We start from the raw sequence: 105,784 nt of genomic DNA, 5'->3' as shown, positions 1-105,784 counted from the left end.
AATGATTGTGTCACTTATACCGAGCGATCTACCCATTTCTCGATAACTTTCATTTCCGTTCAAATAACGTAGAACGATTTGTATTTTTTCATCAGCTGTAAATTTAGCCATAGAAAAACTGCACCCCAATTGTTAGACTGTGTCTAACAATTGGGGTGCAGTTCATTTTATGCGCTCTTTTTTTTGCATAAAAATATTTTCTAATTAAATACTACTTAGTATTAAGTTTGTTATTAAGGGGCTGTAAACATGAATATAAAGCAATCGTTCAAACTTTTAGCTATGTTTTTAAGTGTCTTATTTGTATTATTCCCACTTCAAAAAGCATTCGCAGAAGTTATGGATCATACAAAGTATGAAATGAATTGGAGTTATAGTAAGTCAAAGAAGAAACCAATTCGAACAGAACTTATTAAAACGGCAGATGGAAAAATTGCATTTTGCTTAAATGTAGATTTAAAATCTCCGAGCGGTCAAGATTTACCAGAAATGGGGAAAGTGGATATTAATGTGTACCGTGTACTGTTGAATGGATATCCACAAAAGAGCCCACAAGAATTAGGAGTATCTGATTGGAGAGAGGCGCATTACGCAACGCAGCTGGCAGTGTGGAATGCGTTAAAACAAATTGATGTTAATGATTTAGATTTCCGCAATAAAAATGTAGAGAAAGTAACGAAAGACATCGTTGCAAAAGCAAACGCTAGTGAAGAGTTACAAGAAATTACGATGAGTGTAACTCCTACAGAAGAACAAGAAGCAGTATTAAAAAATGATTTCTTTGAAACAGGTTTATATACAGTAGAAACAAATGCAAAAAGCGGAACGTATAAAGTGCAAGCAACAGGTGCACCAGCGGGCGTGAAATTTGCAAATGAAAAAGGCGAAACAAAAACAGAATTTAATGTAGGAGAGAAGTTCCGCATTTTAATTCCGAAACAAACACCAGCTGGTGGATTTAGCTTTAAAGTATCAGGAAATTTAACGAAACTACAAGGAATTGCGCATAAAGGTACACCGACTATTCAAAATGCAGTAGTATTACTTGAGCGTAGTGAAGAAAAAACAAGTCCAGAGTTAGCGGTAAGTTGGAAAAAGGCTGAGGCTCCAAATAAACCAAATAAGCCATATACTCCAAATGAACCGCATAAACCGAATCAAAAGAGATAATGAGAAAGCATTGGCGTATGCCAATGCTTTTTCATATGAATTCTTTAAAAATATATCAAGATAATAATTAATCGAGTGAAACACTATTTTAACGTTTGAAAAAGTATTTAAAAATAATAAAATATAACAAAATCTAAACATTACAATCAACGGATGTTATTCACAAAATTGTAACATTATTCTAATTATGAAGTCTATCAAACGAAGTAGAAAGCGTGTAAAATTCAGTTGGAAAAACTACCTATAGATGGTCATATATGAAGAAAATGTAAGATTCTATTGCTATTTTTATTTTTAGATGTATAGATGACGAGACTGAAATATATCTTTTACTATTTTTCCTTTTATGTAAGAAGAGAACTCATCACAAGTAGAGAGAAGTGAGGAGGGCGTAATACATAAAAAATTTTACAATATAAGAAAGCGAATACATTTAGAGAAATGCGGTAGTAATTGATATAGGTGCGAGAGGTATTAGTCTATTCATTAAATGTTTTTATAAAAATAATAGGATTTCTTATTAAATGAATATATAGGGTGGTTTGTCTAAAAAAAGGACAGGGGACACAGATTATGTCAAAGAAGAAAAAGAGTAGGGTATTAGTAGCTGGTGTTTGTTTAGCTACGTTATTAACGCCATATGGACTTGAATTACCTAAGGTGTATGCAGAGATGACGATTGAAGGTAAGGAGAAACAGCAAGAAGAGCGAGTGTATCAATTACTGCCAAAAGGTGATGTAGAAGGGATGCGTGAGTTGCATCAGCGTCGAATGAGTTTTTCTCCTTATGAGCCAACGGGCATTTATGTAAAGCCAGGTGAAGAAGTAGTTATTCAAGTAGAAGGGACTCAACAGATTAAAGCTTATATTGGTACATATTCTTATGAAAAAGAAGAACCTAAACAATTCAATTTAAATCCTGGTGAGAATAAAATTTTTTCTTCAAATGGGGGGCTATTATATTTTTATAATTATCACAACACAGGAGAAGTAGTCGCTAAAGTGAAAAAAGGCGGTACACCAAATCCTTTATTTATTTTAGGTAAGCATACGACAAAAGATTGGAAGCGTATGTTGGCAGAGAATCCTGATCCATATGCAATAGAAATGAAGGGAGAAAATAGTTTATTAACTATGCATCCTGAAACTGTGGCGGAACATTTGAAGCAAGAAGATCCAGCTGCGTTATTAAAGAAACACGATGAAATAATTAATATAGAACATAAGATATCAGGTTTATCAAAAGATGGTGCTGGTGTTGCGAATCAAGGTAAACATTCCATTCATTTTGTTGAAGACTGGTATACGGATAATTATATGTATGCGACTTATTATCGAACAGCTTATAGTAAAGGGAATTTAGAGTCAGTACTAAATCTAGAAGAGTTAACTAATGATGGATGGGGGCCTTGGCATGAAGTGGGACATCAACATCAACAGGACACTTGGTTATGGGATGGACTTGGAGAAGTAACCGTTAATATTTATTCTTTGGCAGTTCAAACTACATTTGGGTATAAAACAAGGTTAGAGCAAGAGGGGCGCTATGAAGCTGCATTTGCTTATTTAGGTAAACCGGATGCACAAGAGAAGATGGATGTATTTGAGAAATTAGTTATGTTTTGGCAGTTATATTTAGCTTATGGGGATCAATTCTATCCAAATTTACATCAAATGTATCGTTTGTTACATGATACAGAATTGCCTAAATCTGATGAAGAGAAAAAGCAGATGTTTATTTATATGACGTCAAAAGTGGCAGGACAAAATTTAATTCCTTTCTTTGATAAATGGGGATTAATTGCAAATGATGCTACGAGAGAAAAGATTGAAAAATTAAATTTACCAAAATTAGAAAAAGAAATTTGGTTATCTACAGATAGCAATCCAATTCGTGAGAAACAAATTGAGTTATATGAAGTTCCATATGGCGAGCCAAATAATGAAAAAATCCAAAATGTAGTAATCGGTACTACATATAATGAGAAAAAAGCAAAAGAACTTGTACAGAATTTAGGGGAAGGTGTAAAAACAACAGGTGTGATTAAACAAGGCAAGCCTGAAGTTGGAGAAAAAACTGTAAAAGTAGAAATTATAGATGAAAAAGGTAATAAGAATTTAATTCCGGTTGTAGCAAATGTTAGTTATGGTGATAGCTTAGTATTCAAAGGGCTCAATTATGATACTAATATTAAATCAATCGTAACACTGCAACATGATCAGAAAAAGTTTAGTGCGATAGCTGATTCAAATCCAGTGCACTATTATTTTAAAGAAGACACGTATTTTGAATTCTCATTACTAGACCAAAATGGAAATGAGAAAAAGAAAGCAACAGTAAAAGGTGTTGAAAATGCGGAAGAATTCGCGAAATCAATTAATGAGTTAGAGTTCGAGTATGGTGATGTAGTAAAAGTGTATCACGCTGAATCAGATCGCTTTAATTGGTATCAAAATAATGACTTTATCGGACAAGGTAAGGCGAAGGTAGAGAAAGAATTATTATTTAAAGTAACAGAAAAGGGCTTTGAGAGAATGGAAGGGCAACAAGAAGTAACAGCAGTCCCACAAAAAGTAGTAATCGGAACGGACGCTGAAAAATTAGAAGCGAAAAACTTTGTTCAGGTGAAAGATGGAGAAGTACTCGGATTTGTAGAAAAACCGGATACAACAAAAATCGGTGAACAAAAAGTGAAAGTAGAAACGAAAGATCGTTTTGGAAATAAGAAAGTGACGGAAGTGCCATTGGAAGTAATCTATGGCGATAGCTTAGTCTTCCAAGGTGATGGTAATAATACGCGTTCTATCGTAACTGCGGATCATAATACGAAAAAGCTACAGGCAACATTTACGGATGCTAAAGTTCATTATCGTTTTGAGAATGAAAAATATATGGGAATCACGCTATACGATCAAAATGGAAATGAAAAGAAAGTTATTTCGGCAGAGGGGCAAGAGAGTTCGAAAAACTTTGCAGAACAGTTAAATGGTGTAGACTTCGCATATGGTGATGTTATTAAGGTATATCATGCAGAATCAGATCGATTGAAGTGGTATCAAAAAAATGAGTTTGTAAGTAACGGTAAAGGGAAACAAGAGTTGTACTTTAAATTAACGGAAAAAGGTTTCGAGAGAATGGAAGCGCAACAAGAAGTAACAGCAGTCCCACAAAAAGTAGTAATCGGAACGGACGCTGAAAAATTAGATGTGAAAGACTTTGTTCAAGTGAAAAATGGAGAAGTACTCGGATTTGTAGAAAAACCGGATACAACAAAAATGGGTGAACAAAAAGCAAAAGTAGAAACGAAAGATCGCTTTGGAAATAAGGAAGTGACGGAAGTTTCATTAGAAGTAACATATGGAGATAGTATAGTATATCAAGGTGTAGCTAATGTAACACGTTCAATCGTTACGTTAAATCATGAAGAAAAGAAATTACATGCGACATTTACCGATGATGAAATACATTATCGTTTTGTAAATGAACAGTATATAGGACTTACGATTTATGATAAAAATGGAAAAGAGAAGAAGCATGTAACGGCAGAAGGACAAGAGACTTCAAAGAATTTTGCTGGGCAAGTAAATGGAACGGCATTTGAGTATGGAGATGTGCTGAAAGTATACCATGCGGAACCGAGTCGTTTGAATTGGTACAAAAAGAATGAGTTAGGTAAAAAAGAGGATGCGATGAAGGGGCAAGAAATATTCTTTAAGATTACTCAAAATGGATTAGAGCAAGTGCAATAATAAGAAAAAGCTCGTAAAACATAATGTTTTACGAGCTTTTTTATTATTCAGCTTCAGAAACTACTGTGAAGCGTTCGTTTACATGTTTTGGGTTTTCGATTTCATCAAGTGCTGCAACTGCGAAGTCTTCGTAACTTACGTAGCTATCACCTTTTGCGTTCACAAGAAGATTGTCTTTGCCAGCTTTGTAAGAACCAGTACGTTTTCCTAATGCAAATAGTGCAGAAGGGCTGATGAATGTCCAAGTAATATCGTTTGTTTGTTGTAAGATTTCTAAGTTTTTACCTTGGTTTTGAGCTGTTGCAAGGTATTCGCCTGGGAAACCTGGTGTCTCAAATACACGTGTTGTTTTCTCTTCGTCTACAAATAAGCTTCCAGCGCCACCAACTACAAGTAATTTTGTATTAGGTGCACCTTTCATAGCTTCAATTAGTACGTTTCCTGCATCTACGTGAAGGTGTTCTTGTCCTGCTGGAGCGCCAAATGCATTTACAACTACGTCGAATGCTTGTAGGTCGTTAGATGTAAGAGAAAATACATCTTTCTCTAAAACTTTTACGTTTTCTTCTGTAATTTTTGCAGCGTTTCTTACGATTGCAGTTACTTCATGTCCACGATCTAATGCTTCTTTTAAAATACGACTTCCTGCTTTACCAGTTGCTCCGATAATTCCGATTTTCATAATAAATCCCTCCAAAGTGTTTTGTTAAATTGTATATCTGAAAGTGAATGAATGTATTGTAATTAAGTTTGTTACAACCTGTTGTAATCATTATAGTTACATGTTGGTGTTTTTGTCAATGGGGTAGTTTGTAGATTTATTTTTTGTTTTAGTATGCACAGTTAGAGGGAGGAGAGTCATAAAGATATTGTTACTTCGCGCTTGGCTAATATTTGGAAATTGCAAATTGTCGAAAAATGTTGATTTTTGAATGTTTTTTAAATATAATTCGTTTTATGGAGAAAAGGAGGGGTTAATTGTATGAATATTTTAGAGCAATTTATTTCATCAACAAATACAATTCTTTGGTCATATATTCTTATTGCGATGTTAATTGGTTTAGGTCTTTATTTTTCTATTAAATTGAAATTCGTACAACTTACTCATTTAGGGGAAATGATTCGTTTAATGAGTGATGGACTAACTGGCAAGACACGTAAAAAGGGCAGCGTATCATCGTTCCAAGCATTTTGTATGAGTTCAGCAGCTCGTATTGGTATCGGGAACTTAGCTGGTGTAGCGTTAGCTATTTCTATGGGAGGACCTGGAGCTGTATTTTGGATGTGGGTTATTGCGATTATCGGTGCGTCTTCAAGTTTCGTAGAAAGTACGCTTGCGCAAATTTATAAAATAAAAGATGGCAGTGGCTTCCGCGGTGGTCCTGCTTATTATATGGAAAAAGGTTTAAATAAACGTTGGATGGGGATTTGGTTCTCTATTCTGATTACAATTAGTTACGGTTTAATTTTCAACTCAGTACAAGCAAATACAGTAACATTAGCGTTTGAAAATGCATTTGGCTTAGAGCGTTATATTGTTGGTATTGTATTAGCTGCATTAGTTGGGGTTATTATTTTTGGTGGTGTAAAAAGTATTGCACGTATGTCGGAAATGATTGTTCCGCCAATGGCACTTATTTATATTGCAGTAGCTATTTTTGTTGTCATTAAAAACTTCTATTTAATACCAGATGTGTTTACGGAAATCTTTAAAGGTGCATTCGGTTTAGATTCAGCTGTAGGTGGCGGTATCGGTGCTGCGATGAAATATGGTATTCAGCGCGGATTATTTGCGAACGAAGCAGGTATGGGTAGTGCGCCGAACGCGGCAGCAACAGCTGATGTAACGCATCCAGCGAAACAAGGTTTTATTCAAACAATTGGAGTATTAGTAGATACATTCTTAGTATGTACATCAACAGCGTTTATCGTACTATGTTCTGGTGCATATAAAGCAACGAATTTAGAAGGTATTGAATTAACACAAAATGCATTAAGTTCACAAATTGGCCCATGGGCGAGCAGTTTCTTAGCGATTATTATTTTCTTATTTGCATTTAGTTCACTTCTAGGAAACTACTATTATGGTGAAACAAATATTGAATTCATTAAGCAAAGCAAAACGTGGTTAACAATTTACCGTATTGCGGTAGTTGGAATGGTATTATTCGGTTCTGTTGCGACGCTTCAAGTTGTATGGAATATGGCAGACTTATTTATGGGTCTAATGGTAATCACGAACTTAATTGCAATTACACTTCTTGGCCGATTTGCGTATGCAGCATTAGCAGACTATGTAAGGCAAAAGAAACAAGGAAAAGATCCAGTCTTCAGTGCAGATTCTATTCCTGGTTTAACGAATACAGAGTGTTGGGATAAGTCAGCGGTAACAGATAAAGAAAAAGCAGTGTAATTGAAAAGGTGAGCATCGAGGCAAATTCGATGCTCGCCTTTTTTATTGTAGTAAATGATGAAAAGGGTGAGGGGTAATTATTAATATAACTTTTTTTGTTTGTTTCTCTCGTTATTATGGGGAACGTACGGCTTTAAAAGTATGACTGGTCGAAGAGGATAAGTGATTGAGTATTGGATAAATGTATGTAATAGCTATATTTTTATGAAAAAAAACACGTATGTTAAGATAATTAACATACTCATGTCATAAAACCTTACATAAAGTTCTTGATTACTTAAAGTTTTTAGAATATAATTTTCTTATTGTTAGGAAGAGGGGGCGATACAAATATGGATTTTTTAGCTAGGGTAATTGGGGATGTAAATAATATCCTTTGGTCATATATCATTATTGCGATGTTAATTGGGTTAGGGCTCTATTTTTCATTTCGTTTGAAATTTGTCCAAGTTCGTTACTTCGGTGAAATGATTCGTTTGCTTGGGGATGGAGCAAGCTCGAAAACGAGGAAAGCGCAAAAAGAGAAGAGCGGCGTATCATCATTCCAAGCGTTTTGTATGAGTACAGCTTCTCGTGTAGGTACTGGTAACTTAGCTGGTGTAGCTATTGCGATCTCAGCAGGTGGTCCAGGAGCAGTATTTTGGATGTGGTTAATTGCGGTAATTGGGGGTGCTTCTGCATTTGTAGAGAGCACATTAGCGCAAATTTATAAAGTAAAAGATGGGAATGCATTCCGTGGGGGCCCAGCGTATTATATGGAAAAGGGTTTAAATAAACGCTGGTTAGGTGTTGTGTTCTCTGTTCTAATAACAGTAAGTTTCGGATTGATTTTTAACGCTGTACAGTCTAATACTGTAGCAGCTGCCTTTGATGGTGCATTTAAAACAGATAGCAGATTAGTAGGTCTTGTTATGGCTGGTTTACTTGCAGTTATTATTTTCGGCGGAGTAAAACGAATTGCTCGCGCGGTTGAAATGATAGTTCCAGTAATGGCAATTATTTATGTAGCAGTGGCATTATTCGTTGTTGTAACAAACATTACGGCAATTCCATATGTATTTAAAGAAATTTTCTTACATGCTTTCGGAATTAAAGAAGTAGTAGGCGGAGGATTAGGAGCTGCGATTTTATTAGGGGTAAAACGTGGATTATTCTCAAATGAAGCAGGTATGGGTAGTGCGCCAAACGCAGCAGCGACTGCAAACGTAACGCACCCAGTTAAACAAGGTTTCATTCAAACTTTAGGGGTATTTACAGATACATTATTAATTTGTAGTTGTACAGCATTTATCATTCTTTTATCAGACGTGCATAATGCAGCTGATTTAAATGGAATTCAATTAACGCAGCAGGCGTTAAGTCAACATATCGGTCCATGGGCTTCTATATTTGTAGCAGTTGCGATCTTCTTGTTTGCATTTAGTTCATTAGTAGGTAACTACTACTATGGTGAAACAAATATTGAGTTCTTAAATGGAAGTAAAGTGTTATTAAATGCATACCGCATTGCTGTACTTGGTATGGTTATGCTAGGATCTGTAGCGACAATTCAAATCGTTTGGGATTTAGCAGATTTATTTATGGGAATTATGGCTGTTATTAACTTAGTAGCAATTGTATTCCTTTCTAAGTATGCTTTCGCAGCGTTATCAGATTATATTAAGCAAAAGAAACAAGGGAAAGATCCAGTCTTTTATGCGGAGTCTATTCCAGGTTTGAACAATACAGAGTGTTGGGATGAGCCAGTAGTAGCTGATAAAGAAAAAGCAGTATAATGAGGTGAGCATCAAGTGAAACTTGATGCTCATTTTTATTGGTTCAGCTATTTGTGTGAAGTGAAACTCCTGCTCATTAAAGTTTCGCTTTATAATGAAAAAGACGAACATTCATGAATGTTTCGTAATAAAATGTATTTTTTTAAGAAAAGTGCGGATATGAGTTGTGATTTATGTTAGAATGGAAAATGCCTTTGAAATAAGAGGTTTTATGATCTTTCCTATCCGATTGAAGATTTTGGAAGGGAAATGGAAAGTTCGGATTATTTCTTGTTTTGAATGGTCAGACGTTCAACGTTAATGAAGAGTTAAATGGAGGATTTTATTAATGAAGTTTGTTATGTTCCTTGTAGGATTACTCGTTGTATTTGTACTCGGTTTTCTTATAAGTGCCGATCGAAAGAAGATTAAGTATAAACCAATCGCAATTATGCTTATTATTCAGCTAGCATTATCTTATTTCTTATTAAATACGCAAGTTGGTTATATTTTAGTAAAAGGAATTTCAGATGGATTTGGCGCACTTCTTGGATATGCGGAAGCTGGAATCGTTTTCGTATTTGGTGGTCTTGTTAATAAAGGAGAGGTTTCATTCTTCTTAACAGCGTTATTACCAATCGTATTCTTTGCGGTTTTAATCGGAATTCTGCAACACTTTAAAATTTTACCGATATTTATTCGTGCTATTGGTACGTTGTTAAGTAAAGTAAATGGTCTAGGAAAACTAGAATCATATAACGCAGTAGCAGCTGCCATTGTTGGACAAGCAGAAGTATTTATTACAGTAAAAGATCAATTAAGTAAAATCCCAAAACATCGTTTATATACATTATGTGCATCTTCTATGTCGACAGTGTCGATGTCAATCGTTGGTTCTTATATGAAAATGATCGAACCGAAATATGTAGTAACAGCACTTGTATTAAATTTATTTAGTGGTTTCATTATCATTCATATTATTAACCCGTACGATATTACAGAAGAAGAAGATACACTGAAATTAGAAAATAAGAAAAAACAATCATTCTTTGAAATGCTGAGCGAGTACATTATGCTTGGTTTCACGATTGCGATTACAGTAGCAGCTATGTTACTCGGTTTCGTAGCATTAATTACAGCAATCAATAGCTTGTTTGATACAATGTTCGGTATTACATTCCAAGCTATTTTAGGATATATTTTCTCACCATTAGCATTCGTAATGGGCATCCCGCAAGCAGAAATGGTAACAGCGGGACAAATTATGGCAACAAAATTAGTATCAAACGAGTTTGTTGCGATGCTTGACCTTGGAAAAGTAGCTGGTGATTTATCGGCTCGTACAGTTGGTATTCTTTCTGTATTCCTTGTATCATTTGCGAACTTCTCATCTATCGGAATTATTGCAGGTGCAACGAAAGGTATCGATGAAAATCAATCAAATGTTGTATCATCATTCGGTCTACGCCTTGTGTACGGTGCGACATTAGTAAGTATTCTATCAGCGATTATCGTTGGTGTTATGTTATAAAAAAAGGATGGCTCTAGCTCATAGCTAGGGCCATCCTTTTTTTATGGTAAATTTGCATGAAAAAACCAATTAATTAGGAATATATTAACATATAAAAATCTTTTAAAATTTATATTGCATTTCACCTAGATAACGCTTACAATTTGATTTGTAGGTGGTATCAATTTCAGACTTTCAAGTATGGTAGGAGAGAAGAAGCTACCTTTTATAAATTGCAATTTATGTAAACGCTTACTGATTTTAGATGACAGTTGAATAGTTTTAGGGGTTTTAAATTTTTTTAACAACAATGGTCAGACGTCATTCGTTATACGTTATACGACCAATAATTCGTGGGAGAAGTGGGGGATTCACATATGAAAATAGTAATGTTTCTAGTCGGTTTACTTGTAGTGTTTGTACTAGGTTTCCTTATCAGTTCAGATCGTAAGAAGATTAAATATAAACCAATTGCACTTATGCTTGTTATTCAATTGGTACTTGCGTATTTCTTACTAAATACAAAGGTCGGATTTGTATTAGTAAAAGGGATCGCAGATGGATTTGGTTCTATTTTAAAATTTGCGGAAGCTGGGGTTAATTTCGTATTTGGTGGTCTAGCAAACGATGGACAAGCACCATTCTTCTTAACAGTATTATTACCGATTATTTTCTTAGCAGTATTAATCGGGATCCTGCAACATATTAAAGTTTTACCGATTATCATTCGTGCAGTCGGTTTCCTATTAAGTAAAGTTAACGGTTTAGGAAAACTAGAATCATATAATGCGGTAGCAGCTGCAATCGTTGGTCAAGGGGAAGTATTCATTACAGTAAAAGATCAACTAAGCAAATTACCGAAAAATCGTTTATACACACTTTGTGCATCTTCAATGTCTACAGTATCGATGTCAATTGTCGGTTCTTATATGAAAATGATTGATCCAAAATATGTAGTAACAGCACTTGTATTAAACTTATTCAGTGGATTCATTATCGTTCATATCATTAATCCATATGAAGTAAAAGAAGAAGACGATATTTTAGAATTACAAGAAGACAAGAAACAAACATTCTTTGAAATGTTAGGCGAATATATTATGCTTGGTTTCTCAATCGCTGTAACAGTAGCGGCGATGTTAATCGGTTTCGTGGCATTAATTACAGCAATTAATGGTGTATTCGATTCAATTTTCGGAATCACATTCCAAAGCATTTTAGGATATATCTTCTCACCATTAGCATTCGTAATGGGTATTCCAACATCAGAGATGTTACAAGCAGGACAAATTATGGCAACAAAATTAGTAACGAACGAATTCGTTGCAATGCTTGACCTTGGAAAAGTAGCTGGCGATTTATCAGCTCGTACAGTAGGTATTTTATCTATCTTCCTTGTATCATTTGCGAACTTCTCATCTATTGGAATTATCGCAGGTGCAACGAAGAGTATCGATGGCAAACAAGCAAACGTTGTATCATCATTCGGTTTAAAACTTGTATACGGTGCAACGTTAGTAAGTATATTATCAGCGATTATCGTTGGGGTTATGCTTTAATAAATTAAGAAAAGCAATGAGCGTAGGCTCATTGCTTTTTTGTTTAACTTGCTTTATCCAAGTCTCTTTTAAAACGTGGTTTCTCTAAATAAGTTCCCAGTCTCCAGACATATTCCACTGGCCCCATTCGATATTTCTGGAGCCAATAGGTGCTAACGAATAATTGAATCGTATAAATTCCGATGGTTAAAAGAATACCGAAGAAATAGCCGATTTTTCCGTATAAGCCAAATCCATATGCGTAAAAAATGGTTGTTGCGATAATAGATTGCGCTAAGTAATTACTAACGGACATTTTCCCCATGTTCGCCATGTATGTTAGTAGACGGGTTGCTTTTTTGTAATGGAATAATAAAATGATTGTGCTTCCGTAAAAGAAGGTCATAGTTACTGGTGTAAGGCCATCTTGTAACATAATTAAAACCGGGTGTTTTATGAACATAGCTAAGATTTTAATTGTAAAAGAGAAGAGACCGGTGGCAAACCATATTTTTTTGACAGCAGGTATATGTTTACTGACCTCAAATAGCCAGCCTTTTTTCCCTACATACATTCCGAGTAGGAACAGTGGAGACATAAAAATTATTGCGAAAACTGATATGAAAAATAATCCGAATGCACCGTCAATTCCCATGTAATCAAAAGGATTTTCAGTCAATCTAAAGTTGACGTGATCCATATAGCTTCCAGTTTGATGGACTTTATGTTCTTTTTCAGTATAAGGTGCGAAATCATTTATATTTGTAGATGGATCAGTTTGATAAGACATAAGTGTAGTAAGTGCGAGTAGAATAATCGCCCAAATAAGCAAAGTTTTCGGTTTTCGATTGATGAATATCATTAAAAAAATCCCGATTATTCCGTATGCAAATAAAATATCTCCCTCCCAAACAAAAGTGCCATGAATGTAGCCGAGTAGTAAAAGAATGATAATACGTCTTATGTATGTGGGGAAGAATTTTTTTCCTTTTGCGATAATACTTTTTTGTAACAAAATAATGCTAAGCCCAAATAGAAAAGAAAATAGGGATATAAAGTTATGTGTGCCGAAAAATTGAATAAACCAATTAGCACCTTTATCAAGATCGCCAAATAGATAAGTTGGTTTTTCACTGGTGAAGAACCCAAATTGAATTAATGTCATATTGACTAGTAAAATGCCAAACAAAGCGAAACCACGAATTGCATCAACAGCTTCTACACGTTGATTCATTTTTCCTCTCCTCGTATATTCGTTTTTATATTGAAAATAATACCATTTTATATCTGGCACTATGTCAAATATGAGGAAATTTAAGGTGATTTTAAGATAGAGAGCAAACAAAAAATCACCTTAATACATGTATTAAGGTGATTGAAATATTACTCAGCTGGAGGCGTAAATGTACGTTTCTCTAATTCAGCATCTAGCATAAACAGTGCGTTTGAATCGCTTGTAATACGTTTTAGTTTTTGGATGATGCTATCGAATGAAGCTTCTTCTTCAACTTGTTCGTCAACGAACCATTTTAAGAATGTAATTGTTGCATGTTCACGCTCATCCCAAGCGATATCAGATAAGTTGTAAATACGTTTCGTTACTTCACGCTCGTGCTCAAGTGCGACTTCAAAAGCGTTTAATACAGATTCGTATTCGTTATTCGGATTATCAAATCCAGTAATAATAGCGCGCTCTCCGCGGTCATTAATATAGTTGTAAAGCTTCATTGCGTGGAAACGTTCTTCTTCAGCTTGTACAAGGAAAAAGTTAGCGAATCCATCATAGCTCTCAGCTGTACAGTAAGCAGCCATTGCCATATAAGCATGGGCAGAGTAAAATTCAAAGTTCATTTGTTCATTTAATGCGTCGTGCAATTTTTTTGATAACATAAAATCCCCCTTAGTATTGTGACAAGAATATTATACCATAATTGATAATATTCTCATTTAGATACTTCGAACCTTTTCGAAAGCTTTGTGACGTGTGCGTCCATAATGTCTTGTAAGTCTAAATCATATTTTTGCGAAAGAATAATAAGGTTAGATAGTACATCGCCAAGTTCTTCTTTTAGTTCTTGTTTTAGCTCTTCTTCTGTTTTCGCATCTTCATCAGGGCGATCGCGGCCGATTTCAATAGCACGAACGACTCGTGAAACTTCCCCAACTTCCTCGGTTAAGAAATTTAAGCGAATAAAGGCATTATACTGTGACCAGCTTCGTTTTTCGTAAAATTCCTCAACCCATCTTTGAAATGCAACGATATCCATTTCTTCCTCATCTCCTCAATATGTTGTACAATGTCAATTGTATCATAACAATATATAGTTTCGGGGTGTAGGAATGAGAAAGATTTGTGTGTTTGCAGGTTCTAATTTAGGGGAGAGACCAGAATTCAAAGAGCAGGCAATTCAGTTAGGTAAAATGTTTGTTGAGAACGAGTATGAGCTCGTATACGGTGGTTCATGCGTTGGATTAATGGGAGAAGTAGCAAACGAAGTTCTTCGTTTAGGTGGACGTGTAACAGGTGTTATGCCACGCGGTCTATTCCGAGGAGAAATTGTGCATACAGGATTAACAGAATTAATTGAAGTAGAGACGATGCATGAACGTAAAGCGAAAATGGCAGAGCTTGCAGATGCTTTTATTGCGCTTCCAGGCGGATACGGAACGTTTGAAGAACTATTTGAAGTTGTATGTTGGTCACAAATTGGTATACATAATAAGCCGGTTGGTTTATTAAACATAAAAGGTTTTTACGGGCCAATTCTGCAAATGGTTGAACGTGCAGCAGAAGAAGGATTTATGAATCCATCAAATAAAGAATTGATCGTTTCAGCTGAGACGGCAGATAAACTAATTCATGCAATCCAAAATTATGAGCGTCCTGTTTTGGGAACGAAGTGGAAGCAACTATCATAGCAAATACGGAAACACATGTCGTTTTAATTTAAGATGGCATGTGTTTTTAATTTGGTTAAATATGTTAATATTAATATATAACGTTTTTTGTAAAAGGAGAAATTGATGGAGGAGTTCGTATATTTACGTCCGGTTTTTAAAAGTATTTTAGCAGCGTCTATTCTTGTTATGCTAATCGTTTCAACACAGAAGAAAGAGCTAATTAATGAATTTTCGCTTTGGTTTATTTCGATATTGTGTATCGGTGTTTCGGCGATAACACTCTTTATGATTGGCTTTATTGTTGATGAGTATAATTTGGCTGGAGATCCACAATCATTTTGTATGTTTATTGCGATTGGTTGTATTAGTGGCCTGAATTTCATTATTTATTACAGAAGGCAATAAAAGAGGCATTCCATATTACTTTGGAATGCCTTTATCATTTTGATTGCTTTGTTTTTTATAGATGTCTTTGGAAACACATGAAAGTTTATTTTAAAAAAGCATGTGTTTTTAATTTGGTTCAATATATTGATAGTGAGATGTGGAAGCGTTTGAAGAGGGGAAGTAGATGGAGGGATGTTTTGATGAATTAAAAAAGAACATCTGAATAAAGGGTGAGTAAGGAATTATTGAGTGACATATAATTGTTCCGTTAAAGGGTCAGATTGTGGAAGATACCGAATGTTTTTATGAAGTTAGTAGAGGTTTTTTTAATCGAAATGAGAATAAATTTTATAGATGTAATCCTTTGGAAATTTTTAATCAGCTATGTATCATAATCTAATCATTAAAATGAAAATTGGAGGAGAGATGAGCATGGGGCGTTCTGTATTAAAAATGTATAACTACCACTTATGGGCAAATGAAGTTATTTTAAATCGCTTAAAAGAACTACCGCAAGACATTTTCCATAAGGAAGTTAAGAGTGGTTTTTCTTCGGTGGCAAAAGTAATGTCTCACATATACCTCACAGATTTAGCCTGGTTTGAGATTATTTCTGGTAAAAGCATGAGTGATGCAATGGTACACACAGACCAATTGAGAGAGCAGCTGGAAACAAAAAATATTGAGGAAATGAAAACTAGTTTTTATGAATTATCTAAACGATATAAAGTACTTTTAAGTAGTCAACAAGATTATGAAAAAGTGGTTGAGGTTGATAATCCATATGCTGGGCACCTAGATACGACGGTTTCTGAAACAATACTACACGTCGTCACCCACGGAGCATATCACCGTGGGAATATAGCCACAATGTTGCGGCAAATGGGTTATACCTCTGTTATGCAAGATTTTGGACTGTTTCTATATTCAAAATGAATTCTTGTTATTTACCATAGAATATGGGTTTTTATGATATTTTTTGGGGACTGCTTTTATTATTGGTTTAAGTTTAATTATGTAATATAGAATAAAGGCATTCCATATTATTTCGGAATGCCTTTATTGTTATTTTTATTTTGTTTTTTATACAGGTACCAGCCACCCCAGCCGCCACCAATTGCTACGACAACGAGGAAAGCATAGTCCTTAACCTCGACACGTATATTGAAAATATTAGCTATAAGTAAGAGAATCCCAACTGTTATTAACGCAAAAAATGCTCTAATTAAGTAGTCTTTCAACTGAACCACTCCCGTCATTTAAGTAGTAAATGATGAATTTGGAAAAGCTTTTTGGATCTATGATACTAAAGGGTGTTTCCTATATTTTAACATAGATGAGATTGTAATATATTGATAAAAGTAGGGGAGAGGGGCGCTGATATTGTCGTGATTTGTCGGCAAATTGATATCCTTTGTCAAATCGTTGATATATTGCGGGTAATGATCGATATAATGAAAAAATCGTTGATATATTGCGAGTTATGATCGATATATTTGAAAAATCGTTGATATAATTTCGTGTACCGTTAAGTGCGACCATTACATAAAAAAGCGACTCTAAACGAGCCGCTTCTGCTTTAAAGTCTATTATTGATTCAAGAACGCACGTAGCATCCAAGCGTGTTTTTCTAGTTCTGTGTAGATGCCTAGTAGTAGGTCAGATGTCATTTCATCGTCAGAGTCTTGAGCAATTTCCATGCCTTTTTTCAGTTCGACTAGCATCATTTGGTAGTCTTTCATGATTGCTTCGACCATCCCTTCTGCAGTTTCTCCGTAAGCTGCTTCTTGAATAGAAGATATTTCTAGGTATTCTTTCATTGTTGCTACTGGTTTACCACCAATTGCTAAAATACGTTCTGCAATTTCGTCGATGTGAGTAGCTGATTCTGTGTAAAGTTCTTCGAATTTCTCGTGTAATGTGAAGAATTGAGGTCCTTTTACGTACCAATGGAAGTTGTGAAGTTTTGTGAATAAAACGCTCCAGTCTGCTACTTGTTTGTTTAATACTTCGATTACTTGTTTGTTCATTATGATCAATCTCCTTTTGAGTTGTTATGTGATATCAATTACTAATTTATAATTATTATAATCTAGTAATCTCTATAAATCAACCCTTTTGCTGGAATTAATTTGAACAAATTATGAACTGTTGTAAATAAAAGGCCCTATTACGATGAAGTAATAGGGCCTTTGTTTGAGATATGGCTCTTGTTCTAAACGAGCCGCTTGTGCTTTTAGTGATATCCAGCTCCGGTGACTAGACCAGTCGGTCATTTCGCGCCTTCCTGTTCTGAGCAAGTCACCTCCGCTTTTAATTAATATCCAGCTCCAGCGGCTAGAATCTCCGGTCATTTCGCTCTCTCGCTCGAAGCAAAAAGCGCTTCAAGGTCGAGAGCTTGAAGTGTCCTGCGATTCTGAACGAGCCGCTTCCGCTTTTATTTGTTAAACAGCCTTTTGTTTTTCTTCTACATCCTGTCCATCCCAGCACTCTGTATTCTTTAAGCCAGGGATAGAGTTTGCAACGAAGACAGGATCTTTGCCTTGTTTCTTTTGCTTCAAATAGTCTACTAATGCAGCGTAAGCAAATTTGCTAAGGAATGAGATGGCAATTAAGTTTGTGAATACCATTAGTCCCATGAATAAATCAGCTAAACTCCAAACTGTTTTAAGAGCAGCGATTGATCCGAAGAATACCATTCCGACAACTGCAACACGATAAATCATTAACCATGTTTTGCTTTCTTTAATGAATGCGATATTTGTTTCACCATAATAGTAGTTTCCTAGAAGTGAACTGAAAGCGAATAGGAAAATAATAATCGCTAAGAAAGTGCTTGCCCACGGTCCAATTTGTGAACTTAATGCGTTTTGTGTTAATTCGATGCCTTCTAAATTTGATCCTTTGTAAAGTCCAGAACATAATACGATAAATGCTGTTGATGTACATACTAAGAATGTATCTACGAAAACGCCTAATGCTTGAACAAGCCCTTGTTTTACAGGGTGAGATACATCAGATGTTGCGGCTGCATTAGGAGAACTACCCATTCCTGCTTCTGTAGCGAATAAACCGCGCTGAATACCGAACTTGATTGCTGCTCCAATACCACCAGCGATAGCTTGGTCTAAACCGAATGCACCGTTAAAGATTTCCATGAAAATGCTTGGTAACATACTGAAGTTGTTAATAACGACAAAAATAGCCACGCCGATATAAACGATTGCCATTGGCGGAACAATCATTTCTGTAATACGTGAAATGCTCTTAATACCACCAAAAATAATAACTGCAACTAATAAGGCTAATAGAGCTCCTACGATCGTTCGCTCTAGTCCAAAAGCATTTTCAAACGCTATTGTTACTGTATTCGCTTGAACTGAATTGAAAATTAATCCGTACGCAACTGTAATAAGAAGTGAAAACCAGACGCCCATCCAGCGTTTGTTTAACCCTTTTTCCATGTAATATGCTGGTCCACCACGGAACCTACTTCCATCTTTTACTTTATAAATTTGCGCAAGTGTACATTCTACGAAACTAGTAGCTGCTCCGATAATCGCGATAAACCACATCCAAAATATTGCGCCAGGTCCACCCATTGAAATTGCTAATGCTACACCGGCTAAGTTCCCAATACCGATACGTGCTGCTGCACTTAAGCAAAATGCTTGGAATGGGGAGATGCTATCTTTCTTTTTTTCTTTTCGATTAAACCCTTTACTAATTAAGCTGACCATCTCACTGAAATGAGTAATTTGGACAAATTTTAATTTAAAAGAGAAGTAAAGACCGAAGCCGATTAGCATTGCAATAAGAATATATGACCATAAAATATTATTCGTTACCTCAAGGAATCTGCTAAAGATATCAACCATATAATACACTTCCTTTTTTTCGTAATAAGAAAATTATATGCAAAAAATATACGAGAATCAATTTTTCTAAAAAATTATGTTACTTAAATCATTTTTGTGTTATGATTATGTCACATCGTAATATTTTTAGAATTATTTACATTTTAAAAAACTAAATTTAAAGCGAGAAGGTGGGGATAATTTGAAAGAAGATTCTTTATGGAAAGTAAGCCTTGAGAGTTTGAAAATGAGAAGTAATATATTTTTTATCATTACATCTTTAAGTATCTTTTTAGGATCCACTTATTATTACAATAAAAGATTTCCAAATCACAAATATCCTGAGTGGTTAGAATTTCTAAAATTGATTGGATGAATAAAAGACAGAAAAACAGAAAATTAAAATAAAAAAAGTTATGGAGGAGCTAAAAATGAATATTAGAGAAAGTGAACTTCCGGGTATTGGTTATAAGTTTCAAATCGTTACGAAAGGTAACGAAAAGATGGTAATTGTCATTCATGATGATGGACGTAGAGAAATGTATCATTTTGATTCAGACCATGAAGAAAGCATCTCAAGTATTTCACTACGTGACTCAGAGGCAAGACAAATCGCAGCAATATTAGGTGGAATGGTATATAAGCCTAGGGCGTTAGAAAATGTTGAGATGGTTTTTGAAGGTTTAGCGATTGAGTGGTTCAAAGTGGAGAATACAGCTCCAGCAATCGGAAAAACAATTGGCGATCTTGAAATAAGAAAAACATATAGCGTAACGATAATCGCAGTTATGAAGAAGAACATGAAGAAGCTATTTAATCCAGGACCAGAAACAGTAATTGAAGACGGAGATATGCTTGTAGTTTCAGGTGAGAGAGAAGAAATTAAAAAAATTATTAATGAATTACTTTCAAATAGGGGGGACTGATTAGATGGATACGTTAATTTTTGAAGTTGGTACAGCTTTAGTTTTAGTGGCAATTGCAGCAGTAATTGCTGGAAAATTTAAATTCTCAGTAATTCCTTTTCTAATTGTTCTTGGAATGTTAGTAGGACCGCATGCACCGACGATAGGTGTTATCGATCTCAAATTTATTGAAAGTGCAAGTGTAATTTCCTTCCTTGGACGGATTGGGGTTCTATTCCTTCTATTCTATCTAGGATTAGAATTTTCAATGAAAAAACTAATTAAATCTGGACGCTCTATTGCGATTGGTGGAACGATTTATATTTTAATTAACTTTTCACTTGGTTTGTTATACGGATTTATAATGGGATTCCCATTACTAGAAATCTTAATTATTGCGGGTATTATTACGATTTCTTCTAGCGCTATCGTTGCTAAAGTGTTAGTGGACTTAAGAAGAACTGGTAATAATGAAACCGAATTAATTTTAGGAATTATTATGTTTGAAGATATATTCCTTGCTGTATATCTATCAGTTGTTTCTGGTTTAGTACTTGGAGATCACGCTTCCTTCTTAGGTGCCCTTACTTCAATTGGAATTGCTTTAGGATATATGCTTCTATTCTTTATAGTAGCTAGAAAGGCTACGCCGTTATTAAATAAATTGCTCAACATTAGCTCAGATGAAATCTTTATTATTGTAGTATTTGCTTCGTTATTCTTCATTGCTGGTTTTTCAGAAACAATTCACGTTGCAGAAGCAATTGGAGCACTTCTTCTAGGATTAGTTTTCTCTGAGACAGAGCATAGTGATCGAATTGAACATCTTGTTGTTCCATTTAGAGACTTTTTCGGAGCTATTTTCTTCTTCAGCTTCGGGTTAAGTATTGATCCGTTCTCATTAGGCGGAGCGATATGGTTAACGTTAGGCGCTGTCCTTCTTACGATAATCGGTAACTTTGTAGCAGGAATGATCGCAGGAAGACAAGCTGGATTATCTCATAAAGCATCAACAAATATCGGATTAACAATCGTTTCAAGAGGAGAGTTCTCCATCATTATGGCTAATATCGGTATCGCCGGTGGTTTAATGTCAGTACTGAAACCATTCTCAGCACTATACGTGCTTATACTATCCATTTTAGGCCCACTTTTGACAAAAGAGTCGAAGAATGTATATAAATTCTTAAATAAAATCTTTAAGTGGGATACGAAGACTAACTAAATTAAAAAAATCAAAGTACAAGATATTTCCTGCTTGTACTTTGATTTTTGTAATGAAAACAGTAAAGAGAGGTAAATGATGTTAGGAGAGTTGATTCATTCGGTTTTAGTTTTTTTAGAAGGACTTGGTTATTGGGGAATTATGCTTGGATTAATGCTAGAGGTTATTCCAAGTGAAATCGTATTGTCTTATGCAGGTTATTTAGTATCAACAGGAAGCATTACATTTTGGGGCGCTGTCGCGTTCGGTACAATTGGTGGTGTAATTGCACAACTATTCATTTATTGGATTGGTCGATATGGGGGAAGACCTGTTCTTGAGCGATATGGAAAATATATTTTAATTCAGAAGAAACATATTGATTATGCTGAAGATTGGTTTAATCGTTATGGAACTGGTGTTATCTTTACCGCACGTTTTATTCCGGTTGTGCGTCATGCTATTTCGATACCAGCGGGTATTGCGAAAATGTCACATGCTAAGTTTATTACGCTAACTACATTAGCTGTTATTCCGTGGTCAATTGTGTTTGTATATTTAGGTTTTAAATTAGGAACAGAGTGGGAAAGTATTAATAAAGTTGCGGGGCCATATGTGAAATACTTTGCACTTGCTGCTATTGTTTGTGCAATTGGTTATTTTGTATTAAAAAAAATGATGAAAAAAAAGTGATTACAGAAAAGGAATCTATGTCGACGTAGATTCTTTTTTATTGGCATTTTTTCAAGGATGAAAGAATACGTTTAATATTTACCATATTGTGGCATACATATAGAAAAAGGGTGCTTGGAAAGGGGAATAAAGAGAAATGGAACTCCAGTTTCAAAATGTATATCAACAGGTAGAGAATTGGTATGTGTTGGATTCGGAGCTTCCTTGGGATGTCAAAAAGTTGAGAGAGGATTTGTTTTCTCTTATTGAAGTATGTAAAACGCCCGTTATTTTTTGTGATACGTGTGATGCAAACGATGTGCTTCTATCATTAGGAGAAGAGGAAGAAGAGTTCCTATTCCCAGTAGGTGGTTTTTATCATAAAGAAAAGCAATTAATTTTCGTTTGTATATGGGAAGAGTATGAGCAAGTTCTCAAAACGCTACTGCATGAATTCCGCCATGCGATGCAGCATAAGAGAGATATATTGTATGTGGGAAGTGAACGGTACGAAGAGCGGTGGATTGAAAAAGATGCGAGGAAGTTCGCGGAGAGGAAATTGGATGAATATAAGAGTAGAAGGTTAATGTAAAGCATAGTGGAGAAATAGCGCTGTGCTTTCTTTGTACTTATTAAAAATAAGTATTTGACTTTTATAAAGTTTAGTTCTAAACTAATGATATGAAACGAGCGAGGTGATGAAATGAAAACAGAAGATAGACTAGGGTTACTATTATGGTTTCGTTTATCACGTTTTTATAATAAGAGTATTCGTGAGACGAATCAGCATTTGAAAAAATGGAATGTATCTGCCGCCCAGTTTGATGTGTTAGCTCAAGTTGGAGGACATAATCGTTTAACGCAGCAAGAACTTGGAAATAAGCTATTTGTTACGAAAGGAAATGTAACGCAGCTTTTAAATAAAATGGAGCAGCTTGAGTGGATTTCGCGTGAACAAGAGGGTACTACGAAATATATTTCTTTAACAGAAAAGGGAAGAGCTTTATATGAGGAAATCGTCCCACCTCAAGAAACGTTCCAAGCAGAGAAGTTTCATAATTTAAATATAGAGGAACAAAAGCAATTATTAACACTACTAAAAAAGTTACAGTAAGAAAAAATTTTAAAATAAATCTCGAATTCGAGATAGTATGAGGTGAAGGATATGTTTAGAAAAGTTGATCATAAAAATATGGGCAGAGCAAATCATGGCTGGTTAAATACACATTTTCATTTTTCTTTTGCTAATTACTATAACCCAAATAACATGAACTTCGGAGCGTTACGTGTTATTAATGATGATCTAGTAGCGGCACAAACTGGTTTTGATATGCATCCGCACCGTGATATGGAGATTATTTCTTACGTTGTAGATGGTGCTTTAACACATGAAGACAGCATGGGAAATCGCGGAACGATTGAGCGTGGACATGTTCAATATATGAGTGCTGGCACGGGTGTATTTCATAGCGAGCATAATTTAGGCGATGAAACGCTGCGTTTATTACAAATTTGGATTTTACCAGACCGTGCGGATCATAAACCAAACTATGGTGAGTTTAAATTTGATTGGAGCAAGCGCGAAAATGAATGGTTCCATATGGTATCTTCAGTAGAAGGAAATGCACCAATTCAAATTCACCAAGATGCGAATTTATACTCCTTATCATTAGAGGCTGGAAAAGAAATTCATTTTCCAGTGAAAGAAGGCCGTCAATTGTACCTTGTACAAATTGAAGGAAGCAGTGTAATCAATGGTGAAAATCTTGTTATGCGTGATGCAGCAGAAGCGGTAGAAGAAGATATTCACATTCAAGCGAAAGAGCAATCACACTATTTAGCAATTGAATTGAAAAAACAATAAAATGCGTAAAAAAAAAGAGGACATCCGATAGGATGTCCTCTTTTTTTGATTGGAATTGTCTGAAAAATGTTTCTCAAATTTTGGGTAGAGGTATCAGCTGTAAAAATCAGAATTGTATAAAAGTGTCAAAAATCTTTATGGGAATGGGGAATGTTATAGTGAAAAAGCAAGTCATTTCATCAGCATTAGCGTTAACTGTTATCGCCGGGGGATTTGGAGCGTTTGGGGCAACGACAACGAAAGCGGAAGAACAAAAAATTCAATATCATCAAGAATTTAAAACACCTGCATACATAGGTGAAGAATGGAAAGCACCGGAAGGGCTAGATAAAAAAGAGACGGTCTTTCAATACTTAGAGAGTAAGAAAGATATGTTTAAATTAGCAGGAAATATTGAAAAGCATTTTAATATCGTTGGGGAAGAAAAAGACGCTGAATCTGATACGACACATGTGAAGCTAGTTGAGAAACATAATAACATTCCTGTGTACGGTTCTGATCAAACTGTTACACTTGATAAAGAGAATAATGTAAAAGCATTCTTCGGACAAGTTATTCCGAATTTAGATGATAAAAATATTCCTGCAGCTGCAAGCATTACTGCGGAACAAGCAGAAACAATTGCAAAGGCAGATATTGAGAAAGAAATTGGTAAAGTAAAGAGTTATGACGGTGTGAAAAAAGATTTATTTGTATATGAAAAGGACGGTAATTACTACCTTGCATACTTAGTTAAGGCATCGATTTCAAAACCAGCTCCAGGATATTGGCATTATTTTGTTGATGCAACGAATGGAAATGTTATTGAGAAATATAACGCTGTAGATAACATTACTGGATTTGGTTACGGAGTATTAGGTGCTAGACAATCATTTGAAATTGCTCAAGATACGAAAACAGGACAATTCAACTTATTTGATGGTAAACGAGGACAAGGTGTTCATACATTTGATGCAGAAAATATGGACGAGAACTGGTTTAATTTATTCTCACAATGGCTTGGATATACAGGAGAAGAAGTTGAAAGTAAATCTAAGTTCTTCGAAGATAAAGCTGCAGTTGATGCGCATGTAAATGCAGGAAAAGTATATGATTACTACAAAAAGACATTTAATCGTAACTCTTTCGATGATAAAGGTGCGAAGCTTATTTCTACTGTTCACGTAGGTACAGCCTGGAATAACGCAGCTTGGAATGGTGTGCAAATGATGTATGGTGATGGCGATGGAAAAACATTCATTCCATTATCTGCTGGACTTGATGTTATCGGTCACGAATTAACGCATGCTGTAACTGAACATACAGCAAACCTTGTTTACAAAAATGAGTCAGGGGCGTTAAATGAATCGTTATCTGACATTATGGGTGTTATGGTTGAGAAGAAGAGCTGGGATTTAGGTGCTGACATTTATACACCTGATAAACCAGGCGATGCACTTCGTTCACTAAAAGATCCAGCATCTATTCCAAACCCATTAAAACCAAGTGAAGGTTACCCAGATCACTATAGTAAACGTTATACTGGAACAGCTGATAATGGCGGCGTTCATATTAACAGTAGTATTAATAATAAAGCTGCTTATTTAGTATCTGAAGGCGGAGATCATTACGGCGTGAAAGTAACTGGAGTGGGCCGTGAAGCGACAGAAAAAATTTACTACCGTGCGCTTACGAAATATTTAACTGCAAACTCTGACTTCAAAATGATGCGTCAAGCTGCACTTCAGTCAGCTGAAGATTTATATGGTAAAAACTCTAAAGCTGTACAAGCTGTAACGAAAGCTTATGATGCAGTAGGCGTAAAATAATAAGAGAAAAAAACCTGACTAGAGTGTCAGGTTTTTTTTCTTTATCCCGCTAGTCGCGAATGCCTAATGCGATTTTCGCCATACGTGACATACGTTCTTTCGACCACGGTGGATTCCAAACGACATTTACTTCTATTTCATTAACTTCAGGTACGTTCGTTGATAATACTTTTTTAACGTCTGATACGATTTGCCCAGCCATTGGACAACCGATAGAAGTCATAGTCATCGTAATGACAGCATTATTATTTTCATCTGCTGTAACATCATACACTAATCCAAGATTAACGATATCAACACCTAGTTCAGGGTCAATAACAGCTTCTAAATTGGCAAATAATTTATTTTCAAATGCTTCTTGTGACATAAGCAGCCCCTCCTACATTTTAATGATATCGATTCTCATTATAACGGAAATAAGCATAATGTGCAGGAAATGAGCTCAAAAAAATATCCCTCTTTAAAAGAGGGATATTTTTTTGAAAATCTATTCTGTTTTAAAATGAGATACGAGTTGATCTAACTCTTCAACTGTTTGTTTCATTTTTCCAGCAGTTACTGCCATTTCATTCATAACGATAACTTTTTTTTCAGCAGATTGTGCCGTTGCGGCAGTTTCGCTGGATACTTCAGTCGAGATAGAAGCGATGTTATTAAGTGAAGCGTTCATTTCTTCAGCACTTGCAGCCATCTCTTCAGCAGTTGCTGATATATCTTGCATTTGAGTAGATACTTTATTTACTTGTTCTACAATTGTTGAGAAAGAAGTACCAGCTTCACGAATAACATTAATGCCTTCAAATGCTTCAGAACGGCCTTGAGACATCATAGAGCTAGCAGTTTCTGTATCATTTTGAATTTGATGTAGTAATTGATTAATGTCTGTTGCAGCTGTTTTAGATTGTTCAGCAAGTTTTCGAACTTCGTCAGCTACGACAGCAAATCCTTTTCCTTGCTCGCCAGCACGAGCTGCCTCAATAGAAGCATTTAAAGCAAGTAAGTTTGTTTGCTCAGCAATATTAGAAATAGATTGTACAGCAGTATCAATATATTTCGTATGAGTGATTAGACGTTCAACCACTTCTGACGTAGCATTTACAGCTTCGTGTATCGTTGTCATTTGTGAAACAGATTTTTGGATAACGGTACTTCCATCGCTAGCATGTTCAGATGTGGCAACAGCAAGTTCCGCTACAGATGAAGCAGATTCAGCAATACGCTGAACACTTACTGCCATATCGTCCATTGCAGTTGAACTTTCTTCCATACTAGAAGTTTGTGATTGAATACTTGCATTTAAGTTAGACATCGAGCTTTGGACTCTTACTGTCGCCTCACGTGATGTATTCGTTTTTTCTAGCATATTTTCAGAAGCAGTTTGTACTTCCACTGATGTTTTTTGAACACGATTAATGATATGTTGTAGGTTTTCTAACATTTTATTAAATGATGTTGCGATAGCACCGATTTCATCGTTGCTATTTACTTGTAGACGTGCCGTTAAGTCACCTTCTTGAGAGGCTAATTCTTTTAGCTTCGTGTCAATTTGTTGAATTGGTTTCACAAGTTTACCAGAGAACCACCATGCAAGAATAATTGCAGCGACAATACAAATAACAAGTGATAAGAAAATAACATATTCGATTAAGAGTGCAGATTGGTCAATTTTTTCAATAGATTGTTCACGTAATTTAGCTTGTTCATTACTGTAATTTGTGAAGTCACCAATTACTTTATAGACAGTTCCGTTCTCTGAAGAAGCTACTTGTAAAGCTTCTTCCCATTTTTGTTCTTTTGCAAGAGTGAATACTTTTTCTTCAACGAACTTTCTCCAAGTAGACCCTAATTCCATTGTGCTTTTTACGGACGAAGAAGCATTTGGATTAGAAAGAAGTTTATCTTTTGAATCCTCAAGACGTTTACTCATCTCATTAAACTTGTCTAATTCGACTTGATCATGTTGTAGTAAATAACCTCTTAAAGCAGAGAGCTGTACTTGATAAGCGTCTCCACGTTCTTTCAATTCTGTTGCCAGTGGAGAAATTTCTTTTTGTAATGTTTCAGCTTTACGAGATTGGTCGATAGCAAAAAATAAAATAAATGCTAAGGCGATACCAAATAAAGCGCAAATCGTTCCCATCATGAACATAAGTTTTTTTCTGATACTTACAAAATTCATATGATAAAAAGCCTCCTTTGTGAAATCTTAGTATTAGAATTAATTAATGTAAAAAATTGAAAGAAAGCTTTACTCCAGTTGGAATAAAGCTTTCTTATTTCCTTTAGGAATTATAGCAGACGGAATGAGAGATAGAAAGAGATATTTTAAAGTGAAAAAAGAGAGACTGTAAAACTTTCTTTCTTATACCTTTGAGCTTGTGTCATTTTCACTTTAAGCGTTTGTTTTGAAATGAGAAACGAGAACTTCAAGTTCTTGTACGATTGTTTTCATTTCAGATGATTTGTTAGCCACGATACTCATTTTGTTTACTTGAACACCAGCCGAATGTGCTGTTTGTGATGTTTCTGCAGCAACTTCGTTTGAAATAGAAGCGATATTATTTAAAGCTGCGTTCATTTCTTCAGAGCTTGCAGCCATCTCTTCAGCAGTTGCAGACATTTCTTGCATTTGCGTAGAGACTTTGTTAATGTGGTTAACAATTTCTGAGAATGAAGATCCGGCGGTACGAATAACCGTAATTCCTTCAGAAGCCTCTGCTTGACCTTGTGTCATCATGTCATTTGCTATTTTTGTATCAGCTTGAATTTGATGCAGTAAATGGTTAATGTCAGTTGCGGCTATTTGAGATTGTTCAGCAAGTTTTCTAACTTCATCGGCAACAACAGCGAATCCTTTGCCGTGTTCACCAGCACGAGCTGCTTCAATAGAAGCATTTAAAGCGAGTAAATTTGTTTGCTCGGCGATATTCGAAATAGATTGAAGTGCAGTATCGATATGATTTGTATGTGTAATGAGTCGCTCAACTACTTGTGATGTAGCGTTAACGGCTTCGTTAATTGTATGCATTTGTGTAATAGATTTCTCAATGACTTTATTCCCATTATCTGCTTTTTCTGAAGTTGTGACAGCTAAACTAGTAACAGAAGACGCGGACTCAGCGATACGCTGAACACTCGTTGCCATGTCATCCATTGCGGTTGAACTTTCTTCAATGCTAGAAACTTGTGAACGAATATTGTGTTCAAGAGCATTCATAGTTTCTTGGGTCCTTGCGGTATTTTCCATAGAAGCGGTTGTTTCGATAAATACATTTTCGGAAGCTTCTTTTACACTTGTTGATGTTTGTTGAACTTGTTTTATTATATGCTGTAAGTTAGTGAGCATTTGATTAAAGGAATTTGCAATGTCACCAATTTCATCTTTACTCGTTACGTGTAATCTAGCCGTTAAATCTCCATCTTGAGAAGCTAATTCTTTTAACTTCTCATCAATTTGTCGAATTGGTTTAACGAGTTTACCAGAGAACCACCATGCTAATAAAATAGACGTTAATGTACATGTAATGAGTGAGAAGAAAATAATATATTGAATAAGTGATGAAGAAGACTCGACATCAGCAATTAATGCGTCACGTTTCTCATTTTCTTCATTTGTATATTTATTAAAACGACCTAAAAGATCATTTACATAATCTGTTTGTGCTAAAGCAATTCTAGATGCTTCGTCCCATTTTCCTTCACGCGCAAGAGGGAGTACCTCATTATCTATGACGCTACGCCATTTTCCTCCCATTAAAATGGCTTCTTTCATTCCTTCTGGGAGCTTTTTGTCACTTGTTACTTTCTCTCTAGTATCAGCTAATTTTTTCCCTTCTCGGTTGAACTTATCTAATCCTTTTTGATCATGTGATAGCAAATATTCTTGTAAACCAGCAACTTGTCCTTGGAACCAATCGCCACGTTCTTTTAAAATCGTCGCTCTTTTCGATACATCATTTTTTAACGTTTCGATTTCACTTGCTTGATTCATGGCGAATGAAAGAATAACAATAAGAGCAATGCTAAATAAAGAAGAAATGCTTAAGAGTGTGAACAGTAGTTTTTTTCGAATACTAACATATTTCATCGTTACCCCTACCCTCATTTAAACTGTTTATTATGATTTATAGATATTTAGAACGAAATTAATAAAAACATTATTATGAAGTTATTAATCTGTTCAATAAAAATTATAGCAGATAATGGAAGGAGTCAGATTGGTATTAGAAAAAGTTCTTAAAATGTATACATTTGCATATCATAAAATTCATAAATAAATATTAGAAATGCTATTGAAATTTGAAATGACATCATGTATACTTCTAATTAGTTGATAACGATTATCAGTATCAACTAAAAACATTACTCTTCGTTATGTTGGTCATACCCCTTTTTGACGACGTAAGTCAGAGACGAAATGTTGAAATATCTTGTGTCCTATTCTACAGAATTATGGTAATCTCCAACCTCAACTTATATGCGTGAGCATGCAAAAAGGATCCTATCCGTGAAGGGATCCTTTTTTGCATGCTGTCGCAATTATTGTATATAGACCAGGGATACGTTCTTCGATTCCTTCTGGTGCAGTAGAAGGGAAGACCCATCTTTGATGAGATCCATGTTCTTCAACTAGTTTTTCAATTTTAAAACGTTCTTCCGCAAGTGTTGTAATGATTTCTCCTAGCGTCCAGCGACGGATGGTTGTTTTAGGTAGCGATTCTTTCTGTGCTTCTGTAAGAAGGATGCTATAAGCAACATCATCTTCAATTAATTCTTCATCGAAATAATTTCCATTGGCCTGAAATGATGGGTGGTCGACTCCTAATAATTTCGTGTAAACAGGATGATAGTCACGAAGGATAAGCATTCCATCTTGCTTAAGTAAAGTAGCAATTTTTTGAAAGAGTGGTTTTAAATCTAGAAAGTAATGGAGTACACCAAGCTCCAGTAATACGATATCAAATGATTTTGAGAGATTTACATTTAGTACATCAGAAACGATGTAATGAATAGAAACGCCTGCGGCATATGCAAGTTCATTTGCATATTTTGCATTACTCGCTGAAATATCAACAACTGTTACATCAGAGCCTAAAAGGGCGAGAGCAACAGCTTTATTTCCTTTTGAGCCGAGTAAATTAATAATACATTTTCCTTTTGGAGATTGTATGTAAGGTAAATAATGTGCTACTTCGCGTGTGGGATCTTCCATGATTTTTTTCGCATAATCCTCCGGTGCCCCATGGCGATTCGTCCAAGCTTCATAAGCAGCTGTATTCCAGCTTTTTTCATTTATAGTGCTTAGTTGTTTTTGGTTCAATGTTATCACTCCTTTTGTGAACGTATAGGTATTCGGCGGGAGGATGGGATTTCCTTTTCGTTCTGGACAAAAGTTTGATTTTTCTGTGATTAAGTCGTAAAATACTTGTTATACGTAAAAGCGTTGAAAAGGAAAAGTAGGATGAACACATTCTTTCCAGAGAGCTTCGGTAGCTGAGAAGAAGCAAGAATATTCATTTGAACAATGGCCTTTGAGCTTCGTCCTGAACTTATCAAATGATAATAGTAGGCGGCGACGAGAGTTGGTACTCGTTATCAAAACCACAGTATAAGAGCATAGAGCTCCGTACTTGTTAAGGCTAATTATGTGAGTGATTGGCGAAATAAGGTGGTACCGCGACTGTTTATACAGCTCCGCCCTTATCTTTTTTAAGATAGGGGCGGGGCTTTTTATATTTTAAAGGAGGAATATAAGATGAGTATTTTTATTGGAGGCGCTTGGCCGTATGCAAATGGTTCGTTACACCTTGGCCATATTGCGAGTTTATTACCTGGAGATATTTTAGCGCGTTATTACAGGGCAAAAGGTGAGAATGTGCTGTATGTTTCAGGGAGTGACTGCAATGGAACACCGATTGCAATTAGAGCAAAACAAGAAGGTGTGACAGCAAAAGAAATTGCTAATAAGTATCATGAAGAATTTCAGCGATGTTTTCGTGATCTCGGTTTTACGTATGATTGCTATACACGTACCGATAGCGAGCATCATCATGAAACTGTTCAAAAAGTTTTTTTACGTTTATTAGAAGAAGGCTATATTTATAAAAAAACAGTGGAACAAGCGTATTGTGAAACGTGTACGCAGTTTTTACCGGATCGTTATGTAGAAGGAATATGTCCATATTGCCATGAAGCAGCAAGAGGAGATCAATGCGATGCTTGTTCTGCTATTTTAGATCCTCTTGATTTGTTAGAAAAGAAATGTAAGTTATGTGGTAGTACGCCATCTGTAGAGGAAACAGAGCATTTCTATTTTGCATTGCATACATTTCAGGAGCAAATTAAAAAAGTTGTAGAAATCGCAAAAGAAAAAGGAACATGGCGTGATAATGCAATTCAATTAACGGAAAGATACGTAAAGGAAGGGTTACAAGATAGGGCTGTATCAAGAGATTTACCAATCGGGGTATCAATTCCAGTGAAAGGGTATGAAGATAAAAAAATTTACGTATGGATTGAAGCAGTGGCAGGATATTATTCAGCGAGTAAACATTGGGCTGAAGAAACAGGAAAAGATGATCAAGAGTTTTGGAATAGCGATGCGCAAACATATTATGTACACGGCAAGGATAATATTCCATTTCACTCCGTCATTTGGCCAGCGGTATTACTTGGAATAGGGGAAGAAGCAATCCCGCGTCATATCGTTTCGAATGAATATTTAACAGTTGAAAAAAGAAAATTATCTACAAGTAAAAACTGGGCAGTATGGGTACCTGACATATTAGAACGCTATGATCCAGATTCTATCCGTTACTTCTTAACAGTAAATGCACCAGAAAATCGTGACACTGATTTTTCATGGCGTGAATTTATTTACAGTCATAATAGTGAATTGTTAGGAGCATATGGAAACTTCGTGAACCGCACATTAAAGTTTATTGAAAAATATTATGATGGCACTGTACCAAAGGGGACTATTGATATAGAGCTGAAAGATAAAGTAGAAGGATTATATAAAAATGTAGGAGAGGCGATTGAGCAAACTAAATTTAAGGTGGCGTTAGAGACAATATTTGATGCAGTACGTTTTGCAAATAAATATTTTGATGAAAAGCAGCCTTGGAAACAAAGAGAAGATGATCCAGTTTCGTGTGAAGAAACGATTTATAACTGTGTGTATCTTATCGCTAATTTTGCAAATCTCCTTGAACCGTTTTTACCATTTTCAAGTGAAAGAGTTAGAAGCACATTGTCGATTATTAAACGAAATTGGGAACCGCAAAATACGTTGCCAAGTAGAATTGATAGCGTGCAGCCACTATTTGAGCGAATCGATGTAAAACAAATTGAGCATGAGGTAGGGAAGCTATATGGAGCGGTAAAGTGAAATATAGAAAAAGACCTTTCAAGTAAATGAAAGGTCTTTTGTTATGCAGTATGATTCTCTTTCTTATCTTTCAAAAAGAAAAGTACGGCAAGGATTACAAGAATAATAGCTGCGATATCATACGTTATTTTAAATGTAGTATTAAAGTTTAAGTATTCTACGAAAGGAGTTTTCACTGCTCCTGCATATATACAAACGGGAATGAGAAGTAAATCGTGAAATTTCTTTTCTTTCATATATCTTATTAGGAAGAAGATACACATAATAGCAAAAAATACGATGCTTAAAATAGTCATTTATACCTCCAGATAAATTTACTTATTTTAATTGCAGTTATATCTTTTATATAAATTCTGTATTTTTTCAAGCGCTATGCACGCGATTGTGTTTCCTTTCTTTCCTAGCTGTAAGCAGCTGAGGAGTGAAAATCCCAACCAATATAAAAATAATACCAATCCACTGCATGAATGTTACGACTTCATGTACAAGTGTAATAGAAGCGATAATAGCAGTTGGTAATTCAGCTGCACCTAGTATTGTACCAAGTCCGGTTCCTACTTTCGGTACGCCAATTGAAAAACAAATGACAGGTACAACAACGCCGAATAATCCGAGGAAGAAAGCATATTTCCATAGACCGGCTTGGAGGGCACCATCTGTTAAAAAGGTTGGTGGGAAGAATAGACATACGATAAGAGTCGCACTTGTTGTCATGAGAAAGCTTTTCGTATAAGGGGGAACATCTGTAGCAACGCGTCCGCTTGCAAAAACATAGAATGAAAAAGAGACTGCAGCTAATAGTCCAAAGATAATCCCTTTCGTAGAAAAACTTTGTCCGAGGCCTTCAAATACACCACCTGCAAACAATGTACCAGCAAATAAAATAAGGATAGATATGATCTTATCGCGGCTTGGAAAGGTTCGATTTGCAATCGCTTCGATAATGACACCAATCCAAGTGAACTGAAAGAGTAGGACGACAGCGATAGATGCGGGTAGTTCTTCTACAGAAATAGCGTAGAAAATCCCAGTCATACTCATTGTTGTTCCGACGGTTAGTAATGAAAAGAATTGTTTTTTTGTTACCTTATGACGTGAAAAGAAAAGAACGAGTAGAAATAGTCCAATCCATCCGAAGACATATTGTCCCCCTAATAGTTGATGTGTTGAAAATCCATTTATGAATCCGAGTTTGAAAATAGTTGAAAGTATGCCGTAGCTGCAAGCACCGAATAAAACGAGCAATGAATATTTAAACTTATCCATAAAAAATCCTCCTTTTAAGTAATAAAAAACGCCCGCTATCCAAATAAGGATAACGGGCGAACGAAACAGAGTAAGACACTCTACAAAATTCCGCCACTCACACATGAAGTATGAGTTTGGGGTATGTAATTAAAGTGAATGTTACATTGCTTTTGGGAATACAATGGAGCATTTTACACCTTGAGCTGTGTTTTGTATCCCGTAAGGAAACTGATGTTTATCTAATATTTGTTTCACGATATATAATCCAAGACCACTACCTTGTACTAAACCGTGTTTATCAGGGTTTGCGCGATAGAAAGGCTCAAATAAATGAGCAAGTTTATCTTCATCAATTTGTGAACCTGTATTCAATACTTCTAATGCGTAACCGTTTGGTTTTTCATAAAGCTTTATATATACGTGCTGATGGTCAATTGTATAATGAATTGCATTTGAAATAATGTTAAAAATAGCAGTTTGAATAAATTTAGGATCAGCTAAAATTTGTACGTCGTGTTTAATATTAGATTGTACATTTAATTGTTTTACAGATACAAAGTAATCTACTTTCTTCATAACATCCTCAATAATATTAGATAAAGAAATGACTTCTAAATTCGGTTTAAATTGAGGGTTTTGTATTTTGGATAATTCCGACATTTTTTCCGTTAATATGTTAATGTCTTGCATCATCTCGTAGGAACGTTTCAAATACTTATCTCTATCTTTATAAGCTCCAATTCCGTGAATCATGCCATCTAGTTGTCCCATGACGGCTGCGATTGGTGTTTTTAATTCATGGGATACCATAGACATAAATTCTTTACGAGATTGTTCTAATTGTTGTTCTTTCTTGAGCTCATTTCTTAAATCTTGATTGCTTTCATGTAAATTCTTCACAATATTTGGTACTTGTGAAGCAGCTACTGACAAATTAAAATCTGTTTGATCTGTATTTTTGTTAAGTAGCTTTTTATCTGAGAAATCAAGATTCATAATATCTTTTAAAGCATCGCTCATATATTGAAAAGGTTTAGCAATTAGTTTTGCGTACATTAAAGATCCGAGTAGAGATAATGCAAGCATTGTCGCGCCAACCTGTGGAGCTAACTGCTGCAACGCATCTGCTAACTTTGGATTATCATTTGTATCATTTGTTTTACTTGCTGCATTTTGTGTATGTAAGGCATCATTATTAGCGGCTTTCTTTTCTGCTTCTGTAAGCTGATTAGAAGTGCTATTTTCCCCCGAAAGGTTTTGTGTATGTTCTTTTGCCTTTGCAGTTTGGCTAGGCTGCAAAAGGTGATTGATAGCTGTAGAAAGAGATTTATAATCTACAATAGAAGATTGGAAATTAGAAATGTTTCCCTCTGACACAGCTTTATTTTGATTCGTTTTACTTTGATCGTTTTGCTTATCTAAATCCGCCTGTTCTGTAGTCGGCGTTCCATTTTCTTTCACAAAACGTTCTTTATCGTAGTTTGAAGCTAGAAAGTAAATGATTTGATAAAGACAAAGTGATAAAAGAATACAAAATAATAAGGTTTTGATGAAAATATTTTTGGTGATGTTGTCTTTGCTACGATTCGATTTTGTAGCCAATGCCTTTCACCGTTTTAATATAAGGAATTCCTAATTTTTTTCTTAAGTTTTTAATATGTGTATCTATAACTCTTACATCACCATAATGTTCATAGCCCCATACCTTATTCAACAAATCACTTCTTGATAATACTTTTCCTCGATTTTGCAGTAAAGTATAAATAATTTCAAATTCTTTTGTTGTCAATTCAATTTGATTACCATGAACATAAGCTGCATATGCTGTAGAATTTAACATCAATTCATGGAATTGTAGTATAGTTGCAGCTTCTGCTTCCTTCGTTGCTGCCCTTCTTAATACAGCCTCTACACGCTTAATAAATACGGTGTAATGGAACGGTTTCGTAATATAGTCATCAATACCTAACTCAAATCCTTTAATTTCACTTTCTTCATTATGTAAGCCAGTTAACATAATGATTGGTACATCAGATTGTCCTCGCATAATTTTACAAATACTATAGCCATCTATATCTGGTAACATTACATCGAGGAGGACAAGATCGTATGAATTTTTTTGGAAAAGAAGAATACCTTCTGTTCCAGCACCAACTACATCAACAGTAAAGTTTTGTGCCATTAGAAATTCACGAATAAGTTCTTGTATATCTGGGTTGTCTTCAATCACCAGTATATGCGTCATAGTAACACCTCCTAAATAACGCTTTTTACTGCAATATTCGAATTCATCATTTTTCGAGTGACTCAGATTGTTTATACATATAATAAGCCCCCGCTATAAAATAATAATAAAAGTAGCAAGGGGAATAGTTTAGTGTTACTGATTAGTTCAGAATTACAGTAGTTCTATTATAGTATGTATTATAAAATTTATAAAACATTATAACTGTATAATTTTAATATCTACGTTTATCAATGTTTAGATATTAGCTAATCAAATCTATTCCTATTATATATGTAAATACAGTTGTTTTGCTACTGTAAATGAATAAATAAAATAAGCCAAGACATAAAATTCTTGGCTACACATAAATCTTGTTTTTAGGCTATTTAACAGTGACAGTAGCTTGCTGCTGAACGCGCTCAAATAACCAGTGTATATCATTATTATACATACGAATACAACCAAGTGTTGTCCATTTGCCGATTGCTTGATTATTGTTAGTTCCGTGAATCGCATAAGTTGTTCCGTAAGTTCCTGCCATATTTAATCCAAGCCAACGGTCACCAAGTGGATTACGTGGATCCCCGCCTTTAATTTTGCCTGTATAATAAGGGCGGTTTTTAATTTTATTTACGATTTGAAAAGTGCCTTTAGGTGTAGGCGTTGCAGCTTTTCCAGTAGCGACAGTAAAACTTTTTATAAATTTTCCATCCTGATAATAATCCATTTTATTTAACTGAGTGTCTACAATTAATTGATCTTTCGTTGTAGCGGCCTCTGCGCTAGCGAATGGAAGAGTTAAAAATCCTAATGATAATAGTGCGCTTAATAATAATTTTTTCATTGTTATTCTCCTTTTACTATCGTAATAGTCTTACATACAATGAAGTTGTAATCCTCGTAATGCTTTATTTACATTTTCATCTAATGTTTCAAAGAATGTAGTGATTTTGCTGTTGTGTTTGTTGTTTTTATCAATAAGTAATCTTTCGTTTAATAAAAGCTCGCCACGTAGTCCAAAACTTTGAACTTGAATATTTAGCTCATCTTCATTTTCAGAAATAATTGGTAAGAAATAGTGAAAAGCTTTCGTTGGAATGATGTAGCTTTTGCCAATCATGCTTTCTTGGTTTGAGTTAGTCCATTTTTTCGTGACAATTTTAATATTCTTTTTTGAAACGATAAAAGATAGTGTTGTAGATTTTGTTAAACTTACGTCAAATTCACTTGTTTCACATATGTGTAAATTAAAAACGGTTTCATTTTGATGAGATTCAACATTTGTATTAATAAAATCGTGCATTTTATATGCTTCCATTTCGTATTCACCCTTTTTTCAATTTCGAAAAACGACTTATATTTATTCAAATTAATGCTTAGTCATATATTAGTTAAATTTTTCAACAAATTCCGATATAATCTTACAATACGTATATGAAGCTAATATGAAGTTAGCATGAGTTTGTGGTGGTTTTTTATTGAGAACAAAATAAGAAAGGTTTTTCAGTGTTAAAAAATGGATAAAATTCGCATATTATTAATGCGTCTTTTTGTTATTTCGACTTGAAAAATGCTTTTAACTACTTAATAAAGAACGGAAATCATTAGTGTGACCCTTACAAAAATGTAATAAAAATGTAAGCTATTGTGATAGTTATTTCGACAATTTTTTTATACAATAATAGTAAGAAGTTGTACGTGATTGAAAGGAGAGATGACATGGAATGGATTCATGAATTATTTCAGCAATACGGGTACTATGTTGTACTTGTAGGTTTGCTGTTAGAATATATTGCACTTCCGTTTCCGGGAGAGCCAACGTTAGCATATGCGGGATTTTTAGCACATAAGGGTGATTTAAGTTTACCGATTTTAATTATTCTATCCTTTATTGGGACAAGTGTAGGAATGACGATTCAATACTTTTTAGGAAATAAATTAGGTATGCCTTTCATTCAAAAGTATGGGAAATACGTATTTTTAACACAAAGAAAAATTGACTTAACGAGAATGTGGTTTGATAAGTATGGGTACTTCTTAATTTTTATTGGTTTCTTTATTCCTGGTGTACGTCATTTCACAGGATACTTTGCAGGAATTATTAATTTACCATTCCGTCGTTTTGCCATTACAATTTATTCAGGCGCTCTATTTTGGGTATCATTCTTCTTAATCGGTGGTTACTGGTTAGGTGGAAACTTACATGATATCTTTGGAGTGCTAGAAGGTCATATCGGTAAAATCATTTTTGGAGTTATTGTGATTGTAGCGGTTACGTTAGGTATTCGTTTCCGTAAGCAGTTAAAACGAGTATTACTACAAAACGCAAGCTAATATGAAATCCATTCTATGTCAGAATTTAGGAAGGCAGTGCAAAAGCACTGCCTTTTTTATTTTATTGTTAAGACTATGTTTAATGTACATTTTACATTCTTTATAGGAATTTGATACAGGATAAGAAATAAGTATCTTGTCAATTATTATAGTCGTAATGACAATTATAATTGACAAAAATAAGGATATTATTTACAATTTTAATTAAATAAATGAAAAAGAGGGAAGACATGAAGCTTCAAAATCGAGTGAGGGAATTGCGAGCAAAGCATCGTTTATCACAAGGGGATTTAGGAAAAGTGATTGGATCATCACGGCAAACGATTAGTTTAATTGAACGTGGGGATTATGCACCATCTATTGTATTGTCGTTAAAAATCGCACAAATTTTCAATGTACCAGTGGAGGAAATATTTACGTTAGTAGAGGGGGAAGAGGACGATGAAGAGTAAGCGAAAAAAACAATTTGATTCTGTGGGGAAAATAGCAGTAAGTATGATGGGTGGCTTTTTAACGTCTTATATAGCTTTAAATTTACTCTCGGATGAACCGAGAAAATTATCATCTAATACATTTATAGGTATATGTACTATTTTTGGAATTTTAATGATGTACTATACTTGGAAGAATACACGTATGTTAGCAGAGGCACGCGATGAAGAAGAGAGCGTACAAGGTAGGAAATTAGGCATTATAAGTATATATTTACGTGTAGGTGATATAGTTACGCAGGCATGGTTTGTATATGCAGTTATTACATGTAGACGTGCACTGTTGCAGGATACAAATGTTTCATTTGCGGTGTGGAATTTAGTAGTTTCTATTCTTTGTTTAACTACTGTAGTAATTATCGGACTCATAACAAAAAATCGTTATAATAAGCTATATCCTGAACAAGGTGTAACGTATATGGAATCTATGAAAATGTGGACGAAAAATGCAGATGAAGGATTAAAGCACATTGTGCATGAGGCTGGATATAAAGCGTATGAATTTACGAATACAATATTGGCATATGTATGGTGGGCTGCGGTTATATATACAGCTGCTAGTGATATCGATTTTGTATTAATTGGCTTAATCTCATTTATTTGGATATTGCATCTCGGGAAGTTCATGTACGAAATGCAGAGAAAAATGATTTATTAAGGGGAGAAAAAGGTGGATATTTTAAGAAGGCCAGCTGGCTCAATGACAGTGGCGCTAATTCTGTCCATTTTATACGGAGTAATCCGAACTGGGAAATTAGAAGTAATTTTGAACCTATGGGCAATAGTTGGAATTTCATTGTTAGTGTTAGCCATTCATGAGCTAGGACATGTAGTATTTGGTGTAATAGGTGGTTTAACATTTAAATTTATGACAGTAGGACCCATTACTATTCAAAAAGAAAAGGGAAAATTACGCATTCGAGAAAATAAATTATGGGCGTACTTTGGAGGCGTTGCAACATTAGTACCACCTTCTATAGAGACGCCGAATCTTTCGAAAAAGTGGGCGTGGCTCACTTTAGGTGGACCGATTACGAGTTTACTATTTGGTATTACTTCCGGTTACATATACATGGTGAGTTATTATCAATATCTTTTATATTTTTCCTTTTTCCATTTTGCAATCTTTGCGGTTACAATTGTGCCGATAAAAGGAATACTTATGAGTGATGGGATGCAATTTCTTATTTTAATTAAAGATGATGAAAGAGCTAGAAATCACTTATATGAGATTCAAATATCGAGTGAGTTATTTAGTTATAAAAGACCGAAAGATTGGGATGAAAGGTTAGTAGAATTGAGTGAGGAGAAAATAAAAGAGAATAAAGGGATAAGAGAGATAATGAGTAGACTTATGCTCGTCTTTTTTGCTCGTGCAGATCAAGAGGGAATGGAAAGAGCGATACCGTATATAGAACGAATTGTTCAATTACCTGTAACGAAAGAAAATAAGTTTTTCGTTAGTAGTTTTCATAGTTGGTACCTTTTATATAAAGCCCTTTATCAGATGGATAGTCTTTCTTTGCAAGAAGCAAAAGAACATGCAAAGGCTATTACAAAAATGGACCTAAGTGGATATTACCGTACACAAGGAATTATTAAATATGTAGAGGGCAATATGGAAGCGTCCCGTACTTATATGAAGAAAGCTGATCAAGAATTAAAGAGCGCCGAGAAGAGTGAAATGGGATATTTACAATTAGAAAGAGAATGGTTTAAGCAGCTGAAAGAGAGGGTATCTTACGATGGGTGAGGTATCCTCTTTTTTATATGTCATCTTATGCCGTTCCATAAATAGCCTAGGGCGAGTAAAATGAGATAAGAAGAGCAAAGCTTGGAGGAAGTAAATATGGAAATTTTATCAATTATTTTGATAGTCTTGCTCATTTATGTTGTTTTTAAAGTGGCATATGTAGCATTAAAGATACTCGCGATCCTATTAATTATCTTTTTAATCGTAGAGTTCGGCAGTAAGTTGCTTGGGGGATAGGGTATGTTGTGCGTTTTGAGTGTCGAAGGATGTCGGTAAATCGATATCCTACGTCGAATCGTTGATATAATGAAAAAATCGTTGATATAAGTGGAGAAACGATCGATATATTTGAAAAATCGTTGATATATTTTAGTGAATACGAAGTGGGGTATGTGGAAAAGAAGTTGCCGTGAGGGTAACTTCTTTTTATCGTGATGCGGGGTATGCAAACCAACATAAAAAAGCTGGAAGAGTATCTTCCAGCTTAAGAGTTACTTTCAATTTGGCGACCGCTATCTTCTTCATTGTCTTGTAATAGGTTGAATACGTCTGCTAGGCAGAATGCAATGAACCAAGTCCATAGACCGTGGAAGAAAGCTGAGCTTAATTGAAGTGGTAATGTATAGTTTGTCATTGAGTAGGAAATACATCCACCAACGATTCCGATCATTGTTAATAACATTGTTTTTTGAGCATTTTCTTCTGGATTAAAGAGGAAGTAAATGTATCCGCCTAAAATTGAAGCGCTTACAAGTGTTTCGATTCCATTAAAAATGATATTCTCTCCAAGCTGTGTGTTTGTCCAGAAGCAGATTGTTCCGCCGATAATAGCAAACAGGACAGCTATTGTATATCGTATATATTGATTCATATGTTCATCTCCTTATGTAATAAGATGATTTGGAAGTCAAAAAGGTAGGTATAGTATATTGAAGTGAGTTTTAATTGTACGTATCTTTTTATAAAAAGATCATTGAAGAGTAACTAAGATGATCGGTTGTTTAAACCGTTACGTGTATGGTGTCTGAAATATACCCGACTGCTCGTTTCTTTTTGCTTGTAAAATAAGAGAAACTTCCAAGTCTATATACTCTTTTTTTGTGAGTCTGCTTTCATTATAACACATTTAGAGACATAATAATAGAATTATCTGATTTTGTAATAAGTGTAAAAAATAAAAAGCGCAAGGAAATACCATTAACGGTGCAGTTTAGTGGAAGAAGGATTTTAATTTATTATGATGAAATATGTAATCAAGGTGAGATCTAAGAAGGAGGCTTAAATACTATAAAAAATGTTTTATAGTATGAATGTAAGGGAGGAGAGCTAACTTGGAGTTCACAACAGAAAGATTAATAATTAGACCTTTTAAGAGTACTGATTTACAGGATGTATTTGTTATTTATAATAGTGATGATACATGTAAGTTCCTATTACATAATAAGTGGACTCATGAAGACATGCAGAAAAGATTTAATAAGAAGTTAGCAAATAATGTACTTACTAAAGAATCAATATTAAGTTTGGCAGTTATATACAAAACTAAAGTAGTTGGTGATTTATCCGTATGGTACACAAATATGAAAGACACTGTTGAGATTGGTTATAGTTTTTCAAATGAAGTAGCTGGGAGAGGTTTGGCGACAGAAGCAGTAAGTAGTTTGGTATTGAAATTATTTAATGAATTTAATGTACATCGTATACAGGCTAATCTTGATGCACGTAATACAGCTTCACAAAAATTGTGTGAACGAATAGGCATGAGAAAGGAAGCCCATTTCATACAAGATTCTTGGAATAAAGATGAATGGACAGATAGTATTGTATATGGGATGCTATCCTCCGATTTGTAGTAATAAACTTAGTGATTTTATTATGCTAAAAGGTACGTGAGTTGAATAACAAAGGGCATAACATATTATATATGACTAATATGTTATGCCCTTTAATTTATTAACCTTTTTTATATGCGTTTGAAACGGCCGACAATTTCAACTGTTTCAGTAATGTTCATAAATGCTTTGTTATCCACTTGACGGATAATACGTTTCATTTCGCCTAACTCATAGCGAGTCACGACAGTGTAAATCATTTTTTTCTTATGGTTTGTATAGCCGCCGACAGCGTCTACCATTGTCACCCCGCGTATGCCGTGATGTAGTAGTGCGCTTTTTATTTCCTCACCTTTTTCTGTAACTGTCATTATCGTTAATTTAATATGTTTCGTATGCACAGCATCGATAACTTTGCTGACTACAAACCGGCTAATTAACGTATAAAGTGTAATATCCCATCCGAAAATAAAACCTGCTGCTACAAGTAAGACTAAGTTGAATACAAAGATGATTGCTCCAATTGAAATATCTCGATGTTTCGCTACAATCAATCCAACAACATCAAAGCCACCTGTTGAAGAAGCAAATCGGAATATGATTCCGGAAGCTGCTCCGCAGATTACACCACCGAATACAGAAGATAGTAAAATATCGTCTGAAACCTGGTGTACAGGGATAATGTTCATCGCTAACGATGATACAGCTACAAAGTAAGCTGTTAAAAAGGTTGTCTTCTTGCCTAAGTAAAAGTGACTTAAAATAAGAAGAGGAATGTTTAGTAAAAAGATAAGTGCACCGATATTGTAGTGCATTAAATAACCGATAATCATCCCTACACCAGCGAATCCACCGCTAATCATGTTATGCGGGATAAAAAACATATTCATAGAAATTGCATACAAAATAGAAGCTATAAAAATAACAACCAACTGTATCATAAATTCTAAGTGAAATGTTTTAGCTGCTGGGAAGGATAAAAAGGCGGTGTCGGGAACGTAATCGGCGTCTCCTAGTTGACCCATAGTATGTTTCATCTCCATATTCATTTTTGATTACAAGAAGAGAATAAAGGTTTTTTCAAAAACTGGCAATAGTTTTATTATAATGCAAAAATTTTATAAATTTCTAATAAATCAAGCCTATTCATTGAGGTGCGTGAATATACTAAAGAAAGCGAATACAACGTTTCTTAATTATTATTTTCTTGAGAAAATATGCAAAATACTTTTTTTGAAAATAAAAGGAAATAGAGAATGTTTGCCTAATGTGCTAAAATGACCTTATTAAGGATGTGAAGCGATGGAATTTTTATTGCAGGATGCAATTCTATATATATCGTTTGTAACGACGGCACTTTGTTTATTAGAAGTTTTCTTCCTTGCTAATGTTTCTCGCTTTGTGCGTCAACAAGCATCAAGCGGTAGACAAAGAGCTTTTGCGCTAGTTGATACATGTGAAGATAGTGCGGGAAATGTACCGCTATTTTCTATTTTTTATAAATATGGAATGATTCGTTCTGTACGCAGACAAGAATCAAGTGAAGAGAATGACGAGGTCGGTCCGTATACACCAATGTTTCGCTAAATAATTACGAAACATTGGAGGAATGAACATGTTAAAATCATACCGAGCTGTGCTCGTTAGTTTATCATTATTATTTGTTTTTGTTTTATCTGGTTGCAGTAATGCAGCCCCAATTGATGCACATAGTACTGGGATTTGGGATCATTATTTTGTATATCCAATCTCGTTTATGATTCAATTTGTCGCTCATCATATACCTGGAGCTAGCTTTGGGATTGCTATCATTATTATGACGCTCGTTATTCGTTCAGCAATGATTCCATTAGCTGTTTCGCAATATCGCAGCCAAGCGAAAATGAAGAAAATGCAACCTGAATTGCAGAAGTTAAAGAAAAAGTACGGTGATGTAAGCAAAGACCTTGAAAAACAAAAGCAGTATCAAAAAGAAATGTCAGAACTAATGAAATCAGGCGGTTGGAATCCACTTGCTGGTTGCTGGCCATTATTAATACAAATGCCGATTTTCTCTGCTTTGTATTATGCGATTAGCAGAACGGAAGAGATTCGCACATCTTCGTTTTTATGGGTGAACCTAGGACATGCAGATCCATATCATATATTACCGATTATTGCAGCGTTAACGACATTTATTCAGATGAAAGTTTTCCAATCGAATATTACACCTGGAGAACAAGTACAGATGCTAAAGATGCAGCAAATTATGATGCCGGCAATGATTCTATTTATGGGGTTTGCGGCGCCATCAGGACTTGTGTTGTACTGGATAACAGGTAACTTATTTACAATGACACAAACAATTGTATTAAGAAAAATAATGGAACGTGAAGAGTTACAATTACAAAAAGCATAGAGAAACACCGCTCATTACGAGCGGTGTTTTTTTGTTAAGTCGTTAAGGAAATGTTAAGAAACCGACATTACTATAGGCATTGTATACGAAAGTGTACATGCATTAGAAATATGAAGGAGGAAATTTCCTATGAAGAAGAAAACAGTTGGGTATTTAGCGATTGCAGGTGCGTTATCATTCGGAATCATTGGAGGAATCGGCATTCCGGCATTCGCGGCAACGAATACTCCAGCAGTGGATCAGCCTGCAAAAACGGCGAAAAAGGATTTGGATGACGCTACAAAACAAAAAGTAAAAACAATTATGGACGATACAAAGAAACAGTTAGAGAAACTAGGTGTAAAGCTTCCAGAGAAAGAGAAGCGTAAAGACATGTTTGCAGGATTAGATGAACAGGCGAAAGAAAAAGCGAAGTCCATTTTAGAGCAAGAGAAATCCGGAAAACTAACACGTGAACAAGCAAAAGAGGAATTAACAAAGCTAGGCGTGAAAATGCCGGAGAAAGGTAAGCATGGAGACATGTTTGCTAACTTAGATGAACAGGCGAAGGAGAAAGCGAAGGCGATTTTAGAGCAAAAGAAATCTGGAAAATTAACGCATGAACAAGCAAAAGAGGAATTAACAAAGCTAGGCGTGAAAATGCCGGAGAAAGATAAACATGGAGACATGTTTGCAGGATTAGATGAACAGGCAAAAGAGAAAGCGAATTCAATTTTTGAGCAAGAAAAATCCGGAAAATTAACGCATGAGCAAGCAAAAGAAGAATTAACAAAATTAGGTGTGAAACTTCCAGAGAAAGAGAAGCGTGAAGATATCTTTGCGGGATTAGATGAAGCAACAAAAATAAAAGCAAAAGCGATTTTAGACAATGAAAAGAAACAATTAGAGGCATTGAATGTTGATTTACCGCACCATAAGTTTTTTATGAAAAAAGAAGATAAATAATTGAATGAAGTCGTATCTTTCGTGTGGGCAACCGGAAGGTACGTGCAAGGGCCGATTTCTATAAGTAGAAATCGGTCCCTTTTAATGAGGCATTGAAATTCTTTTTATTGTTAGTATGTATCCGAAGACGCAGTAGAAGATTGCAAAACCGATAAACACTTCCGTATATTGATATTTACCCAATACGTAGAAGGAAACAGCTGGTATAATAGCTACCGCTAAAATGCTATAACCAGGATACTTGTTTCGATACATGATAGCGAATAGAACAGAGAGAAACGTAGCGATGATACAAAAGACAGCGATCATTATTGGTACACCTCCTAAATGAATTATACCATTTTTAGGGAATTAGAGAAGTTTTGTATCTTCTGTTATAATATAAGAAGAGAAATATTTCCTATGTTATATAAAAAAATATTGATTTTTTCTAACAATTCAATATAATGAACAATAACTACAAAATTCGACATCAAGAAGTGATGATGAGGACACGATCAATTTTTTACGATTCTCAGAGAGGGAAGCCTTTGGCTGTGAGCTTCCTAATACGGAAAAATGGATTACCACCTCTGAACTGCAGCAGTGAACGAACATCTAGTAATTGCTTGCCGGCAAAAACCGTTATTTAGACTTGAGAAATTGGTGAAGTATGTTACTTTACGAATTGAAACAAGGGTGGAACCACGAATACAACACTCGTCCCTTTTTTAGGGAGGAGTGTTTTTTTATTTCATTTTTGCATCACACTAGGATTGGAAGGAGGATACGCAGCATGCATCATGATGAGAAGAACAAAATTGGTTTAACAGTAGCACTTTCTATCGTAGTAGGAACGATTATTGGATCTGGTGTGTTTATGAAACCAGGGAGCGTATTAGATTACTCGGGGAGTTCTAATATGGCCATTCTTGCTTGGGTAATTGGTGGTCTGTTGACGTTAGCGAGTGGTTTAACAGTAGCTGAAATTGGAGCGCAAATCCCGAAAAATGGTGGGTTGTATACGTATTTAGAGGAGATTTACGGAAGTTTTTGGGGATATTTATCAGGCTGGATGCAAACAATTGTTTATGGACCAGCTATTATCGGAACATTAGGTTTATACTTTAGTTCTTTAATGATTAATTTTTTCTATTTAGATAAAGTATGGAACTTACCAATCGCAATCGGAACAGTTGTGTTCCTTGGCTTTGTAAATAGTATGGGAACAAAATACGGAGGTATCGTTCAAACAATCACGACAATTGGGAAAATGATTCCGATTGTATTAATTGTCGTGTTAGGTTTCTGGAAAGGGAATAGCGATATCTTTAACGTAGTTGTGCCGATATCAGAAAATCAAAGTATCGGTATGGCAATTTTAGCAACGTTATTTGCTTATGACGGATGGATTTTACTTGCTTCGATTGGCGGAGAAATGAAGAATCCAACAAAGTTATTACCGAAAGCAATGACAGTTGGGATTTTAATTGTAACAGCTGCATACGTATTAATTAACTTGGCGTTATTAAATGTATTACCAGCAGCGAAAATTGTAGACCTTGGAGAAAATGCGACAGCGACAGCTGCGGGTATGTTACTTGGAGAATATGGCGGGAAAATTATTAGTATCGGTATTATCGTTTCTATTTTCGGCTGTTTAAATGGAAAGATTTTAACATTCCCACGTATTCCAATGTCTATGGCGGAACGTGGACAACTTCCATTTTCTAAGTTTATTGCAAAGGAAAGTCCGAGATTTAAAACACCAGCAAATGCGATTACTGTTGAAATCATTTTAGGAATTATTTTAATGATTATTAGTGATCCGAATAAGCTATCTGAGATTTCCGTATTCATTATTTATATTTTCTACGTAATGACGTTTATTGGTGTCTTCATCTTAAGAAAACGTAATAAGAATAAAGAGCGTGCATATAGTGTACCGTTATTCCCAATCGTACCAATCGTAGCGATTTTAGGTTCGTTCTTTGTAATCGGTAGTGCGATTATTAACGATCCGGTAAGTTGTTTCTTATCAATTGGAATTGTCTTTACTGGACTGCCGGTGTATTGGTACTTAAATAAGAAGAAAGAAACAGAATGATGGAAGGGTAGGCGTATAATACGCCTACCTTTTTTACTGTAAAAAAATTATACTTGCGTCCACTTTCTATTTTGGTTACTATAGTCGTAGTAACCAAAATAGAAAGCGTGGGGAAAGACTTGAATTTTCGTGTTTATATTTTAGCTATCGCGGCTTTCGTAGTCGGAACGGTTGAGTTAATTATAGGAGGAACGCTCGATTTAGTTGCCAATGATTTAGGAGTATCTATTAGCGCAGCTGGTCAGCTTATCACAATATTTTCGGTAGTATTTGCTTTGTCAGGTCCAGTTTTATTAGCTTTGACAGGGAAGTTTGAAAGAAAAACATTGTATGTTGGAGCATTATCGATTTTCTTAATCGGAAATATTATTTCCGCATTTAGTGTGAATTACGGAATGCTAATGTTCTCAAGGGTTATTTGTGCGGCGAGTGGTTCATTAATTATTGCACTATCTGTAACACTTGCGTCTAGTGTAGTAGAACCGCATTTTCGTGCGCGTGCAATTGGAATCATTTTTATGGGAATTAGTGGATCACTTGTACTTGGAGTACCGCTTGGTCTTGTACTCGGAAATGCATACGGATGGCGTGCACCATTTGTATTAATTTCTGTATTAACAGTTATGGCAATTGCTTGTATTTCATTGTTCTTAACGAAAGTACCACCGACATCGGTATTATCAATAAAAGAACAACTTGCTACTTTAAAAGATAAAAAAATTGTAAGTGCACAGTTAACATCATTTTTGTTTTTAACGGGTCATTTAACATTGTATGCATATTTAACACCGTTTTTAAAAGATGTTATGCATGTTGAAGCAAACTGGATTAGTGTGTTTTACTTTATTTTCGGAATCGCAGCAGTAATTGGCGGCGGGTTCGGTGGATGGCTTGCTGATAAATGGGGATCGAAGAAAAGTATTATCTCGATTATTATCGTATTTGCATGTGCAATCTTCATGTTGCCATTAATGACATTCTCATTCCCGCTCTTCATCATTATGATGGGACTTTGGAGTATGCTGAGCTGGGCGATTTCACCAGCACAGCAAAATTATTTAATTGAAATTGCACCGGAATCAGCTGGTATTCAGCAAGGTTTAAATAACTCTGCGCTTCATTTAGGAATTGCACTTGGTTCAACAGTAGGTGGAGTTGTTATTGAAAAATCATCTGTTATATATAATGCTTGGGTAGGCGGTGGCTTTATTATATTAGCACTGCTTTGCGCTATTTTCTCGATTACGAGAGGACGCTCTACTCAGTTCGTGAAAGAAGAATCTATCGTTTGATAGGTTCTTTTTTATTTGTAAAAAATTGCAGTTTTTAGTAGGTAAATGGAGAAAAGGGTATATAGCGAGGTGAGGTATATGTATTCGAATTTTTCAATTATTGGTCTTCTAATTTCAATGCTCCCTTTGTTTCTTATTATTCTTGCACTTAGATGGATTCGTTTCATCTATCAAAATTCAGAGAAACAGGTAGAGCAAAATGAGAAAATCATTGAGCTGTTGATGGAGATAAAGGAACAAAATAAAAAGGAGTCTAAGTGAAAAACTAGACTCCTTTTTATTATTTAATTAGTATCTTAATTTCATTAACAAACTCTTAATTTCCTCATCTTTCATAAAGAGATCGTGGTGCTTCTGGGTAATCTTTGCAAGTGCAACGTCGTGATAGAAAAATTCTGTAAAGAACTTTACGAAAGGTTGTGACATTGTTTTCATCGCTTGCCATGACTCTTGTTCTACGCCAGCAAATAAAATTTCACGATCGTCAACGATGAGTAGTAAGTAGCGCTCTAATGCATTAGGCTCTTCAGCTGGGATTAGAAAATGCATGTTTTCTAAGTCTGTTTCTACTTCTCCAACAATAAGAGATTCAATTTGAACACCTTGTTTTGCTTTTTGTTCTAGTAAAGGGAGATATTCTAAAAGAGTATCATTCCAAGCTGAAATACGGATTGATTCTTTTGCACTTTCAATGAGTTCTTTACTTTGAACTCGAATAGAAGATTGCATTTTTAAGCTCCACACACGGTCATCTGTAAATGATTTTTTTGATATGTTTGTTTCCAGCTCTTTAATATTTGATTGGAATTCTGTCGTTAATTTTTCAATTGCTAGTTTTAGTGGTAATGCTGTATACAATTTTTTCTTTTCTGAAACAGAATCCATTACCATTCCTTTATCGATTAGGCGTGCTAGTACTTCATATATTTTTGCTTTTGGAACACCTGAATGCTTCACAATTGTTGTAGCATCTAATGGTTCATTGCTTGATACGACAACTTCATAAGCTTGGCTTTCATATTGTGAGAAACCGAATTTTTGTAACATAGTTCCCTCCGAACGAATGAGATTATATTTTAAGGATAATGAACTATTTGTTTTTGCACAAGTGGTAGTAAGTTTTCTAATTGTATTAAGGTGAGAATTAATTTCAATTTTTTAATTTTATCTATTATACTTAATATAATGATTAATAAGATTTTAATTTAATGCGAAGGGGATGCTGGGGGAAAGATGTTAAGAAGTTTACGTTTAAAAATTGCGGTAGTGTTTTCGGTACTTATTTCTATGATGTTCGTAATATTGGGTACAGCTGTGTATCAATTACAGAAAGAAAAGGAAGTGCGTTCCTTAGACGAGTATTCTCAAAATGCGATGGATCTTGTGACAGAGCAACTTACGACATTTGTTCAAAGAACGGATGAAGATATGGGGTATTACGCGAACAGTGAGATGATTCGTAATATGCTTCAAGGTGGGGTTACTCCGGAAGAGGAAGCGTTTTTAACGAAAGAGTTTGCGGAGTATAAAAAGAATCATCCTGGTATTTTAGATTTATATATTGGTACGAAAGATAAAAAAACATTAAGTGCCAATCTTGCCGAAGGTGGGCAAGTGCCAGAAGGATACGATCCAACGACAAGACCATGGTATAAAGATTCAGAGGCTGATGTAAAAAAGGTCCATTGGGGACAACCTTCTTATGAAATTGCAACAGGCAAGTTAAGTGTAGGTGTTTCTAAAGCAATTACAGCTCCAGATGGATCTGTATTAGGCGTTGTTGCGATGGATGTATCGCTTGGGACGATTCAGAAGTTGCTTCACAATATTCAATACAATAATGACGGAGAAATGTTTATTATAAATGATAAAAATATGGCTCTTGTTTATCCAGAAAAGATAGGGAAAGATGTTTCTAAAGAGCCGCTTATAAAGAGCTTAAATAAAGAGGTAACAAAATATGCGGTCACTACAATAAAAGGTGAAGATGTAGTTGTTTACAGTCAATCATTTGATACGATGAAATGGACGATAGGAATCTTTTATCCGAAAGAAACGATTGATGGGCTATTAAATAGTACGAGAAATACAGTTATTATAATGGCATGTATTAGTTTATTAGTTGGAATCGTAGCTTCCTACTTATTCTCAAGAAGATTAGCAAGACCACTGCAACTATTAAAGAATCACGTTCAAAAAGTAGCAGAAGGCGATTTAACGCTGCGAATGAAAGTGACAAGTAAAGATGAAGTTGGAGAGTTGGCTAAGCACTTTAATGATATGGTTGAACAAATGAATGAAATGGTAAGTAAAATTAAAAACAGCGTATCAACGGTGCAACAATCAACGAATAGTTTACATTATTTAACGAACGAAACAGTAGCGGCTAGTAGAGAAGTTTCAGGAGCGATGGATGATGTGAGCGGAGGAGCTTCTACTCTTGCGAATAGTGTGGATGAAGTTTCAGCTCAGCTCGAGAATATGGCGGAGTCAGTGGAACAAATGAATAGCTCCGTTGGTGAAATAAAAGGAGTGGCTGGCAAAGCGGAAGAGGCATCTAAGCAAGGATTAAATACAATGAGGAATTTAATCCGTACGAGGGGACAATCATCTTCGATTGTTGTTCATACAGAAGAAGCATCGGATAAGTTAGAACAAAGAGTTGGATCGATTCAAAATGTTGTTGAGCTTATAAAAGGCATTTCGGATCAAACAAATTTACTTGCTTTAAATGCTTCGATTGAAGCTGCCCGTGCAGGTGAGCAAGGTAAGGGATTTGCGGTTGTTGCTGAAGAGGTTCGGAAATTAGCGGAACAATCAAAAGAGGCTACCGGAGAAATCACAACGATGATTGGTGATGTGCAAGTAGAAGTAAAAAGAGTTGTAGAAGTTGTAAGTAAATTGAAAGACATTGCAGATGTGCAAAATAAAGTGACGACAGAGGCAGAAATGGAGTTCCGCACAATTATGTCAGTTGTAAATACGATTAGTACTTCAGTTGAAAAAATTGTAGAAGAGGTACATAACATAGGTTACGAGCAAGGAGAAATTACAGCGGTAATGCACACAATTGCTGGTACGAGTCAAGAAAGTGCAGCTGTTTCCGAAGAGGTACATGCTGCAACGGAATCACAGGTGAATCATTTAGAAAAGGTAGCTCACACGATGGAAAGTTTGACAGAACATATGAGAGATTTAGAAAGATTAGTCGAGCAGTTTAAAGTGGAAGAGTAACATATTAGTAAAATGATGAGGATTTCGGTAAAATAGACAATGGATATATAAGAAACGATTATAGGAGGAAGACTACTATGGCAATTGTTGATGTATCGATTATTCCAGTAGGAACAGGTAATCCAAGTGTTAGTGAATATGTAGCAGAAGTACAAAAGGTGCTAGAGAAAAATGCGGATCGCGTGAAGTATCAATTAACGCCGATGAATACAATTATTGAAGGAGATCTTCCTGTCATTCTAGAAGTAATTCAACAAATGCATGAAGTTCCGTATACGAAAGGTGCACAGCGTGTTGCAACAACAATTCGTATTGATGATCGTCGTGATAAAGTAAGCACAATGGAGAAGAAATTAAACTCTGTTCGATCAAAATTATAAGAAAAAGCAGCGATCTTCGCTGCTTTTTTCATATAGGAGGTAAATAAGATGAGTGAAAAGTTTAATGAACAATTTGACGGGTTGTTAGAGAAATACACGGAATTATTACTTGGAGAGAGCAATGAAGAGAGAAAAGAACAGGTGCAGAAGTGGGCACTTTATTCTTACATAGCGAAGACAATGCCAGCTTTAGTGAAGCATTGGAATGAGACATATCCAGATGCGAAAGAAGAGATGGTGCAGTTAATTACGGATATTAAAAGGCTGAATGAAGAGAAGCGAAATGAGCAGTGAGAAAACTTGAGGTGAATGTTACCTCAAGTTTTCTTTATTAATATCCTTATATAATTTACATGGAATATTAAGGGTTTTATAGGCATGTCGAATATTTTCGGTATGCCTATTTTTGCCCTAGTAAACCCGTTTTTTCTAAATGTCGAAAAATATTCTCTTCATATTTACATGCGAGAATATAGGTTTTTAAATGTTTTTATAGTATTTTATAAATTATCTAAATAATTATTTGTATCCAATAATTTTAAACAATGATATAATTTTGAAGAGGGGTAAAAAACAGATAAATTACAGTCATAGGGGTGAATTACATGGAACAATTAATGCGAAATTCGTTTCTTTTCTTATCTAAAAATAAAGCGCTAACAAAACTGGCTAAAAAGTACGGTTTACGCTTTGGTGCAGGTCGCTTCGTCGCAGGGGAGACGATTGAATTAGCGACAGCTGCCATTCAGGCATTAAATAAGCAAGGACTTTGTGTAACAATCGATTATTTAGGTGAATTCGTTGATAATGAAGCAGAAGCAAATGAAATGGCTAACCAATCGATTGAAGCGATCCGTGCAATTGGAAGAGAAGGTCTTGATTCGCAGCTTTCTTTAAAGATGACTTCTATGGGATTAGATATCTCTGATGAAATCGTAATGAACAATATGCGCCGTATTTTAGAAGCGGCGAAAGAAAATGGTGTGTTCGTTACCATTGATATGGAAGACTATACACGCTGCGGGAAAACAATTGATATCTTTAAACAATTAAAATCTGAATACGATAATATTGGTACTGTTATTCAAGCTTACCTATATCGTACAGAAAAAGATATTGAAGATTTAAATGCTTATAATCCTAATTTACGTCTTGTAAAAGGGGCTTATAAAGAACCTGAAGAAGTGGCGTTCCCGGACAAGAAAGATGTAGATGACAATTATAAAAAAATTATTAAAATGCACTTATTAAATGGGAATTATACTGCAATTGCTTCACATGACGAAGCGATTATTGAATATACAAAAAAACTTGCCGAAGAACACAACATTCCAAGGGATCAATTTGAATTCCAAATGTTATATGGTATTCGTAATGAGCGTCAACTTGAGCTAGTAAAAGAAGGTTACAAAATGCGTGTTTACGTACCTTATGGAAACGACTGGTATGGCTACTTCATGCGTCGTCTAGCAGAGCGTCCAGCAAACGTTGCGTTCGTATTAAAAGGTATGGTTAAAAAATAACCAAGGAGAAAATACTCCTTGGTTATTTTAATTGCTGAAATGCGTAATGCGCCATTTTTTTCGTATCAGGATATAGTTGCGCGCGAGTAGAAGATAATACGACGTTAATGACGCGTTTACCGTCTTTTTCATCCACTGTTACGACCGTATATTTGCCGAGTGCTGATAGACCGCTTTTACTTCCAATCGCATATGGATCGTCATATAGTTCTTCTCGTCCATAGTTTGCGATGTTTGGAGAGCGTTCTGAAGTATGTAGAGTTGTACGTGTTGAATTCATATATTCTAAAACAACTGGATACTTTAATGCTTCTTTCGTAATAATAGCAATGTCATATGGTGATACTTTATTCCCAATTGCATCAGCACCACTTGCGTTCTTGAAAGTTGCATGCTTTGTACCAAGTTCCTTCGCTCTAGCATTCATCATTTTCACAAATTCATTTTTTGATCCTGCGATATGTTCTGCAATTGATTCAGCTATTGGATCTGCACTAATGATAAGCATAAGTTTTAATGCCTCATCACGCTTTAATTTTTCTCCAGCACGAAGTTTAATTTTCTTGCTTTGACTTTCTGTTTTAATTGCATTTTCTGTAACCGTAATTTCTTCATCTTCTTTTACATTCTCTAGTAAAAGAAGGGTTGTCATCATTTTGGCTATACTAGCCGGGTAAGAACGTTCGTCTTCACGTTTCCCATACAAAATTTCACCTGTTTTTGCATCGATTGTAACTCCATATTGCCCAGTAATATTAGGTTGATCAGCTCTTACAGCTTGTTGCCTTTGTGCATAAGAGAAGAAAATCATTCCTGTAAATAGTGTAGCAATCATTACAATCATAACTATTGTTCGTTTCATCATCGTTCCCTCTTTTGTTTTCCATATGTACAAATAAATTGGGCAGAAAAAGCAGCCATTAATCATTATGCCACGTTCTCTGCCCAAAAATATAGCGTTATTTTTCGCCCATATTATGCTTCTTATATTGTTGGTTATTACCTTGGCGTCCTTTTTCAACACCTTGATTATGTGGACCTGCGTTTCCAGTTACACTAGCTGCACTAATTCCAGCCTTTGAAGGGTTCTTCTTAAGTTTTGCCATATATATTCCTCCAGTTTCGTCAGATTATAAAAAGGAAAAGTGCATTTAAACAAAGAAAATACACATGTATAGCATAGCCAAATGAAAGAAAAATATTTATTTCAGAAAATTTTATCAATAAATATATTGCGAAAATTTAAACAGTATCATATATTTATTAGTAGAGGCTCACTCATTGATTGCGACTTATGTCGAAAAATTGAATGAGCATTCATTCAAGAATAGGGGGAGAATTGGATGTTCCAAATTAAAAAGGCTGCTGTTCTAGGTTCAGGCGTAATGGGTTCGGGAATTGCGGCACACTTAGCTAATATTGGTATTCCGACATTATTGCTTGATATTGTACCACCTGCGCTTACGAAAGAAGAGGAAGCGAAGGGACTTACATTAGAACATAAAAGTGTGAGAAATCGTTTTAGTAATACGGCTGTACAGAAACTATTGAAGCAAAAACCAGCTCCTCTGACAGTGAAAGGAAATCTAGCACTGATCGAAGCAGGTAACTTAGAAGATGATCTTGAGCTTCTAGCTGATGTAGATTGGATTATTGAAGTAGTAGTTGAAAACTTAGATATTAAAAAGAAATTATTTGAAAAAGTAGACGCTGTTCGTAAACCAGGTTCTATTGTAAGCTCGAATACGTCAGGTATTTCAGTTGAAAAAATGGCAGAAGGTCGTTCAGACGACTTCCAGAAACACTTCTTAGGCACACACTTTTTTAACCCACCACGATATTTAAAACTTCTAGAGGTAATACCGACGAAAGAAACAGATCCACAAGTATTAAGCTTCATGAAACTATTTGGCGAAGACGTTCTTGGAAAAGGCGTTGTTATCGCAAAAGACACACCAAACTTTATTGGAAACCGCATCGGTACGTACGGTTTATTAGTAACTCTTCAAGAGATGATAAAACGCGGCTACAGCATCGGGGAAGTTGATTCTGTAACAGGCCCACTTATTGGTCGTCCGAAGAGTGCAACGTTCCGTACATTAGATGTTGTCGGTTTAGATACATTCGTACACGTTGCAAATAACGTATATGAAAACGTACAAGAAGAAGAGCGTGATGTATTTAAAGTACCAGCTTTCATGCATGACATGCTTGATAAAAAATGGCTTGGAAGCAAAACAGGTCAAGGCTTCTTCTTAAAACAAGGAAAAGAAATTTTAGAATTAAATCCTGAAACGATGGAGTACGAAGCGCGTAAAAAATTAAAAGCTGCATCGATCGAGTTAAGTAAACAAGAAAAAGGTTTATCGAATAAATTGAAAGCGCTTGTATACGCAAAAGACCGCGCAGGAGAGTTGTTATGGAACATCGTTACACCAACTCTTTTATACTCTGCAAAACTTCATAAAGAAATTGCTGACGATATCGTTGCAATTGACCAAGCGATGAAGTGGGGCTTCGGCTGGGAGCAAGGGCCATTTGAAGTGTGGGATGCAATCGGCGTTGAAAAATCTGTTCAAAAGATAGAAGAAAACGGCGTAGTTGTTCCTACTTGGGTGAAAGAAATGTTAGAGAAAGGTTTCACTACTTTCTATAAACATGATAACGGCGATAGCTACTATTACGATAATGGCGAATATAAGCTAATCGAGCGTAATAAAAAAGCAATTTCTCTTAAGCAATTAAAAGCGAAAAATGGTGTATTAAAGAAAAATAGCGGAGCGAGCTTAATTGATTTAGGCGACGGCATCCTTTGCTTAGAGTTCCATTCGAAGAGCAATGCAATCGGTATGGATATTACGCAAATGATTAACTACGCTGTTGATGAAGTAGAAAAGAATTATAAAGGTCTTGTTATCGGTAACCAATCGAAGAACTTCTGCGTTGGTGCGAATCTAGCAATGATCTTAATGGAAGCACAAGACGACAATTACTTTGAAATTGAGTTGGTTGTGAAAAACTTCCAAGATGCAATGACGAAAATTAAGTACTCTTCTAAGCCAGTTGTAGCAGCACCATATGGTATGACGCTTGGCGGAGGTACAGAAGTTTGCTTACCGGCTGCTAGCATTCAAGCTTCTAGTGAAACGTATATGGGCTTAGTAGAAGTTGGTGTTGGCTTAATCCCTGGCGGAGGCGGTAATAAAGAGCTATACATTAAACACTTAAATAAAATGCCAAACGGTGTAGAGTTTGATCTGCAAAAAGTTGCGAATAAAGTGTTCGAATCTGTAGCGATGGCGAAAGTTTCTACATCAGCACAAGAAGCTGTATCGAACAACTTCTTAGGCGATAAAGACGGTATTAGTGTGAATGGTGATCACTTACTATATGATGCGAAACAGAAAGCACTTGCTTTATATGAAGCTGGCTATAAAGCACCGATTCGTAAAAAGATACCAGTTGTTGGTGAAACAGGATATGCAACTCTTGTACTTGGTGCAGAAGCAATGCATTTATCAGGTTACATTTCTGAACATGATCTTCACATTGCGAAGAAACTTGCATACGTCATTGCGGGCGGAAAAGTGCCGTACGGAACAGAAGTTGATGAGCAGTATTTATTAGATGTAGAACGTGAAGCATTTATTAGCTTAGTAAGTGAGATGAAATCACAAGCAAGAATGCAGCACATGCTTGTAAAAGGAAAGCCATTACGTAACTAATAACGAGGGGAGATATCGTTCATGAGAGAAGCTGTCATTGTTGCGGGAGCAAGAACACCAATTGGAAAAGCAAAGAGGGGTTCATTAAAAACAGTTCGTCCTGACGATCTAGGGGCGTTAGTAGTAAAGGAAACGTTAAAGCGTGCAAATTATGAAGGACCAATCGATGATTTAATTTTCGGTTGTGCGATGCCAGAAGCAGAACAAGGTTTAAATATGGCTCGTAATATCGGCGGACTAGCAGGACTTTCTTACGATGTTCCAGCTATTACAATTAACCGTTACTGTTCTTCTGGTTTACAAAGTATCGCTTACGGAGCAGAGCGCATTATGCTTGGTCACTCTGAAGCTGTATTATCAGGCGGAGCGGAATCAATGAGTTTAGTTCCAATGATGGGACACGTTGTTCGTCCGAATAGTCGCCTTGTAGAAGCGGCTCCGGAATATTATATGGGTATGGGACATACAGCAGAGCAAGTTGCTGTGAAATATGGAATTTCTCGTGAAGAGCAAGATGCATTTGCAGTAAGAAGTCATCAACGTGCTGCCAAAGCATTAGCGGCAGGAAACTTTGCTGATGAAACAGTATCTGTAGATGTGACGTTACGCTCGGTTGGCTCAAACAATAAACTGCAAGAAGAAACAATCATTTTCGCACAAGATGAAGGTGTAAGAGCAGAGACGACGCTAGACATTTTAGGTAAATTACGTCCAGCATTTAACGTTCGCGGTTCTGTAACAGCTGGTAACTCTTCACAAATGAGTGACGGTGCAGCATCTGTACTATTAATGGATCGTGAAAAAGCAGTGAGCGATGGCATGAAGCCACTTGCGAAATTCCGTTCATTTGCAGTAGCTGGCGTACCACCAGAAGTAATGGGAATCGGCCCAATCGCTGCAATTCCAAAAGCGTTAAAACTAGCTGGCTTAGAGCTATCTGATATTGGCTTATTCGAACTAAACGAAGCATTTGCTTCTCAATCGATCCAAGTTATTCGTGAACTTGGTTTAGATGAAGAAAAAGTAAACGTAAACGGTGGTGCAATCGCACTTGGACATCCACTTGGCTGTACAGGAGCAAAACTAACACTATCTCTTATTCACGAAATGAAACGCCGCAACGAACAATTCGGTATCGTAACAATGTGTATTGGCGGCGGAATGGGAGCAGCGGGAGTGTTTGAATTACTATAAAAAAAGTGGAAGCGGTTCGCTTAGAACGAGACGACGCTAAAGCAAAGAATGGAAGCAACAAAGGTTTATAAAAAATAAACGGGAGAGCCAGCTTCTTTCAAAAAGAGAGAAGCTGCTCATGAAAATATGAAGGAGGAAATTTTCATGGAAAAAACAGTAGGAAATGCGGTTAAAGGCGGTAGCTTTTTAGTTGATGAGATTACGATTGATCAAGTGTTTACGCCAGAAGATTTTTCATCTGAGCATAAAATGATTGCAAAAACGACAGAGGACTTTATCGTAAATGAAGTTCTTCCAGAGCTTGAATATTTAGAGCAACATGAATTTGATCGTTCAGTTCGTCTTTTAAAAGAAGCTGGGGAGCTTGGTTTATTAGGCGCTGACGTACCAGAAGAGTACGGTGGGATTGGTCTTGATAAAGTAAGCTCAGCGTTAATCGCAGAGAAATTCTCTCGCGCTGGCGGCTTTGCAATCACTCACGGTGCTCACGTAGGTATCGGATCTTTACCAATCGTATTATTCGGTAACGAAGAGCAAAAGAAAAAGTATTTACCATTACTTGCAACTGGTGAAAAATTAGCTGCATACGCATTAACTGAGCCAGGTTCAGGATCTGACGCATTAGGCGCAAAAACAACTGCACGTTTAAATGCAGAAGGTACACATTATGTATTAAACGGTGAAAAACAGTGGATTACAAACTCTGCATTCGCTGACGTATTTGTTGTATATGCAAAAATTGATGGAGAGCATTTCTCAGCATTTATCGTAGAGAAAGAATACGCTGGTGTATCTACAAGCCCTGAAGAGAAGAAAATGGGTATTAAATGTTCTTCAACTCGTACGTTAATTTTAGAAGATGCGTTAGTACCGAAAGAAAACCTACTTGGTGAAATCGGTAAAGGTCATATTATCGCATTCAACATTTTAAATATCGGTCGTTATAAATTAGGTGTTGGTACAGTTGGATCTGCAAAACGTGCAGTAGAAATTTCAGCACAATATGCAAACCAACGTCAACAGTTCAAGCAACCAATCGCTCGCTTCCCATTAATTCAAGAGAAACTTGCGAATATGGCAGCAAAAACATATGCAGCTGAAAGTTCTGTATATCGTACAGTAGGTTTATTCGAAAGCCGCATGAGCACATTATCTGAAGAAGAAGTAAAAGACGGTAAAGCGGTAGCAGCTTCTATCGCTGAATATGCAATCGAGTGCTCTTTAAATAAAGTATTCGGTTCTGAAGTATTAGACTATACAGTAGATGAAGGTGTTCAAATTCACGGTGGTTACGGATTTATGGCAGAATACGAGATTGAAAGAATGTACCGCGATTCTCGTATTAACCGTATTTTCGAAGGAACGAACGAAATTAACCGCCTAATCGTACCAGGTACGTTCTTACGTAAAGCGATGAAAGGTGAATTACCACTTCTTCAAAAAGCACAAAAATTACAAGAAGAGTTAATGATGATGATGCCAGAAGAAGTAGGCGATGAGCCATTAGCACTTCAAAAGTATTTAGTAACTAATGCGAAGAAAATAGGCTTAATGGTAGCTGGATTAGCTGCTCAAAAATACGGTAAAGCATTAGATAAAGAGCAAGAAATTCTTGTGAATATCGCTGACATCGTAAGCAACCTATACGCAATGGAATCAGCTGTTCTTCGTACAGAAAAAGCAATCAAAACAACTGGTCTTGAAAAGAATAAACAAAAAGTGTTATACACTGAAGTATTCTGCCAAGAAGCATTTAACGAAATCGAAGCAGATGCGAAAGAAACACTTATCGCAGTTGAAAACGGCGACATGCTGCGCATGATGTTATCATCATTACGTAAATTAACTCGCCACACACCACTTAACGTAATTCCGAAGAAACGTGAAATCGCTGCGAAAATTTTAGAAGATGAGCGTTACACAGTTTAATATCTTTAAAGAACAGTAGTCGTTTATACGGCTACTGTTCTTTTTTTGAAAAAAAGAAATTTTTAGTGACATAAAACTAATACCATTAGTATAATAAAACTAATGGTATTAGTTTTCGTGAAAAGGGAGATGGGACTATGAGGATGATACATGAAAAAACGTTATATCAATTGTCATTTTTGCCAAGAGCGTTTCCTGTAAATTGTTACTTTGTAGAGGAAGATGATGGTTTAACTTTAATTGACGCGGCTTTGCCATATAGCGCAAAAGGTATTTTACAGGCGGCTGAGAAAATAGGAAAACCAATTACTAAGATTGTATTAACACATGCGCATGATGATCACATCGGTGCATTAGATGCATTAAAGGAAGTACTTCCTCATGTTCCAGTCCATATTTCTAAGCGGGACGCAAAGCTGTTAGAAGGAGATACGACGTTACAAAAGGATGAACCGAATATACCGATAAAAGGCGGTGTACCTAAAAAAGTAAAAACGGTACCTGATGTTTTATTAGAAGATGGCGACCGAGTTGGATCGCTTCTTGCAATTATGACACCGGGACATACACCAGGATCCATGTCGTTTCTTGATGTACGAAATAAAGCTCTTATTGTTGGGGATGCATTTCAAACAAGAGGAGGTATGGCTGTTTCGGGACAAATGAAATTTTGGTTTCCGTTTCCAGCGATGGCAACGTGGAGCAAAGAAATATCATTACAAAGTGCACAGAAGCTAAGCGAATATGAACCTTCCTTGCTTGCGGCAGGGCACGGAAAAATGATAAAGAATCCAGGGGCCGTCATAGAGCTTTCTATTAAGGAAGCGAAGCGGAATATAGAAAGTAAGAAAGAGGGGTAATTTATGTCACCGAGAATCGGACTTACATTGCAGAAAATTGTAGAAACAGCTGCAGAAATTGCAGATACAAATGGAATACAAGAAGTAACGTTAGCTTCATTAGCGCAAAGGTTAGGGATACGTTCGCCCTCACTATATAATCATGTAAAAGGGTTACAAGATGTACGGAAAAATCTTGGTATTTACGGAATAAAACAGCTGCATAACAAACTGGAAGAAGCGGCCGAGGATAAACAGATGGATGAAGTAATTCATGCATTAGGAGAAGCGTATGTAGCATTTGTCCGAAAACATCCTGGACTATATGAAGCAACTTTTTTACGAGATGAAGAAGTAAGAAAAGCAGGTGACGAAATTGTAAAGCTTTGTCTTCGAGTTTTACAACAGTATGGCTTAGAAGGAGAGAATGCACTTCATGCGACACGCGGATTCAGAAGTATTTGTCATGGATTTGCTTCGATTGAACAGCAAGGCGGATTTGGTTTGCCGTTAGATCTGGATATAAGTTTACATGTATTATTGGAAACGTTTATTAAAGGATTACGTGAATAAGAAACGAGGCAAACAAAAACCTTAGAAGTGATTCTAAGGTTTTTTAGTGCATATGATTCGAAAAGAGCGGTAGGCTTTTTCTCATTACATGATATTATTTAGTAGGTTTGAAAAATGTGTATATAGCTACGGAAAGGCAAACGAAAATAAAAGCAATAGGATCTTGATATGGACTAGGCTCAGAGCCCTTCTGGATTTCTGTAAGGAAGTCATGTGTTTTCATGTTCATTGCTCCTTTAACTAATAAATTTTATATGATGCGAGAGTTATGGTGGATAGATAAGAAATTTTTGGAATTTCATCTAATAATTATTCTATAGTAATCTAATTCCAAAAACTATATAATACAAAGCTTTCATGATATGTAAAATTGCATATTATTCTTTTTGAAAAAATTGTTATATTATCTATATATTTGTATTAAAGGTTTTTTGTTAAGGTAATGAAAACAAATGGAGGAATAGTATGAGAAAAACAGTATTAGACGCGTATAATGCAGAAAGAGAAGTAGATAACATAACATATAAAAATCTAGTTGTAACGATTGCTAGCATTCTAGGGTTCTCACTCTTAGGGGGATTATTCCTTGCTTTAGCCCTTGGAATTTTTGGAGAAGAGGTATTACGTGCTAATTTAGAGGGATATTATTTACTTCTATTTGATGCAGCTGTTGTTACTATTGTTTTATTTGCGTATAAACCAGTGCTTCATTTTATTAAGAACATATGGGATGTATCTATTTTAAAAAATGGGAAAACCTACTTGTATTTATTAATAGGTTTTATCATCATTGCATTAACTCAGTATGTAATGTTAGAGTTGTTTAGCTTTGAAAGTGCAGAGCAGCAACGAGATCAATTAGGGAGCTTAGGACTTCAAAATAGTCTACAAAGTATTATATATGTGTTAAGTGTTGCTATAATTACACCAATTAAAGAAGAAATTTTATATAGAGGTATTTTGTATCGATTTTTTGAAAAGAAATATAGTTTTCTAGTTGGTATCATTATTTCTTCCTTTATCTTTGGGATTCTTCATGGTGGTTTTCCGGTTACGGCAATGATTATGGGGATTGTATTTGCTATGTTATATAAGAAAACACAATCTATTTTACCTAGCATCATTTTACATATTGTATGGAACCTACTTGTGAGTATAAGTATGATTGTTTCTTTATAAAATTGAATGAATATTTAGCATAAAAGATGAATGGCCTAGTTATTCATCTTTTATTTTGTTTATATGTGGGAAAAGTTGATGAATACAATCCAAAAAGAACCAAATACTAATGATGAATGAACAAAGAAAGGCGGGTATGTTATATGCAAAACTTAACAGAGCTTGAAGTAGAAAATTTACGTCATTTAATTGGTGGACACGCAACAATTATTAACAAGTTGGAGCAGTATGCACAGACGTGTACAGATCCACAACTGAAACAAATGCTACAAAAAGATGCGCAAGATGCACGAAATACGAAACAGCAATTAATGACTTTCCTAGGATAGGAGGAAGCGGAAAATGAATGAAAAAGATATGGTAAATGATTATTTAGCAGGATTAAATGCAAGTTTAACAAGCTATGCAAATTATATTGCTCAGTCTGATAATGAACAGTTACATCAAACGTTAATTCAAATTCGTAATCAAGACGAGGCGCGCCAACGTAATATGTATGAGTATGCAAAGCAAAAGAGTTATTACAAACCGGCAGCACCTGCTAATCCAATGATTGTACAGCAATTAAAAAGTCAATTAAGTGCGGAATAACAGGAAAAAGAAGACGAGCGAATTTATTCGCTCGTTTTCTTTTTGTATATGTCAATAAATACATAATAAATATTTTTCCAGTTGTAACAAATATGACGAAAATGGAATATAACAATTCACAAAAAGGACAAAAACTTTGTTCAATATTTCACAAAGTATCCATGGTTTCTATCGTGAGAACCTCTATAATTAGGATTGTAAAGAACAAAAGAAATAGATTATATGATCAATTAGGAGAGATTGCTATGAAAAGACATACAAGAAAAATTGCAATTATCGGTACTGGATTAGTTGGATCAAGTTGTGCGTATTCTATTGTGAATCAAGGTATTTGCGAAGAGCTATTATTAATTGATATAAATCATGAACGTGCAGTTGGGGAAGCAATGGATTTATCACATTGCATTAACTTTACAAATACAAGAACAAAAGTATATGCAGGAAGCTATGAAGACTGCAAAGATATGGACATTGTCATTATTACAGCAGGACCAGCACCAAAACCAGGGCAAAGTCGCTTAGATACTTTAGGAGCGAGTGCGAAGATTATGGAAATTGTTGTTGGTGGCGTAATGGAGAGTGGATTTGATGGTATTTTCTTACTTGCATCGAACCCAGTTGATATTATTACATATCAAGTTTGGAAATTATCTGGATTACCTAGAAATCGCGTAATCGGTACTGGTACATCACTAGATTCTTCTCGCTTAAGAACAATTTTATCTGAAATGCTACATGTAGACCCTCGTAGTATTCATGGGTATTCATTAGGAGAACATGGTGATTCTCAAATGGTTGCTTGGTCTCATGTAACTGTTGGTGGAAAGCCAATTCTGCAAATTTTAGAAGAACAAAAAGAACGATTTGGAGAAATAGATTTAGATGGAATTGTTGAGAAAACTGCAAAAGCCGGATGGGAAATTTATAAACGTAAAGGAACTACTTATTACGGAATCGGAAATTCTCTAGCATATATTGCAAGCTCAATCTTTAATGATGATCACCGTGTCATTGCTGTATCAGCCATTTTAGATGGTGAGTACGGTGAATATGATATTTGTACAGGAGTACCAGCTATTATTACTAGAGACGGTATAAGAGAAGTTGTAGAACTCAATTTAACAGAGGATGAAGAATCTCGATTCGCAAAATCAAACGATATTTTACGTGATTATATGAAAACAATTGGTTACTAACTTATAGGAGAAGGTGAAACAAATGAAGGAATATATAATGTCTCGTGTATTTAAAGCATCTGCTGGTATCGCACAAGGTATTTTCGTATCCCTCGGAATTGGTTTACTAATCGAAAATATAGGAAGAATTGTTGATATACCATTACTTATTACAATCGGAGTTGTTGCAAAATCACTAATGGCACCGGCAATTGGTGCAGGAATTGCTTTTATGCTCGGTGCAAACGGTCTTGTAATCTTCTCGGCGATGGTAGCCGGAGCGATTGGTGCCGGATCCATTTCAATTACTGAAGCTGGTCTAATTATTAAAACAGGTGAGCCAATCGGTGCATTATTAACAGCAACTTTAGCTGTATATATTGGTAAACGTTTAAGCGGAAAAACTGCTTTAGATATGATGCTCGTTCCATTTGCGGCCATATTAGGTTCTGGTTTAGTTGGTATTTGGTTATCTCATAATATTACTCCTGTTTTAAATGCAGTTGGAGCGTTCATTAAAGATAGCTCAGCTGGTAGCCCGTTTATCGCTTCTATCGTCATTGCAGTAGTTTGGGGACTATTACTTATCTCTCCAGCTTCATCAGCTGCGTTAGCGATCGCACTTAGCTTAGACGGTGTTGCAGGTGGTGCAGCTCTTGCCGGATGCGTTGCTCAGTTTATCGGATTCTCTGTCATCTCAGCAAAAGAAAACAATTTAGGTGGCATATTAGCTCAAGCTCTTTGTACTCCGAAAGTACAGTTGCCAAATATCACTAAAAATCCAATGATTCTCGTCCCAACTGTCGTCGCCAGTGCTATAGTCGGTCCGGTATCCGCATTAATTTTCCAACTGGAAGCAGGAAAAGAAATTGCAGGTCTTGGATTAAGTTCTCTTATCGCACCAATTAATTTAATTTCCAGCGAAGGATGGGAAGTTCTCCCGGCGATGGTAATTACTTATATCGTCATTCCAGTAGCTGTTTCTTATATACTTTACATTGCTCTTAAAAAAGCAGGTCGTATTCATTCTGGTGATATGACTGTACCGCAATCTTAAATTGAACATCTCCTTAATAATAGATAAAAGCAGACTGAGAAGCCACAGTCTGCTTTTTTTTCATGTTACATTCTATGATTTTGTTTTACTGGAACTCTTATTGATTCTTTGGCCAATAAGAGTTGAACGCCGAAGTATAGTATGCTTGCGAGTGTCATTCCAGAAACGGCATCTACAAAGGCATGTTGCTTCGTAAATAGCGTTGATAAAATAATAAGTGTACCGAAGAAAGTAAGGATGTAATATTCAAAAGCATGTTGCTCTCTACGCTTAAAGGCAGCTAACATAATTACAAATGTAGTAAGAACGTGAATGCTAGGGAAACAGTTTACCGGTTGATCGATACTATAAATATAGCGAACTAGTTCAGAAAATACATCTGTTCCAACGACAGTCGGACGGGGTACAGTTGTTTGCCAAAAATAATAAATAGAAAAACAAGCAAGCTTTCCAAAAATAACACTACTTAAAGTGACATAATATTGCTTTCGGTCAGCGAAGCAGTAATAAATAAGTGCGCCGTATAAGTATGGAAACCAAAGTAAATAAGGAATAATAAATGCTTTTACAAATGGAATCCAATCATCTACTACAGTTGTAACGTCTACTGCGTGAACAGTCGATTTATTTAATACGTCGTAAAGGGGACTTACGAGTACGAGTAGAAGTATATAACTTAACGGAAGAAAAGATGAAAGTTTAAATTTCTTCATGTTGATCTCCTATGTTTAGTAATGTAAGTAAATTCAATTGATTATAATATAGAAACGTGAATTGGGCTATCGATTTTACTTACATTTTCTTGAATTAACCTTACGTTTTTGTCACTTGACTAAAAAGAAGGGTGAGGGTGCTAAATGAAGCGTTTATCATATTTTTTAGTTTTTATATTGTTATGCCTAGTAGGTGCTGGGTGTGCAAAGAATAACGAAGGAGAAAAATTAGAATATAACGGAAGAGCACTCGTAATTGGAGTTGTTGGAGAAAAGCCGAAAGATACGTTTAGGAATGTAAAGTTTGAAAGTATAAAGTTAGAAGAAATGCAGGAGAAATCAGCAAAAGTTGATGGTTTTTTCGTTATGAAAGAATACTTTAAAGAGGCATCAAAGGAGCGGTATACGGACTTATTTTTATCGTTAAAGAAGCCGGTATTTTTTATTGGTTTGCAAGATAGACCGTATTTAATTTTTACTAACAAGGATTTAGATTATGATAATACCCCGAAGGATAAAACGATGACGTATACGCAAGGGTTTGTAAATATGGGGAACCCTGAAGGTCAATATTGGGGTATGGGATTATATAATGATACTGTTTCCGATCGAAATATTCATAATATGTATATAGTCGTATTTCAAACCATTTCGGATTACTTAAGTCGATGATGAAGGAGCCTGTAAAAAAGGCTTCTTATTTTTTAAAAATAAACGTTTGTTTAAGCTGTATGCTCGGTAGAAAGAAACTCATGTAGTTCAAAGGTTAAGAAAGTAAAATGGAGAATTAATCAAACGTTTGTTTAAGCTGTATGTTCGGTAGGAAGAAATCGATGCAGCTCAAAGGTTAACAAAGAAAAATGGAGAATTAATCAAACGTTTGTTTAAGCTGTATGTTCGGTAGAAAGAAACTCATGTAGTTCAAAGGTTAACAAAGAAAAATAAGAAATTAATCAAACGCTTGTTTAAGATATATGTTTGGTGCAGAATCTAAAAAAATTTATATATTTATTTTTTTCTTAACAAATGGCGGAAAAATAAGAAAAATTCGCAGGATTATTAAAAATTATCACGAAATAAGTAAAAGTTTAGCGAATAATGGTTTGAAATAATAAAACGTTTTCTATATGATAAAGGTAAAGGTTAGTAAAAAAGTAGGTGAATTTATGACAGTAACATTTTATTCATATCCAAAGTGTGGCACATGTCAAAAGGCAAAGAAATGGTTTGAGGCAAACGATGTAGCATATGAGATGATTCATATTGTTGAAAATCCACCATCAAAAGAAGATTTACGTAATTTACATGAAAAAAGTGAATTACCATTAAAAAAATTCTTTAATACAAGTGGAATGCGTTACCGTGAACTTGGTCTGAAAGATAAGTTGAAAGATGCAAGCGAAGACGAAATGTATGAGCTTTTAGCATCTGATGGCATGTTGATCAAACGTCCAATTGTAACAGATGGAACGAATGTAACACTTGGTTTTAACGAAGAGCAGTTTGAAAGTGTGTGGAAAAAGTACCAATAAGGTATTTTTACATAATTAATACATTCACTGGAGGTACAGTCATGAGCATTCCAAATAATTTACGTTACTCTGAAGAACACGAATGGGTAAAAACTGAAGGTAATGAAGTTGTTATCGGTATCACTCACTTTGCACAAGGTGAGCTAGGTGATATCGTATTCGTTGAACTTCCTGAAGTAGGTGCAACAATCGAAGCTGACGAGCCATTCGGAAGCGTAGAATCTGTTAAAACAGTTTCTGAGTTATACGCACCTGTAAGCGGTAAAGTTGTAGCAGTAAACGAAGAATTAAGTGACCAACCAGAACTTGTTAACGAATCTCCATACGAGGGTGCATGGATGGTTAAAGTTGAACTTTCTGATGCAAGCCAAGTTGAGAAGTTATTAACTGCAGAAAAATATGCAGAAATGACAAACCAAGACTAATTATAGTCGACTAAAGGACAGCCTTTGTGCTGTCCTTTTTTATTTTGTGTAAAATAATGAATGTAGAATCATATACTAATTATCGTGTAGGAGAACGTTTTTTGAAAAAACTTTTTCGTTTAATCTTTATGCAGGTCTAGCCGTTTTTGTTTTTCGTTGTCTAGCTCCAGCGACTAGATTGTTCGGTGGCTTCGCTTCTTCCTACAAGGCAAAAAGCGCCTCTACGTCAGAAGCTCCATCCCCCTCACAATCTAAATGAGCCGCTTGCGCTTTTCATTGTCTAGCTCCAACTCCTAGCCCTTCATGTCTAAGAACCTTCCGCACGAGAAGACAAAAAGCGTCTTCTGTACGGAAGAACCTTAGCCAACAGGGCTAAACAGTCGGTTTCGCTTTTCTTTTGCAAAAATAAACAGGAAACAACATGAAAATAACGAATATACTATATACTAAGTTCAAGGTTGTATAGTATATGGTGATCGGGTGATGACATATGATTTATGTGGAAAAAGTCATTATTGTAGAAGGTACATCAGATAGAAGAAAGATTGAATCTATTATTCGTGAACCAGTGGAAATTGTTTGTACAAATGGTACAATTGGTTTGTCGAAAATGGATGAGCTCGTTGATCAGTTTTTTGATAAGGAAGTGTATGTGCTAGTGGATGCTGATGATGCTGGAGAAAAGTTAAGGAAACAATTTCGAAAAGAATTTCCGCAAGCCGAGCATATCTATATTGATCGCTCGTACCGAGAAGTGGCAACTGCGCCATCTACACACTTAGCAAATGTATTATGGGGAGCCGACATTGACGTTTATACAGAATATTTACGGTAAGGAATGATAGAAGTGATCGATTGGACAGGAGCCGAAGCTACAGCCCTAATAGAGAATGAAGAAAAAACAGTGTTATATGTATATACTCCAATGTGTGGAACATGCCAATTAGCAAAAAAGATGTTAACAGTCGTTGAGATGACAATTGAAGGCCTCAAAATTGGGATGTTAGATTTAAATTATGCTCCGCATTTAGCGAAAGAGTATGGGATTGAAAGTGTACCTTGTTTACTTGTTTTTGAAAATGGGACACTGATGAAGAAGATATATGCATTTCATTCGGTTGAATATTTATATACGGAATTAAAGTAGGCGGCAAAATTTTTGCCGCCTCGACATATTTCTTGGGAAATATGTCGAGATGCAGGATGGATACAGTATTTGTCGAGCGAAAATAACAGGATTGCTCTTTAGTGAGAGGGAATGGTATGTAATAGAAAGTGATATGAAGGATGTGATTTAGGGTGAGATTATATTCTTTGCTTCAATCATTTGTAAATTACGCTAATGGTCAATATCATTTAGAGCCGCTTTTAAGACAAGAAGAAAAAACTGTTAATTTCCGCTTTAGAGATGAAAGTTGTTCGTTACAAATTTCAAGAGATTATATAGAGCTGGTACATGAGGAAAGAGGAACGGAACAAATCATTTGCTTAGACGAAAAGGATATAGAACAATTGGTGAATGGAAATGTACGATTGCAAATGTTAATGAATGATGGACGTGTACAATATTCAGGAACGTACCGAACGATGTTATTAGTGGAATCGATGTTTCATATATGTAAACCGATGTCAGTAGGTGCTTAAAATTCTGAAGTTTCATTTTTTACGAAAATTTCTGTTGACATGGTGAGTGTATATTGATACAATTCAAGTCATAAAATATAGACAATTTCATAAATTTCAAATCAGACGAAAATTGAATCTGATTTCTCTTATCAAGAGAGGTGGAGGGACTGTGCCCTGTGAAGCCCGGCAACCGTCAACTTATGTTGAAATGGTGCCAATTCCTGCAAAGCGAATGCTTTGAGAGATGAGAGAGAGGGATAATGTTGTTATATACGCATATAAACCTTTCTGCTTCTCTAAAGCAGAAAGGTTTTTTTATTGTTTGAATGTGGAGGACATTCAAATAATAAAAGTAATGATAACAGTGGACTACACGCATTAAAAATAAAAAATTGCGGAGTCGACCTAAACAAAAAAGGGGTGAACATCATGATTCTATTAGAGAATGTAAGGAAAATATATAAGGCGAAAAGCGGTGATGTCACTGCTGTAGATAACGCCAATTTAAAAATAGAAAAAGGCGAAATATTTGGTGTTATCGGATATAGCGGCGCTGGGAAAAGTTCTTTAATCAGATTGTTTAATCAGTTAGAGAAACCGACTTCTGGCCAAATTACAATTGCGAATCGTGTTATATCAGCAATTACAGGAAGTGAACTTCGTAAGGCAAGGCAAGAAATCGGAATGATTTTTCAGCACTTCAACTTACTTTGGTCACGAACTGTACGTGAAAATATAGAGTTTCCACTTGAAATTGCAGGTGTTGATAAAACGAAGAGAAGAAACCGTGTTGATGAATTAATTCATCTTGTTGGATTAGAAGGAAGAGGAGACGCGTACCCATCTCAGCTGAGCGGTGGACAAAAACAACGCGTTGGGATTGCAAGAGCATTAGCTAACAACCCACAAGTACTTTTATGTGATGAAGCAACGTCAGCTCTTGATCCAGAAACGACAGATCAAATTTTGGATTTACTATTAGACATTAATAAGCGCCTTGGTTTAACAATTGTACTCATTACACATGAGATGCACGTAATTCGAAAGATTTGTAATCGAGTGGCGGTAATGGAGAGAGGAAAGATTGTAGAAACGGGTCCAGTACTTGATGTATTCCGTAATCCGAAGCAAGATATTACGAAACGATTTGTACAGCAGTTAACAGATTCTGAAGATACAAATGAAACGATTGAAAGTTTAATTGAAAAATATCCAGATGGAAAAGTGATTCGTTTGCAGTTTATCGGTGAGGCTGTAGAAAGACCAGTGCTTCAACGATTGATGCAACGCAGTGATATAGAAGTTAGCATTTTGCAAGGAAATATCGCACAAACGAATAACGGTTCTTACGGTAGTTTAGTTGTTCATTTAAATGGTGAGGAAACAGCGATCCAGCAAGCAATAGAAGGAATTCATCAAGATCAAGTAGAGCTGGAGGTGATTGCACATGGATAAGTTACTCGCAAATGTTGATTGGAATCAAATGTTAGAAGCAACTGGTGAAACGTTATATATGACGGCAATCGCAGCTCTTGCGACATTTGTTTTAGGACTAATTTTAGGATTGTTACTCTTCATGACAGCGAAAGATAATTTATGGGAAAACAAATCAATTAATACGGTGATTGGAGCATTCGTAAACATATTCCGTTCTATACCGTTCATCATTTTAATTATTTTATTAATCCCATTCACAAAGATTCTTCTTGGAACAATTCTTGGAGCAAGTGCAGCGCTGCCAGCTTTAATTATTGGAGCGGCACCATTCTACGCGAGAATGGTTGAAATCGCACTTCGCGAAATTGATAAAGGTGTAATTGAAGCTTCAAAAGCAATGGGAGCAAAAACAAGCACAATTATTTTAAAAGTATTGATTCCAGAATCGTTACCAGCATTAGTATCTGGTATTACAGTTACGACAATTGCTTTAGTAGGCTATACAGCAATGGCGGGAGTTGTTGGTGCTGGTGGTCTTGGAACACTTGCTTACTTAGAAGGATTCCAGAGAGGGAATAACGATGTAACAATCGTTGCGACAATTTGTGTATTACTAGTTGTATTTTTAATTCAGTGGATTGGTGATAGTTTAACGACTCGAATAGATAAACGATAATAAAAAACGGGAGGATGTTTCAAATGAAAAAATTATTACTTACGGCACTTATTTCAACTTCAATTTTTGGTTTAGCTGCTTGTGGCGGGAAAGATAAAGATGAAAAGAAACTTGTTGTTGGTGCTTCTAACGTACCGCACGCTGAAATTTTAGAAAAGGCAAAACCGTTACTTGAGAAAAAAGGAATTGAGTTAGAAATTAAAAAATTCCAAGACTACGTATTACCAAATAAATCGTTAGCGGATAAGGATTTAGATGCAAACTACTTCCAGCACATTCCGTATTTAGAAAAAGAAATTAAAGATAAAAAGTATGACTTTGAAGTAGCAGGAAAAATTCATTTAGAGCCAATTGGTGTATATTCTCAAAAATATAAGAGCTTAAAAGAACTTCCGGACGGAGCAACAATCATTATGAGTAATTCTGTTGCTGACCATGGACGTGGTTTAGCAATTTTACAAAAAGAAGGCATTTTAAAAATTAAAGATGGGGTAGATCCAGTTAAAGCAACTCCAAAAGATATTGCAGATAATCCGAAAAATCTAAAATTCAAAACGGATATCGAGCCTGGTTTATTGCCACAAGTGTATAACAATAAAGAAGGCGATGCTGTTTTAATTAACTCTAACTATGCAATTGATGCAAAGTTAAATCCGGAAAAAGATGCCATTGCAATTGAAGGAAATGATTCACCGTACGCAAACATAGTAGCTGTTCGTAAAGGCGATAAAGATAAGAAAGAGATTAAAGCTCTTGTAGAAGTATTACATTCTAAAGAAATTGAAGACTTCATTAATAAAGAATATAAAGGGGCAGTTGTTCCTGTAAAAGAATAATTGCTGAAAAGGGCTGGTCTGATGCCAGCTCTTTTTCATAACTACATAACTATTGGGGAGAAGGGGACATCATATGAAAAAGATTCTATTGTCAGTTGTTACAGCGCTGTCTGTATTTACATTAGCTGCTTGCGGAGGGAAAGATGAGAATAAGCTTGTTGTTGGAGCTTCTAACGTGCCACACGCTGTTATTTTAGAAAAGGCACAGCCGATATTAGAGAAAAAGGGTATTAAATTAGAAATTAAAAAATTCCAAGATTATGTGTTGCCGAATAAAGCGTTAGCGGATAAGGAAATTGATGCGAACTACTTCCAGCACATTCCTTACTTAGATAAAGAAATCCAAGAAAAGGGATATAAAATTGTAAACGCAGGAAAAATTCATTTAGAGCCGATGGGCATTTATTCTAAGAAATATAAAAGCTTAAAAGACTTACCAGATGGCGGGACAGTTATTATGAGTAATAATGTAGCGGAGCGAGGCCGTATGTTAGCATTGTTACAAAAAGGCGGCGTGATTAAGCTTAAAGATGGTGTAGATGTGGTTAAGGCGACAGTAAAAGATGTAGTCGAAAATCCGAAAAACTTAAAATTTAAAACAGATGTTGAACCTGGACTTTCACCGAAGTTGTATGAAAATAATGAGGGAGATGCTTTATTCATTAATTCGAACTATGCAATTGATGCAAAATTAAATCCAACGAAGGATGCAATTGCGATTGAAGGAGCAGACTCTCCGTATGCAAACATCATTGCAGTTCGTAAAGGTGATGAGAAGAAAAAAGAAATTAAAGAGCTAGTAGAAGTACTGCATTCAAAAGAAATTCAAGATTTTATTAATAAAGAATATAAAGGTGCTGTACTTCCGGTAAGTGAATAAATATAAGGAAAGGACTGGGAAATTACCAGTCCTTTTTTCTTTATATAAATAAGAAGAAAGGTGTATCATAGAAAGATGTAAAGGAAATACTTATATACATTTGTGAAAAAACGGTTACTTTTTTTCGTCGTTTGCGATATCATTTTATTTGATATAAAATTAGAATGAGAATAAAATGAGAATATGAACGTTTTAGGAATTTTTAAAATGTATATATAGGATTAATGGAGGTATTGAGATGGCTGGTTCTACATTAACGGTTAAAGACTTACACGTATCAATTGACGGCAAAGAAATTTTAAAGGGTGTAAACCTTGAAGTAAAAGGTGGAGAAATCCACGCAATTATGGGACCTAACGGAACAGGTAAATCAACTTTATCTTCTGCAATTATGGGTCACCCAAAGTATGAAGTAACAGAAGGTAGCATCATCATTGACGGTGAAGATGTATTAGAAATGGAAGTAGACGAGCGCGCACAAGCGGGTCTATTCCTAGCAATGCAATATCCAAGTGAAATTAGCGGAGTAACAAACGCTGACTTCTTACGTTCTGCAATTAACGCACGTCGTGAAGAAGGCGATGAAATTTCTCTTATGAAATTTATCCGTACATTAGATAAAAACATGGAATTCCTAGAAATGGATCCAGAAATGGCACAACGTTACTTAAACGAAGGTTTCTCTGGTGGAGAGAAAAAGCGTAACGAAATTCTTCAATTAATGATGATTGAGCCAAAAATCGCAATCTTAGATGAAATCGACTCAGGTCTTGATATCGATGCATTAAAAGTTGTATCTAAAGGTATTAACCAAATGCGCGGCGAAGAGTTCGGTTGCCTAATGATTACGCATTACCAACGTTTATTAAACTACATCACACCAGACTTCGTTCACGTTATGATGAACGGTCGTATCGTTAAATCTGGTGGCCCTGAGCTTGCACAACGTCTAGAAGCTGAAGGTTACGACTGGATTAAAAAAGAATTAGGTATTGAAGACGAAACAACAGAGCAAGAAGCGTAAGAGAGGAGCATAAACATGACAATCGGTACATTACCTTTCGATCAAGAAACAATCCGTCAACGCGCAAGCGAAGTAAACGAAGCTGCTTGGTTGACTGAGTTCCGCTTACAAGCTCTTGCACAAGCAACAGAACTTCCAATGCCAACGCCTGATAAAACGAAAATTGAAAAATGGGACTTTATCGGAAAAGGCGACGCTGCTAAGCAAGAGCCTGTAAGTTCTTTAACAGAGCTTCCAGAAGCAGTGAAAAACTTAATCGATGAAAATAACAGCGTATTAGTGCAACGTACTGGTACAACTGCGTTCGTTTCTTTAGCAGACGAAGCAAAAGACAAAGGTGTTATTTTCACAGATATCGTAACAGCTGCAACAGAGCATGCTGAACTACTACAAAAGTATTTAATGAAAGACGGCGTGAAAGTAGACGAGCATCGTCTAACTGCACTTCATGCTGCATTAATCAACGGCGGTGCATTCGTATATGTTCCGAAAAACGTTGTTCTTGAAACTCCACTTCAAGCTGTATTCTTAGTAGACGGCGAAGAAGCTAACGTATATAACCACGTATTATTCGTAGCTGATGCGAACAGTACTGCAACTTATGTAGAAAACTATGTTGCAAATGAAAATGCTAAAGGTATTGCAAATATCGTAGCAGAAGTAATTGTGGAACAAGGCGCACAAGTGAAATTCGGTGCGGTTGATCTATTAGCAAAAGACGTAACAACTTACGTTAACCGCCGCGGTGTTGTTGGACGCGACGGCCGCATTGATTGGGCTCTAGGCCTTATGAATGACGGAAACACAATTTCAGAGAACGTTACGAACTTAATGGGCGACGGTTCATATGCTGATACGAAAACAGTAACAATTGGCCGTGGTAACCAAACACAAAACTTTACAACTAAAGTTGTTCACTTCGGTAAACACTCTGAAGGTTGGATTTTAAAACACGGTGTACAAAAAGATAGTGCAACATCTATCTTTAATGGAATTGGTAAGATTGAACACGGTGCATCTAAATCAAATGCACAACAATCTTCTCGCGTTCTTATGTTAGACGAGAAAGCTCGCGGTGATGCGAACCCAATTCTTTTAATTGATGAAGATGATGTTATGGCAGGTCACGCAGCTTCAGTAGGCCGCGTAGATCCGTACCAATTATACTACTTGATGAGCCGTGGTATTCCAAAACGCGAAGCAGAACGTTTAGTCATCCATGGATTCTTAGCACCTGTAGTAAATGAGCTTCCAATTGAAGGAGTAAAAGCACAGCTTGTTGAGGTAATTGAAAGGAAAGTTCGCTAATGAATATTCATGAAATACGCAAACAGTTTCCAATTCTTGATCAAAAAGTGAACGGCAAACAACTTGTTTATTTCGATAGTGCAGCAACTTCTCAAAAACCAATTCAAGTCATTGAAACGTTAGAACGTTACTATAAAGAATATAATTCTAACGTGCATCGCGGTGTTCATACGCTCGGTACGAAAGCTACCGACGCGTATGAAGGTGCACGTGAGAAAGTTCGCAAGTTTATTAACGCGAAATCAATGGAAGAGATTATTTTCACGCGCGGAACGACAACTGCATTAAATACAGTAGCGGCTAGCTATGGCCTTGAAAATGTAAAAGAAGGCGATGAAATCGTTATTTCTTACATGGAACACCATAGTAACATCATTCCGTGGCAACAAGTTGCGAAGAAAACTGGCGCAACTTTGAAATACCTTCCGCTTCAACCAGACGGTACAATTTCTTTAGAAGATGTTCGTCAAACTGTTACACCGAATACAAAAATCGTTTCTATTATGCAAGTATCAAACGTACTTGGAACGATTAACCCTGTAAAAGAAATCGGAGCAATCGCACACGAAAACGGAGCAATTATGGTCGTTGATGGTGCACAAAGTACACCTCACATGAAAGTGGATGTACAAGATTTAAACTGTGATTTCTACGCATTATCTGCTCATAAGATGTGCGGACCTACAGGTATCGGCGTATTATATGGTAAGAAAGAATTGCTAAACAATATGGAGCCAATTGAATTTGGTGGTGAAATGATTGATTTCGTAGATTTACAAGAATCTACTTGGAAAGAGCTTCCGTGGAAGTTTGAAGCGGGTACACCGATTATCGGTAATGCAATCGGACTTGGTGCGGCAATTGATTTCCTAGAAGAAATCGGTCTTGATAATATTGAAAAGCATGAGCATGAATTAGCGCAATACGCTTTAGAAAGACTATCAGAAGTAGATGGCGTTACAATTTATGGTCCAAAGCATCGCGCTGGTCTTGTTACATTTAATATTGAAGACGTACATCCTCACGATGTAGCGACTGTATTAGATGTAGAAGGCATTGCAGTTCGCGCAGGACATCACTGTGCACAACCGCTTATGAAGTGGCTAAAAGCTTCTTCAACAGCACGTGCGAGCTTCTATTTATATAATACAAAAGAAGAAATTGATACATTTGTTGAATCGCTAATCAAGACAAAGGAGTATTTCACAAATGTCATTTAATAATTTAAATACGTTATATCGTCAAGTTATTATGGATCATTACAAAAATCCTCGTAACCATGGCGTGTTAGAAGATAGTGTTACCGTTAACTTGAACAATCCAACTTGCGGCGATCGTATTCAACTTACGATGAAAGTAGAAGAAGGTATTGTGCAAGAGGCGAAGTTTGAAGGCGAAGGATGTTCAATCTCAATGTCTTCAGCTTCAATGATGACACAAGCAGTAAAAGGTAAGAAAATTGAAGAAGCACTTCAGCTTTCGAAAATTTTCTCTGACATGATGCTAGGAAAAGAGTACGATGACAGCATCGATTTAGGAGATATTGAAGCATTACAAGGCGTATGCAAGTTCCCTGCACGTATTAAATGTGCAACATTAGCGTGGAAAGCGTTAGAAAAGGGCTTAAACGAAGATAAGTAATGTTAAAGGTTCCTAAAAATGAGGTTATCTAAGGAGGGACACACCAACATGGCGAAGCAACTGCCAGATATCGGCGATTACAAATATGGTTTCAAAGACAAAGACGTTTCGATTTTCCGTGCTGGACGCGGTTTAACAAAAGAGATCGTTGAAGAGATTTCACGTATGAAAGAAGAACCACAGTGGATGTTAGACTTCCGTTTAAAATCACTGGATAAGTTCTATGAAATGCCAATGCCACAATGGGGCGGCGACTTAAACGACTTAGATTTCGATGAAATTACGTACTACGTAAAACCATCTGAGAAATCTGAGAAGTCTTGGGATGAAGTACCTGATGAAATTAAAGCAACATTTGATAAATTAGGTATTCCAGAAGCTGAGCAAAAATATTTAGCTGGTGTATCTGCACAGTACGAATCTGAAGTTGTATACCACAACATGAAAGAAGACCTAGAAGCTCTAGGAATCGTCTTCAAAGATACAGATAGCGCATTAAAAGAGAACGAAGATATTTTCCGTGAGCATTTCGGAAAAGTAATCCCACCAACAGACAACAAATTCTCTGCATTAAACTCTGCAGTTTGGTCTGGTGGATCATTCATCTACGTTCCAAAAGGTATTAAAGTTGATACACCACTTCAAGCGTATTTCCGTATTAACTCTGAAAATATGGGACAATTCGAGCGTACGCTTATCATCGTAGACGAAGGCGCACACGTACACTACGTAGAAGGTTGTACAGCACCTGTTTACACTACTAACTCACTTCACAGTGCGGTAGTAGAAATCATCATTAAAAAAGATGCGTATTGCCGTTATACAACAATCCAAAACTGGGCGAACAACGTATACAACCTAGTTACAAAACGTGCGGTTTGTGAAGAAAACGCAACGATGGAATGGATTGATGGTAACATCGGTTCTAAATTAACGATGAAATACCCAGCAGTTATCTTAAAAGGCGAAGGCGCTCGTGGTTTAACATTATCAATCGCGATTGCTGGTAAAGGCCAACACCAAGATGCTGGTGCGAAAATGATTCACTTAGCACCAAACACGTCTTCAACAATCGTTTCTAAATCGATTGCGAAGCATGGTGGTAAAGTAACTTACCGTGGTATCGTACACTTCGGACCAAAAGCGAAAAACTCTCGCTCTAACATCGAGTGTGACACGTTAATCATGGATAACCAATCTACATCTGATACAATTCCTTACAACGAAATCAAAAACGATTACGTTTCACTTGAGCACGAAGCGAAAGTATCGAAAGTATCAGAAGAACAATTATTCTACCTAATGAGCCGCGGTATTTCTGAGCAAGAAGCTACAGAAATGATCGTAATGGGCTTCATCGAGCCATTCACTCGTGAACTTCCAATGGAATACGCAGTTGAAATGAACCGCCTGATCAAGTTTGAGATGGAAGGTTCTATCGGTTAATAGTTAAAGTAGAAGCGCCCTGCTGTGCAGGGCGCTTTTTTGTTTTGCGGATTTGTCGTGGCTTGGGAGAGGATACCCGGGTGGGTGTTCAGCTAAATATATCAACGATTTTTCAAATATATCGATCATAAACGGGAATATATCAACGATTATTTCAATATATCAACGTTTCGACAAGGAATATCGATTTGTCGACAAGATAAGACAAAAGAAAATCCTCACATACCCCAAACATTTTATAAGAACAGAGAACGACTAGGTTTAAGACAAAGATACTGACAAATCCACTTGAACAACCACCCACTGAATTCTCTATTAAACTTTTTGACAAATCCACCCCTCCCTCCACTATCTGGAATTCTTTCCTGCATTAGCAAAAGTTTCTCATATGAAAAGGACAATCTTTTGCTTTTTCTCACAATGCGAGTACAATGTAAAATAGCAAGAAAAGACGAAAAGTATTTACAGGATTATTGTGTGCGCATAGCGTAAATGGCAGTAAGGAACTGAGAGGAGGTTTTTTCTCTGAATACAAATAAAGAAACAATCATCCACCTTTATCATACAAACGATATACATAGTCATTTTGAAAATTGGCCGCAAATTTCTCGGTTTGTTCTAGGGGAGAAAAAGCGAAGACAGGAAGCGGGAGAGACTGTTTTGACGGTTGATATCGGTGATCATGTGGATCGTTTTCATAGTATTTCGGAAGCGACAAATGGCCTTGGGAATACGAAGCTTTTAAATGAGGCGTTATATGATTATGTAACGATCGGAAATAATGAAGGCATTACGTTAGCGAAGGAGCATTTGAATCGTCTATATGATGATGCTGGATTTGAGGTGCTCGTTGCGAATTTATTTGAAAAAGAAGGGGTACGTCCAGCGTGGGCGAAACCTTATAAATTACATACGACGACAGATGGGATTATCATTGCTTTTATCGGATTAACGGTAGCTTATCCAGAGTTTTATCATATGCTCGATTGGCATATTGAAGATCCGCTTATCCATTTAGAGTCTATTTTAGAAGAAGTGAAAGATGAGGCGCATATTACCGTTGTCCTATCTCACCTTGGAAAAAGTATGGATGAGTATATGGCAGAGCATTATGATATAGATGTTATTTTAGGTGCACATACGCATCATTTATTTGAGCGTGGTGTTCTACTGAACAATACTTTACTTTGCTGTTGTGAAAAGTGGGGACGTTACGTTGGCCACGTTCAGCTTACTGTGGATAAAGAGACGAAGAAGCTGTTGAAAAAAGACGGTAGAGCGATTAAGACGGAACGTTTAGGTGCTTATAGCGAGCCGTTATCCACAATTGAAATACTGCAGGAAGAAAGTAATCATATAATGGCAGAGCCTGTCGTTCATTTAAAAGAGTCATTACCGGTTGATTGGTTTCAGGAGACGCCGTTTTCTCATATGTTAGCAAGTGCGCTGAAAACATGGTGCGATGCAGAGATTGGCATGGTGAACGCCGGTGTACTTCTTGAAGGGCTAGAAGAGGGTGTTGTAACGCGCGGAGATATTCACAGAATTTGTCCACATCCAATTAATCCGTGTGCTTTGAAAGTTCCAGGAAAGATATTAAGAGAAGTTATTTTGAAAGCACGTAAACCGAACATGGAGAAGCTTGAGGTGAAAGGATTCGGATTTCGGGGGAAAGTGATGGGGAAAATGATTTATGCTGGTGTAGAAGTCATTCCAGATACGATTCCTGGCAATAAAATTTTATTAGAAGATGTATTGATTAACGGCGAATCGCTGGAGTTAGACCGTATATATACGGTAGGAACAATCGATATGTTTACGTTTGGATACTTATACCCAGAGCTATCCACACTTTCTGGCAAACAATATTATATGCCAGAACTACTTAGAGATGTGTTAACGGATATGTTAATAACTCATACAACTTCCGTTAAACTATAGGCTAGTTAACTTGTAACACTCATTTTTCTCTTGTCATACAGATAAGAAAGAGAGGAGTGTGAACTATGGTTAATGTGGAGCCAATTATAATTGATAATTATACGTTTATTGCGGTTAGCGTGAAACTTCCAAAGACGAATTTGCTAGCTGTAATGAGCGATAAAGGATATATTATGTGTGGTGCATTAGATGTAGGTCTTTTAAATGAGAAATTAGGTGATCGAGGAATTATTGCTGGCCGTGCGGTTGGTGTAAGAACGATTGAACAACTTCTTGAAGCGCCACTAGAATCGGTAACGACTGGAGCTGAAGCGTTAGGCATTCCAGTAGGAACGATTGGAAAAGAAGCATTATTAAAAATGAGATAAGCATATATCGTCCCTCCTTCTTGCATAGAAATGATATAAGAAGGAGGTTTTTTTATGAGTATATTTCGCTCGAAAAACTCGCGGTTTCGAAGGGGACCTATTGCCTTTCGGTATATACTGCTTATGTCGTTTATTCTTTTTGTTATATTACTTACGCAAGGGTTGTGGATTGTGAATAATAGTATTCAGCCGACCTTAATTAAATATGGGGAAGTAGAGACACATAAAATGGCGACAGCAATTATGACGAAGGCGGTAAAGGATAGAATTAATGAAGGATTCGATGTCGATTCATTAATGAAAGTACAGAATGATAAAAACGGAAAAGTATCCACAATTAATTTAAATACGAAGCAAGTAAATGAAATCGTAACGTCAACGACCACGTACATAGAAAAATATTTGCAACAAGTAGAACAAGGGAAGTTGAAGGAGCTAGGTATTTCTGAAAAAAACGGGGCGACTATGGCAGTTCCTTTTGGGCGTGTAACTGATAATGCACTTCTTGGTAATATAGGACCAGATATTCCGATTCATTTCACGCCAATTGGGCATGTGAATACAGATATTAAACAAAAAATTGAGCCGCATGGAATTAATACTACAGCGATTCAAATTGTTATGGAAATGGAAGTAACATTGCAAGTAATTATTCCATTTCATACGAAAGAGATAACTGTGAAACAAAATGTTCCGATTGCGACGCGTATCGTTCAAGGGGAAGTGCCTACGTATTATGGAAGCGGAAGTGTTGCTGTACCTGATAAAAAGAAAACAGATAGTTAGTTGCATATAAAGTAAAAATCGGCTGAGCCGGGCTTTTACTGGATAAAAAATAACCGTAGCAATGCAGCTACGGTTATCTTTTTGTATTTGCTCGTTCTTTGCGTTCCCAAAGGCTTAAATGCATGTATGGATCGAAGGCCCATTCTGTATAGCCATTGTCTTTATATATGCCAAAATGTAAGTGGGGTGGGAATTTTCCGGCTGTACCAGGAGGTCCATAACCAGTGCTACCAACAAATCCAATTACTTTTCCTGGCTCAACAATTTGTCCAAGCTGTATTTCTTTTGAGAACCCGCCTAAATGAGCGTAATAATGGTAATTATTATGAAGGTCACGAATACCAATGCGCCATCCACCAAGGCGGTTCCAGCCTTTTGTTTCAATAATGCCATAGCAAGTCGATCTTACTGGCACGCCATATCCGGCGAAAATATCGGTTCCTTCATGAATTCGTCTTCCGCCAAAACTTCTTCCAGCGCCAAAAGTACTACGGTAGCTATGGTCACTACGAATCGGAAGAGGAAAAGCATTTCCTTCTAAATTAATACGTCCATAATGTTTATAAATTTGGGCGTACTCGCTAATTAAATCAACTGTTTTTGCACGTCTATAATATTCCCAAAGCATAATTTTAATACGGTCTTCTGACGTTCCTTGTTTCCTTAAAATGGTCGCTGCAGTATGCAGAAGATCACGGTCGCTATTTGCATTTGCAAATCCATCTTTGTCACCATCTAAACCTATTCCGCCAAATAGAGAAATTGTATGGGGGAGAGTATCGTTACTATTAACAGGTCCAGCCCATATTTCTGGTTTGAAATAAAGGGAAATGATGGAATCTGGTTTTTTTGGAATATCTTTTCTTACGCTCCGTATATTTCTTTCATATTGATCCATTGCAGCTAAGTAATACCATGGAATGCCTGAAGATTGCTCGGTTTCTTTATATAGTGCCATGCGCTTTTCGTATATGCTTTGCTGATTATCTTCACCGTAAGCGATGTTTTGGTGGAGAAGAAAACAAATAGAAAGCAAAAGAGAAATTTTTCGAAGCATGAAATAGACTCCTTTCACAACATCACTCTTTTTAGTGTGGGATATACGGAGTATTTCATTATAGGGAACGATTGGAAAAAATCTTAGAATCTTCATTTGAGCAAATCGCTTTCATACGTTAGAATAGATATGTTACATTGAAAGAAGCGAACACGGTAAACTATTTCATATTGTGCGGAGTTGATAACCATGACAAAACAAACAGAATATAAGCGCAAGCCCGAATGGTTGAAAATTAAGTTAAACACGAATGAAAACTATACAGGCTTAAAGAAAATGATGCGTTCTAAGAATCTTCATACCGTTTGTGAAGAGGCAAAATGTCCGAATATTCATGAATGCTGGGCTGTAAGAAAAACAGCAACATTTATGATTTTAGGTGCGGTTTGTACACGTGCTTGTCGTTTTTGTGCGGTTAAAACAGGCTTACCAACTGAGCTTGATTTACAAGAACCAGAACGCGTAGCAGATTCAGTAGTACAAATGGGCTTAAAGCACGTTGTTATAACAGCGGTTGCACGTGATGATTTAAAGGACGGCGGAGCAGCTGTTTTTGCTGAAACAGTACGAGCAGTACGTCGTAAAAACCCATTCACGTCTATCGAAGTATTACCATCTGATATGGCTGGGGTAGAAGAAAACTTAAAAATGTTAATGGATGCAAAACCAGATATTTTAAACCATAACATTGAAACAGTACGTCGATTATCTAACCGAGTTCGCGCTAGAGCAAAGTATGACCGTTCATTAGAGTTTTTACGTCGAGCAAAAGAAATGCAGCCTGATATTCCAACTAAATCGAGCATTATGGTCGGCTTAGGTGAAACAAGAGAAGATTTAATTGAAGCAATGGATGACTTACGTGCAAACAATGTGGATATTTTAACTCTTGGACAATATCTACAACCATCTAAGAAGCATTTACCAGTTATTAAATATTATCCACCAGCAGAATTTGCAGAGCTTAAAGAAATTGCACTTAGCAAAGGATTTAGCCACTGTGAAGCTGGCCCACTTGTGCGTTCTTCTTACCATGCGGACGAGCAAGTACGTTCTGCAAAAGAAAAAACAGCAGAAGCTAAATAATGAAAAAAGAGAGCTAACGATCAGCTCTCTTTTTGTTTGTACTCTAAAACGGTATTTGTACATGTTAATAAAATCTTTTTTAATTCTTCTGTGGATAATTCAATTGTAAATTCAGGTACACCAGGTGTAATTAAAATTTTATCGTACGTATAAACGGAACTGTCCACAATAATTGTTACTTCTTGTGAATAACCAAAAGGAGCTACACATCCTGGAGTACAGCCAGTTTCCATTCTTAGTTCATCAGGAGAACAGAGCGATAAGCGTTCTCCCGTTATTTCTTTCATCTCTCCGCGATTAAGCCGATTTCCTTCTAACGTAAAAAACACATAAAAATTTCCAGATGTTGATTTTAAAAATAAGCTTTTACTTGGAGTACCTTGTAAGCCAAGTCTTTCACGTACAATCCGATCTGTCTCATAATCGAGTACCGGTTCGTGTTCGAACTTTTCATAAGAAACATTTGTTTTATGTAGTAGAGCAAGTACGTCTTCGTACATATGAAATAATACCCCTTTCTATTGTTAGAACAGTCTCTTCTCGTGGCGTCAACTGAATGTTTTGGAAAGGGATATTACTTGGACGATGCTTCCCATAAGCGTGTTATGATACATTGTTCGTCGATTGTAATTTCGTAAATATCAGGATTCGTTAAATTTCTCCATTCATTAAAACCAATCGTATGATCAAAATGCTTTAAAATGAGTGTAAGTAAATTGCCATGTGTAACAAGTAGTGTTGTCGTATGGTTTAATTGTAAAACGTCTTGAATAAGCGATATGGCACGGTCTGTTGCTTGTTTTGTGGACTCTCCGCCTAAGAAGGCAATATCTATGTTCGTAAAAGTGGATTCTAGTTTTTGCATCCAATCATCCATTGGAACGTTGCTCAATATGCGTTCAGTTAATCGTTCATCTTCTTGGATAGATAAGTTAGCTTGGAGCGCATAGGGCCGAATGGAATCGATAGCTCGGACAAATGGGCTTGAAATAATATGATCGATTTGTAGAGTATTTTCTAAGAGGAATGTAGCAAGGGTATTTGCTTGGTCTTTTCCATCGGTCGTTAATTCAGCATCACATTCTTGCCCAATTGCTGAACAATGTCGTATTAAAATAATTTTCTTCATAATTCATCCCCATCTTTCAAGTTGACGCTATATACTTCGACAAATGTGGAAATAATTCCTTTTTATTGGAAACAGCATATGGATTTAAATATGTGGAAAAGTAATGTGGATAATAAAAAATTGAGGTGCAATGATGAAAAAAATGATATGTATCGTATTCATTATTTGTTTTCTTGCGCAATTGTCCACAACATATGCAGAATCCAACCGAAAACTAAATTATCCAAGCAATCAAAATAAGTCATTTGTGAGTGAGGATGTTTTTTATAAACAGTTAGATAAGAAGATCTATAAAGAATACAAAAATGCAGCATATAGTGTTCGGAAAAAAATCTTATTTAAAGAAGTGCCTGATGAAGAATTTTCTTTCCTACAAAAAACAGCTGTCGGTTGTCGAGGTAGAGTGGTACTTCAAGATTTTTTTGTTCACTCTGATCGCCAAGTATACTTTTTCGCTTCTTTTATTCAAAATGAAGTAGGAGAGTTTCATAAGTACATCGTTATAGATGCAGAAACAAAGAGGGAGTTGCGAGAGGGTAAAAGTTATCATCAGTGTGGTAATCCATATAAAAAATAAACCACCAATTTTGGTGGTTTATTTTTTACTCCGGTACACTCATTAATTTCTCTTTCATTTTGCGAATAAGAACGACAGCGCCAATTGTACACAGAAGTGTAATTCCTTCGGCAACGAAGATGTTGATTGTTTTTGTTTGGTAAAGTGCCGCGAAAAAGTCTACAAATGCGTGGAATAGTATAGCGTATACTAGGAAGATGTATTTCTTCTGTTTGACTGCGTATAAAACAAGCATTGTAAAGGCGATTTGAAGCACGAGTGCCATAATTCTTTCTAAGCTACCAAGGAAGTATAAGTAGGCAGGTTGCTGAATTAACATGTCCTGTAAAATGCTAAGCTCGGGTTTTTGTTCAATCAGTCGAGCGAAGCTACCATCGTTAATAGAATTAGCAAAGATTAATGCTTGTAATGCAGAAAAACCGCCAATTAAAATAGATTCAATTCCGCCGTGACCAATTCCATAAGCGAAGCCATCTTTATATTCTAGATATTTTTTTAGTAAGAAGAAGAAGGCAACGAAGCGTCCTAATTCTTCAAAAATACCAGCAGTCAATCCGCCATAAATTGCGAAGACAAACGGATTTTCTAAAAATGGAGCGATTGTTGAATTACCGCGCATAAATAGGTGGAATGGTGTTTCAAGAATTTGGGTGAATCCGATAAAGATAAGAACACCAATGCCGACCACTTTCCAATTAATATTATATTTTTTACGGAAATAAACGAGTACGATAATTGGGACCAGAATCGAGACAATGAGTTGAAAGATGATGCTGGCAATTACAGTATTTGAAACCATACTTTCACCGCTTTCTAATATATGTACATATCTATTATGCATGAAATAGGGGAGAGATGAAACTTTTAGAAAGAAAATGAATTTACTTATTGACTCTAACGTTGCGTCATACTTTATCGTATGTACCAAGGGGGAGATACAAATGACAATGAGAGTAAAAGAAGTAGCTGATTTAGTTGGAATTAGTGTGCGCACACTGCATCATTACGATGAAATCGGGTTGTTAACCCCAGACGAGACGACAGAGTCTGGATATCGTCTGTATTCCAATGAAAATTTAGAGACATTGCAGCAAATTTTGTTTTTTAAAGAACTAGGCTTCCCTTTGAAAAAAATTAAAGAGATTATCATGAGTCCATCATTTGATCACGAAGAGGCACTACAGCTTCATAAGAAAATGCTTCTTGAAAAGCGTGCCAGATTAGATAAGGTGATTGCGACGATTGATAAAACAATTCAGCATACAAAAGGAGAGATTGAAATGACGAACAAAGAGAAGTTTGAAGGATTCGATTTCAGCCATAACCCATATGAAGAAGAAGCCCGTGAAAAATGGGGAAACGCAGCTGTAGATAAAGCGAACGAATATGCAAAAGGTATGTCAAAAGAGAACCAAGAGGAGTTTAATGCTATTTATAGAAATTTAGCAACGCTTAGACACGATGCACCAGATTCTAAAGAGGCACAAGAAGCAATTGGAGTGTGGTATGGTTACTTGCAAAACTTCGGCGAATATTCATTAGATGCTTTTAAAGGACTCGGTCAAATGTACGTCGCTGATAAGCGCTTCACGAAAAATATCGATAAGTTTGGTGAGGGGTTAGCGCAGTTTATGTGTGATGCGATGGAGATTTATGCGGATCGTAATAAAAAATAAAAAGTAAAACAGGTGGAGGTTCTCTCCACCTGTTTTACTTTTTAATCATATTATTTAAAGTCTGATCCCCCGTATTATTCAAATGAGGATTTTTACTCATTTCACGTTTTAGCATATCGAGGCTTTGCGTATATTCTGTATCATTTAATGCGCCAGATTGAAGGCCTTGAATTTGGGAAATCAACTTTTGGTCTGTTGATACATATGCTTTATAATAGCGAGGGACGATGGACAAAGCAGCTCTATATACTTGATCCGCTACGAGTTTTGGATCCGTTGTGTTTGCACGGTATACAACAAATACTTCATCATCGGTAACGAGTGTAGCAGCGTTTGTAACGTCAGGAAGTTTGACTGTCATGCTTGTAATCATTTCAGCGACTTTCTCGCGATTAATGGCCCCTACTTGTTTGTTAGATACTTCATGCTTTTGTTTAGAAGAATAACCGACTCTTGCGAGTCTTGTATTTGTATTTTCCGTATGATACATGTCGTTTTTATTGGAAACAAGAACACGGCTTCCTTCTTCACGTTCCATTTCAGCTTTGTTCGCTGATTGGCAGCCTGCAAATAAGGAAAGAGTGAGAAGGGAAAGTAAAATTTGTTTTTTCACGATGTATCACCTCCTTCTCCATAGCATGTACTAATTTGCAATTTTTTGTATTTGAAATTGTTGGTTGTTATGCTTTGTGATACGATAAAAAGAAGAATGCTTAGAGAGGAAGTTAATGATGGAGCAAAAGCAAGAGCAAGAGATTCATGCTACGGTGAGCATTAATAATGTTCAGTACGAAGTAATTAAAAACTTTCGTGACGGTTTTAGTGAAGAAGCATTTAAAGAGCGCTATGCAGAAATTTTAAATAAATATGATTATATCGTTGGAGACTGGGGATATGAGCAACTTAGACTGCGAGGATTCTTTGATGATAGTAACCAACGTGCGACATATGATACGAAAATTAGTACGTTAACGGAGTATTTATACGAGTACTGTAACTTCGGTTGTGCACACTTCGTATTACGAAAAGTGAAGAAATAAAAAAATCCTCTTACAATTGTAAGAGGATTTTTTACATATTCTCGCTTATAAACAAATCGAGATATGATCGCCTTCAGAAAGTATTGCATTTGGTTTCATTTGTTGTCCATTTAATTGAATATCCCCATTTTTAATTTTATCCACAATGCGTGTACGGCTCCAGTCGGAAATATATGTGGATAAGGCTTTATCAATGCGGTGGGAACCGAAAACGATATCTAATACGATCGTGATTTCAGCTACGCCACTTTCTTTATGTTGCGTAATAGAAATAGTAGTACTTGTTTCTGTTTGATCTTGCTGAGTCATATCGATCGTTTCAACGTGATCAGTAAATGATTTATAAATACGCAGTTTTTGATTCCACGTATGATCTTTCGAACATTTATAAATGGCAAAGCGGTATATGTTTTTTCCATTGGCGTTATGCCTACGAATATTCGTATCAGTAAATAGGGTAGTACGTCCGCAATTTTTACAATATTTTTCGATTGTGTGTTGCTGATTTTCATATAAACTCCAAGAAAGTTGTACTTTCTGCATTTTCCTTCACCTCTTATAGTAGTGGCAAAGAAACGTAATACAGCTATTTGGATGTCTTGTAGTATGAAGACATGAGAAAAAGACAAAAATAAAAGGAGGTTCCCCAAAGAGGAACCTCCGTAAACATCATACTACAGATGCAATACGTTCCTTTGTAATGGGAATGGGCAGACTACTCCCTTGAAAAAGCGTGGTGCTTTTTTGAGAGTAATGCTATCCAATTGCTGGTCCATTACAAAGTAAATGTTGGCATACGTAGATAACGTCCTTTCTATCCAAATAGATTTATTCTTCATTATAACATATAATACTGAAAATTCTAAATAATAAAGGCGAAAAAACACCAGCTAAAATAGCTGGTGCATACGATAAATTATATAAGTTCAAATAAAAATGAGCGTAATTCTTCTGCAATTTCTTCAGTCATAGAAAATGCGTGCTCTAAGTAGCCTGGTTCGTTTAAATCGTCAGCACCGATAATTGCAAATTTATTACTTTGCATATCAAGTACAATTGTTTTACCGTAATGACGATCGGAGTATAAAAGCGCTAAATCGTGACGCTCATTTTCTCCCATAAAGCTAACGAAACGAGTTTTTGTAGCGACAGTGTCGTCGTACAGAAAGAAACGTTCTTCCATACACATGGCTCCTTTATTAAATATCTAAGTTTAAGTGTGGTTTATGATCTAAATGGTGATGTGTTTTAATGAATCGTACTGTTCTTGTTTTGTAACGCATTACGATAGAGTATGTTTCAGCTAAATCTCCGCCAAGGAATTTAACACCGTCTAATAACTCACCAGCAGATACACCAGTTGCTGAGAAGATTGCATCATCCCCAGATACTAAGTCATCTAACATAAGAAGTTGACGAGGGTCTTCTAATCCCATTTCACGACAACGAGCTTCTTCTTCTTCGTTCATTGGAACTAAGCGAGCTTGCATTTCACCTTCAAGGCACTTTAATGCTGCTGCAGAAATAACACCTTCTGGAGCTCCGCCAATACCTACGAATAAGTCGATACCCGTTCCAGGTAGTGCTGTTGCGATTGACGCACCAACATCACCGTCACCAAATAATTTTACGCGTGCACCTTTTGCACGAACACGGTCAATAATATCTTGATGACGTTCACGTTCTTGAACGATAACCGTTAGGTCACGAATCTTTTTATTGTTAGCTTCTGCTACAATTTCAATTGTTTTTTCAATTGGATCATCTAAGCTAATTTTACCAGCTGCTTTTGGACCAACCGCGATTTTTTCCATGTACATATCAGGAGCATGAAGAAGGTTCCCTTTGTCTGCGATTGCAATAACTGCCATTGCATTTGCAAGACCTTTTGCAACGATGTTTGTACCTTCTAATGGATCAACGGCGATGTCTACTTCCGGACCGTTACCTGTTCCTAGTTCTTCACCAATATACAACATCGGTGCTTCATCAAGTTCTCCCTCACCAATTACAACTGTACCTGCCATGTTTACTGAATCGAACATATCACGCATTGCTGTAGTTGCTGCATCATCTGCTTCATTTTTCTTTCCGCGGCCCATCCACTGTGCGGATGCTAAGGCTGCTGCTTCTGTTACACGGACAATTTCTAGTGCGAGTTCACGTTCCAAGATTCCATTCCTCCAATTTCAAAAATCATACAAATATAACTATAACAAATAACGGAGAAAAGGTGAATTCGAAAAATTGTCGATTTTTTCAGAAGAAAGCGTTACAATTAAAATGTAAATGCTTTAATTTCCAGGTAGGTGACATTCATGTATTTTGTAGACAGAAAGAAAATAGAACAAATGCTAGTATGTTTAGAACGAGCAACAAGTACATTTCAAGAGAAAAAGATATATGAAACCGAGTTTGAATTTTACGCATTAGAGCGCATAGCCCATCTTATTATTGATACTGTATTAGATGTAGGAAATGCGATGATCGATGGATTTATTATGCGCGATCCAGGAAGCTATGAAGATATTATTGATATTTTAATGGACGAGCGAGTGATAAGTGAAGAAGATGGCCAAGGGATGAAAGAAATTATCCTTCTTCGAAAAATGCTTACGCAAGATTATATTCAAATGAATCATGATGAATTATATAAGACGATTCAAAAACATATTGCAGTGGTGGAAAAGTACCCAGCAAATATTCGCAGTTATTTAGAAAAGGAATTAGGACCTGTATCTGCATTTGTACCAGAATAATTATGCTTATAAGATCCCCAGAGAATACCTTTTGGGGATCTTATATTGTATGTGAGAAAGAAAAGGGAGAAGGGTGAAGTATGGGGGAAGCACGTACTACGAAAGACGAGATTGTACAATTGTTGAAAGTAAAGGGAGAGCACACAGTAGCTGAACTAGCAGACGTTTTAGAGATTACAGAAATGGCAATCAGAAGACATTTAAGTAATCTTGAGAAAGACGGACTCATTTATTCTAAGATGGTAAGGCAACATGTCGGAAGACCAACTTATTTGTATGGATTAAGTGAAAAGGGAGAAGATACATTCCCGAAAGAGTATAAGCAATTTGCGATTGATATGCTAGAAGATTTAGCTCGAATCGGCGATGAAAAAATACTTCGTTACGTTTTAAAAGAGAGAACGAAGCGAATGGAAGAACAGTTGCAAAAGAGAGTAAGTAATCAAAAGAATTTAGCATATAAAGTGCAAGAGATAGCAGCTATGCAAGAGAAAAATGGTTATATGGTTCAAATAAAGAGAGATGGAGAGAACTCTTTCGTAATTGAAAAACAAAACTGTCCGTTAAAAGAAATTGCAGAGAGATTCCCACAAGTATGTGAAGATGAAAAAGAGATGTATAAGCGTTTATTTACGAACGCAGATGTGAAAACGCTAGCAAACATGTGCGAGGGCGATTGTAGTTGTTCTTACCAAATAAAAGAGAAAAAATGAACGTTATGGGGCGCTTTAAAGTAAAGCGTTTTTTTCTTTGGAAAAAGCGGGTAATATAAGAGTGGTATGATAGGTGAGAACGTTAGCATAGAAGGAGAGACATAATGATGTATAAAGGTTACTTAATTGACTTAGACGGTACGATGTATCGCGGAGAAGAACAAATTGAAGAAGCGAGCGACTTCGTAAAAGCTTTAGGAGAGCGCGGCATTCCTTATTTATTCGTTACGAATAACTCAACGCGTAAACCAGAACAAGTGGCAGAAAAACTTGTTCGTTTCGATATTCCAGCGAAAGCAGAGCAAGTATTCACAACGAGTATGGCGACTGCGAACTTCATTTATGAACGTAAACAAGATGCAACTGTATATATGATTGGTGAAGAAGGCTTACACGATGCACTTGTGGAAAAAGGATTTGAACTTGTGGATGAAAATCCTGATTTCGTTGTTGTTGGTTTAGATCGTGACATCACATATGAAAAGTTAGCAAAAGCGTGTCTTGCTGTGCGTAACGGTGCAACGTTTATTTCCACAAATGGGGACATTGCCATCCCAACTGAGCGCGGGTTATTACCAGGTAACGGTTCATTAACATCGGTTGTAGCAGTATCAACAGGTGTGGATCCAATCTTTATCGGAAAACCAGAATCAATCATTATGGAACAAGCTTTAAAAGTTCTTGGTATAGGAAAAGATGAAGCATTAATGGTTGGGGATAACTATGATACAGACATTTTAGCAGGAGTAAATGCTGGTATGCATACGCTTCTTGTCCACACTGGAGTCACAACTGTGGAGAAGTTAACAGAATACGAAGTTCAACCGACGCAAGTTGTGCATAACTTGACGGAGTGGATTGAGAAGATGTAATGAAATGCAGGTAGCCGGAAGAGGTTACCTGTTTTTTTATGCATAATTGCATATGTACTATAGGTATACGGAATGTAAAATTTAAATGTATTGATATAAGGGAGGAATAAGAATGTACTGGATGTCATGTATTATGCTTGTTTTTACATTATGCGTTTTGTTCTTTGTTCTATGGAAAATATATAAAATAAATGAAATGAAAAAAAGCGCAGGAAAACTTATTGCAATGTATCCTCGGGTGAAAAGACGTTGGATTGCATTACTTGGACCAGCATATTTCATTGGACAATGTATGTATATATATGCTCAGTACGTAAGTGGCGATATTGATACAGTTGAACAGTTTTTTATTCAGCTAGGTATTCATGCTGTAGCAAGTTGTTTTATGACTTTAATAGCTATACATCTTATTAAAAGTGTACAAATATATGAAAAAGGTGTAATAGATGGATTAAACTTTTATTCATATGAAGAATTGAAAGGCTATAAAACATCAACATGGGAAAATCCAAAAGAAAATATATTTTTATATCGCGGGAGAGAAAAAATGAATGACAATGTGAATTTACTTATTAGAAAGGAAGATATGAATGAATTAGAAAGCATTCTTCAAAGATATATTCCGAAATTAATGGTGAAATAAAAAAACTCCGGTTTTAACAACCGGAGTTTTTTATTAGAATGCACGATTCACAACGTCTTTTACTTCTTCAAGATATTGTTTACGCACATCATTATCCACAGAAGGGACACTTGTATAGAATGTATGCTCAAGTGTTTCAATACCTGTAAATTCAAAAATACCAACATCCGCTGTTTTCTTCATTGCATCAAACATACCGCCTGCTGTGTATGCCTCTTTCGTATTGCCCATTGTAGATAATAACAATCCTTTTTTACCGCTTAATAACTTTTCAATGCCGTTTTCACCGTAAGCATAAGCAAATCCATGGCTAAACACACGGTCAACGTATCCTTTTAAAATAGCAGGAAGTCCCGCCCACCACACTGGATAAATGAATGTAATGCTATCAGCCCAAGAGATATGCTCTTGTTCTTCTTTAATATCTTCGGGTGTGTTTCCTTGAGAAAATGAGATGAAATCGGAAGCGCCTAATACTGGATTGAAGTTTAATTCGTATAGATCGCGAACGCGTACTTCATGACCTTTTTCTTCTAATTCACGTTTTACCGTTTCTAAAATCGCATGGTTGAAGCTTTCTGTATTTGGGTGTGCATAAACGATTACATGTTTCATTGTTCTTCCTCCTATTTGTGGATATGTGAATAGCTATTTGTATATCTGTAACTATTATGGTTACTACTTTTATAGAAGTCAAGTAATACATATGTATGTATAAAAAGACGCTCGAAAATCGCCTTTTTATACCCCGCTCATACAAAGTACAAAGAAGACGAATAAAATGATAACAATACCAATGCCAAAGTTAAATACGAGAGTACTATCCATATATGTAGCCTCCTTGTTTGAAAGTAAAAAGCACTCTAGTTAAGAGTGCTTTTTTTATTTTGAATCTACTTTATAACTTTTAGAAAGTGATTCATGCGTGTAATGATTTACATTATTTTATGTATTTATACTTTGAAATGAGTAAGTCCTTGTTGGATATAGAAAAAAAGACACTCGTTCGAGTGTCTTTTAAGATGACAAAATGTGCCAATTGCTTGAGGTTGATAAGACGCTAATTTCCGTGTTAACGCCTTTTCTTTAATCAAGAAGTGTAGCAACAGCGATTCAAATAAATTGTACCATCTGTTTAATCGCGGTGCGTATGCAATTGTGCATATTATGATCATGAGGTAGGTAATGAACTGTGAATAATTTGAAGTGATTTATTTACGATTTCTTCTGCGGCATATATGCCGATTGCGTCTGTTTTTAAAATATGGGGTTGTAAGTTATCATGCATTGCCCCTAACTCACCATGAAGTGGTGCGAAGGCATGGTTCGCCTTTTCAAGCATGCATAAATCAAGTAAAGAATCCCCAGCTGTAATAATCGTATCTATTTGCAAAATTTCTTTTATATATTGCACGGCGTCCCATTTATTAATTGGTTTTGGTACAAAGTATAGCTTTCTACCTTGAAGTGAATGATTCCAGCCTTGTTTGTCTAACCAGGAAGTGAAGGATGATAATTCATCATAAGGAATGTTCTCCCGTTTAATAATGCAATAATGGAATAGATCATCAGCTGTTTTTTGTGATATAACCCAATCTTTATGAGCTATTTGTCCAAATTCCTTTAGTATGTCGTTTCTCTCTATACATTCAACCGATAGTCTTTCTTTTACTGTCCTGTTCCAAGTACCATCTTGTTTACCGTTATGAAGGATATTGCCGCCGTTACTTGTAATGGCGTATTCGGGAATGATTTCGTTTTGGAATAAAGTAATACGCTGAAACTGCTCAATAGTTCTTGTTGTAACTGGGATGAAATGTGAGTGCAGTTGTAATTTTTTTAGTAGTGAAATGGTTTTATGTGATATGAAAGAAATTTCTTTTCCATCTAAAGTTTCAATGAGTTGAATTGATTCATCTTCTATAGGGACACGAAACGATTTCCGGGAATAAATAAGCGTTTGATCAAGATCACTGGCGAAAATCATATTGTTTCCTTCCTAAGAAGCTTAATGAGCCCGCAACATGAATAAGCCATATTCTCATAGGTTTCAATTGGGACATTCTTTTCTTTAGCGAGAAGTAAAATATGCTTTAAATCGGGATTGTTTTGCTTACGTATTAAAATTTTCCACGGTATTCTCCGGAGTAATACACGAGTTGTTTCACCGACTCCTGGTTTAATTAAGTTAATATCGTCAATTTCAAAGTGATTTTGGATAGACTGTATATCTTTTAATCCTTGCCAAGAGGGATCAGTGTAAGTTGAAGTAATATAACGTAATTGATTATCTATATGAGAATGAACAGAAGGGAATAAATCTGTTACCTCATCAACGAAGAAATTTGATAAGTCTTCTTGCTCTAGCTCTTTATAATATTTAACACCATGAAAATCATTTGGACCGATATAGGTGTCATTTAGTACAGTGCGGCTAATTAGTCCAGAGACTGTTGCATTTAAGCAAGCGCTAGGAATAAGAAAATCTTCACGTGTACCGTAAATTGAAGTACAGTAACCGGGATCAGCAAGCACAGCCATACAATGAGAAATGTGTGTATTATTTCGTTCGTTAAATGTGTGTACTGCATATTCTAATTCTTTTTTTATTGCACCTTTTCCAGTCCACCCATCAATGAATTGAATTGTTTCTTTAGGGTGATGTTCCAAAATATAATGGAGTGCATTTTCATCAATACCGCGTCCGCGAACAATAGAAATACAATAGTGAGGTACATCAAGGTTGTATTGATAGCGTATGTAGCGTTTGATAAGAATGCCAATAGGTGTACCAGCACGAGCTAATGAAACGAGGACAAGGTTAGTTCCTTTAGTTTGTATAATCTGTTCGGCGACAACTCCAACAGCGATGGCTAGTTTGTGTTTGTATTGTTGCAGGGAAGAAAAGAATAAATCCATATACGCTTTAGATGGTTTATATTCCATTGGTAACATTTCGGAATAATGTGTGCCAGCTTGAATTGCTTGTTCTCTAGTTTCCGTGGAACTTTCTTTCATTAAATTACTAATATCTTTTAATAGAAAAATAGCATCATTTGGATTGTAACTACTAATATGAGAATTTACTTTTACCATAATTATCAACCTTCCTTTTCTATGCCATTTGAAAATGAGACGATATGAATAAAAGGAATAACTGTTTGTAACTGCTGTAGAAGAGGAAACAGGGCTTCTTCTCCTAAATCACGCTCAATAAAAACAAATACTTCATCGTAATCATGAGGTGAAATATTATAAAAGTAATTTGTAATAGTAGAATCTTCAGGACTTGGATATGAGAAATGATTATGAATGGCATAGTTCACATCATTTGAAACAGGATGGATAGGGCTTCTTGTTGTAGATTGATATAAAATATTTTCACCCATTTCAGCAGCAATTTTCATTGGGATATACATAAATTCACCCGTTCCGAGACAGAGTGTTCGTTTTCCAATTCTTTCTCTTTTTAAAGCTTTTCCTGCTTCTTGAGCGAAAGAATGAATGTGCTTTTGTTCATATGCTGAAATGCTAAATCGCCCAGTATATTTTATATAATTTGATGTATAGGGTGATTTTGGGCAGGTAAGGGTATGCTTTTTGAAATCAGGTTTTGTTTCTTTAATTTGAATATCTGTTTTTGCAATATTTAATGGTTGGCCAGTTGTATGAATACTGCCTTCTAATAAAGAAATAACATGAATCTTAATTTGAAGTTCTTCTTCTAATTGTTTAAATTGTTTTCTATTAGTATGAGAACGCCAGTCTAATAAAGAAGCAATTATATATTCTTCTCGTGGGAATTTATTTTGAATAGATCTAATAATATTTAATGCTGTTTTTCCTGTTGTCATCTCATCATCTACGAGAACAATTGGATTGTTGTTTTGAAAAAAGCTTTCATCTACATAACAACGGTGCGATGTTGCATGAGAATGTTCTTCCTCAAATGTAATGACAGATTCTAGGTGGGGTATCGATTCCCTAGTTGTATGCACATACTTTGCATTTTGAAAGCATTGAAACATAGAATGACCAAGTGCTGTCGCTGTTTCAGCGAATCCGATGAACAAAACTTCTTCTTGCAGAGGATATTGATAACGAAATACTTCCTCTGGGATTTCATCAATTTCTAATGAAATGAGATTTAAAATTTCTTTTTGAAATGGATGAGAAATATTATGTAGTATTTCCATATATCTTGCAGCGAGAGCAACTCCACTTGATAGGGAGACTGCAGGTTTAATAGGAAGATGCTTTCCAAGGATTGTACTCACAAATAAAAAACTACGTTTCTTATTTATTCTCGCAGCCATTTGAAAAAGCTTGTCTAGCGCTAAATTATATGGATTATCACGTACTTCTACATGAACTTGTATATTATTTAAAACGTTATACGTGTTGCTTTGCGTTTGTAATAAGGAGATCGGTGAATTGTTTGTTTTCATGTAGCACCCCGTAAATATTAGATTTTAAAATGGTTTTGCGAGCCCAGTCATAATGAGGTTTTACTTCATTCATTTTGTTAGAAAAGCTGCTTTTTAGCACTCCATTATACGTATCTGCATTTTGTAAAATTGATCTCGCATCTAAATAATCTTCCATTGTGACAATATGCATTGCCTGTACAACTTTAATATGAGATGGGTGAATAACTGTCTTACCGATTAATCCATTTGCATGGTCGAGTGATACCTCTTGGATGAGCCCTTCTTCATAATCATTAGAAAAATATTCCCATACACATCCTGAAATAATATATTCATTTGTTGCCCTTGAGAAAACGTTAATAATGTCCGAAATACAATCACGAACAACAGTAATATGATAGATAGGTGTGTATTTATTACGCCGAATACTAAATATACTTGAAAAATCAGTAGCACCAATACGTACATTTAAGATGTAATCGTGATAAGAATCTAGTAAATCCTTTATTTGTAATAATGATTCTGCCCGTGTTTCCTTATACATAATTTCGGGGGATTCTAAAATCGGCATGCCATATAGCGATAATGAGTATACCTCGTTTATATATGCAAGCTGATCGATATAAGTCTTTCCGTTAATCGGTGTGAATTTTGGAAAGACAAAACCACATAAACAATGAACAGCACTACCTAATTCAGTAACAATTGTCTTCAGTTGACTTGGCTGTCGAACTCTAATAAAAAGAAGCGGGATGTCTGCTTGATTTAGTATGTTGGCACTGACTAAGTTAGCGATTTGCTGTATTTGAACGACGATGTTTTGCTCTGCAAGTTTTACTTCCTCATCGCTGATAGCGTCCTCTAGACAAAGAATAATTGAGGTAGCATCCACATGTTTCTTTCTAATTATATCTTCCACAATCGTTTCTTTCGTGCCAGGAGTATATAGTGTGGCGCCTAGTGCGTAAGCTAGTTGTTCTTTCCCTATATTTTTTGAAAAACTAAGAGGTTCTTTATAGAAAAAATTTTGCCGTTCTTCTAAGGAGAGGTAAGAAAAGTAATTCACATTGTCACCACCTTATTCGTAATGATTCTGTTTAATCGTAACATAATAAGAAAAATCTTCCATAAAAATGAAGCGATAAATTAAAAAAATATATTGAGAAAGATGAATTATAAGATGAATATCGAATATTGTTAATAGAAATATAATAGGAGGAAAGAGAATATGGATATACATAAGTTAACAGAGGAAGAAGCAAATGAGATAAATACGTGGACGTACGAGGAACCATATAGTTTATATAGTTTTTCAGGCGAGAAAGAAGTAATAGAAGAGCTATTAGATGGAACGTATTATGGCTGTTGTGATGATCAAGGAGAGTTCATCGGCTATTTTTGTTTTGGAGAAAATGCACAAGTACCAGGTGGCAGAGATGCTAATTTATATGGTGGAGAAGAAGCGATTGATATCGGACTTGGTATGAAGCCGGCGTTAACTGGGAAAGGAATGGGGAAAGAATTTTTCCAAGCTGGAATAGCGTTTGCCACGAAAGAGTTTAACGCAAACATGTTTCGATTAAGTGTAGCAACATTTAATACAAGAGCGATTACGTTATATAAAAATATCGGATTTAAGCAAGGGCTTATTTTTTTGAGCCGCGGAAGAGAATTTATGCTTATGGAATACGAAAGACCGTCAGCATGAAACTGACGGCCTAGAAAACATTATTATTCTGAGTGCTCAGCTCGGTGCGCTAAACGACTTGATGCAGCGGCAGCGATTCCGCCAACGATATCATCAAGGAACGTGTGCACCTTTCCAGTTGATTTATCATTTAAGTATTCTAAAATACCAGGTTTTAATTTATCAATATATCCAAAGTTTGTGAAACCGATAGAGCCGTACACGTTCACGATAGAAAGTGCGATAACTTCATCAATTCCGTATAAGCCTTCATCACGTTTTACAATATCTTGTAACGGTTCACTTAGCATTCCCTTTTCAGCAAGGACATCAAGTTCGATACCTGTAATCAGTGCGTTTTGTACTTCACGTTTTGATAGTACACGTTCTACATTGTAACGGCATTCTGACATCTCTAAATTTGGATGGTATTTTTTTTGAAGAAAATGAACAAGTTCAGCAATATCGTCAATTGTTACACCGCGTTCTTGTAATAGTTGTAATGCTCTTTCTTGTAGTTGATTTGATTCTTTCATGTTTATCACCTTTTTTTCTTTTTAGTATTTGTATACGTTTCGTTGCTTTATCATGTGCATAGGAATGAAAGGCGAGCACAAGCTCATATATATAAAGAAAAACCATAGGTGGCGACTGCGATGATTCAGCATATTTATGAGCATTATCACATGCATGTTAAAGAATTAATCCCCCTTGGCCCCTATAAAAGCTTTTGGATTCGCAACAAAATTTATGTACTTGTTCCAATTGGAGAAATGGAGGAAGAAGTACTTGTAGAGATGAAAAAGCTCAGTGATTATATGAACCAGCAAGGGGATATAACTGTAGCGACTTTCGTTCCGACTATACACGGCTACTATGTAAGTGAGATAGAAGAACAAAATTATTGCTTATTAAAAGGTATGCGCACGTTAGAACGACATGCTATGTCATTAGGAAATGAACTTTCTATATTCCATAAACGAGGTGCATTCTTTCCAGAAGAAATCGAGCAATTAAGCCGCATTGGTGAATGGAAAGCGTTATGGGAAAAGAGACTCGATCAGTTAGAAAAGTTTTGGCAATCGCAAGTGATGAACCACCCTACAGACGTATTCGATCAATTGTTTATTGAATCCTTCCCGTATTACTTAGGAGTTGCAGAAAATGCCATTCAATATGTTGTTGATACAGAAATGGATGATACGCCGCAACTAACGGATGCAGCGACAATTTGCCAAGAACGATTCACACCTTTATTATGGCATCAAACGAAGCGTCTCAAACTCCCTTTTGATTGGGTGTATGATCACCCAACTCGAGATATAGCAGAATGGATTCGCTATATGATGATTGAAAAAAAGAAAGACTGGGATCAAACAATCGTTCAATTTGTTACAGATTATGAACGAAATTACTCGCTGTCCTCATTTGGTTGGCGCTTATTATTTGCAAGGCTCCTGTTCCCGCTTCACTATTTTGAAACGGTCGAACGATATTACCAAACTGGAAACGAAGAACAAAAAAGCATATATAGAGATCGCTTAGAAGCCATTTTACACGATGTGAACCGCTCAGAGCAATTTATGAAGCATTTTTATGGCTCACTTCGTTTACCAGTAGATAAGCTCGGGATTAGAAAATTAGATTGGCTATCTTAAAAATATAAAAAAGAGACCGAGTGAGGTCTCTTTTTTATATACCACAATTTTATGTAATACATTATGCCCCTACCTGCTGATCTGTACATATATTTAAAACGAATTGATGCCTTTCGAGCTTTTCATTTACTTTACCCAATAATTCTTGCTGGATTTCTTTAAATAAAAATTGATAGCTTGTATTCCATGTTGGTATAACGGATGAAAGGCCTAATAAATACTCTTTTTTCTTTTCTAGTTCTTGAATTGTTACAAAAGTGTTCCCCATTTTTGGCATCTGTCGTCCCCCTATGTTTTTTTACTGTATATGTGTGAACGATTCACTATATAGTATTAATTATCGCATTTTTTGAGAGGGATTTCCAATTTTGTTTTATGATGTTAACGGATAAATGTGATTTGAATAAAAAAAGGAGACCAAATTTGGTCTCCTTTTAGAAGGCGATTCTGAACGAGCCGCTTCTGCTTTTAATTAATATCTAGCTCCAGCGGCTAAAATGTTCGGTGGCTTCGCTTCTTCCGTCGAGGCAAAAAGCGCCTCTATGTCAGAAGCTCCATCCCCCTCACATTTTGAGCGAGCCGCTTCCGCTTTTAGATTAAAATACTTGTTCTACTTCGATAACGCCTGGTACTTCTTCAAGTAACGCGCGCTCGATACCAGCTTTTAGTGTGATTGTAGAACTTGGGCAGCTTCCGCATGCACCCATAAGGCGTAGTTTTACGATACCTTCTTCAATGTCTACTAATTCAACGTCTCCGCCATCGCGAAGTAAGAATGGACGTAATTTATCTAATACTTCTAATACTTGTTCTTGCATATGTGGGTTTTCCATTTTTATCGACTCCTTTCATCAGTTTTATTATAATCAAGATAGAGGGGAAAATCTATTTTTTCTCTTCTTGTTTTATTGTCGAAATATTGTATCGTGTTTTTTCAGTATAGGGGTATGGAATAAGTTTGTAAAATGATGTGCTTATGTAATAAGACATCTGAATATACTGTTGGGACAAGAAGTGGGGGAGAAGAAATGGTTAATGTTCAAGTGTATGGGACGAAAGTAATTTGTGCGAGCTGCGTCGGAATGCCATCTTCAACAGAAACGTTTGAATGGTTACAAGCGGCAATTGGTCGTAAATATGAAGGACAAGAAAATAAATTTAATTTCGAGTATATTGATTTCCAAGAAGAACAAGAAGATGCAGATAAAAAAGCATTCGCAGAGCGCGTAGTGGAAGAAGATTTATTTTATCCGGTCGTTCTTGTAAATGGAGAAATTGTTGGAGAAGGAAATCCTCGTTTGAAGGATGTTTATGAAGAAATCGAGAAATATTTATAAAACAAGAAGTCTTTGCGAATTTGCAAAGGCTTTTTTTATTGGAGGGATAGATATGAAAAATGGAGTGAAGCATGCGTTACCAACGGAAGTACAACAGTTAATGGAGCGGTACACAGTAGAATTAAAAGAAATTTTTTTAGATGAAAAAATAGTAGGGGTATATATTTACGGCTCCATCGCACTTGGTGCATTTTATGCAGAAACGAGCGATGTTGATTTTGTTACAGTAATAAGTGATTCCGTGAATGAAGCTGAAAAACAGCAGCTTGTGGAACTACATAAGAAACTTAGTGATAATACGCTAGGTAAAAGAATGGACGGTATGTATATTCCGCTTGCTGACTTAGGGAAATACAATGATGAAATGAACGAGTACGTGTATTGTGCAGATGGTAAAGCTAATGTTGGTCATTGGGACATTAATGCGGTCACATGGTGGACGTTGAAAAATCAAGGCATTACAGTTACAGGAAAAGAAGCAGAAGATCTTCCGCTGCAAATACAATGGAATGATGTAGTAAATACGATGAAATACAACGTAGAACAGTACTGGAGTGAAAAGGTGAAGAAGCCATATTTATTTTTTATAGAAGAGTGGGTAGAATCAGCTGTCGTTACGATGGGACGCATTTTATATACACTAGATTATAAAACAATCGTTTCAAAAGATAGAGGATTGCAATACTTGTCAGAACGTTCAGCGGAAGAATGGGAGCTCTTATTAAAAGAAGTAGCGAGAATACGGCACAATCCAAAAGAAAAGCGAATGCTCTCAAGGTGGAGAAGAGCAGATATGACGAAGAGGTACTTACTGCATTTAATTGAGACGTGTAGAGAGAAATGGTAGGGAAGAAAATGGACAATACAGTGGGGTGTATTGTCTTTTTTTATGTTGGATTTGGTATATAATGGTTTAAAAGGTTTAATTATACTGGAGGGGATAGGATGAATATAGAATTAGCTACATATGAAGAAAAGAATGAACAAATGAGTATGCGCCAAGTAATTAGCATTCTATTAATTATTTTTGGGGCCATGCATGGAATTGGTTTTTTGAACCTTTTATATGATTCTTCCTTATATCCATGGTATGTAGATCATCTTATTCCACCTTTCACGTTTTGTATGATTATCGTAATGTATGCACCGGCAAGAAATTGCTGCTTACATTTAATAAAATCATTACAATTCAATAATTTTAAACATTATGTAACGATAGTAATGACAGCGATTGTAATGCTTATATATCTTGCAATATTAAATTTAGTTTTACCACATGGGATTGGTGTGGACGAGTCTAGTATAGTAATAAAGCCTACTAAAAATGAAATCATTTTATATGTAGTTGTGCTC

General features: G+C 35.9%; 115 protein-coding genes, 1 riboswitch and 2 other annotated features (1 of these 118 running past the window's edge). Of the genes, 74 read left to right on the top strand and 41 right to left on the bottom strand.

Annotated features, from left to right (window positions below; genetic code table 11):
* On the bottom strand, positions 1 to 111 hold a 111-nt coding region (locus H6481_RS14135), incomplete at its 3' end, for a transposase (protein WP_164514043.1).
* A 138-nt stretch (positions 112 to 249) separates the two neighbouring features.
* On the opposite strand from H6481_RS14135, the gene H6481_RS14130 reads away from it, so the two are divergent.
* Together H6481_RS14130 and H6481_RS14125 are read left to right on the top strand one after the other, a co-directional pair.
* Entirely contained in the window at positions 250 to 1,170 is a 921-nt protein-coding gene (locus tag H6481_RS14130) for a thioester domain-containing protein (protein ID WP_001022532.1), read from the top strand.
* Between the two features lie 573 nt (positions 1,171 to 1,743).
* Entirely contained in the window at positions 1,744 to 4,920 is a 3,177-nt protein-coding gene (locus tag H6481_RS14125; protein WP_182812062.1) for a putative mucin/carbohydrate-binding domain-containing protein, read from the top strand.
* A gap of 43 nt (positions 4,921 to 4,963) precedes the next feature.
* Here the strand turns inward: H6481_RS14125 and H6481_RS14120 are convergent, their stop codons facing one another.
* Positions 4,964 to 5,602 carry an NAD(P)-dependent oxidoreductase gene (locus H6481_RS14120; protein WP_000689904.1) on the bottom strand — a complete coding sequence of 213 codons (639 nt, stop codon included), beginning with the start codon at positions 5,600 to 5,602 and terminating at the stop codon, positions 4,964 to 4,966.
* 300 nt (positions 5,603 to 5,902) lie between these two features.
* On the opposite strand from H6481_RS14120, the gene H6481_RS14115 reads away from it, so the two are divergent.
* The 4 genes from H6481_RS14115 to H6481_RS14100 all read left to right on the top strand — a co-directional run bounded on the left by H6481_RS14115 (position 5,903) and on the right by H6481_RS14100 (position 12,156).
* Positions 5,903 to 7,333: an alanine/glycine:cation symporter family protein gene (locus H6481_RS14115; protein ID WP_016123726.1), complete on the top strand. Its 1,431-nt coding sequence runs from the start codon at positions 5,903 to 5,905 to the stop codon at positions 7,331 to 7,333.
* A gap of 332 nt (positions 7,334 to 7,665) precedes the next feature.
* Entirely contained in the window at positions 7,666 to 9,108 is a 1,443-nt protein-coding gene (locus tag H6481_RS14110) for an alanine/glycine:cation symporter family protein (protein ID WP_071731071.1), read from the top strand.
* Positions 9,109 to 9,436: 328 nt separating this feature from the next.
* Positions 9,437 to 10,618 (top strand): nucleoside transporter C-terminal domain-containing protein, encoded by a 1,182-nt coding sequence (locus H6481_RS14105; protein WP_000673841.1) that lies wholly within the window; start codon positions 9,437 to 9,439, stop codon positions 10,616 to 10,618.
* 356 nt (positions 10,619 to 10,974) lie between these two features.
* Entirely contained in the window at positions 10,975 to 12,156 is a 1,182-nt protein-coding gene (locus H6481_RS14100; protein WP_000706853.1) for a nucleoside transporter C-terminal domain-containing protein, read from the top strand.
* Between the two features lie 43 nt (positions 12,157 to 12,199).
* Here the strand turns inward: H6481_RS14100 and H6481_RS14095 are convergent, their stop codons facing one another.
* The 3 genes from H6481_RS14095 to H6481_RS14085 form a co-directional block, all read right to left on the bottom strand.
* Positions 12,200 to 13,369, bottom strand: coding sequence for a DUF418 domain-containing protein (locus tag H6481_RS14095; RefSeq protein ID WP_071731072.1), 1,170 nt, complete (start codon positions 13,367 to 13,369; stop codon positions 12,200 to 12,202).
* Between the two features lie 149 nt (positions 13,370 to 13,518).
* Positions 13,519 to 14,025, bottom strand: a complete 507-nt coding sequence (locus tag H6481_RS14090) for a ferritin (protein ID WP_000949403.1) — start codon at positions 14,023 to 14,025, stop codon at positions 13,519 to 13,521.
* Positions 14,026 to 14,078: 53 nt separating this feature from the next.
* Entirely contained in the window at positions 14,079 to 14,402 is a 324-nt protein-coding gene (locus H6481_RS14085; protein ID WP_000355749.1) for a MazG-like family protein, read from the bottom strand.
* 88 nt (positions 14,403 to 14,490) lie between these two features.
* On the opposite strand from H6481_RS14085, the gene H6481_RS14080 reads away from it, so the two are divergent.
* The 3 genes from H6481_RS14080 (at position 14,491) to H6481_RS14070 (ending at position 16,359) form a co-directional block, all read left to right on the top strand.
* The gene (locus tag H6481_RS14080) at positions 14,491 to 15,054 is read left to right on the top strand and encodes a TIGR00730 family Rossman fold protein (RefSeq protein WP_002094193.1); all 564 of its coding nucleotides are present in this window, start codon (positions 14,491 to 14,493) and stop codon (positions 15,052 to 15,054) included.
* 105 nt (positions 15,055 to 15,159) lie between these two features.
* Entirely contained in the window at positions 15,160 to 15,441 is a 282-nt protein-coding gene (locus tag H6481_RS14075; RefSeq protein WP_000390916.1) for a hypothetical protein, read from the top strand.
* 414 nt (positions 15,442 to 15,855) lie between these two features.
* Positions 15,856 to 16,359 (top strand): DinB family protein, encoded by a 504-nt coding sequence (locus H6481_RS14070; RefSeq protein ID WP_016079796.1) that lies wholly within the window; start codon positions 15,856 to 15,858, stop codon positions 16,357 to 16,359.
* A 107-nt stretch (positions 16,360 to 16,466) separates the two neighbouring features.
* Here H6481_RS14070 and H6481_RS14065 read toward each other — a convergent pair whose 3' ends face one another.
* The 3 genes from H6481_RS14065 to H6481_RS14055 form a co-directional block, all read right to left on the bottom strand.
* Entirely contained in the window at positions 16,467 to 16,664 is a 198-nt protein-coding gene (locus H6481_RS14065) for a hypothetical protein (RefSeq protein ID WP_000656311.1), read from the bottom strand.
* A 348-nt stretch (positions 16,665 to 17,012) separates the two neighbouring features.
* On the bottom strand, positions 17,013 to 17,453 hold the full coding sequence (locus H6481_RS14060; RefSeq protein ID WP_001041891.1) for a Dps family protein: 441 nt from the start codon (positions 17,451 to 17,453) through the stop codon (positions 17,013 to 17,015).
* 414 nt (positions 17,454 to 17,867) lie between these two features.
* Positions 17,868 to 19,301, bottom strand: coding sequence for an alanine/glycine:cation symporter family protein (locus H6481_RS14055; RefSeq protein ID WP_000227591.1), 1,434 nt, complete (start codon positions 19,299 to 19,301; stop codon positions 17,868 to 17,870).
* A gap of 410 nt (positions 19,302 to 19,711) precedes the next feature.
* On the opposite strand from H6481_RS14055, the gene H6481_RS14050 reads away from it, so the two are divergent.
* The 7 genes from H6481_RS14050 to H6481_RS14020 all read left to right on the top strand — a co-directional run bounded on the left by H6481_RS14050 (position 19,712) and on the right by H6481_RS14020 (position 25,733).
* The gene (locus H6481_RS14050) at positions 19,712 to 20,206 is read left to right on the top strand and encodes a cation:proton antiporter regulatory subunit (protein ID WP_021036196.1); all 495 of its coding nucleotides are present in this window, start codon (positions 19,712 to 19,714) and stop codon (positions 20,204 to 20,206) included.
* Between the two features lie 4 nt (positions 20,207 to 20,210).
* Positions 20,211 to 21,410 (top strand): cation:proton antiporter, encoded by a 1,200-nt coding sequence (locus tag H6481_RS14045; RefSeq protein WP_000380223.1) that lies wholly within the window; start codon positions 20,211 to 20,213, stop codon positions 21,408 to 21,410.
* Positions 21,411 to 21,488: 78 nt separating this feature from the next.
* Complete coding sequence (locus tag H6481_RS14040; protein WP_000900214.1) at positions 21,489 to 22,082, top strand: DedA family protein; 594 nt, start codon at positions 21,489 to 21,491, stop codon at positions 22,080 to 22,082.
* A 136-nt stretch (positions 22,083 to 22,218) separates the two neighbouring features.
* Positions 22,219 to 22,653, top strand: coding sequence for a DUF3920 family protein (locus H6481_RS14035; protein ID WP_063548975.1), 435 nt, complete (start codon positions 22,219 to 22,221; stop codon positions 22,651 to 22,653).
* 111 nt (positions 22,654 to 22,764) lie between these two features.
* Positions 22,765 to 23,175 carry a MarR family transcriptional regulator gene (locus tag H6481_RS14030; RefSeq protein WP_063548973.1) on the top strand — a complete coding sequence of 137 codons (411 nt, stop codon included), beginning with the start codon at positions 22,765 to 22,767 and terminating at the stop codon, positions 23,173 to 23,175.
* Positions 23,176 to 23,226: 51 nt separating this feature from the next.
* Positions 23,227 to 23,925 (top strand): pirin family protein, encoded by a 699-nt coding sequence (locus H6481_RS14025; protein WP_017657013.1) that lies wholly within the window; start codon positions 23,227 to 23,229, stop codon positions 23,923 to 23,925.
* A 158-nt stretch (positions 23,926 to 24,083) separates the two neighbouring features.
* On the top strand, positions 24,084 to 25,733 hold the full coding sequence (locus H6481_RS14020) for a M4 family metallopeptidase (RefSeq protein WP_033685825.1): 1,650 nt from the start codon (positions 24,084 to 24,086) through the stop codon (positions 25,731 to 25,733).
* A 49-nt stretch (positions 25,734 to 25,782) separates the two neighbouring features.
* Here the strand turns inward: H6481_RS14020 and H6481_RS14015 are convergent, their stop codons facing one another.
* The 4 genes from H6481_RS14015 to H6481_RS14000 form a co-directional block, all read right to left on the bottom strand.
* The gene (locus tag H6481_RS14015) at positions 25,783 to 26,100 is read right to left on the bottom strand and encodes a metal-sulfur cluster assembly factor (protein WP_000076418.1); all 318 of its coding nucleotides are present in this window, start codon (positions 26,098 to 26,100) and stop codon (positions 25,783 to 25,785) included.
* 120 nt (positions 26,101 to 26,220) lie between these two features.
* Positions 26,221 to 27,912, bottom strand: a complete 1,692-nt coding sequence (locus H6481_RS14010; RefSeq protein ID WP_001012193.1) for a methyl-accepting chemotaxis protein — start codon at positions 27,910 to 27,912, stop codon at positions 26,221 to 26,223.
* Positions 27,913 to 28,125: 213 nt separating this feature from the next.
* Complete coding sequence (locus H6481_RS14005; protein ID WP_071731077.1) at positions 28,126 to 29,820, bottom strand: methyl-accepting chemotaxis protein; 1,695 nt, start codon at positions 29,818 to 29,820, stop codon at positions 28,126 to 28,128.
* Positions 29,821 to 30,234: 414 nt separating this feature from the next.
* Complete coding sequence (locus tag H6481_RS14000) at positions 30,235 to 31,053, bottom strand: class I SAM-dependent methyltransferase (protein ID WP_182812060.1); 819 nt, start codon at positions 31,051 to 31,053, stop codon at positions 30,235 to 30,237.
* Positions 31,054 to 31,167: 114 nt separating this feature from the next.
* Positions 31,168 to 31,438, top strand: a binding site (T-box leader).
* Positions 31,439 to 31,488: 50 nt separating this feature from the next.
* Here H6481_RS14000 and metG point away from each other — a divergent pair.
* Entirely contained in the window at positions 31,489 to 33,123 is a 1,635-nt protein-coding gene (gene metG / locus H6481_RS13995; RefSeq protein WP_000021585.1) for a methionine--tRNA ligase, read from the top strand.
* 41 nt (positions 33,124 to 33,164) lie between these two features.
* Here the strand turns inward: metG and H6481_RS13990 are convergent, their stop codons facing one another.
* The 6 genes from H6481_RS13990 to H6481_RS13965 all read right to left on the bottom strand — a co-directional run bounded on the left by H6481_RS13990 (position 33,165) and on the right by H6481_RS13965 (position 37,916).
* Positions 33,165 to 33,419 (bottom strand): hypothetical protein, encoded by a 255-nt coding sequence (locus H6481_RS13990; RefSeq protein WP_000154128.1) that lies wholly within the window; start codon positions 33,417 to 33,419, stop codon positions 33,165 to 33,167.
* A 67-nt stretch (positions 33,420 to 33,486) separates the two neighbouring features.
* A complete protein-coding gene (locus H6481_RS13985) occupies positions 33,487 to 34,389 on the bottom strand; it encodes a DMT family transporter (protein ID WP_182812057.1) in 903 nt (300 codons plus the stop codon).
* A 141-nt stretch (positions 34,390 to 34,530) separates the two neighbouring features.
* The gene (locus H6481_RS13980) at positions 34,531 to 35,973 is read right to left on the bottom strand and encodes a HAMP domain-containing sensor histidine kinase (RefSeq protein WP_023523365.1); all 1,443 of its coding nucleotides are present in this window, start codon (positions 35,971 to 35,973) and stop codon (positions 34,531 to 34,533) included.
* The gene (locus tag H6481_RS13975; protein WP_000148833.1) at positions 35,951 to 36,616 is read right to left on the bottom strand and encodes a response regulator transcription factor; all 666 of its coding nucleotides are present in this window, start codon (positions 36,614 to 36,616) and stop codon (positions 35,951 to 35,953) included. The genes H6481_RS13980 and H6481_RS13975 overlap by 23 nt, the downstream gene beginning before the upstream one ends.
* 364 nt (positions 36,617 to 36,980) lie before the next feature.
* Positions 36,981 to 37,442 carry a L,D-transpeptidase gene (locus H6481_RS13970; protein ID WP_000735058.1) on the bottom strand — a complete coding sequence of 154 codons (462 nt, stop codon included), beginning with the start codon at positions 37,440 to 37,442 and terminating at the stop codon, positions 36,981 to 36,983.
* A gap of 30 nt (positions 37,443 to 37,472) precedes the next feature.
* On the bottom strand, positions 37,473 to 37,916 hold the full coding sequence (locus H6481_RS13965) for a DUF3978 family protein (RefSeq protein ID WP_000388762.1): 444 nt from the start codon (positions 37,914 to 37,916) through the stop codon (positions 37,473 to 37,475).
* A 401-nt stretch (positions 37,917 to 38,317) separates the two neighbouring features.
* Between H6481_RS13965 and H6481_RS13960 the strand changes: the two genes are divergently transcribed.
* The 5 genes from H6481_RS13960 to H6481_RS13940 all read left to right on the top strand — a co-directional run bounded on the left by H6481_RS13960 (position 38,318) and on the right by H6481_RS13940 (position 41,413).
* Positions 38,318 to 38,932, top strand: coding sequence for a DedA family protein (locus H6481_RS13960; protein WP_000454754.1), 615 nt, complete (start codon positions 38,318 to 38,320; stop codon positions 38,930 to 38,932).
* 230 nt (positions 38,933 to 39,162) lie between these two features.
* Positions 39,163 to 39,384: a helix-turn-helix transcriptional regulator gene (locus H6481_RS13955; RefSeq protein WP_000776173.1), complete on the top strand. Its 222-nt coding sequence runs from the start codon at positions 39,163 to 39,165 to the stop codon at positions 39,382 to 39,384.
* Positions 39,374 to 40,081 carry a DUF3169 family protein gene (locus H6481_RS13950; protein ID WP_000837722.1) on the top strand — a complete coding sequence of 236 codons (708 nt, stop codon included), beginning with the start codon at positions 39,374 to 39,376 and terminating at the stop codon, positions 40,079 to 40,081. The genes H6481_RS13955 and H6481_RS13950 overlap by 11 nt, the downstream gene beginning before the upstream one ends.
* Positions 40,082 to 40,123: 42 nt before the next feature.
* Complete coding sequence (locus H6481_RS13945) at positions 40,124 to 41,176, top strand: hypothetical protein (protein ID WP_071731088.1); 1,053 nt, start codon at positions 40,124 to 40,126, stop codon at positions 41,174 to 41,176.
* 96 nt (positions 41,177 to 41,272) lie between these two features.
* Positions 41,273 to 41,413: a DUF3985 family protein gene (locus H6481_RS13940; protein WP_000404758.1), complete on the top strand. Its 141-nt coding sequence runs from the start codon at positions 41,273 to 41,275 to the stop codon at positions 41,411 to 41,413.
* Between the two features lie 247 nt (positions 41,414 to 41,660).
* On the opposite strand, the gene H6481_RS13935 is transcribed toward H6481_RS13940, so the two are convergent.
* The gene (locus H6481_RS13935; RefSeq protein WP_001077773.1) at positions 41,661 to 42,047 is read right to left on the bottom strand and encodes a DUF3938 domain-containing protein; all 387 of its coding nucleotides are present in this window, start codon (positions 42,045 to 42,047) and stop codon (positions 41,661 to 41,663) included.
* Positions 42,048 to 42,507: 460 nt separating this feature from the next.
* On the opposite strand from H6481_RS13935, the gene H6481_RS13930 reads away from it, so the two are divergent.
* Entirely contained in the window at positions 42,508 to 43,029 is a 522-nt protein-coding gene (locus H6481_RS13930) for a GNAT family protein (RefSeq protein WP_071731079.1), read from the top strand.
* 110 nt (positions 43,030 to 43,139) lie between these two features.
* On the opposite strand, the gene H6481_RS13925 is transcribed toward H6481_RS13930, so the two are convergent.
* Positions 43,140 to 44,033 (bottom strand): YitT family protein, encoded by an 894-nt coding sequence (locus H6481_RS13925; RefSeq protein ID WP_000530043.1) that lies wholly within the window; start codon positions 44,031 to 44,033, stop codon positions 43,140 to 43,142.
* Between the two features lie 277 nt (positions 44,034 to 44,310).
* Here H6481_RS13925 and H6481_RS13920 point away from each other — a divergent pair, with 277 nt between their 5' ends.
* The 3 genes from H6481_RS13920 (at position 44,311) to H6481_RS13910 (ending at position 46,351) form a co-directional block, all read left to right on the top strand.
* Positions 44,311 to 44,595 (top strand): hypothetical protein, encoded by a 285-nt coding sequence (locus tag H6481_RS13920; protein ID WP_000394930.1) that lies wholly within the window; start codon positions 44,311 to 44,313, stop codon positions 44,593 to 44,595.
* 28 nt (positions 44,596 to 44,623) lie between these two features.
* A complete protein-coding gene (yidC, locus tag H6481_RS13915; RefSeq protein WP_000920524.1) occupies positions 44,624 to 45,406 on the top strand; it encodes a membrane protein insertase YidC in 783 nt (260 codons plus the stop codon).
* Positions 45,407 to 45,535: 129 nt separating this feature from the next.
* Positions 45,536 to 46,351, top strand: a complete 816-nt coding sequence (locus H6481_RS13910) for a hypothetical protein (RefSeq protein WP_182812054.1) — start codon at positions 45,536 to 45,538, stop codon at positions 46,349 to 46,351.
* A gap of 81 nt (positions 46,352 to 46,432) precedes the next feature.
* On the opposite strand, the gene H6481_RS13905 is transcribed toward H6481_RS13910, so the two are convergent.
* Positions 46,433 to 46,660 carry a hypothetical protein gene (locus H6481_RS13905; RefSeq protein ID WP_053563416.1) on the bottom strand — a complete coding sequence of 76 codons (228 nt, stop codon included), beginning with the start codon at positions 46,658 to 46,660 and terminating at the stop codon, positions 46,433 to 46,435.
* Positions 46,661 to 46,824: 164 nt separating this feature from the next.
* Positions 46,825 to 47,061 (top strand) — a binding site (T-box leader).
* Positions 47,062 to 47,126: 65 nt separating this feature from the next.
* Here H6481_RS13905 and H6481_RS13900 point away from each other — a divergent pair.
* From H6481_RS13900 to H6481_RS13890, 3 genes are all read left to right on the top strand, one after another.
* Positions 47,127 to 48,437, top strand: coding sequence for an amino acid permease (locus H6481_RS13900; RefSeq protein WP_000546308.1), 1,311 nt, complete (start codon positions 47,127 to 47,129; stop codon positions 48,435 to 48,437).
* Positions 48,438 to 48,490: 53 nt separating this feature from the next.
* Complete coding sequence (locus tag H6481_RS13895) at positions 48,491 to 49,729, top strand: MFS transporter (protein ID WP_140155578.1); 1,239 nt, start codon at positions 48,491 to 48,493, stop codon at positions 49,727 to 49,729.
* 78 nt (positions 49,730 to 49,807) lie between these two features.
* Positions 49,808 to 49,990: a hypothetical protein gene (locus H6481_RS13890; RefSeq protein WP_069356427.1), complete on the top strand. Its 183-nt coding sequence runs from the start codon at positions 49,808 to 49,810 to the stop codon at positions 49,988 to 49,990.
* Positions 49,991 to 50,017: 27 nt separating this feature from the next.
* Here H6481_RS13890 and H6481_RS13885 read toward each other — a convergent pair whose 3' ends face one another.
* Positions 50,018 to 50,776: a TrmB family transcriptional regulator gene (locus H6481_RS13885; protein WP_069356426.1), complete on the bottom strand. Its 759-nt coding sequence runs from the start codon at positions 50,774 to 50,776 to the stop codon at positions 50,018 to 50,020.
* A gap of 186 nt (positions 50,777 to 50,962) precedes the next feature.
* On the opposite strand from H6481_RS13885, the gene H6481_RS13880 reads away from it, so the two are divergent.
* From H6481_RS13880 to H6481_RS13865, 4 genes are all read left to right on the top strand, one after another.
* The gene (locus tag H6481_RS13880; RefSeq protein ID WP_098852446.1) at positions 50,963 to 52,963 is read left to right on the top strand and encodes a methyl-accepting chemotaxis protein; all 2,001 of its coding nucleotides are present in this window, start codon (positions 50,963 to 50,965) and stop codon (positions 52,961 to 52,963) included.
* Positions 52,964 to 53,040: 77 nt separating this feature from the next.
* The gene (locus tag H6481_RS13875) at positions 53,041 to 53,343 is read left to right on the top strand and encodes an MTH1187 family thiamine-binding protein (RefSeq protein WP_001018860.1); all 303 of its coding nucleotides are present in this window, start codon (positions 53,041 to 53,043) and stop codon (positions 53,341 to 53,343) included.
* 48 nt (positions 53,344 to 53,391) lie between these two features.
* Complete coding sequence (locus H6481_RS13870; RefSeq protein WP_001290594.1) at positions 53,392 to 53,637, top strand: YusU family protein; 246 nt, start codon at positions 53,392 to 53,394, stop codon at positions 53,635 to 53,637.
* A 311-nt stretch (positions 53,638 to 53,948) separates the two neighbouring features.
* Positions 53,949 to 54,866, top strand: a complete 918-nt coding sequence (locus tag H6481_RS13865; protein WP_000436780.1) for a proline dehydrogenase — start codon at positions 53,949 to 53,951, stop codon at positions 54,864 to 54,866.
* Positions 54,867 to 54,888: 22 nt separating this feature from the next.
* Here H6481_RS13865 and H6481_RS13860 read toward each other — a convergent pair whose 3' ends face one another.
* Entirely contained in the window at positions 54,889 to 55,728 is an 840-nt protein-coding gene (locus H6481_RS13860) for a serine hydrolase (protein WP_000831465.1), read from the bottom strand.
* Between the two features lie 97 nt (positions 55,729 to 55,825).
* Positions 55,826 to 55,972 carry a YuzL family protein gene (locus H6481_RS13855; protein ID WP_001096346.1) on the bottom strand — a complete coding sequence of 49 codons (147 nt, stop codon included), beginning with the start codon at positions 55,970 to 55,972 and terminating at the stop codon, positions 55,826 to 55,828.
* Positions 55,973 to 56,209: 237 nt separating this feature from the next.
* Between H6481_RS13855 and H6481_RS13850 the strand changes: the two genes are divergently transcribed.
* The 10 genes from H6481_RS13850 (at position 56,210) to H6481_RS13805 (ending at position 67,128) form a co-directional block, all read left to right on the top strand.
* Positions 56,210 to 58,591, top strand: a complete 2,382-nt coding sequence (locus H6481_RS13850; protein ID WP_182812051.1) for a 3-hydroxyacyl-CoA dehydrogenase/enoyl-CoA hydratase family protein — start codon at positions 56,210 to 56,212, stop codon at positions 58,589 to 58,591.
* A gap of 21 nt (positions 58,592 to 58,612) precedes the next feature.
* Positions 58,613 to 59,785: an acetyl-CoA C-acetyltransferase gene (locus H6481_RS13845; protein WP_001206331.1), complete on the top strand. Its 1,173-nt coding sequence runs from the start codon at positions 58,613 to 58,615 to the stop codon at positions 59,783 to 59,785.
* Positions 59,786 to 59,929: 144 nt separating this feature from the next.
* The gene (locus H6481_RS13840) at positions 59,930 to 61,714 is read left to right on the top strand and encodes an acyl-CoA dehydrogenase family protein (RefSeq protein ID WP_000416293.1); all 1,785 of its coding nucleotides are present in this window, start codon (positions 59,930 to 59,932) and stop codon (positions 61,712 to 61,714) included.
* 137 nt (positions 61,715 to 61,851) lie between these two features.
* A complete protein-coding gene (locus tag H6481_RS13835; protein WP_098852448.1) occupies positions 61,852 to 62,574 on the top strand; it encodes an MBL fold metallo-hydrolase in 723 nt (240 codons plus the stop codon).
* A 3-nt stretch (positions 62,575 to 62,577) separates the two neighbouring features.
* Positions 62,578 to 63,126: a TetR/AcrR family transcriptional regulator gene (locus tag H6481_RS13830; RefSeq protein ID WP_098361537.1), complete on the top strand. Its 549-nt coding sequence runs from the start codon at positions 62,578 to 62,580 to the stop codon at positions 63,124 to 63,126.
* A gap of 465 nt (positions 63,127 to 63,591) precedes the next feature.
* Positions 63,592 to 64,305: a type II CAAX endopeptidase family protein gene (locus H6481_RS13825; RefSeq protein WP_001232991.1), complete on the top strand. Its 714-nt coding sequence runs from the start codon at positions 63,592 to 63,594 to the stop codon at positions 64,303 to 64,305.
* A 143-nt stretch (positions 64,306 to 64,448) separates the two neighbouring features.
* Positions 64,449 to 64,634 carry a hypothetical protein gene (locus H6481_RS13820; protein WP_001180555.1) on the top strand — a complete coding sequence of 62 codons (186 nt, stop codon included), beginning with the start codon at positions 64,449 to 64,451 and terminating at the stop codon, positions 64,632 to 64,634.
* Between the two features lie 13 nt (positions 64,635 to 64,647).
* Positions 64,648 to 64,896, top strand: a complete 249-nt coding sequence (locus tag H6481_RS13815) for a spore coat protein (RefSeq protein WP_001002981.1) — start codon at positions 64,648 to 64,650, stop codon at positions 64,894 to 64,896.
* A gap of 92 nt (positions 64,897 to 64,988) precedes the next feature.
* The gene (locus H6481_RS13810; RefSeq protein WP_259347368.1) at positions 64,989 to 66,092 is read left to right on the top strand and encodes an L-lactate dehydrogenase; all 1,104 of its coding nucleotides are present in this window, start codon (positions 64,989 to 64,991) and stop codon (positions 66,090 to 66,092) included.
* Positions 66,093 to 66,114: 22 nt separating this feature from the next.
* The gene (locus H6481_RS13805; RefSeq protein ID WP_000666168.1) at positions 66,115 to 67,128 is read left to right on the top strand and encodes a PTS sugar transporter subunit IIC; all 1,014 of its coding nucleotides are present in this window, start codon (positions 66,115 to 66,117) and stop codon (positions 67,126 to 67,128) included.
* A 65-nt stretch (positions 67,129 to 67,193) separates the two neighbouring features.
* Here H6481_RS13805 and H6481_RS13800 read toward each other — a convergent pair whose 3' ends face one another.
* A complete protein-coding gene (locus H6481_RS13800; RefSeq protein ID WP_000713773.1) occupies positions 67,194 to 67,841 on the bottom strand; it encodes a phosphatase PAP2 family protein in 648 nt (215 codons plus the stop codon).
* A gap of 144 nt (positions 67,842 to 67,985) precedes the next feature.
* Between H6481_RS13800 and H6481_RS13795 the strand changes: the two genes are divergently transcribed.
* From H6481_RS13795 to yunB, 18 genes are all read left to right on the top strand, one after another.
* Positions 67,986 to 68,513, top strand: a complete 528-nt coding sequence (locus H6481_RS13795) for a hypothetical protein (protein WP_182812048.1) — start codon at positions 67,986 to 67,988, stop codon at positions 68,511 to 68,513.
* 494 nt (positions 68,514 to 69,007) lie between these two features.
* Positions 69,008 to 69,373 carry a Spx/MgsR family RNA polymerase-binding regulatory protein gene (locus H6481_RS13790; protein WP_000218968.1) on the top strand — a complete coding sequence of 122 codons (366 nt, stop codon included), beginning with the start codon at positions 69,008 to 69,010 and terminating at the stop codon, positions 69,371 to 69,373.
* Positions 69,374 to 69,414: 41 nt separating this feature from the next.
* The gene (gene gcvH / locus H6481_RS13785; protein ID WP_000026896.1) at positions 69,415 to 69,798 is read left to right on the top strand and encodes a glycine cleavage system protein GcvH; all 384 of its coding nucleotides are present in this window, start codon (positions 69,415 to 69,417) and stop codon (positions 69,796 to 69,798) included.
* 490 nt (positions 69,799 to 70,288) lie between these two features.
* A complete protein-coding gene (locus H6481_RS13780) occupies positions 70,289 to 70,633 on the top strand; it encodes a toprim domain-containing protein (RefSeq protein WP_000640870.1) in 345 nt (114 codons plus the stop codon).
* Between the two features lie 3 nt (positions 70,634 to 70,636).
* A complete protein-coding gene (locus H6481_RS13775; RefSeq protein WP_002025020.1) occupies positions 70,637 to 70,945 on the top strand; it encodes a thioredoxin family protein in 309 nt (102 codons plus the stop codon).
* A 152-nt stretch (positions 70,946 to 71,097) separates the two neighbouring features.
* Entirely contained in the window at positions 71,098 to 71,442 is a 345-nt protein-coding gene (locus H6481_RS13770; protein WP_001242140.1) for a hypothetical protein, read from the top strand.
* A 125-nt stretch (positions 71,443 to 71,567) separates the two neighbouring features.
* Positions 71,568 to 71,675: riboswitch (SAM riboswitch) on the top strand.
* A gap of 178 nt (positions 71,676 to 71,853) precedes the next feature.
* Positions 71,854 to 72,879, top strand: coding sequence for a methionine ABC transporter ATP-binding protein (locus H6481_RS13765; RefSeq protein ID WP_182812045.1), 1,026 nt, complete (start codon positions 71,854 to 71,856; stop codon positions 72,877 to 72,879).
* Positions 72,872 to 73,537 (top strand): methionine ABC transporter permease, encoded by a 666-nt coding sequence (locus tag H6481_RS13760; RefSeq protein WP_000359401.1) that lies wholly within the window; start codon positions 72,872 to 72,874, stop codon positions 73,535 to 73,537. Before H6481_RS13765 ends, H6481_RS13760 begins: the two co-directional genes overlap by 8 nt.
* Positions 73,538 to 73,560: 23 nt before the next feature.
* Entirely contained in the window at positions 73,561 to 74,373 is an 813-nt protein-coding gene (gene metQ / locus H6481_RS13755) for a methionine ABC transporter substrate-binding lipoprotein MetQ (protein WP_000735081.1), read from the top strand.
* A 73-nt stretch (positions 74,374 to 74,446) separates the two neighbouring features.
* Positions 74,447 to 75,253: a methionine ABC transporter substrate-binding lipoprotein MetQ gene (gene metQ, locus H6481_RS13750; RefSeq protein ID WP_000722397.1), complete on the top strand. Its 807-nt coding sequence runs from the start codon at positions 74,447 to 74,449 to the stop codon at positions 75,251 to 75,253.
* A 238-nt stretch (positions 75,254 to 75,491) separates the two neighbouring features.
* Positions 75,492 to 76,277, top strand: coding sequence for a Fe-S cluster assembly ATPase SufC (gene sufC / locus H6481_RS13745; RefSeq protein ID WP_000929163.1), 786 nt, complete (start codon positions 75,492 to 75,494; stop codon positions 76,275 to 76,277).
* Positions 76,278 to 76,292: 15 nt separating this feature from the next.
* The gene (gene sufD / locus H6481_RS13740; protein ID WP_000152173.1) at positions 76,293 to 77,585 is read left to right on the top strand and encodes a Fe-S cluster assembly protein SufD; all 1,293 of its coding nucleotides are present in this window, start codon (positions 76,293 to 76,295) and stop codon (positions 77,583 to 77,585) included.
* A complete protein-coding gene (gene sufS, locus H6481_RS13735; protein WP_001020767.1) occupies positions 77,585 to 78,805 on the top strand; it encodes a cysteine desulfurase SufS in 1,221 nt (406 codons plus the stop codon). The genes sufD and sufS overlap by 1 nt, the downstream gene beginning before the upstream one ends.
* On the top strand, positions 78,795 to 79,226 hold the full coding sequence (gene sufU, locus H6481_RS13730) for a Fe-S cluster assembly sulfur transfer protein SufU (protein ID WP_182812042.1): 432 nt from the start codon (positions 78,795 to 78,797) through the stop codon (positions 79,224 to 79,226). The genes sufS and sufU overlap by 11 nt, the downstream gene beginning before the upstream one ends.
* 48 nt (positions 79,227 to 79,274) lie before the next feature.
* A complete protein-coding gene (gene sufB, locus H6481_RS13725) occupies positions 79,275 to 80,672 on the top strand; it encodes a Fe-S cluster assembly protein SufB (protein WP_001118824.1) in 1,398 nt (465 codons plus the stop codon).
* A gap of 525 nt (positions 80,673 to 81,197) precedes the next feature.
* Entirely contained in the window at positions 81,198 to 82,613 is a 1,416-nt protein-coding gene (locus tag H6481_RS13720) for a bifunctional UDP-sugar hydrolase/5'-nucleotidase (RefSeq protein WP_346655883.1), read from the top strand.
* A gap of 65 nt (positions 82,614 to 82,678) precedes the next feature.
* The gene (locus tag H6481_RS13715; protein WP_000248467.1) at positions 82,679 to 82,981 is read left to right on the top strand and encodes a DUF1805 domain-containing protein; all 303 of its coding nucleotides are present in this window, start codon (positions 82,679 to 82,681) and stop codon (positions 82,979 to 82,981) included.
* A 54-nt stretch (positions 82,982 to 83,035) separates the two neighbouring features.
* A complete protein-coding gene (gene yunB, locus H6481_RS13710; RefSeq protein ID WP_000021807.1) occupies positions 83,036 to 83,767 on the top strand; it encodes a sporulation protein YunB in 732 nt (243 codons plus the stop codon).
* Between the two features lie 73 nt (positions 83,768 to 83,840).
* Here yunB and H6481_RS13705 read toward each other — a convergent pair whose 3' ends face one another.
* Positions 83,841 to 84,824 carry a M23 family metallopeptidase gene (locus H6481_RS13705; RefSeq protein WP_168410377.1) on the bottom strand — a complete coding sequence of 328 codons (984 nt, stop codon included), beginning with the start codon at positions 84,822 to 84,824 and terminating at the stop codon, positions 83,841 to 83,843.
* Positions 84,825 to 85,013: 189 nt separating this feature from the next.
* Here H6481_RS13705 and lipA point away from each other — a divergent pair, with 189 nt between their 5' ends.
* On the top strand, positions 85,014 to 85,910 hold the full coding sequence (gene lipA / locus H6481_RS13700; protein ID WP_000166367.1) for a lipoyl synthase: 897 nt from the start codon (positions 85,014 to 85,016) through the stop codon (positions 85,908 to 85,910).
* Positions 85,911 to 85,930: 20 nt separating this feature from the next.
* Here the strand turns inward: lipA and H6481_RS13695 are convergent, their stop codons facing one another.
* Together H6481_RS13695 and H6481_RS13690 are read right to left on the bottom strand one after the other, a co-directional pair.
* The gene (locus tag H6481_RS13695; RefSeq protein ID WP_000272751.1) at positions 85,931 to 86,410 is read right to left on the bottom strand and encodes a YbaK/EbsC family protein; all 480 of its coding nucleotides are present in this window, start codon (positions 86,408 to 86,410) and stop codon (positions 85,931 to 85,933) included.
* A gap of 74 nt (positions 86,411 to 86,484) precedes the next feature.
* Positions 86,485 to 87,039, bottom strand: a complete 555-nt coding sequence (locus H6481_RS13690; RefSeq protein ID WP_053563427.1) for a histidine phosphatase family protein — start codon at positions 87,037 to 87,039, stop codon at positions 86,485 to 86,487.
* A gap of 142 nt (positions 87,040 to 87,181) precedes the next feature.
* Here H6481_RS13690 and H6481_RS13685 point away from each other — a divergent pair, with 142 nt between their 5' ends.
* Complete coding sequence (locus H6481_RS13685) at positions 87,182 to 87,616, top strand: hypothetical protein (protein ID WP_071730771.1); 435 nt, start codon at positions 87,182 to 87,184, stop codon at positions 87,614 to 87,616.
* Between the two features lie 25 nt (positions 87,617 to 87,641).
* Here the strand turns inward: H6481_RS13685 and H6481_RS13680 are convergent, their stop codons facing one another.
* Positions 87,642 to 88,457 carry a YhfC family intramembrane metalloprotease gene (locus H6481_RS13680; RefSeq protein WP_142340462.1) on the bottom strand — a complete coding sequence of 272 codons (816 nt, stop codon included), beginning with the start codon at positions 88,455 to 88,457 and terminating at the stop codon, positions 87,642 to 87,644.
* A gap of 100 nt (positions 88,458 to 88,557) precedes the next feature.
* On the opposite strand from H6481_RS13680, the gene H6481_RS13675 reads away from it, so the two are divergent.
* Positions 88,558 to 89,292 (top strand): MerR family transcriptional regulator, encoded by a 735-nt coding sequence (locus H6481_RS13675; RefSeq protein WP_098852451.1) that lies wholly within the window; start codon positions 88,558 to 88,560, stop codon positions 89,290 to 89,292.
* 34 nt (positions 89,293 to 89,326) lie between these two features.
* Here H6481_RS13675 and H6481_RS13670 read toward each other — a convergent pair whose 3' ends face one another.
* The gene (locus tag H6481_RS13670) at positions 89,327 to 89,905 is read right to left on the bottom strand and encodes a YhcN/YlaJ family sporulation lipoprotein (RefSeq protein ID WP_098852453.1); all 579 of its coding nucleotides are present in this window, start codon (positions 89,903 to 89,905) and stop codon (positions 89,327 to 89,329) included.
* A 118-nt stretch (positions 89,906 to 90,023) separates the two neighbouring features.
* On the opposite strand from H6481_RS13670, the gene H6481_RS13665 reads away from it, so the two are divergent.
* Complete coding sequence (locus tag H6481_RS13665) at positions 90,024 to 90,332, top strand: YutD family protein (RefSeq protein WP_000435946.1); 309 nt, start codon at positions 90,024 to 90,026, stop codon at positions 90,330 to 90,332.
* A gap of 45 nt (positions 90,333 to 90,377) precedes the next feature.
* On the opposite strand, the gene H6481_RS13660 is transcribed toward H6481_RS13665, so the two are convergent.
* From H6481_RS13660 to glpX, 3 genes are all read right to left on the bottom strand, one after another.
* A complete protein-coding gene (locus tag H6481_RS13660) occupies positions 90,378 to 90,875 on the bottom strand; it encodes a hypothetical protein (protein WP_001174588.1) in 498 nt (165 codons plus the stop codon).
* Positions 90,876 to 91,248: 373 nt separating this feature from the next.
* Positions 91,249 to 91,515, bottom strand: a complete 267-nt coding sequence (locus tag H6481_RS13655; protein ID WP_000392611.1) for a DUF3055 domain-containing protein — start codon at positions 91,513 to 91,515, stop codon at positions 91,249 to 91,251.
* 16 nt (positions 91,516 to 91,531) lie between these two features.
* Complete coding sequence (gene glpX, locus H6481_RS13650; protein ID WP_000439090.1) at positions 91,532 to 92,503, bottom strand: class II fructose-bisphosphatase; 972 nt, start codon at positions 92,501 to 92,503, stop codon at positions 91,532 to 91,534.
* 147 nt (positions 92,504 to 92,650) lie between these two features.
* Here glpX and H6481_RS13645 point away from each other — a divergent pair, with 147 nt between their 5' ends.
* From H6481_RS13645 to H6481_RS13630, 4 genes are all read left to right on the top strand, one after another.
* A complete protein-coding gene (locus H6481_RS13645; RefSeq protein WP_000274010.1) occupies positions 92,651 to 93,091 on the top strand; it encodes a DUF86 domain-containing protein in 441 nt (146 codons plus the stop codon).
* A gap of 80 nt (positions 93,092 to 93,171) precedes the next feature.
* Positions 93,172 to 93,804, top strand: coding sequence for a metalloregulator ArsR/SmtB family transcription factor (locus H6481_RS13640; protein WP_098852455.1), 633 nt, complete (start codon positions 93,172 to 93,174; stop codon positions 93,802 to 93,804).
* Positions 93,805 to 93,911: 107 nt separating this feature from the next.
* Complete coding sequence (locus H6481_RS13635; protein ID WP_000276470.1) at positions 93,912 to 94,676, top strand: TIGR01457 family HAD-type hydrolase; 765 nt, start codon at positions 93,912 to 93,914, stop codon at positions 94,674 to 94,676.
* 112 nt (positions 94,677 to 94,788) lie between these two features.
* Positions 94,789 to 95,319: an iron ABC transporter substrate-binding protein gene (locus H6481_RS13630; RefSeq protein ID WP_098852456.1), complete on the top strand. Its 531-nt coding sequence runs from the start codon at positions 94,789 to 94,791 to the stop codon at positions 95,317 to 95,319.
* 33 nt (positions 95,320 to 95,352) lie between these two features.
* Here H6481_RS13630 and H6481_RS13625 read toward each other — a convergent pair whose 3' ends face one another.
* The 5 genes from H6481_RS13625 to H6481_RS13605 all read right to left on the bottom strand — a co-directional run bounded on the left by H6481_RS13625 (position 95,353) and on the right by H6481_RS13605 (position 100,815).
* On the bottom strand, positions 95,353 to 95,934 hold the full coding sequence (locus H6481_RS13625) for an NAD(P)H-dependent oxidoreductase (protein ID WP_000683411.1): 582 nt from the start codon (positions 95,932 to 95,934) through the stop codon (positions 95,353 to 95,355).
* Positions 95,935 to 96,490: 556 nt separating this feature from the next.
* The gene (locus H6481_RS13620) at positions 96,491 to 97,306 is read right to left on the bottom strand and encodes an HAD hydrolase family protein (protein WP_142340463.1); all 816 of its coding nucleotides are present in this window, start codon (positions 97,304 to 97,306) and stop codon (positions 96,491 to 96,493) included.
* A complete protein-coding gene (locus H6481_RS13615; protein WP_098852457.1) occupies positions 97,303 to 98,415 on the bottom strand; it encodes a cysteine protease StiP family protein in 1,113 nt (370 codons plus the stop codon). The genes H6481_RS13620 and H6481_RS13615 overlap by 4 nt, the downstream gene beginning before the upstream one ends.
* 5 nt (positions 98,416 to 98,420) lie before the next feature.
* Positions 98,421 to 99,767: a phosphoribosyltransferase family protein gene (locus H6481_RS13610; protein ID WP_098852458.1), complete on the bottom strand. Its 1,347-nt coding sequence runs from the start codon at positions 99,765 to 99,767 to the stop codon at positions 98,421 to 98,423.
* Positions 99,712 to 100,815: an HpcH/HpaI aldolase/citrate lyase family protein gene (locus H6481_RS13605; protein ID WP_098852459.1), complete on the bottom strand. Its 1,104-nt coding sequence runs from the start codon at positions 100,813 to 100,815 to the stop codon at positions 99,712 to 99,714. The genes H6481_RS13610 and H6481_RS13605 overlap by 56 nt, the downstream gene beginning before the upstream one ends.
* Before the next feature lie 162 nt (positions 100,816 to 100,977).
* On the opposite strand from H6481_RS13605, the gene H6481_RS13600 reads away from it, so the two are divergent.
* Positions 100,978 to 101,457 (top strand): GNAT family protein, encoded by a 480-nt coding sequence (locus tag H6481_RS13600; protein ID WP_000351152.1) that lies wholly within the window; start codon positions 100,978 to 100,980, stop codon positions 101,455 to 101,457.
* Between the two features lie 23 nt (positions 101,458 to 101,480).
* On the opposite strand, the gene H6481_RS13595 is transcribed toward H6481_RS13600, so the two are convergent.
* Positions 101,481 to 101,972 (bottom strand): phosphatidylglycerophosphatase A, encoded by a 492-nt coding sequence (locus tag H6481_RS13595; protein ID WP_000665103.1) that lies wholly within the window; start codon positions 101,970 to 101,972, stop codon positions 101,481 to 101,483.
* Between the two features lie 120 nt (positions 101,973 to 102,092).
* Here H6481_RS13595 and yutH point away from each other — a divergent pair, with 120 nt between their 5' ends.
* A complete protein-coding gene (yutH, locus tag H6481_RS13590; RefSeq protein WP_000614216.1) occupies positions 102,093 to 103,094 on the top strand; it encodes a spore coat putative kinase YutH in 1,002 nt (333 codons plus the stop codon).
* A 61-nt stretch (positions 103,095 to 103,155) separates the two neighbouring features.
* On the opposite strand, the gene H6481_RS13585 is transcribed toward yutH, so the two are convergent.
* A complete protein-coding gene (locus H6481_RS13585; protein WP_001125507.1) occupies positions 103,156 to 103,371 on the bottom strand; it encodes a hypothetical protein in 216 nt (71 codons plus the stop codon).
* Positions 103,372 to 103,690: 319 nt separating this feature from the next.
* On the bottom strand, positions 103,691 to 103,927 hold the full coding sequence (locus H6481_RS13580; protein WP_000431159.1) for a NifU family protein: 237 nt from the start codon (positions 103,925 to 103,927) through the stop codon (positions 103,691 to 103,693).
* Positions 103,928 to 104,122: 195 nt separating this feature from the next.
* Between H6481_RS13580 and H6481_RS13575 the strand changes: the two genes are divergently transcribed.
* The 3 genes from H6481_RS13575 to H6481_RS13565 all read left to right on the top strand — a co-directional run.
* On the top strand, positions 104,123 to 104,431 hold the full coding sequence (locus H6481_RS13575) for a YuzD family protein (protein WP_000248588.1): 309 nt from the start codon (positions 104,123 to 104,125) through the stop codon (positions 104,429 to 104,431).
* Positions 104,432 to 104,483: 52 nt separating this feature from the next.
* Positions 104,484 to 105,278 (top strand): nucleotidyltransferase domain-containing protein, encoded by a 795-nt coding sequence (locus H6481_RS13570; RefSeq protein ID WP_003272363.1) that lies wholly within the window; start codon positions 104,484 to 104,486, stop codon positions 105,276 to 105,278.
* A gap of 98 nt (positions 105,279 to 105,376) precedes the next feature.
* Positions 105,377 to 105,784, top strand: the 5' portion of a protein-coding gene (locus H6481_RS13565; RefSeq protein WP_098852460.1) for a type II CAAX endopeptidase family protein. The gene runs 270 nt beyond the window's last position; 408 of the gene's 678 nt are visible here — the first part of the coding sequence; the start codon lies at positions 105,377 to 105,379; its stop codon lies off the right edge, out of view.

It is taken from the genome of Bacillus sp. ME78, from assembly GCF_903970865.1.
Lineage (GTDB): Bacteria > Bacillota > Bacilli > Bacillales > Bacillaceae_G > Bacillus_A > Bacillus_A cereus.
This window is presented reverse-complemented; position numbering and strand designations above follow the sequence as displayed.

Excerpts from the sequence above, each read along its gene's own strand:
- H6481_RS14130 (WP_001022532.1), top strand. The coding sequence starts at position 250 with ATGAATATAAAGCAATCGTTCAAACTTTTAGCTATGTTTTTAAGTGTC.
- H6481_RS14125 (WP_182812062.1), top strand. The coding sequence starts at position 1,744 with ATGTCAAAGAAGAAAAAGAGTAGGGTATTAGTAGCTGGTGTTTGTTTA.
- H6481_RS14120 (WP_000689904.1), bottom strand. The coding sequence starts at position 5,602 with ATGAAAATCGGAATTATCGGAGCAACTGGTAAAGCAGGAAGTCGTATT.
- H6481_RS14115 (WP_016123726.1), top strand. The coding sequence starts at position 5,903 with ATGAATATTTTAGAGCAATTTATTTCATCAACAAATACAATTCTTTGG.
- H6481_RS14110 (WP_071731071.1), top strand. The coding sequence starts at position 7,666 with ATGGATTTTTTAGCTAGGGTAATTGGGGATGTAAATAATATCCTTTGG.
- H6481_RS14105 (WP_000673841.1), top strand. The coding sequence starts at position 9,437 with ATGAAGTTTGTTATGTTCCTTGTAGGATTACTCGTTGTATTTGTACTC.
- H6481_RS14100 (WP_000706853.1), top strand. The coding sequence starts at position 10,975 with ATGAAAATAGTAATGTTTCTAGTCGGTTTACTTGTAGTGTTTGTACTA.
- H6481_RS14095 (WP_071731072.1), bottom strand. The coding sequence starts at position 13,369 with ATGAATCAACGTGTAGAAGCTGTTGATGCAATTCGTGGTTTCGCTTTG.
- H6481_RS14090 (WP_000949403.1), bottom strand. The coding sequence starts at position 14,025 with ATGTTATCAAAAAAATTGCACGACGCATTAAATGAACAAATGAACTTT.
- H6481_RS14085 (WP_000355749.1), bottom strand. The coding sequence starts at position 14,402 with ATGGATATCGTTGCATTTCAAAGATGGGTTGAGGAATTTTACGAAAAA.
- H6481_RS14075 (WP_000390916.1), top strand. The coding sequence starts at position 15,160 with ATGGAGGAGTTCGTATATTTACGTCCGGTTTTTAAAAGTATTTTAGCA.
- H6481_RS14070 (WP_016079796.1), top strand. The coding sequence starts at position 15,856 with ATGGGGCGTTCTGTATTAAAAATGTATAACTACCACTTATGGGCAAAT.
- H6481_RS14060 (WP_001041891.1), bottom strand. The coding sequence starts at position 17,453 with ATGAACAAACAAGTAATCGAAGTATTAAACAAACAAGTAGCAGACTGG.
- H6481_RS14055 (WP_000227591.1), bottom strand. The coding sequence starts at position 19,301 with ATGGTTGATATCTTTAGCAGATTCCTTGAGGTAACGAATAATATTTTA.
- H6481_RS14050 (WP_021036196.1), top strand. The coding sequence starts at position 19,712 with ATGAATATTAGAGAAAGTGAACTTCCGGGTATTGGTTATAAGTTTCAA.
- H6481_RS14045 (WP_000380223.1), top strand. The coding sequence starts at position 20,211 with ATGGATACGTTAATTTTTGAAGTTGGTACAGCTTTAGTTTTAGTGGCA.
- H6481_RS14040 (WP_000900214.1), top strand. The coding sequence starts at position 21,489 with ATGTTAGGAGAGTTGATTCATTCGGTTTTAGTTTTTTTAGAAGGACTT.
- H6481_RS14035 (WP_063548975.1), top strand. The coding sequence starts at position 22,219 with ATGGAACTCCAGTTTCAAAATGTATATCAACAGGTAGAGAATTGGTAT.
- H6481_RS14030 (WP_063548973.1), top strand. The coding sequence starts at position 22,765 with ATGAAAACAGAAGATAGACTAGGGTTACTATTATGGTTTCGTTTATCA.
- H6481_RS14025 (WP_017657013.1), top strand. The coding sequence starts at position 23,227 with ATGTTTAGAAAAGTTGATCATAAAAATATGGGCAGAGCAAATCATGGC.
- H6481_RS14015 (WP_000076418.1), bottom strand. The coding sequence starts at position 26,100 with ATGTCACAAGAAGCATTTGAAAATAAATTATTTGCCAATTTAGAAGCT.
- H6481_RS14010 (WP_001012193.1), bottom strand. The coding sequence starts at position 27,912 with ATGAATTTTGTAAGTATCAGAAAAAAACTTATGTTCATGATGGGAACG.
- H6481_RS14005 (WP_071731077.1), bottom strand. The coding sequence starts at position 29,820 with ATGAAATATGTTAGTATTCGAAAAAAACTACTGTTCACACTCTTAAGC.
- metG (WP_000021585.1), top strand. The coding sequence starts at position 31,489 with ATGAGTATTTTTATTGGAGGCGCTTGGCCGTATGCAAATGGTTCGTTA.
- H6481_RS13990 (WP_000154128.1), bottom strand. The coding sequence starts at position 33,419 with ATGACTATTTTAAGCATCGTATTTTTTGCTATTATGTGTATCTTCTTC.
- H6481_RS13985 (WP_182812057.1), bottom strand. The coding sequence starts at position 34,389 with ATGGATAAGTTTAAATATTCATTGCTCGTTTTATTCGGTGCTTGCAGC.
- H6481_RS13975 (WP_000148833.1), bottom strand. The coding sequence starts at position 36,616 with ATGACGCATATACTGGTGATTGAAGACAACCCAGATATACAAGAACTT.
- H6481_RS13970 (WP_000735058.1), bottom strand. The coding sequence starts at position 37,442 with ATGAAAAAATTATTATTAAGCGCACTATTATCATTAGGATTTTTAACT.
- H6481_RS13965 (WP_000388762.1), bottom strand. The coding sequence starts at position 37,916 with ATGGAAGCATATAAAATGCACGATTTTATTAATACAAATGTTGAATCT.
- H6481_RS13960 (WP_000454754.1), top strand. The coding sequence starts at position 38,318 with ATGGAATGGATTCATGAATTATTTCAGCAATACGGGTACTATGTTGTA.
- H6481_RS13955 (WP_000776173.1), top strand. The coding sequence starts at position 39,163 with ATGAAGCTTCAAAATCGAGTGAGGGAATTGCGAGCAAAGCATCGTTTA.
- H6481_RS13950 (WP_000837722.1), top strand. The coding sequence starts at position 39,374 with ATGAAGAGTAAGCGAAAAAAACAATTTGATTCTGTGGGGAAAATAGCA.
- H6481_RS13945 (WP_071731088.1), top strand. The coding sequence starts at position 40,124 with ATGACAGTGGCGCTAATTCTGTCCATTTTATACGGAGTAATCCGAACT.
- H6481_RS13940 (WP_000404758.1), top strand. The coding sequence starts at position 41,273 with ATGGAAATTTTATCAATTATTTTGATAGTCTTGCTCATTTATGTTGTT.
- H6481_RS13935 (WP_001077773.1), bottom strand. The coding sequence starts at position 42,047 with ATGAATCAATATATACGATATACAATAGCTGTCCTGTTTGCTATTATC.
- H6481_RS13925 (WP_000530043.1), bottom strand. The coding sequence starts at position 44,033 with ATGGGTCAACTAGGAGACGCCGATTACGTTCCCGACACCGCCTTTTTA.
- H6481_RS13920 (WP_000394930.1), top strand. The coding sequence starts at position 44,311 with ATGGAATTTTTATTGCAGGATGCAATTCTATATATATCGTTTGTAACG.
- yidC (WP_000920524.1), top strand. The coding sequence starts at position 44,624 with ATGTTAAAATCATACCGAGCTGTGCTCGTTAGTTTATCATTATTATTT.
- H6481_RS13910 (WP_182812054.1), top strand. The coding sequence starts at position 45,536 with ATGAAGAAGAAAACAGTTGGGTATTTAGCGATTGCAGGTGCGTTATCA.
- H6481_RS13905 (WP_053563416.1), bottom strand. The coding sequence starts at position 46,660 with ATGATCGCTGTCTTTTGTATCATCGCTACGTTTCTCTCTGTTCTATTC.
- H6481_RS13900 (WP_000546308.1), top strand. The coding sequence starts at position 47,127 with ATGCATCATGATGAGAAGAACAAAATTGGTTTAACAGTAGCACTTTCT.
- H6481_RS13890 (WP_069356427.1), top strand. The coding sequence starts at position 49,808 with ATGTATTCGAATTTTTCAATTATTGGTCTTCTAATTTCAATGCTCCCT.
- H6481_RS13885 (WP_069356426.1), bottom strand. The coding sequence starts at position 50,776 with ATGTTACAAAAATTCGGTTTCTCACAATATGAAAGCCAAGCTTATGAA.
- H6481_RS13880 (WP_098852446.1), top strand. The coding sequence starts at position 50,963 with ATGTTAAGAAGTTTACGTTTAAAAATTGCGGTAGTGTTTTCGGTACTT.
- H6481_RS13875 (WP_001018860.1), top strand. The coding sequence starts at position 53,041 with ATGGCAATTGTTGATGTATCGATTATTCCAGTAGGAACAGGTAATCCA.
- H6481_RS13870 (WP_001290594.1), top strand. The coding sequence starts at position 53,392 with ATGAGTGAAAAGTTTAATGAACAATTTGACGGGTTGTTAGAGAAATAC.
- H6481_RS13865 (WP_000436780.1), top strand. The coding sequence starts at position 53,949 with ATGGAACAATTAATGCGAAATTCGTTTCTTTTCTTATCTAAAAATAAA.
- H6481_RS13860 (WP_000831465.1), bottom strand. The coding sequence starts at position 55,728 with ATGAAACGAACAATAGTTATGATTGTAATGATTGCTACACTATTTACA.
- H6481_RS13855 (WP_001096346.1), bottom strand. The coding sequence starts at position 55,972 with ATGGCAAAACTTAAGAAGAACCCTTCAAAGGCTGGAATTAGTGCAGCT.
- H6481_RS13850 (WP_182812051.1), top strand. The coding sequence starts at position 56,210 with ATGTTCCAAATTAAAAAGGCTGCTGTTCTAGGTTCAGGCGTAATGGGT.
- H6481_RS13845 (WP_001206331.1), top strand. The coding sequence starts at position 58,613 with ATGAGAGAAGCTGTCATTGTTGCGGGAGCAAGAACACCAATTGGAAAA.
- H6481_RS13840 (WP_000416293.1), top strand. The coding sequence starts at position 59,930 with ATGGAAAAAACAGTAGGAAATGCGGTTAAAGGCGGTAGCTTTTTAGTT.
- H6481_RS13835 (WP_098852448.1), top strand. The coding sequence starts at position 61,852 with ATGAGGATGATACATGAAAAAACGTTATATCAATTGTCATTTTTGCCA.
- H6481_RS13830 (WP_098361537.1), top strand. The coding sequence starts at position 62,578 with ATGTCACCGAGAATCGGACTTACATTGCAGAAAATTGTAGAAACAGCT.
- H6481_RS13825 (WP_001232991.1), top strand. The coding sequence starts at position 63,592 with ATGAGAAAAACAGTATTAGACGCGTATAATGCAGAAAGAGAAGTAGAT.
- H6481_RS13820 (WP_001180555.1), top strand. The coding sequence starts at position 64,449 with ATGCAAAACTTAACAGAGCTTGAAGTAGAAAATTTACGTCATTTAATT.
- H6481_RS13815 (WP_001002981.1), top strand. The coding sequence starts at position 64,648 with ATGAATGAAAAAGATATGGTAAATGATTATTTAGCAGGATTAAATGCA.
- H6481_RS13810 (WP_259347368.1), top strand. The coding sequence starts at position 64,989 with ATGACGAAAATGGAATATAACAATTCACAAAAAGGACAAAAACTTTGT.
- H6481_RS13805 (WP_000666168.1), top strand. The coding sequence starts at position 66,115 with ATGAAGGAATATATAATGTCTCGTGTATTTAAAGCATCTGCTGGTATC.
- H6481_RS13800 (WP_000713773.1), bottom strand. The coding sequence starts at position 67,841 with ATGAAGAAATTTAAACTTTCATCTTTTCTTCCGTTAAGTTATATACTT.
- H6481_RS13795 (WP_182812048.1), top strand. The coding sequence starts at position 67,986 with ATGAAGCGTTTATCATATTTTTTAGTTTTTATATTGTTATGCCTAGTA.
- H6481_RS13790 (WP_000218968.1), top strand. The coding sequence starts at position 69,008 with ATGACAGTAACATTTTATTCATATCCAAAGTGTGGCACATGTCAAAAG.
- gcvH (WP_000026896.1), top strand. The coding sequence starts at position 69,415 with ATGAGCATTCCAAATAATTTACGTTACTCTGAAGAACACGAATGGGTA.
- H6481_RS13780 (WP_000640870.1), top strand. The coding sequence starts at position 70,289 with ATGATTTATGTGGAAAAAGTCATTATTGTAGAAGGTACATCAGATAGA.
- H6481_RS13775 (WP_002025020.1), top strand. The coding sequence starts at position 70,637 with ATGATAGAAGTGATCGATTGGACAGGAGCCGAAGCTACAGCCCTAATA.
- H6481_RS13765 (WP_182812045.1), top strand. The coding sequence starts at position 71,854 with ATGATTCTATTAGAGAATGTAAGGAAAATATATAAGGCGAAAAGCGGT.
- H6481_RS13760 (WP_000359401.1), top strand. The coding sequence starts at position 72,872 with ATGGATAAGTTACTCGCAAATGTTGATTGGAATCAAATGTTAGAAGCA.
- metQ (WP_000735081.1), top strand. The coding sequence starts at position 73,561 with ATGAAAAAATTATTACTTACGGCACTTATTTCAACTTCAATTTTTGGT.
- metQ (WP_000722397.1), top strand. The coding sequence starts at position 74,447 with ATGAAAAAGATTCTATTGTCAGTTGTTACAGCGCTGTCTGTATTTACA.
- sufC (WP_000929163.1), top strand. The coding sequence starts at position 75,492 with ATGGCTGGTTCTACATTAACGGTTAAAGACTTACACGTATCAATTGAC.
- sufD (WP_000152173.1), top strand. The coding sequence starts at position 76,293 with ATGACAATCGGTACATTACCTTTCGATCAAGAAACAATCCGTCAACGC.
- sufS (WP_001020767.1), top strand. The coding sequence starts at position 77,585 with ATGAATATTCATGAAATACGCAAACAGTTTCCAATTCTTGATCAAAAA.
- sufU (WP_182812042.1), top strand. The coding sequence starts at position 78,795 with ATGTCATTTAATAATTTAAATACGTTATATCGTCAAGTTATTATGGAT.
- sufB (WP_001118824.1), top strand. The coding sequence starts at position 79,275 with ATGGCGAAGCAACTGCCAGATATCGGCGATTACAAATATGGTTTCAAA.
- H6481_RS13715 (WP_000248467.1), top strand. The coding sequence starts at position 82,679 with ATGGTTAATGTGGAGCCAATTATAATTGATAATTATACGTTTATTGCG.
- yunB (WP_000021807.1), top strand. The coding sequence starts at position 83,036 with ATGAGTATATTTCGCTCGAAAAACTCGCGGTTTCGAAGGGGACCTATT.
- H6481_RS13705 (WP_168410377.1), bottom strand. The coding sequence starts at position 84,824 with ATGCTTCGAAAAATTTCTCTTTTGCTTTCTATTTGTTTTCTTCTCCAC.
- lipA (WP_000166367.1), top strand. The coding sequence starts at position 85,014 with ATGACAAAACAAACAGAATATAAGCGCAAGCCCGAATGGTTGAAAATT.
- H6481_RS13695 (WP_000272751.1), bottom strand. The coding sequence starts at position 86,410 with ATGTACGAAGACGTACTTGCTCTACTACATAAAACAAATGTTTCTTAT.
- H6481_RS13690 (WP_053563427.1), bottom strand. The coding sequence starts at position 87,039 with ATGAAGAAAATTATTTTAATACGACATTGTTCAGCAATTGGGCAAGAA.
- H6481_RS13685 (WP_071730771.1), top strand. The coding sequence starts at position 87,182 with ATGATATGTATCGTATTCATTATTTGTTTTCTTGCGCAATTGTCCACA.
- H6481_RS13680 (WP_142340462.1), bottom strand. The coding sequence starts at position 88,457 with ATGCATAATAGATATGTACATATATTAGAAAGCGGTGAAAGTATGGTT.
- H6481_RS13675 (WP_098852451.1), top strand. The coding sequence starts at position 88,558 with ATGACAATGAGAGTAAAAGAAGTAGCTGATTTAGTTGGAATTAGTGTG.
- H6481_RS13665 (WP_000435946.1), top strand. The coding sequence starts at position 90,024 with ATGGAGCAAAAGCAAGAGCAAGAGATTCATGCTACGGTGAGCATTAAT.
- H6481_RS13660 (WP_001174588.1), bottom strand. The coding sequence starts at position 90,875 with ATGCAGAAAGTACAACTTTCTTGGAGTTTATATGAAAATCAGCAACAC.
- H6481_RS13655 (WP_000392611.1), bottom strand. The coding sequence starts at position 91,515 with ATGGAAGAACGTTTCTTTCTGTACGACGACACTGTCGCTACAAAAACT.
- H6481_RS13645 (WP_000274010.1), top strand. The coding sequence starts at position 92,651 with ATGTATTTTGTAGACAGAAAGAAAATAGAACAAATGCTAGTATGTTTA.
- H6481_RS13640 (WP_098852455.1), top strand. The coding sequence starts at position 93,172 with ATGGGGGAAGCACGTACTACGAAAGACGAGATTGTACAATTGTTGAAA.
- H6481_RS13635 (WP_000276470.1), top strand. The coding sequence starts at position 93,912 with ATGTATAAAGGTTACTTAATTGACTTAGACGGTACGATGTATCGCGGA.
- H6481_RS13630 (WP_098852456.1), top strand. The coding sequence starts at position 94,789 with ATGTACTGGATGTCATGTATTATGCTTGTTTTTACATTATGCGTTTTG.
- H6481_RS13625 (WP_000683411.1), bottom strand. The coding sequence starts at position 95,934 with ATGAAACATGTAATCGTTTATGCACACCCAAATACAGAAAGCTTCAAC.
- H6481_RS13620 (WP_142340463.1), bottom strand. The coding sequence starts at position 97,306 with ATGATTTTCGCCAGTGATCTTGATCAAACGCTTATTTATTCCCGGAAA.
- H6481_RS13615 (WP_098852457.1), bottom strand. The coding sequence starts at position 98,415 with ATGGTAAAAGTAAATTCTCATATTAGTAGTTACAATCCAAATGATGCT.
- H6481_RS13610 (WP_098852458.1), bottom strand. The coding sequence starts at position 99,767 with ATGAAAACAAACAATTCACCGATCTCCTTATTACAAACGCAAAGCAAC.
- H6481_RS13600 (WP_000351152.1), top strand. The coding sequence starts at position 100,978 with ATGGATATACATAAGTTAACAGAGGAAGAAGCAAATGAGATAAATACG.
- H6481_RS13595 (WP_000665103.1), bottom strand. The coding sequence starts at position 101,972 with ATGAAAGAATCAAATCAACTACAAGAAAGAGCATTACAACTATTACAA.
- yutH (WP_000614216.1), top strand. The coding sequence starts at position 102,093 with ATGATTCAGCATATTTATGAGCATTATCACATGCATGTTAAAGAATTA.
- H6481_RS13585 (WP_001125507.1), bottom strand. The coding sequence starts at position 103,371 with ATGCCAAAAATGGGGAACACTTTTGTAACAATTCAAGAACTAGAAAAG.
- H6481_RS13580 (WP_000431159.1), bottom strand. The coding sequence starts at position 103,927 with ATGGAAAACCCACATATGCAAGAACAAGTATTAGAAGTATTAGATAAA.
- H6481_RS13575 (WP_000248588.1), top strand. The coding sequence starts at position 104,123 with ATGGTTAATGTTCAAGTGTATGGGACGAAAGTAATTTGTGCGAGCTGC.
- H6481_RS13570 (WP_003272363.1), top strand. The coding sequence starts at position 104,484 with ATGAAAAATGGAGTGAAGCATGCGTTACCAACGGAAGTACAACAGTTA.